A 104071-nucleotide genomic window follows, 5' to 3' on the forward strand; every position below is an offset into this window, starting at 1 on the left:
CGGAGAGTGTTTGCCCAGTTGCCGTTATGCGAAACCGTGGAAGACATCGAAAAACTGCTGCCTGAGAATATGAAAGCGGCCGTTATTTAAATCGGTAGATGGGGTTGTTTGAGCGTTTACCTTCAATCCCGTAGGAAACGATCATTAAAATGTCGGGGATAAGAAGCAGCCGTCCTCTAATGCCATCACGTTGAACACCCAGTAAAGGTTGTTCAAGTAGATTTACTACTTTAGCTTCAAGGATGTCGTCAGTTTTTTCAGCGACGTCAGGGTTAAAGTCATAAAGAAACTCAAAGATCTTCTCACGATCATTCAGCGACTCTTCTTCCCATAAAATCATTATTGATCCCGGCTGCGAATTTTAGCCTTTCGTTCAGCTATTCTCGTTTTTGCTGTTTCATGGTCGATGAATAAAGTTTTTCCTGAGTCAAATTTCTCAAATGCTAGGTTTACTTGTTCAGTTAACCAAGCGTCATGAGATAATGCTTTTCTTTGTTGCTCTGCCATTTGCTCAGTGAGTTCTCGGCAAGCATCGCTGAGTGTGCGACCTTGGCTCTCAGCCATTTGCTGAGCCAAGCGTTTAATTTCGTCATCAACACGAAATTGAATTCTGGTATCCATGAGTTGCTCCCAAATTAATGTGCGTACAAACGTTAGCACTAGCATAAGGGAAGGACAACTAACACAGCGTTTAAGAGTCCTGCGCGCCATACGCACTCGTGATCATTTTTGCGGGCCGATAAGTCCATACCGACAAAAGCGCAAGGATACCCAACAGCAAAACAATCTGCTCTCAATCAAGCCACTAAACGCGTTGCGCTGGCTGATGCTTGTCGAGTTTCCGGTGATGGGGTAGGGTTCGGCCAATTACCTTGCAGGAACTCCACTTTGTCTTTTTACCTCAATGCCTGGCATTTGCAGCAGGCTTGCCGTGCGATTAACTCGGGCGGTGTTATTGCTTACCCTACCGAAGCGGTCTGGGGTCTGGGTTGTCATCCGGCAGATGAGCGTGCGATTGAGCGGGTGTTGGCCTTAAAACAGCGGCCATGGCAAAAAGGGCTGGTGGTGGTGGCCGCCTCGCTGTCGCAGCTGGAAAACTGGTTGTTGCCGTTAAGCGGTGTAGACGAAGCGCAGGTGCGTGCCAGCTGGCCGGGGCCGGTGTCCTGGGTGTTGCCTTGCCGGGATGAGGTTAGCCCGTTGCTGCGAGGGACGCATTCATCGCTGGCGGTGCGTATTTCTGATCATCCGCTGGTGTCGGCCTTGTGCCAGCAAGTCGGGCCGCTGGTGTCGACCTCGGCCAACCCTGCCGGGGCCGACCCTGCGCGTACAGCACTGAAAGTCCGGCAGTATTTTGCCGACGAACTGGATTATCTGCTGCCTGGTGTCTTGGGCGGCCGTTGCCAACCTTCTGAAATCCGAACACTGGACGGTGCGCGTCTGCGTTGATGCGTCCTGATCGACTGGAGCCGATATGACCGATCACAGCCGCTGCGACGTTGCCGCAGTCAAACGTTTTTTGCTCGACTTGCAGGATCGTATCTGTGCTGCGCTGGAGCAGCAGGATGGCAAGGCCCGCTTCAGTGAAGATAACTGGGAGCGGGATGAAGCAGAGGGTGCCTTGCAGTTGCTCGGCGGTGGCCGTACCCGAGTGATCACCAACGGCGCGGTCATCGAAAAAGGCGGCGTCAATTTTTCCCATGTGCGCGGGCAAACCTTGCCTGGCTCCGCTACCGCTAATCGACCGGAGCTGGCCGGGCGCAGTTTTCAGGCCTTGGGTGTCTCGTTAGTGATTCACCCTGAAAACCCCTACGTTCCTACATCACATGCCAACGTGCGGCTGTTTGTGGCCGAAAAAGCCGGTGAAGCGCCGGTCTGGTGGTTTGGCGGTGGTTTTGACCTGACTCCCTTCTATCCTTACGAAGAGGATGTGGTGCATTGGCACCAGACCGCCAAAGACCTGTGCGCACCCTTCGGTGATGAGGTCTTCCCGACATACAAACAGTGGTGTGACGAGTACTTTTTTCTTAAGCATCGTAACGAAACTCGCGGGGTTGGCGGGTTGTTTTTTGATGATCTGAATGAGTGGGATGGTGCGCAGGATTTTGCCCGGAGTTTTGCCTTTATGCAGGCGGTGGGGAATGGCTTTATCGATGCCTATGTGCCGATTGTGGCGCGCCGCAAAGCCCAGTCCTGGGGGGAGCGTGAGCGCAAGTTCCAGTGCTATCGCCGTGGGCGGTATGTCGAATTTAATCTGGTGTTTGATCGGGGTACTATTTTTGGTCTGCAAACCGGTGGCCGTACCGAATCGATTCTGATGTCCTTGCCACCGGTGGTGCATTGGGATTACGACTGGCAGCCAGAGGCCGGGTCGGCTGAGTCCCGTTTATACACTGATTTTTTGCCCCACAAAGACTGGGTCTGAGCACGAGAATACGCAGGAGCACACGCATGACAGATCGTTACGCCGTCGTCGGTAACCCCATAGGTCACAGCAAGTCACCGGCGATACATACCGCGTTTGCGGCGCAAACCGGTGAAGATATTCTATACACCGCTTTGTTGTTGCCACTGGATGGCTTCGAGCACCAAGCCCGGCTGTTTTTTGAGCATGGAGGCGGTTGCGGTTTGAATATTACCGTACCGTTCAAGGAAGATGCCTACCGGTTGGCCGATGACTATACCGACCGCGCCAAACGGGCGGGGGCAGTTAATACACTGAAAAAACGGCCAGATGGTTCCTTGTTAGGAGATAACACCGATGGCGCTGGTCTGGTACTGGATCTGAAACGCCACAGTGTGCCGCTGGCGAATCGCCGTATCTTGCTGCTAGGTGCCGGTGGAGCTGCCCGTGGTGTGTTGCAACCGCTGCTGGAAGAAATGCCTGCCGAACTGGTGATTGCCAACCGGACGCAAAGCAAGGCCGAGCAACTGGCTGCGGACTTCAGCGATCTGGGGGCGATCCGCGCCAGCACCTTTGCCGATCTGAGCGGGCCTTTCGATCTGATCATCAATGGCACCTCCGCCAGCCTGGGGGGCGATCTGCCACCTCTGGCTGATACGCTGGTGGCGGCCAATACCGTGACCTATGACATGATGTACGGCGCACAGCCAACCGTCTTTAATGCCTGGACCAGTGCCCTCGGGGCCGCACAGACCATTGACGGTCTGGGGATGTTGGTAGGACAGGCCGCTGAATCATTTTACGTCTGGCGCGGTAAGCGCCCGGATGTGGCCAACGTGATCACGATGCTAAAGCAGGATCGTCGTCGCGGCTGAAACAGCTTTGGCACTAGCCGCAGGGGCGACAGCCAGTACGGTATACAAGGACAGGGTGCACTGATATCAGAGGTATCATCACCCTCACTCGAAAGTTACACGCCAGTTACCATTGACAATAATTGACCACAGACCCTTTCGGCTACCTTTTAACTGATGCAGCTGGTAACCAGGGATATCCAAATCCTCAATACAATGAGCAGTATCTAAGGCCGCAAGCTGCATTCTTAGTTTGGTGACGTGAGCAGCTTGAATACCTTTCTTAGTTCCGGTTTTATAGAACTTTTTCAGGCCTTTGTGCTTGAAGGATTTAATCATATTCAGATTGCAGCGTGTTGCGCAACACTGTCAAAACGCATAACGCCGCATAACGCTTGGGTTATGTGCGGAAAAACCGCAGGTTTTGGAGTCGCATTGACCCACTTGTTAAATGTTTTTTTAGTGACGGTGGAATATTTTATTGTGCCGTTCTATTTCTGCCATAAATGATGGACGGTTGGTTTGCACCCAATAAACCTCATCTTCTGTTGGCTCAGCAGTGTCAGGAAGCCCGATGACATTACTGGATAAATAGGCTTCGATTTGGGGGTTCACTTGCATCGGCATTAGTGTTCCAGCTAAAGAGCGTTCGCCCATATCCCCTGCCAGTACAAGTAGCCTTGATTTTCTCATCCCAGCAATAACTGCGTTATCAATGGGAAGCTGAAGAGTATTTCTTTTCTGAATATAAAATTCTCTCAGGACGGCCTTTTCATGGAAATCTAACTTAGGTAATGCGCTAATTAAAAACTCAAAATCTTTGGCTTTTTCTTTCCGTGCTTTAAAAAAATAAGCTCCCCGTTTTAATAGCTCCGCAACCACTAAGCAAGAACTAAAAATAAAAGTTGCGCCGATATAAGGGCGGTAATCTTTCGCAAAATCAGCCAACCCCAATTTTGAAGAATACTCTTCTGGTAAAAATACAACTAAGCCCGAGAATACTGCTAAAATCCAAATATGTTTTATCGGTAACTTTATAGTTTCTAATGCTTTATCTAAGAAGTCTGGTATATGCCCTCGATACATTTAACCGTTTATTCATGCGCATGCGCGTTTTTCTGTTTTAACGTGCGCATTAATTTTGCGCCAAAAGCGCAAAACCATTGAACTTCATGAGGTTACGCTAACAGCAACCGAAAAAATGCGCAACCTCTCTGGAAATACGAGCATGGATTTTCTCTTCGATTTGATAATGCTGTTCATACATACAGTTTTTTCGGGAGGAGTAGAACCATGGGTAAACGTCCGTTTTTGAATCAGATCTCGCGTTTCATGAGGCTGAATGGATACAGCCTTCGAACAGAAAAAACTTACCTCTACTGGATCAAGGCCTACATACGCTTTCATCAACGCCAGCACCCGAATGCAATGGGGCCTGTTGAGGTCATGGGTTTTCTGGATCACCTGGCGTCTGACCAACAGGTGTCATCGCCAGCATGAGTCATAGAATAGCCAGCGAGTTGCCTTGAATGCTCTGGTATTTTTGTTCCGCGTAAAGCACTGAAAATCGCCGTAGCAAACAGTGGTATTGCAAAAAAAGTAAGCTGCCATACCTTCAGGCACAGTTTTGCAACCGAGCTGTTATGCTCCGGCCTGGATATTCGCACCGTACAGGAGTTGTTGGGGCATTCAGATGTGTCAACCACACAGATATATACCCACGTGATCGGCCAGCATTTCGCGGGTACAGAAAGCCCGCTGGATCGGTTGCAATAGCAAAAGCAGATGCGGGCATCCTGCCGCATTAAACGATCGCATTAAACGGTGAGCATGTGAAAAGCGATTCCCTGATTGTCATCCGGGCTGCGCTTGCAGTTGATCCAGAATACTCATAATCCGCCTATAAAAAACGGGAGCCTTGGCTCCCGTTGTGGTTCTTGTTTCTCTTTGGGTCTTATCCCTGGTTTATGGCTCCGGCATCCTTGCTCATATTGCCTGCCGGGCTGACACCCTCACGCCATCAACCCGGCGGGTTTCTCAGTTCAAACGGATAATAGACACCGAACCTTTGGCATCCCGCAGGTAGTCGCTACTTGGTTCGCCTTCGTTAGCGGTCATGATAAAGCTGCCATCATGGCTGAAGGCCACCATGTCGGGCAGAGAACCGACGCGGGCATAACCATAGATGCTGTCGTCGCTGGTATTAAATACCGCTACAGTACCGAAGGCCTGCTTGTCGTTGGCTTCCATCGCGACTGCCAGCTTGCCGTTCTTGACTGCTACGCTGTTCACACCAGCGCCGTAAGCGGCCAGGTTGATCGCCCCGGTGACTGCCAGGCCAGTGTCGCTCAGAGTCACGATATCAACACGGGGGCCATCACTGATCGCACCGTTGTTAACGACATACAGTTTGTGCAGGGTGCTGTCGTAGGCGACGATTTCTGATGCGCGTTCACCGCCTTCAATTGTCACGGTGTACTGGTGGCTGAAAACAGGTTTGGCGCTATCCGCAGCGGCGACAGCGGGCACTGCATACAGGGACAGGGTGCCGCTGACTTCGTTGGCGGTGACCAGCGCGGCGGCGAAACCGAACTCGCTGACGCTATCCGAATCGAGGAACAGCAGGCCTTCCGGTGCTTCGTCACCCTCGTGGGTTAGCAGTTGTAGCTGTTCTGGTGCACTGATATCAGAAATGTCGTACACCGCAATCGCACTGGCGCGTTCCATGCCAATAAAGGCATAACGCAGGCCATTCACCATACCGGTGGTGACGGATTCCGGTTCGCTGCCCTTGTCGTCGGAGCGGCCATCCGGGTAAATACCGGCGGCAATGGTCATTTCGGCCAGATCGTTGCCACTGTCGAACACCTGTTCGCCGGTTTCACCATTCCAGATACTGAAGGAACGGCCACCATAGGCATAGATGGTTTCGATGTCGGTAGCAACGGCTTCGTCGGAGAACGGGTTAAGGGTGGTTTTCAGACGTCCCAGCACGGTTTCACCTTGCAAGGTCGCAGCGTCCGGGAACGCGGTTGTATTCAGTGTCAGGTCATCGACTCGGGCTTCTTCTGAGAAACCGTCGTAGTCGCGTGCGTCGCCTTCGTTGGCGCTGATGACATAATGGGTGCCATTGTCTTCGAAGGTGGTGATGGCGTCCGGCATAAAGAAGCCCTTGACGTTGGCGTAAGCGGTCAGCGCGGTGCCTGCTTCCTTGTCGGAGGCATTCATGGCATTGGCTTCGAGACCGTAGTCTTGCAGACCCAACGGCAGGATTTTGGTGATGGCTTCGGCATCGACGGTCAGGTCAATCACCGCCAGTCCGTTGTTTTCCTGCAGCGAGACCCAGGCTGTGGTGTCATCGGCACTGATGGCGACGTATTCCGGTTCCACATCCGTGGCCAGATCGGCGCCAGGGCCAAAGACACGGAACCCTTCAGCTTCCAGCGCTGCTTCCTGATCGTTCAGACCATCGAAAAACAGTGTGGTAACGGCCAGTTCAGCAGGGCTGGCGGCGAGGTTGGTTTCACCTGGGGTGGCGTAGATGTCACCGGTGGCCCAGTCTCCACCATCGGGCAGGCGACCGGCGCTGTTGGCGTGGGTATCGGCAGTGACTGTGTAGTCGTCGGCCAGATTACCTTGATAGAACAGACGAATGGTGTCGCCTTTGCCGAGACCGAAGTCTTGATCCGCTGCGGCAACAATGGCAGCTGGCGCACCGTCTACTTGTGTCGTTTCATTCGGCATGATGACCAGGAACCCTTTGGCGGCAATAACAGTGCCATCAGGGATGGTCACCGGGGTATGGGTATCGTCACTGTCGAGCAGCGTCCAGTCAGTACCAGTAAAGGTAAACTCGGCATCGGCGCTGTTGTAGAGTTCAACAAAGTCAAAGTCACCTTTGGTGCGCACTTCGTTGATGAAGATATCGGTGGCGACAGCGGTGACTGGCTCTTCTTCTTCAGCGGCGGCCGGTGCGGTATTGGCGGCGGTGGGAGTAGCACTCATGGCACCTTCAGCCCAATCGCCGCCGTCCGGGTAGCGGCCAAGAGTGTCGGCGTGTTCGCCGTCAGTCCAGCTATAGCTGTCGTGAGCTGTACCTTGATACAGCAGGTTGGCCGTATCGCCCTTGCCCAGACCAAAGCCATCGGCTCCGCCCAATACGGCGCTGGTAACGGTCGCTGGCAGTTCAGTTGCATCGGTCAGTACCAGCAGGTAGCCACCGGCGGCAATTTCAGTACCGGCTGGAATCGCAATGGCGGTATGGCTGCTGTCGCCATCCAAGAGACCCCATTCGCCGTCGGCGAAGGTATAGGATTCAGATCCGGCGTTGTAAATTTCAACATAATCGTAGTCGCCGGTAGAGCGCACTTCGTTAATCACGATATTACTGATGTCGAATTCGGCCGGTGTGTCGGTATTGGTATCGGCGTTGTTGTTATCGTTGTCGTCGCTGCCACAGGCAGTCAAGGCTGCGGTGATGGCCATCGCCAGCGTGCCTTTTTTCCAGAGATCGAGAGACATGATCTTTCCTTTGTTATCGGTATTAACAGGTATTCAAAGGCTTCAAGCGTATGACGGTTTTGTGACGTCCGGGTGACCTGAAAATGACACGAATATGACGATTGCAAGGCAAGACAAAACAAGTGGGAGCTGGCAGGGGGAATGGGTTTGGGCGGTAAGGTGTGGGCGGTAAGGTTTTACCGTTAACAGGCAGTAAATACGCAAACGGCACTTTATATAAAAGTGCCGTTTTGGACGGTGTCGTTTTGGTTAGCGATGGCCTCATCTACTCGGAAGGCTGAGGCGATGGCTGACGCGGCTGATCAGCCTTCAAATTCACCGTTATGGTAGATTTCCTGTACGTCTTCCAGATCGTTCATCAAACTGGCAAAACGCTCAAATTGATCGGCGTCGTCTGTTGCAATCGGGTGCGGCATTTGTGGCAGGTAGGTGATTTCTTCCATTTCAAAATCAATGTCGGCACGCCATTCGGTCAGTGCGGTTTTGGTTTTGAAGAACTCGGTGGGTGGCACCAGCACCGTGACCATGCCGTCTTCGCAGTCGATATCGGAAACATCAATATCGGCTTCCATCAGCATTTCCAGGGCTTCATCTTCGCTGTCATCCGCAAACACAAACATGGCGCGATGATCGAACATGTGGGAGACCGAACCCTGGCTGCCGAGCTTGGCCTTGCACTTGGAAAACACGCCCCGGATTTCACCGAAGGTGCGGTTCGGGTTGTCGGTCAGGGCGCTGATCAACACCATGGCACCGCCAGGCGCAATGCCTTCATACAGGGCCGGTTGGAAGTCTTCTCCAGCACCACCAGTGGCCTTGTCGATGGCTTTTTCGATCACGTGGGTGGGCACCTGATCTTTTTTGGCCCGGTCGATCAGTGAGCGCAACGACAGGTTGGCCGATGGATCGGGGCCGCCTGCCTTGGCGGCTACATAGATTTCTCGGCCATACTTGGAGTAGACCTTGGTTTTTGCCGCGGCCGTTTTGGCCATGGATTCTTTTCGGTTTTGATACGCTCTGCCCATGGGAATCAGTCTTTTCTTGGGTGAATAAGTCAAAAAAACGTCTGAATTGTACCCATTGCTGTCGAGGCTGTCTTGTCGATCTTCTGCTGGCCGGGGATTTCAGTGACGTGGCTTGCCCGCCAAATAACGCTCACGGAACAAGGCAAAATAAGCTGCCAGGCGGCTGCTTGCGGTGGCTGCGCCCAGCTGTTGCAGTATTTCTATCGCTACTTCTGCGGTGCCCAGCTGGTAATCGTGCGCCGCTTCCCTCAATTGATAGTTACCCGGTTCGAGTGGCTCAATCCCCAGTATTGGAATGCCACTGAGGTAAGGGCTGCGGAACATTTTGCGGGCTTCGCGCCAACTGCCGTCGAGCAATATCAGCAAGGGTTTGCGCTGTTGCTCTGACGCTTGCATCTGGTACTGCTGCAGCTTGTCCGGGGTGTCCAGACACTGCTGGGTATCGGCGTACTGGAACGGGAAGATCACCAACGGCGCATAGGCCGGGTTGGTCAGTAATGCCAGCAAGGCGGCATCCGGCTCGGTGCGGTTCCACAGAAATGCGTGGTTATCACTCAGTACATCCGCCACCAGACGACCGCTGTTACTGGGCTTGTAGACTTCGCCTTTGTAATAAATCAGGCAGACCGCGACCTCGTCAGAAGGGGCAGGCCGTTGTGTGCAAAGGCACAGCGGCAAGGATAACAGGCAATGCTGACAACGAATCATCCGGCCTCCCCGAGCAATAAAAGCCCGCCGTGATTGCGCCAGCTCTTGCTGACGCAAGTGGGTGACCGCATTTTCGAGAACAGGGGGAGTATCAGACATGGTCAGTACACGGGCCGGGAAAGGGAGCGGCATAGTGCGGCAAAGTGATCGCGGCGGCAAATAGTGGCTTACCTGGGAGCGCCAGCTGCCATGCTGGCCAAAGTGTCGGCTGTAAGCCTCGCGTATTTATCGCAGCCGTTGGTGGGCATGGCTGCCTGCCCATGCCTATGAGTGGGCCAGCGGGTGTTTTTTATACCCGGATTTTTAATTAAGGTGGCTTTCTTGCTGAACCCAGATTCCTCTGCTTGGCTTGGTAGAGGGCAGCGCTGGCGTGCCTGTGGTGTCGGCGAGGCCGTAGATGGTGAAATGCTGTTGGATCTTGATGGGTATGTGGGCGAGTGTGTTAGCGCAGGCAGCAATGCCAGTGACGACACAGTCGGCTGCTACTCTGCAGTTTGAGAATTTTGCCACCCCGGTTGTGCTGCATGCTGTGGGTGAGCAGGTGTATCAGGTTGAGGCGTCACAACAACGGGTCATGGTGGCTCGGCGTTTGGTCGTACGGGTAGCCGCAGATTTCCCCAAGCAACGTATTGCAGCGGTAGCGGGTATTGATAAGGTCAGTGCGCTGTTTTTGGGTCACGATTATCAGTATTGGCTGGTGGCGTTAAGTCCGGGTGTGGACATCGCGGAGATGCTGGCTGCGGTGGCCGACATTCCCGGTGTTGAACGGGTACAGCCCGATCTCTTGCAGTTGCGCGACAAGGCTGGCGACGAGACGACGGATCTTCACTCATCCGGTCATTACCAGGTCAATGGATTGGCGGCGTTGTGGCAATTCACTCAGGGTCAGGGCGTCAAGGTCGCGGTGATTGACGACGGCTTTGCGTTGAACCACCCACAGTTTGTACAGCTGTCACCGACGTTTTTATACGATACCGCATCGCAGCAGCGAAACGCAGCTCCGCAGAACTCCCAGGATACTCACGGCACTCGGGTTGCCGGGGTGTTGTTTGCCGCCCACGACGGTCATGGCCTGAAGGGGCTGGTGCCGAATGCCGGTTTGATTGGCATTCGCCAGCCCGACAGCTGGACTTCCAATACCTTGCTGGCTTTTCAGCTGGCGGCCATGTCTCGCGCCGATGTCATTAATTGCAGCTGGACCACCCGTTTGTTGCTGGAGCCAGTGCAGGATGTGGTGCGCGACCTGGCTCGTTGGGGGCGCGCTGGCAGAGGGTTGCCGGTGGTGTTTGCGGCCGGTAACGAAGGTCGGTTGATTACACCTCATAGCTCGGAAGCGGCTATTCCTGAGGCGATTGTGGTGGGGGCGCTTGGTCTTCGACAGCAACGGCTGCCACACAGTAATTATGGGCCGACGGTGGATTTTTATGCCTTCGGCCTGCCGCTCGACAGTACGGATATTGCGGGCGGCTACCAGGCCTTTGGTGGCACCTCGCTGGCGGCCGCCATTGTGTCAGGACTGGCGGCGCTGATTATTGCCACGGAACCGGACATGCCGTTGTCCGCGCTGCAGCAGCGGCTGGCGGATTTATTGCCTGCTCCCATGCCTGTTGCTTCCTCTGCTGGTACGCCTGACCCCGCTGTTATTTCTGAACCGGCAGGCGTTGCTACTGCGGTTGCCTCTGTTTCCGGCTCACCTGAGTTCGGCTTGTCACTTACATCCCTAGTCAGGAAGTACCCATGACGTCTATCAATCCGGCGCTGGAATCACCGCTTGCCACTGGCGCTGCTGCTGAGCCGGAAGCAGATTTTGGCTGTGAATATTCCGCCAACTTGCCGGCCCTGCTCAAGCACCTGAATATCTCGCTGGCATTTACTTCCTATCAGGCGCAACGGTTGATGCTGGTGCGCACTGACGGCGTCACACTGGATGTCAATTTTAAACACTTCCCCCGGCCAATGGGGCTAACGGCCGATAGTAACGGCCTGACATTGGGGATCTTCACCCAGGTACTGCAATTCCAGCGTGAAGACGGCTTGCTGCCACAGATCAAACAGCCGCTGAAGCGTATTGAAGACGATGTGACGGCCCCGCGACTGCTGCTGCAAAACAATGGCCAGGTTGCCGCGCCCCAGCCTGCTGCGGGTGCGGCAAAATCGTCAGAGGAGGAGGCGTTCGAGGCTTATCAAACCTCGCTGTATGAGCCGGTCGACAGCCGTGTCGATGCCTGTTTTATCGCTCGCTCCAGCCATTACACCGGCATGATCAATATCCACGATGTGGAGTGGGGCAACGACGGCTTATGGGTGGTGAACTCGAGCTTTTCCTGTCTCAGTTCACTCGATCCCCGCTACAGCTTTGTACCGCGCTGGAAGCCGCCTTTTATCAGTGCGCTGGTTGCGGAAGATCGCTGTCATCTGAACGGTATGACCCTGAAAGACGGCCAACCCGCCTACGTGACCACCTTTTCGACCGCCGATGAACGCGGTAAATGGCGCGATGGCGAGGGCTTTAATGGCACCTTGATGGATGTGCAACGGAACGAAATTCTGGTCGCTGGCTTGGCCATGCCGCACTCCCCGCGCTGGTATCGCGGCAAGGTGTACTACTGCCATTCCGGTCTGGGCCAGCTGTGTTGTTACGACCCGGCCAGCGGTGAGAACCGGGTGTTGGCGGAAGTCCCTGGTTTTACCCGAGGCATGGATTTCCATGGCCCGATTCTGGTGATGGGGCTATCCCGCGTGCGACAGACGGATGTTTCTCGGCCAGCGCCACTGGCACAAAAGTATGACGAAACTCTGTCGGGCTTGTGGTTCTTCAATCTCGATGACCTGTCTGAAATTGGCCAGATCCGCTTTACCGGCAACGTTGAGCAAATCTACGACGTAGCAGTACTTACCGGCTGTTGCTTCCCCGAAATTATTGAGCCGTCGCATCCACGGATGCGTAACCATTTTTGTCATCCCCCGATGCAACCGCTGCGTCCTGAGGCGTGTATATGAATACCAACAAACCCGTATCCCGAGAACCGTCTTCCACTTCGCAGCCGTTACGCAAGGCCGCCTTGGCTTTACCGTTGATTGCCATGGCCGGAGCCTTTGCGGCACCGGCGAGCATGAGTCGCTCTGCCAGTCACAGCAGCAGTCGCCGATTGGCACGGGGGGCGACCATTGTGGTGGCTGATCAAGCGTTGCAGATCGACGCCGCTGCTTCCGAGCAGGACGAGATGCCACGGAGCGCGTTTGATGCCTTTCGACGTGGCCAGACATCCGGCAGGGCACTGGATAATACAGGCGCTACGTTGTCAGAGAACACGTTGTCAGACGACGCCGGAATACTGGCTTTTTTACAGCAAAACCAACGGCTTGAGTCGCAACCCAAGGCTGCTGCGGCGTTGTCTGGCGCCTTGTTGGGGCGCAAATATTTTGCCAGCGACAGCCCATTCGATCACTGTCATTTCACCTGGGGCAGTGTGTATTACACCAACACTTATACATCCCTGAATCAGGCCAGTTGTGAAATAAGTTGGAGTGGCACCTGGCACACCGGGGTGAGCGCGCCGGTGGTGATGGCCACCAGTATCCTGAACAAAACCAGCAGCAGTTTTGATGTCAGTGTCAGCATGAGTGAATCGGCCACCGTGTACGCTGTGCTGGTGGAGAGCAATAAAACCGCCCCGACACCTGCCCAGGTGATTGCCGGAACCGATGGCGACAATAATGCGGCGCTGCAAACGACCAGCGGGGCGGCGGCCAACAGCACCACGCTGAGTTTTAGTGGCCTGGATGCCAGCAAGTATTATCTGGTTTATCTGGCGGCCGTGGATGGCAGCAGTGAAGTCACTTCTGCCTCGACTCAGGTCAATCCGGCCTATGAGACCGGCCTGATCTCGGCTGATGGCACCTGGAAATTTCCCAAAATCCGTGTGGATGACAGCGGTAATTATTACCTCGGCTATTCCAAAGATGGCAGCAGCGGTGACGACATTACCTTCCTGCTCTGGAACGGTGCCGGTTTCTCCAATTACACCTCGTTTAATGCCAGTGCCATCTCGGGTCGCGCTTACGTCAGCTGGGGCAATGAACAGCGCGTTGATTATGACTTCGACAGTAACGGCCATATTCACGCTGTTTTCAGCGCCACCGAAACCAACTATGCCAACACCGGCGATCCTTTCTATGGCTATTACAATGGCAGCAGCTGGAGCTTCACCAAAATAGCCGAGACCGGCAATTCGGTGGATGAAGTGGATGTGTTTGTCGACGCCAACGATGACGTTCACGTCTCCTGGAAAGTCTACAACGGCTCTGGCTATCAGGTGGATTACGCCACCAACAAGAGTGGTAGCTGGGTTAAAACCAATGTCGTGGTTGCTGGCAATGGCACGGATGAGGCTCACGATACCTATGTCGTGGCCGACAGCAGTGGCACCGCGACCGTGTTCTACCGCCGTGAAGACTCGCAGAACAATGGTGAGGACAACTATTACATGGAGTCATCCAGCGATGGCTTCAGCGCTTCGACCAAAATCCTCAACGGTAAGGGCGATGCCAAAGTCTATCGTATGGCGAATGTGCTGATCGACAGCAGCAACAAGATTCACTACGCGTATTCAGACCAAACTGGTGGTGCTTCCTATTATGTTACCAATGCCTCTGGCGGCTGGGTCAGTACGGCGATCACCCATGCAGGGCACAGTACGCCGTGGGTCTATGGCATGGAGTATTACAACGGTGTGTATTACTTCGCCAACTACGGCGATAGCAAATACTTCATCAACAGCTACAACGGCAGCGACTGGGTCGATGGTTTTGATTTTGAACTCGACGGTTGGATGAACGACCGCTTTGCGGTGAACAGCACCGCCGATCGCATCATGCTGGTGTCGGAAAATTCCAGTGACTGGGAAATCCACTACCACACAGGCACTATTGCTGGCTATGTGACCCCTACCAGCCCGGCCGACAGCGACGGCAATCTGACATCCGCCGCCGGAGTGACTGAGCCGGTGGGGCTGGATACCACTGTGGATAGCGTTGGCGAAGCAGTGGATCTGTTCGACTTTACGCTCTCCGATGGCGCCAGCAGTGACGGCTTGGCAATGGAAATCAGCCAACTGGTAGTGAACGTATCGGGCACCAGTAGCGATGCCGAACGAGCGAATGTCACTTGGCGTTTGAACGGCGCAGATGCCAGCAACGTCACTGGGGTTTATAGCAGCGCGAACGACACCATTACCTTTTCAGGTCTGAGTATTTCGATTGCCGATGGTGGCAGCGAGATCTACACAATTAATGGCTATTACAACGACAACACCGGTTTGACCGAAGATCACACCATGATCCTCAGTATGGATGGCGACACCGACGTCACCATATCCGGCGGGACCTCCATGGGGGCCACCAGTGCTGTTTCCAACAGCTCCGGCACCACAGTTGATGTCACCGCCACCGGCTTGAGGCTCACAACCCAGGCTGCGGGGCTTGTGTCCGGTATGGCCATGACCACCCAGCCGGTTGTCGCTGCGGAAGATGCGTTCGGCAATATCGATAGCGATTTTACCGAAGTGGTAACAGGCTCCGACGAAGGCATAAACCCCGGTAATGTGCTCACCAATAACAGCGTCACGGCAGTGGCCGGGGTAGCGACATTCACCAGCCTGACCAATACCACCGCCACCGATGGCCAGGCACTGATCGTAACGTTTAATGATCAGGATGGTATCGGCAGTAATTTAACTACCGTGAATACCAACCTGCTGTTTACTGATGTGGTGGCCACGCAACTGCAATTGACCACTCAGCCTGCGCCGTTAACAGTCAGCAGTGGCGAAGCCAAAAGCCTGACGACCGTGCCGGTGGTGAAAGCCGTCGATGCCAACGGTTATGTCGATACCGGCTATAGCAGCGATATCCGTTTGGCGGAAGTGAACGGCGCTGGCTCAGCGCTGATGACGACCACTGGCGATACCGACGGCAGTGCTGCCACAGTTAGCCTGACCCCGTCGTCCGGGGTCGCCACCTTTACAGCGCTGCAAATTACCTACACCACCTCGGGCAGCAGTAGCGAAACCTTTAACCTGCAGGCCAGTTCCGGCAGCTTGACAACCACTACCAGCAGCCAGCTGACGGCGACCAATGTGCCGACGTTAACAGATGCTCATATCAGCATCTCGGGAGCCTCCGGTACCGGCGGAACTTACGTCATTGGCGATACCATTTCCGCCAGCTGGAACAACACCAGCAGTGGCGACAACAATACCGGCGTCAGCGCTGTGACGGTCGACTTCAGCCCGTTTGGCGGTGGCGCTGCCATCAGTGCGAGTGAGTCAGCGGGCAGCTGGATCGCCACTTATACCCTCACCGCCGGAGCCATCGACAGCAGCAATCGTAATGTGTCGGTGACAGCGACCAACAGCAGTGGTCATGCCACGGCAGCGGATACGACCAACGCCAGCGTAGATAATATTGCTCCCATCGTCACCGACGCTAACCTGTCGATCTCTGGCGCCTCCGGTATCGGCGGCGCTTTCCGTGCGGGCGATACCGTTACCGCCCGCTGGAACAACACCGCCGGTGGTGACAACAACAGCGACACCATCAGCAGCGCCAGTGTCAATTTCTCCGCCTTTGGTGGTGGTGCCGCCGTAGTAGCATCAAACAGCGCCGGTAGCTGGAGCGCGACTTACACACTTGTCAGTAGTGCCATTGACAGCAGTAACCGCAATATTTCCCTGACGGCGATCGACAATGCCGGTAACAGCACCACCAGCGCCGACAGCACCAATGCCACAGTGGATAACATGGCTCCCACCATAACGGACGGCAACCTGTCGATCTCCGGTGCATCCGGTAGCGGTGGTGTATTTATTGCCGGAGATACCCTGACCGCCCGCTGGAACAACACCGCCGCTGGCGACAACAACAGCGACACCATCAGCAGTGTGACGATGAATTTCGTCGCCTTTGGTGGTGGTTCTGCCGTGGTGGCATCAAACAACAGCGGTATCTGGAGCGCCAGCTACAGCATTACCAGCAGCTCAACCGATGGCACGCCGCTGAATATCAGCGCCACCGCGACCGACAACGCCGGTAATAACGCCAGCGCGACAGACAGCAGCAATGCCACGGTCGACACCAGCGCACCCTCCGGCCACAGCGTAGCGTTCGACGACTCCCTGATTGGCTCTGGTGAATACAACGCCGTCAGCTTCACCTTTGCCAGCGCCGAAGTCGCTGGCAATTATAGCTACTCCATCAGCTCCAGTGGTGGCGGTACCGCCGTCACTGGCTCTGGCACCGTCAGCAGCGCTGCTGAACAGGTTAGCGGTATCGACCTGTCAGGCCTGAATGACGGCACCCTGACCCTCAGCGTGATACTGACCGACGTTGCGGGTAACAGCGCGACGGCGGTTACCGATACCAGTACGCTGGATACCACGGCTCCGGTTCTGACCGAAGTCAGCGCAGCCACTTCCCTGGGAAATGACACCACGCCAGCATTGACCTTCTCGACTAATGAGGCGGGCACGTTAGCGGTGGGCGGCAGCTGTGGCAGTGCCAGCGAAGGGGCAGTCTCTTCCGGCAATCAGACGATTAGCCTGTCGCAGCCGGACAACAGCTCGGCTCTGGCTGAAGGCAGTTACAACGACTGCACCTTGACCGTCACCGACGCTGCAGACAACGCCAGTTCAGCACTGAGTCTGAGCGGCTTTGAAATTGACCTGACTGGTCCGAGTGGTCACAGCATCAGCTTCGACGACAGTCTGATCAACAGCACTGAAGCCAGCTCGATCAGTGTGACCATGGCCAGCGCCGAAGTCGGAGCGGCTTACCGTTATTCGATCTCATCCAGCGGCGGCGGCACTGCAGTAACCGGCAGCGGTACGGTAACCAGTGCCAGCGAACCACTCACCGCAATCGATGTTTCCAGCCTTGCTGACGGCACTCTGACGGTCTCGCTGTTCTTAACCGACAGCGCTAACAACGCGGCTAGTGCCGTCACGGCAACCAGTACTCTGGACACCAGCGCACCCTCCGGCCACAGCGTAGCGTTCGACGACTCCCTGATTGGCTCTGGTGAATACAGCGCCGTCAGCTTCACCTTTGCCAGCGCCGAAGTCGCTGGCAGTTATAGCTACTCCATCAGTTCCAGTGGTGGCGGTACCGCCGTCACTGGCTCTGGCACCGTCAGCAGCGCTGCTGAACAGGTTAGCGGTATCGACCTGTCAGGCCTGAATGACGGCACCCTGACCCTCAGCGTGATACTGACCGATGTTGCGGGTAACAGCGCGACGGCGGTTACCGATACCAGTACGCTGGATGTCGCTGATCCGGTTCTCAGCAGTTCAACCCCGGCGGATGACGCCAGCAGTGTGCAGTACAATAGCCGCATTGTGCTGACTCTGAGCGAGGCGGTGAGCGCAACCACGGGCAACTTCCAGCTGTACGATGCGGATGGCGATACGCTGGTGGAAGCCATTGCCGTTGGCTCTGGGCAGGTGGTTATCAGTGGCACACAAGTGACCATTACCCCGGCGGCCAACTGGACGCCAACCCATCGTTATTACCTGCTGGCTGACAGTGGCCTGCTGGTGGATGCCGCGCTTAATGGCTGGGCCGGATTGAGTGTCGCCAGCGAACTCAACTTTACGGTGGCCAACAACAACCCGACCGGAGGGGCCGACAGCGGCAGTACCCAGGAAGATACTGCGGTAGACATTAACGTGTTGGCCAACGATGGCGATGTGGATTCCACGCTCAACGCTGCCAGTGTAACCGTTACTCATGCTCCGGCTCATGGTTCGGCCAGTGTCAACACCGCCAACGGTGTGATTACCTATACACCGTTAGCCGACTTTAACGGTGTGGATTCTTTCACCTACGCGGTGGATGATATTTACAGTGGCAGTTCGGGTGATATAACCGTCAGCATCGCCGTTGCGGCTGTCAATGACGCCCCCGTCGCTGTCGCCGATGTGGCAACGACAGCGGAAGACACTGCAGTGACCATCAACGTTGCTAATAACGACACCGATGTTGATAACAGTGACAGTGTTGATACCACTACCCTGACCATTGTCAGTGCAGCTGCGGAAGGTAGTGCCAGCGTGGTGTCTGGCCAGATTGAGTACACACCAGCTGCCAACTTTAACGGCTCTGATTCACTGACTTACCAGATCAAAGACCAGCACGGTGCAACCTCTAATGTCGCGACTCTGATCATCAACGTCAGTGGCGTGAACGATGCGCCAGTGGCGGCTGACGATACCGGCTCGACCGCCGAGGACACCGAGCTGGTGATTGACGTTATCGGCAACGACACGGATATCGACGGTACGCTGGACAGCTCGAAGGTAACGGTTGTTAGTTCTCCGGCACACGGTACTATCACCGTGGATGCCAGCAGCGGTGAAATCACGTATCGCCCTGCGGCAGATTTCAACGGCAGCGACAGCTTTACCTATGTGGTGAAAGACGATAGCGATGCCACTTCCAATGTCGCGACCGTCAGCCTGACGATTACTGCCGTGAACGATGCCCCTGTCGCCAGCAACGACAACGTGACCCTGCTGGAAGACGCCAGCCTCAACATCAACGCCTTGGGCAACGACAGCGATGTAGATGGCTCAATACAGGCTGCGACTCTGGTGCTGGTGGAACCACCAGCTCAGGGCATCGCAAGCGTGCTCAGCGGCGTGATCAACTATACCCCAGATGCCGACTTTAACGGTGCCGACAGCCTCAGCTACCGGGTGCAGGATGACAGTGGTGCCTGGTCAAATACGGCGACGGTTGTGATGACAATCACTGCTGTCAACGACGAGCCACTGGCCAATAACGACAGCGCCAGCACCAGCGAAGACAGTGCGGTGGTGATCGACGTGGCTGCAAACGACAGCGATATCGATGGTAGCCTCGATCTCAGCAGTATCGTGGTTGTTACGGATGTCAGCCACGGAACCCTGGTCGACAACGCCGATGGCAGCTTGACCTACACACCGGATAGCGACTACTACGGCAGTGACAGCTTTACCTACCAGCTGTCAGATAACGAAGCTGGCACCTCCGCCGTTGCCAGCGTCAGCCTGAGCGTTGCGGCGGTGAACGATGCGCCGCTGCTATCCGGTACACCGGCCAGCAGCGTTCTGGAAGGAAGCACCTTCAGCTTTACCCCCACCGTGGTGGATAGCGACAGCAGCAGCTTTAACTTCACACTCAGTGGCGCACCGGCCTGGCTAGTGATCAATTCGACTACCGGTAAGTTGACCGGCACCCCGGCGGTTGGCGATGAAGGCAGCTACAGCGGTATCGTGATGACGGCAGATGACCGTGGTACGGTGAATCCTACCGGCTCATTGCCAGCCTTCAGCCTTGTCGTGATCGGTGATAACGATAGCGATGGCATTGCCAACGCTGACGACAGTGATGACGATAACGACGGCATGTCGGACGACTATGAAACCCGCTACGGTTTTGATCCGTTCGATGACAGTGATGCCTTGACCGACAGTGATGGCGATACCATCCCCAATGGCCAGGAACAGCAAGACGGCACTGACCCGAGCAACAGCAGTGACTACCTCGATACCACGCCGCCAATGATCACACCACCAGCGGATGCCATTGTCGATGCGACCGGAGTCTTCACTCGCGTTAGTGTGGCGGACCTGCTCGGTGTGAGTGATACCAGTGCAGCCTTGGCAGCAATGACCAGCGACAACGTCGACGGCCCTGGTTGCTGCAACACCAGCGTACTGGGCCTGAAAGGTGGCAGTTTACGGATGCGTCCGGGTATTCACACGGTGACCTACAGCGCCACCGATGCCAAGGGTAATACCAGTACCACGACCCAGACCTTGCGGGTTCGCCCGCTGGTGTCCTTCAGCCGCGATATCGCCAGTGTCGAAGGCGGTAATGTCGAGGTCGACGTAGTACTGAACGGCAGTGCACCGGATTACCCGTTCGAAGTGCCTTATCGGATTGACAGTGCCAGCAGTACGGCGGACAGCGCCGACCATAATCTCAGTGCTGGCAGCGTCATTTTCACAGCAGACAGTACCGAGGCCCGGATCAGCTTCCAGCTCACCGATGATGGTATCTCCGAAGGAGCAGAGATTCTGGTACTGGCCCTGGATGACGACACCACCGAGAGCGACGACCTCAGTGGTGGTTACGACCCAAGTGCCCCTGATATTCACGACATTAACGCTGGAGCCAGCCACCGCGTGACCATAACGATAGGCGAGCAAAACCTCGCGCCAGCGGCCAGCATGGTGTTGCAGCAGGGCGGTAGCAATACCGTATTGGTGGCACGTGATGGCGGTATGGTGACGGCGACGGTCCGTGTGACCGACGCCAACCTGCAAGATACCCACCGTTTCGACTGGGCCAGCAGCCACAGCGCCTTGGTGGATACCGATGGCAGCCTGACCAACACCACACTGGTTTTTGATCCGTCCGGATTAAGCAGTGGCCGTTACAACGTGCAGGTACGGGTCGATGACAGCCAGGGTGCTGCCGATATCGCCCGCATCTATTTCCGGGTCGAAGCATCGGCACCGGTACTATCTGGCAGCGATGACAGCGATGGTGACGGTATCGTCGATGCCGACGAAGGCACCGCCGACAGCGATGATGACGGTATTCCGGACTACCTCGACAACATTGCCCAGAGCAACCTGCTGCCAGAAACTGCCAGCGAAACCGACGGCTTCCTGGTGGAATGTGACCCTGGCGTGCTGTGCCGACTGGGTCAGTTCGCCATCATGGGCAGCAGCGGTGGTGCTCGATTGAGCGATGACGATATTGCGGCGCAACAGGATCTGGGTGCAGACGACGATTTTGAACCGAAAGGCGGTGTCTTCGATTTCGAAATCCACGACCTGCCGACCATGGGCCAGAGCGTCAGCATTGTCGTACCACAAACGCAGCAAATTCCGGCCAATGCCGTCTATCGCAAGTTCCAGAATGGTCGCTGGAACAGCTTTGTCAGCGATACCAATAACCACATTTACTCCAGCGCCGGCAGCCTTGGCTATTGCCCACCTCCGGGAGATAGCAGCTGGGTGGCAGGACTGACCGAAGGAGATTTCTGTGTGCAGCTGACCATTGAAGACGGTGGCCCGAACGACGCCGATAACGAAGTAAACGGTGCAGTAGAAGATCCGGGAGCCGTGTCGATATTACGCGCGGACCAGACCCAAACGCTGGCAGATATCAGCACCCGAGCCGACCGCAGTGGCGGTAGTTTGGGCGGGCTAGGATTGCTGCTGCTGGCTGCTGTTGCCAGTTGTGGTTACCGCCGTCGTCCAGGGACTCACCGATCCGCGTTGCCTGCGGTGATATTGCCGTTGGCAGGCGTGTTGGGATTGGCGTTACTGATGCCAACTGCAACGGTTGAGGCAGCCACACCGGCGAGCGAGTACGACAGCTACTGGCTCGAAGACCTTGGCCTCGACCAAGACAAGGGTTACGTCACCATTGGCCTTTACCGGGCGCATAGCAGCCAAAGCGGCGGCGAACTGCAAAGTCAGCTACAGACCGATGGCCTTGATGCCACCGTGACCGACTACGACGCCAAGCGCACCACCTTTGATATGGGTATCGGCTATCGCTACTTACCGGGGTATGCCGTAGAAATTCGTTATCTCGACATGGGAGCAGCCAGCACGGATCTCAGTGCCAACGCCGCCCCCAACGACCTCAAAACCAGCCTGCGCCGACATCACCCGGTGGGCGGCTCCGGCATCGTACTTAGCCAGCGCTTTAGCGACGCCATCAATAACCAGCTGACACTCTCGTTTGAACTGGGGCTGTATCGCTGGAGTGGCGAAGTGGATACCCGTCGCGATGACCTCAACAGCCACCTCGACTCCGGCACCGCCCCCATGGGTGGGCTGGGGCTCGACTACCAGCTCAACACTGAAGTGGGCATCGGCATACGCTACCAGCGCTTCCTGTTCGACCGCCAACAACTCGATCTGGCCGGAGCCAGCGTACAGATAGGATTTTAACCGCACCGCACAAACACATGAGTCCGGGAGTGCCAGCTGCCACGCTGGCCAAACGGCTATCAGCCTTGCGTATTTTCGCAGCCGCTGGCGGACACCGTCCTCTGGGAGTGCCAGCTGCCACGCTGGCCAAAACGGCTATCAGCCTTGCGTCTGCTTGTTGTGATACTGGGCTTTCACTAATTCAAGATAATGGGGCAAGCTTTTACTGGCATCGGTTGTGAAGTATTGCTCCAGCGGCTCCAGCTGTTGAATCCGATCAAGCCGGAATTCCCGATAACTATCACGTAAGCAACACCAGGCAATCAGCGTCCATTTGCCACCCCAAAAGATCTGGCCTAGCGGCTCTAACGTCCGTTCAGAGAACTCACCATCAGCGCGAATATACTGAATACGCACCTGCAATTGTCGTTCAATGGCTTTGCGTAATATCAGCGCTCGCGCAGCGGCTTCTGGCTCACTACTGAAGTTCGGCACAATCAGGCTTTGCTGCTCGGCGATTTGCTTGAGGGAATCCGGCAATATCGACTGAATTTTTGCCAACGCCCGGCTGGCTCCAGCGGCCAGACCGGCATCTGCCCAGGCTCGAACCATACGGCTGCCCAGTAACAACGCCAGAATTTCCTCGGCATCGAACATCAATGGCGGCAACTCGAAGTTATGACGAATGCGATAGCCGACCCCGGCTTCCCCCTCGATCGGAATGCCCGATAGCTCCAGCGACTGGATATCCCGGTAAATCGTACGCTCACTGACCCCCAACCGTTCTGCCAACTCACGTGCGGTGATCACCGTACGTTTACTGCGCAGCAAATTGGTTAATAAAAACAGCCGTTCGGCCTTGTTCATACTCAATTCCTGCAGAAAACCCAGTGCCAGCAGCGGATGACCACCAGGGTCATACCGCTCCCGCATACACCTTACAACTGATAGACAAATTCATAGCGATGTTGGTTGTCCATCATCTCGATAGACATCTGCCCGGTTATCCCACACAACTCTCCTGTGGCAGAATCGGGCACTACCTCCAGCGTTAAATGGCTATCTTTACCTTCACTGGACACCGTACTGCAATCCAGCGGCTGCAATGACACCTCAAAATTCCCTGATACTCGCACAGGTGATTCTCACTGTTGATAAACCCTAACAGGCTAACAGGCTAACAGGCTAACAGGCTAACAGGCTAACCGCTCTGCCAGCTTGGCAAACATTACCTCACTGTGTTGCATATTAATGCTGGCTGGATCAATCATCGCCAGCCAAGTCATACAGGCCTCACTTTTCATAAACAACTGCTGAGCATGTTGTGCTGCCACTCGGTCTTGCCAGAACACGATATCCTGCCAAAGACCATCGGATTGTTTGCATAACGCTCGATAGACAAAACCAGGCAAAGTATTGATATAGGTTTGAACGGTTGCATTTAATGCCAGAAAAGCGACTTCATCGGTATCTGGCTTCAGTGAAAACAACACCAGCTCTACAGCCTGGCGAACAGGATTGACTACTTCCATCCGGTGACTCCTTCAAAAGGTAAAAATCAGCAAAACAAATGTCCAGTGGACGCAAATAAGTCTGGGGCAGGGGTACTGACAGGGAATGTCAGTACGGTTTTGATGGCCAAGCCCGCATGCCTCAAGGCACACTGAACCAAATGACCGGAGAGCCGTATGAGTACCATTACCCGCCAGGAATTTTTTGACGAATACCGCCCGATAACCAACGTCTTTAACCAACAGGCCGACTACAACGGTTGCCTGATGGCGGCCAACGGGCAGGAATACCAACGAGTGCTGCTGATTATGCAAGAATCCCCGGAATGCGTCTGGACCTGCCTGGAAGGCAGCGATGGCTTGCCGGTACTGAACAACGGCTTTACCGCGTTAAACAGCAAAGGCTATGTGGTGACCGAAGAAGCCGCCGAGATGTTTGTGGAAGTGGTAGGGTAGTAGCCAGCGGCGTCGGGCACCGCGGCCCGCTCTCCCAGAGGCTACCAGGGGTTAAGCTATCTTCAACGTTAACGGCTAACGTGCTGATTGAGGGGGTGGGGAAGAAAGCGTCACCACAAATTATTTTCTCCATCGAGTGGTGGTGTTAGCCTGATTCATCACCTTGAAAGGACTTTGCCGTGGCTGCTGTTAATCTCTGGACTCGTGAACAACTGCTGGTCGCCTTTTTCCTTTATTGTCGGATTCCATTCGGGAAATTTCATGCACGCAACCCAGAAATTATCCGTTACGCCCAGCTGATTAGCCGGACTCCTGATGCGCTTGTTTTGAAGCTGACGAATCTTGCTAGTCTTGATCCTGCCATTCGGCGTTCTGGCCGCAAAGGGATGTCGAATACATCCAAAGCTGATAGAGCGATGTGGGACGAGATGAATGCCGACTGGGAGGCTTTCGCACTCGGCTCTCGGCAAGCGATAGAGCAGTTGGATCAGACTCACGAGTTGGTTAACGAACTGAATATGGAGATAGAAGAGGGCTGTGAAGTACAAGGTGAGCCGGTCAGTTCTGTAGGCGACGATCGAATAGTCGCGACTAAAGCCCGAGTAGGCCAGTCGCTGTTTCGCCAAGCTGTACTGAGTGCCTACCAAAGCCGCTGCTGCATCAGTGGGTTATCGCATCCTAAATTTTTGATCGCGAGCCATATTGTTCCCTGGCGCGATGACCCAAAAAATCGTTTAAATCCTCATAACGGACTGTGCTTGTCTGTGTTGCACGATCGGGCATTTGATCAAGGCTTGATTGCTATTACAGATGATTTGACCGTGATCGTATCAACGCAGCTCAAAAAAGCGCCAGATAATTTTATAACAGCAACCGTGTTGGCGTACGAAGGTAAACGACTTGAATTACCAGGGAAGTTTCAGCCGGATGCCGAGTTACTTCGGTATCATCGTTGCTCAATCTATTCTTCGGATGCCATAGAAGAGTATTAACTAGTTCTATACCTCGTACTCCGCCCACCACCAGGCAGTTTTTTAATACATCCTTTAGCCAACAGGTCGGCCAGATGGCGGGTGGCCGTGGCTTTGCTCACCTTGGCGACTTTCTGATACTGGCTGGCACTGATGCCGTTTTCAAAGCCTTTTTCTCCTCCATCCAGCAAACGGTTCAGGACTTTTATTTGTTCCGGGCTTAGCCCTGTGTGGCGGAATTGTTGCCAATATTGAGCTTTGGCCAGTGTGTGTTCAATATCGTTCAAGGCCTGGTCGAGGGTGTGTTGCAGAATATCGAGAAACCACATCAGCCATTCAGTGATGTCCATATCGCCGCGCTGGATGGTTTCCAGTCTGTCGTAGTATTCGGTGCGATGAGTCAGTATGGCCGCCGACATGGCGTACAGACGAATGCTTTGCTGGTCGGCTTGCGCCAGTGCCATGTCCGTGAGGGCGCGGGTAATGCGACCGTTACCGTCGTCGAAGGGGTGCAGGGTGACAAACCATAGGTGTGCCAGCGCTGCGCGCAGCAGTGGGTCGAGCAATGGATCGGTCTGGCTGTTTTGAAACCATTGCAGGAAGGCGTCGACTTCTGCGTTCAGGGTGGTGCGGGGGGGCGCTTCGAAGTGGACGACTGGCTGGTCAATGCGGCCAGATACCACTTGCATCGGTTCGTCGCCGCGTAGTGTTCCGACCAGTACCGGTCTGCTTGTGAGTACCGATTCTGGCGCCGGAAATAACCACCGGTGCCATTGGCACAAACGTTTTAGTGTTAACGGTAATTGCACGTTCTGGATGGCATCAAGCAGCATTTGACTGATGCCTTCGGATTGGTCGGTTACCGGGTACGGTTGTGCTTCGTCGACGCCCAGCCGCCGGGCCAGCGAAGAGCGTACGGAGCTGGCGTTGAGGGTTTCATTTTCAATCGCCGAGGATGACAGGATGTTGTTCAGCAAGGTGTCGAGGGTTTGTTGCTCTCCTGGGTGCATTGTTGTCTTGCCTAACAGGATGCCAAGCTGCAGACGTACTTGGCGTAGACGCGGCTGTATCCGGCTGTCATCCCATAAAAAGTGTGGCCATGTTGGCTGCTGCCAGATCCAGGTGGTGTCCATTGAGTGTGTTCGTTTTTTAGTCGGTGAGCCAATTATTACGGGTATTCGGCTCAAAATTCAAGCCGAATGGCGCATGTGTTCGGCTCATCTTTGTGTTTGGCCGTTATCCAATACGGATCAGCAGTTCCAGTGCTTGTTCGAGCCGGTCGGTGATGTTGTCCATTTCCAGTATGTGTTGCTGGATGTCTGCTCCGAAAGCAATCAGCCCGAACAATTGGAAGCTGAATTCGTTGACGGGTTTGACCTGCCAGTCGTTGGCTTTATAGACGTCGAGGAATTCCGGTTGCTGGAAAGCGAGGGCGTCCAGTCGTTTGAGAATGCGTTGTTTGAGTTCTTCATGGTAGTCGAGGTCTTCCGGGTCGATTGTGCGGTCGAGGAAGGGTTCGCAGTCGTAGATCATGTAGGGCAGTGTTTGTTTTTCGGTGATGGCTCGGTAACGCTGGCGAATATGAATGTTCAGCAGCATTCGGCCGTCGTCGAGGGTTTCGAGCAGTTGTGGTTGGCCGGCCGAAAATATCGGGTAGGGTTTGTAGGTGGCTTGGTTGCTATGCAGCGCTGTTTCCAGATCTTGGTTGGGTTTGGCCGGGCTGAGTAGTTTTTGGGTATGGCAGATGGCAACGGGGGTGTGGCTGTCGAGGCAGTGTTGAATCATGTTGCGGTAGCGCGGTTCGAACACATGCAAGGGGAATACGGTGCCGGGGAAGGTAACGCAGTCCGGGATGGGGAAGATACAAATCTCAGTCATGGGTGGCCTCCGGAGCGGGTGTGGGCAAGTGTGACTCTATGGCAATCTCTCTTTATACCCTGATGACTGCGGTTGGACGATTAAGGATCGCTATGGCGGGATAACTCAGGAACTCTGGTATTGGGGTATGCTTCCAGGGTGCACAGGGCATTGATCACTTCAGTCTGATCTCTGAACACAGTGACCCAAACCGACCCAACCCAACCAGTAGCCGGAGGCAGCCATCAGTGTATGTCTTCGAGGGTGGTGTAGGCCTGCTGATATATCCTCAACGCTGAGCTCTTTGTTCAGGTTGGGGTTCCTCGAAATTGCTCTGTGATCATGGCTAATTCATGGATGCAATATGGCGGAACTTGGCGGCTTGGCGAACTCCAGTGTCAAATTATTTCCCTACGCTTGGTCATAACCCTCGGCCAGGTGTTTGTCCTTCAGTTTTACGTAGTTCCCGGCTCCGTAAGTGAAAAAACTGCGTTCCTTGGCGGTGATTTCCCGTACCGGTTTGGCGGGCGTTCCCATGTAGACCCAGCCACTTTTGAGTACCTTGCCGGGGGTGACGGTGGCACCGGCACCAACGATAACGTCGTCTTCCACTATGGCACCGTCCATGATCATGGATTTCATCCCGACCAGAACGCGGTTACCGATGGTACAGCCGTGCAGCATGGCTTGATGGCCGATGGTGACGTCGTCACCGATGATCAGCGGGTAGCCTCCGGGGTTGTAGTCGCTGGCGTGGGTGATGTGGAGCACCGCGCCATCCTGCACGCTGGTGCGGGCACCAATGCGGATGTGGTGCATATCGCCACGAATCACCGCCAGTGGCCAAACCGAACTGTCATCGCCCAGTTGTACGTCGCCAATCACTACGGCACTGATGTCGACAAAGGCGCGTTGGCCGAGTGTGGGGGTCTGACCCTGATAGCTGCGTACGCTTTTCATCGCGCGGTACTCCTGTGTTGTTGGTCGGATGTTGTGGAGGCGGTATTGTGAATATTGTGTTGTCAATTACCCGCTGGCTGATCTGCTGGTGCAACAATGTGTCTCGAGTCGGGCGGGTGAAATCCGTCGTTACTGTACTCATATTAGAGCTTCCCCACCATTCACTTGCTAGAGATCTGTTTATGTCGAATCTGGATGTGTTGTTTACTCCTGTGTCATTGGGTGACGTTGAAATTGCCAACCGGTTTGTAATGGCGCCACTGACCCGCTGCCGGGCAATTGACCACCTGCCTAACGCATTGATGGCAGAATATTATTCCCAACGTGCCAGCGCCGGTCTGGTGATTACCGAATGCACGATGGTCACGGAAGCAACGTCGGCGTTTGGTAATGACCCTGGCGTGTATTCTGCCGAGCAAGTAGAAGGCTGGAAGCAAACAGCCGCTGCGGTACACGCCAAAGGCGGCAAGATTTTTATGCAGATATGGCACGCTGGCCGGGCTGCGCATCCTTTGTTGAACGGTGGCAAGGAAGCAGTCTCTGCCAGCGCAATTGCGATTGAAGATGAAGTCCACACGCCGGAAGGCAAAAAGCCTTACACCGTACCGCGTGCACTGACAAAAGATGAAATCGCCAGCATCGTGCAAGATTTCCGCCGCGCCGCCGCGAATGCGATCAGCGCCGGTTTTGATGGCATCGAAGTGCATGGTGCCAATGGCTATCTGATCGACCAGTTCCTGCGCGACAAGGCCAACCAGCGTACCGATGAATACGGCGGCCCGTTGGAAAATCGCGCGCGTTTGCTGTTTGAAGTACTGGAAGCGGTGACGGCTGAAATTGGCAGTCGCCGGGTGGGTTTGCGCTTGTCGCCGCTAAACAGTTTTAACAGCATGGCCGACAGCGACCCGATGGGCTGGATGCAATATCTGGCCACCGAGTTGAATCGTTTTGACCTGGCGTATTTGCATGTTATGCGGGCGGACTTTTTTGGCATTCAAAGTGGCGACGTGCTGACGGTTGCCCGTGAGTACTATAACGGCCAACTGATGGTCAATATGGGTTACAGCCCGGAAGAAGCGGCGGCGACTGTAGCGGCCACCAAGGCTGATGTGGTGGCATTTGGTACTGGTCTGCTGGCCAATCCGGATTTGCCTGAGCGCGTCAAGGCGGGTGCCGAGTTGAACACACCCAACCCGGACACTTTTTACAGCTCCGGGGTGGAAGGTTATACCGACTATCCGTTTATGAACGCCTGAGTCCGAGGCGTTATACCGACAGGTTCATGGCGGCGCGTATCCTGGGAGTGCCTGCTGCCATGCAGGCTCCCGCTGGATTGAACCCTGCAACACTGATAGCGAAAATGTATCGTTGCAGGATTCTCCTTGAATTGTCGCGTATTGCCCCAAATACTCTGTCTATTGCCCCTTCGATTACGGATGACTATTCATGACCAATCCTTTGCTTGAAGATCAGCTGTTGCCAGCGTTTTCGGCGATTCAGCCTGAGCATATACAGCCTGCTATTGAATCCCTGTTGAAGCGTAATCGCGAGCGTCTGGCGCAATTACTGGCCGATCTCAAAGCGTCGGGTGCGGCACCGGGTTGGGATAATCTGGCGGCTCCGCTAGAGCAGTGGGATGACGAGCTGAACAAGGCCTGGTCGCCCGTCGGGCATTTGAATGGCGTGCAAAACTCGGATGAGTTACGCGCAGCCTACAACGCCTGTTTGCCGTTATTGAGCCAGTACAGCACCGAAATCGGTCAAAATGCCGAGTTGTGCAATGCCTACAAAGCGCTGAAGGCGTCAGCGGAATTTGCGTCGTTGACTGTGCAGCAGCAAACCACGATCAATAATGAACTGCGTGATTTCCACCTTGCCGGTGTCGATTTACCCGCCGAGAAAAAGCAGCGTTTTGGCGACATCAGCCAGCGGCTGTCGGAAATTACCAGCAAGTTCAGCGAGAATGTGCTGGATGCGACCCATGCCTGGCACAAACACATCACCGATGAAGCCGAGTTGGCGGGCTTGCCCGACAGCGCCAAATCCCTGCTGGCGCAACTGGCGCAGCAGAAAGAGCTGGACGGTTACCTGATTACACTGGATTTTCCGTCTTTCTATCCGGTGCTGACCTATGCCGATAACCGTGAGCTGCGTAAAGAGGTGTATACCGCCAACGTCACCCGAGCCTCAGACGTTGGCCCAAATGCCGGTGAATTTGATAACTCCGGGCTAATGCTGGAAATCCTGCAATTGCGTTATGAGCAGGCGCAGCTGCTGGGCTACGAGAGTTATGCGGCGTTGTCGTTGGCGAGTAAAATGGCTGAGTCACCCGCTCAGGTACTGGAATTTCTTGATGATCTGGCGAAAAAAGCCAAGCCGCAGGCGGAGCGCGAAATAGCGGAACTGAAGCAATTTGCCAAAGACGACTACAACGCCGACGATCTGCAGCCCTGGGATGTGGGCTATTACGCCGAAAAATTGCGGCAACAGCGTTACGCCATTTCGCAGGAAGACATTCGCCCGTACTTGCCGGTTAATACCGTGATCAAGGGGATGTTTGAAACGGTCTCGCGTTTGTTCGACCTGGAGTTTGTCGAGCAGCAGGATTTTGACAGCTATCATCCAGATGTGCGTTTTTTTGAAATTCACAAAGATGGCCAGCATCTGGCGTCTTTCTATCTCGATCTTTACGCCCGTGCGAAAAAACGCGGGGGTGCCTGGATGGATGTTTGCCGGACGCGCCGCCAGACTGCAGCGGGACTGCAACTGCCGGTCGCTTATCTGGTGTGTAACTTCACCCCGCCAGTGGGCGAACAGCCAGCGCTGCTAACCCATGACGAGCTGACCACCTTGTTCCACGAATTTGGCCATGGCTTGCACCATATGCTGACCCGTATGGACGTCGCGGCGGTGAGTGGTATTTCCGGCGTTGCCTGGGATGCGGTGGAGCTGCCAAGCCAGTTTCTGGAAAACTGGTGTTACGAGCCGGAGGCACTGGCGTTTATTTCTGGACACTATTTGCATAAAAACGGGCAACCTGGCGAGCCGCTGCCAAAAGCGCTGCTCGACAAGTTGCTGGCAGCGAAGAATTTCCAGAGCGCCATGGGCACCATGCGGCAGATCGAATTTTCGTTGTTTGATTTCCGCCTGCATCACGAATTCCGTGATCAGGGTGCGGATGTTCAGGCGTTGCTGAATGATGTCCGCAGCCAGGTAACCGTCGTGCCGATTGTGCCGTTCAGCCGTTTCCAGCACAGCTTTACCCATATTTTTGCGGGTGGCTACGCGGCGGGTTATTACTCCTACAAGTGGGCCGAGGTGTTGAGTGCCGATGCCTTTTCGCGCTTTGAAGACGAAGGTATTTTTAACAAGCAGACGGGCTTGAGCTTTCTTGATGAGATCCTCAGCCAGGGCGGCAGTCGCGAAGCGGCGCAGTTGTTCGAGAACTTCCGCGGCCGTGCGCCATCGGTCGAGCCACTGTTGCGCCACTGCGGTATCGACCTGCCACAATCCACCACTGAAGACGAGATTGCCTGATGACAGTCATCCAACGTCAACGTCCGCGCCGTTTTATTGCCGGTGCGGTCTGTCCCAAATGCGCCGAGATGGATCGGCTGGTGATGTTCAGCAATGAAGCCGGGGAAGAAGTGCGTGAATGCGTGAGCTGCGGTTACACGCAAACCACCTCGGAACAGGCTGTTGAAGATGAACAGAATAACCTCGCCACCGAACTTGCCACTCGGGTAACACCGCTGGATGGCAAGGCGCTGCTGGATGAGGAAGAGCAGCCGCTGAGAATTATCGGCCTGACGCCTGACGCCTGATTGTCGTCAAGGTCTGACGTACGTCTGCTGCTGAACGTTGGGCGTTAGGTCTGACGCCCGACATCCGACCGCTGGAGCACATTTTAACTTGGTCGCGGCGGCTTCGGTCGTTAGACTGGCGCTCTTGCCAACATGGAGTTGTTTGTTGTGATCAGGTGTCAGGCGCGCAATGTTTTGCCAGTTATTCTCTTGCTGTTACTTCAGGGCTGCGCCACCTATGGGGCGGGTTTGAGTGCCGTATTGCAGGATGTCAAACAAGGCAACTTCGCCACCTCCGAAGCGCAACTCAAACAGGCGCTCTCTCCCAGCGGCAGTGACCGCTTGCTCTATTATCTCGAACTGGGTGTTATCCGCCATCTGAATGCCGATTATCCCGGCAGTAACCAGGCCTTTGAAGAGGCTGAGCGTATCAGCGAGCAGCTGGAAACCACCAGTGTGGTTAATAGTACGCTGGCGATGTTTACCAATGCCCGTCAGGCTGACTATGCCGGACAACCCCATGAAAAACTGCTGATCAATTATTATAAAGCGTTGAATTATCTCTCAATGGCAGCGGCTCAAAGCAGCCGTGACAAGCGTCTGGATGCGTTGGACGACGCCCGTGTCGAAGCCCGTCGGCTGGTGATCAAACTGAATGATATGCGTGACCAGAAAGGCAGTTACGCCGACAAAAATGAGCAGGCTGACAGTACTTATGGCGAGTTGAAAAGCCTGTTCCGGGTGTTGTCTGGCAGCGTGATCAACAAGGATAATCTGACCTATCGCGACGATGCCCTGGCGCACTACCTTACCGGCCTCAGTTTTGAAATGAACCGGGAGTACGATGATGCCCGCATCAGCTACCAGAAAGCCGCTGAAACCTACGAACAGGGTTATGCCAAACAGTATCGGTTAGGGGGTGGAATGGCGCAGCAGGCCTGGTTTGATACCGTGCGCATGATGACGTTGGCCGGTGGCTACGGTGCGGAACTGACTCGCCTGACGCAAGACAAGCTGACCGCCTCCCAACGCCAGCAGTTGGATCAGCTCGACCCGCAGCAGGCGCAAGTCGTGGTGATTGAACACAAGGGACTGGCTCCGGAACTGGAAGAGCTGAATGTGAATATGTGGACCGACCCCAATACCCGTTCCATCAAGTTGCAGCCCTACCTTGGTGCGAATGATCGCGATGCCTGGGCCTGGTTTTATTTGCTTTACGCTGACAAGGGTATCTACAACATCCTTACGGCTTATCTGGATGGCACCCGTAATGGCTTTGTTTTCAGTCCTTTTACCAAAACCATTTTACTGGGGCCAGCCTGGAAACAGATCGAAGATCTGGGCCTCGACAAGGCCATTGGCACTTCGTTACGCGTAACGGTGCCCTACTATCGGCCGCCAACCTTGCTGGGTGAATCGACACTGGTGGTGAATACGCCGGGTCAAGCACGGTCGTTGCCGCTGGACAAAGCGGCCAGCCCGGCACAGCTGGCGATTCAGGAGCGGCTGCTGAAGTCATCGTCTGATATCCAGCAAGCATTGGCGCGCTCGGCACTAAAAGCCGTGTCGGCTCAAGCGCTGGGTAACAGTGTTGATTCCCAGGGAGTGATGTCGTTTATTGGCAAGCTGGCGGCGCAACTGAGCGAAGCCGCTGAAACCCGCAGCTGGATTCTGTTGCCCAGTGATATTCGTATCCGGCGCTTGACCTTGCCAGCGGGCGACAATGAACTGACCTTGACGTCAACGCTGGAACCCGGCGTGGTCGATACCCATCAAACCCGGATGACGTTGCAGCCGGGCCAGATTGCTCTGTGGCAGGTACGCTCGCTGGGGAATATATCAACAACCAGATAATCCGTGCCTGCTATGGTTGGTGTGCGGGTGTTGCGGCTTCTGTTGCAAAATACTGATCGGTAAATATTTATTGGAAAGGGAGAGGATGACCATGTTTATGCATATGTTGCGAAAGTCTGCGTTTATCAAAGCACCGTTGGTAAAAGCACCGCAGACGCTGCTGATTGGCTGTGTGGTACTTGCTACCGTGGCCGTGACGGGTTGCAGTACTCAGGTCAAGCGTGTTGACAGTAATGAAGAAATTGCCCTGTCGGATCGCTGGAATGCTACTGATTCACGCCTGGTTGCTGAAGAAATGGTCGCCGATATGGTGTCATTCCCTTGGGCGACCGAGTTCGAGATGAACAACGGCCGCAAGCCTACGGTGATTATCCAGCGCATCAGCAATAAGTCCCATGAACATATCGCGGTGGATACCTTTATCAATGATATCAAGCGCAGCATTATTCGTTCTGGCAAAGCCAGCTTTGTTGCTGGCGGCGAAGAACGTGAATCAGTACGGGATGAACGTTCTGATCAGGAGCTGAATGCCAAGGATGCCAAGGCGCAGGGGCAGGAAAAAGCCGCCGATTATGCCCTGTCCGGGACGCTGAATTCGATTGTGGATCAGGCCGACAAGGAACGCGTTACCTTTTATCAGGTGGATCTGAAGCTGATCGATATGGAATCCAATATCGAAGTCTGGAATGGCCAGAAGAAGATTCAGAAGTACCAGAAAAAGTCGTCGTTCGGGTTGTAACGCATGACTCACCAAGCACACTGCCATATGCTCAAAAACCTGGTCGCCGCCGGGTGTTGTCTGTTGCTGGCGGCCTGTGCCTCCGCACCGAGCCAGCCGGACAACAGCATGGCGGATAACGACACCCGTTTGTCGCGGGACGGCACTCCCGACTGGGCGGTGACGCCGCCCTCTGCTGCTGGAATGGCTTACGGCGTAGGCAGTATCGAGGTGTACGGTGATCCGGCCAGTGCGGTCAAGCGTGCCAGTGAGCTGGCACGAGTGGATCTGGTCAGTCAGTTACGGGTGACCATCAGTGGTGATTTTTCTTCCACCGTGACGGAAACCGCTGCGACCGGTACAGCAACCCGTGTGCAGCGGAGCGTCAGCCAATACGCTCGCAGTCAGGTTGCCGAAGTACAGCTCGATGAGGTCAGCATTACCGATGCCAGCGTGGCCAATGGCTACGCCTATGCGCTGGCGGAGCTGGATCGTACAGCGGCATCTGCCCGTTTGCGCCAGCAAATGGCCGAAGTAGAGCAACAACTGGATCAGTACGCCAATGTCCAGCCTCAGGGTGATACCTTGCAACAACTGCGTGTGATGCTGCCAATCCTGGGCCTGATTGCCGAACGGCAGGCGTTTGCGGAGAAGCTGGGTCTGGTCAGTGTACAACACCGGGTACCGGCGTTATCCGCAGAGCATAAGGCTTTGCAGCAGCGGGTTTACACGCTGCTGGATCAGTTAACAGTGCGCTTGTCGTTTGACAATGATGATGCCCGGCTGATGCAGGGCGCGTTGATCGAAACGCTGACGTCACAGGGATTGCGCATGCAGACACCAGGGCAGCCACAAAATAATATTGATTTGGTGTTTGGCGTCAGTGCCGAACGCAGCTCGCGGCAGCAAGGTGGTCGTTTTTATGCGTTTGTGCAGGCGCGGATCACCATAGCGGATCGCGATGGTCGGGTATTGTCGTCATTCAGTGACACGGCCCGTGGGGTCTCGGGTCTAGAGGCTAATGCCTGGCAAGGGGCGGCCGAGGCGGTGGCCGACAAACTCCAGCAGGAGCTAGCGCAAACCCTGGCAGAGCGGTTGCAATAAGCCGGAATTCTGGCTCCCGTGTGGGAGCCAGATCAGCCTCTGGCCAGCCGCAAGGCTGGGCCAGAGGCGGTGGGAGTTCTAAAAAGTTCGAAGAGTTACTGGCGAACACCTTCCACGTTTAATTCCAGTTCGACCGGCAAGTTACCCAGGTAACCATCCATGTTGTAGTCCTTCAGCATGATGGTGGTGGTACCGGTAAATCCAGCGCGGTAACCGCCCCATGGGTCATCGCCTTCACCAATCTGGCTGACCGGGAAGGTAATGGTTTTGGTCACGCCGCGCAGGTTGAATTCCCCGCTCAGCTCACCCTTGCCGTCGCCTGTTGGCTTGTAGCTGGTGCTTTTGAACGTCGCAGTCGGGTATTTGTCGACGGCGAGGAAATCTTTACTGCGCAGGTGTTTATCACGTTCCGCATGGTTGGAGTCGATCGAGGTGGTATCAATCTTGATCTCGATGTCGGCAGCGGCTGGTTTAGCCTTGTCCCAGTCGAACTTGCCTTCAAATGTATTGAAGCGGCCTGTCAGCCAGCTGTAACCCAGATGCTTGACCTTGAAGTTGATGGAGGCATGGGCACCTTTGGTATCCACTACATAGTCAGCGGCGTTGGCGACAGTGGCCGTCATGGCTGCAGCAGCAACAGACAGGGCTATCAGCAGTTTTTTCATGGTCGAGCTCCTTGAGGGTCTGATAATTAATGGTTGGTTAAATCGTTGTTTGATCGGTTAATTGGTTGATCTATTTGTTAAAAAGAGAGCCAGTAGCCGGGTTTACGGCCGGAGCATGCGCTTCAGAGTGTTGTCCCGGTTAATAAACTGGTGTTTTAACGCCGCGAGGGCGTGTAAAGCCACCATTCCGATCAGTAACCAGGCGAGTAGTTCGTGCACCTTGCCAGCAATTTCTTCCTGGTTGCCACGGTCGGTCAGGGTGGCGGGGACAGCAAACACACCAAACACATCGACGGCGCGGCCATCGGCGGTAGAAATCAGATAGCCGCTGATAAACAGAGCGGCCATCACCAGGTACAGGCCCAAATGCACCAAGTGGGCAGCCTGATTCTCGATTTTTTTGTCCGACAGGCCGGTCGGTACAGTGTTGATTTGCCGCCACAGCAGCCGGGCTAAAAATACCAGTGCCAGCAGCACGCCAGAGGCTTTGTGAAATTCCAGCGAGCCGTGATACCAGCTGTCGTAGTAGGTCAGTTCAACCATGTACAGGCCAAGACCGAACATGCCAAAAATGCCTACAGCCATCAGCCAATGCAAGGCGATGGCGATCAGTCCGTAGCGACTGGCGGTGTTGGTGATCATAACGCTCCCTCTTGTCCTTTCAGCTTGTCTTGTTGCCTTGCTGGTCTCATTGCTGTGTGGCTCGGCTCACTATCAAAGCAAAAGTGGTGAATGGTATTCATTCGTTGTTCGCTGCCTACATTACGCAATATTGAATGTGGTAAAAATAGCGATTACTCGACAATTATTGTGCAAAAATGCACATTTATATGGTAGCTCGGGAGTCTAATTGTGCAAAATGACGATTTCAGCTGGGATGATCTCTACGTTGCTTACCGGGTGGCGGAGCTGGGTACCCTGAGCAAGACCGGCGAACGCCTGGGGCTGAACCATTCCACCGTGCTGCGGCGCATCTCCCGGCTAGAGCAGCAGTTGGGGGTGAAGCTGTTTATCCGCCACCAGCGTGGTTATCGGTTAACGGATGCCGGTCAGTTGATGCTGCAACGGATGCAACCGATTGCGGATGACATGCTGCGGTTATATTCCGGCCTGACGTCATTTGAGGCATCGCCGTCCGGCACGCTGCGGATTTCGACGGTGTCTGATTTTTCGCTGTTTTTTGCTCCCTTGTTACATGCCTTTCGGGAGCAGTATCCGCATATCCGGGTGCAGGTGGTAGCCACCGATGACCGGATGTCTCTGGTCAGCGGCGATGTGCATGTGGCCATTCGCATGGGCAGCCAGCCGCAGGAGCCGGATCTGATTGCGCGCCGGTTGCTGCCCGCCACCATGGAGTACTATGCCGCCAAACGTTATATCCAGCGTTATGGTACGCCGAGGTCGCTGGCGGATGTGAATCGTCATCAGTGGGTGCTGCCGTCGGGTAACAAGCGTCAGATTTCCGGTATCTGGCAATTGCTGGAGCGTCTTGAGCCTCATCAGATCGTATTTGAGAGCAACAGCTTTACCGATATTTATTCAGCAGTCTCGGCGGGAATGGGCATTGGCCCGATCGGCATGTTACAGCGCTCGGGTAATAGCCATGAAGCGCTGCAGCTGGTTGAGTTTGGTCTCCATGCGGAGCCTTCTTATATGTGGTTTGTGTATCACAAGGACATGCGAGGCAGCGGCAGAATCAAGGCTCTGCAGAGTTTTGTGCTGGAGCATGTGTCAGCCATGATGCCGGGCGTAGTGGGTCAGTAATAGGTTTGTAGTCGATTCGGGGCTACAGAGTGCATCTGAAAATGCAGCGAACGGTGAAAGGCCAAGGCAAAAATCAGCGCAAAGCGTACGCCTGCATGGATGCAGGCGTTAGAGCGACACAGGAAAAGCCAACGCCGAGTTGATGAGTGACCAATGAGCATTTTGAGTCGATATTTAACACTGCCATTTCGAGTGCAGTCATATATATATGTGCCCTACAGTAACTGGCTCGACAGTCCCAGGCTGGCCGACAGACAGGGCCATGGCTGACAGATTCGGGTCACTGTGGTTGCGCTCGCGCCGGAAGGGTAATGATTGATCAGAGGATCTGGATGATCGATCAGGGCTTCCACCTGCTCATCAATGCGCGCCGCATCGTCGCCCAGCAAGGTGTGTATAACGATGTTGGCGGTGGCAGGATCATGGTCAAGCAGCGGCTGACCATAACGGGCGCTATAGCTGTCACCGCAGGTTTCCAGCATCCGCAGCACAAAATAGGCCTGCCGCAGGGCGATCAGGCTGCCAGAGGCACCGGCTGGTATCGAAAGCTCGAGCAGTGGCAGGGTGTTTTCAATGCGCCGGTGCAGACGCGGCGCACTGTGCTTGAGTGGTGGCAGAACCAGGCGCTGATAGACGCAATAGGCCAGGGTGTACTGACAAAGCTGGCTGACGGCGGCTTCACTGGCCAAGTGAACGATACGGCTCAGGCTGTTGAGGCTCGCGGTGATGCGCGCTTCCAGATCAGATCCTTGTTGCAGATCGTTTTGTACACGCGGGCTGCTTACGGCCATGGGCGTCATTCTTACCTCTGTATTTTAAGTTATTATAGTAAAATCAATGAGTTACTTTTGGATGTAGGTGCTGATCAAAAAAGTATAGTAAATATTGACGGACTGGCCAGTCGATTAGTGCTCTGGTGCAAAAGAGACAGGTTCGCAATAAAGCTGACGTGTGAAGCGCATCACAAATACTGCTCTGGCTAATAAAAACGCATAAAAACTCAGCCATAAACCGGTGTTGCCCAGCTCGCTGGTGAGCCACCAAAGCGGCATGAATACCAGTAGTGCGGCAGTTAACATGGCATTACGCATGGTGCTGGCGGCACCGGCGCCGATACACAGACCATCGAGCCAGTAGCTCCAGAAGCCGACCAGAGGCAAACCAATCAGCCAGATTTGGTACTCATCCAGTAATGGTAATAGCGCCGGGTTATTCGTAAACAGTGGCCATAACCAGTTGCCTGCGGCGGTAAAGATCAGGCTCAGCAGGATTGCCAATGTCAGAGAATTGACGCCAGTAATAATAATGATGCGTTGAACGTTAACGGACAGGCGTTCGATAGCATCGCGGCTGCGTCGCTGGTGTGCGGTTTGACCGGTCTGCGCCAGTGCTTGTCCAGTCAGACTTTCTGCCGCATGGGCAATGCCGTCCAGGGCGTTGGAAATCAGTAGCAGCAAGGTGATCATCAGGCTGTTGGCCGCCAGAATCAGCTCGCCTTGGCGAGCACCCTGAGCGTTAAAAAAGGCGAATACCAAGAGCAGCGTCAGCGTTCTTACAAACAGCTGGCGATTGATGCGGATCATGGGTTGTAGTTGCTGCCAGGACGGGCGGCGGTGCCAACGCTGCAGAACTGTGTGAATCAGGTTGTGCTGGTCAGCGGGAGTCTCAACGTTTGCCTGCAGCCGCCAGACAAACCACAGCCCGGTGGCAAGACCGAGGTAGTCGGCAATCACACTGCCGAGAGCAACCCCATCGGTGGTCATGTCCATACCATAGACAAACAAGGCATCCAGGCCACCATTCGCCAGGTTGGTGATGGTCATAATGATCAGCGGTACACGGGTTTGGCCACGTCCGATAAACCAGCCCAGCAGCGCATACTGGGCGAAGACTGCCGGCACCGAGATGACTCGAATACTGAGGTACAGTTGGGCACCGTCAGAGACCGCTTGCGTCGCCCCCATCCAAGGGATGACCTGAGGTAACAGCAGCCAGCCAGCGCAGCCAATAATGGCGCTCAGGGGAAGAGCCAGCCAGAACGCATGGCCCAATACCCCGGTCTGTTCGGCTGCCGAGCAGCTGCGTGCCGTCAGCGCGGTTGTACCCATCCGTAAAAAGCCGAAGCTCCAGCACAGCAGGGTAAACAGCTGGGCACCAATTGAGACGGCACCGAGGTAAGCGGCGTCGGGCAGATGGCCGAGAATCGCGCTGTCGACCAGACCCAGCAGTGGCACGGTGATATTACTCAGCATCACCGGCCAGGCAATGGCGAGGATGCGACCTTGTGTCGCGGCCCAGCCGGGGGCTGGCACAGCGGATGTAAACGACATGGCTGGTATACTCACGAATCAGCAACAGGAGAACGTAAATGAACAATCGGGTGTCTGCAGCGTCCCGCGTCGGCGCTATCTTACTCTTCGTGGTGCTGGCTGTATCGGCTGCTGTGGGGATGTTGATGGCTCATCTGGCCGATCCGGCAGCGCGACTGGGCTCCACCAGTGGGGTGATGTTGTTTAATCACAGCAGTCCGGTCAGCGACTTCGAATTTATTGACCAGCATGGCGAACGCCGCGATCAGGCCAGTTTCTCCTCGGGTTGGAAGCTGGTGTTTTTTGGCTATACCTTTTGCCCGGATATCTGTCCAACCACGCTGGCGGATCTGAACCGGGTCTGGAAAGCGCTGCCGGATGAGGCTCGTCAACGTCTGGAGGTGGTGTTTGTGTCGGTGGATCCACAACGGGATCGACCCGCCAGCTTGGCGCCTTATCTACAATATTTTAACCCGGTATTTGTCGGTCTGACCGGCAATTCCCAGGCGCTGGCGCAGCTGGCGCAGGAGATCAATGGCTTCTACGCCAGGGTTGATCGCGGCGAAGCGCCATATTTGATGGATCATTCGGCCAACTTGATGTTGGTGGATGCAGAGTGGCACTTCAGAGGTTATATTGAGCCTCCGTTTCGTCCTGGGCGTCTGACTCCGATTCTGGCCGCGCTGGCCGGAATGTAACCAGTAGGGGACATAGGGGACATCTATTTAATCCTGCACGGCGGCAACCCGCGCCCTGAGTGAACACCGGATTAAATAGATGCCCCTAATAGATTGCACGGGCATACATTAACCCCGACAGGGAAGGTAGGGATTGCATGACGGCGCGTACGCTCTGTGTCTGGTTGAATATCTGGTTTCGGCATCTTGGCGGCTTGTTGGTGCTGACCCTGATGCTGGTGCTGTTGGTTGAAGCTGGCCGTCATGGCCACTGGCTGGGCTCCGATAACGGGTTTGCTGCCAGCGCACCATCATTTGTATGGCTGTTGTTTATGGGGGTGCTCTGGTGCTGTTTTTTCCCTCGTAATGTTCAACAGCTCTGGCCGTCTGGCTGGATCGCCTTGTTGCTGGTGGGTCTGACTGCTGAAGTCTTACAGGCATATGGCTGGCCTGCTTCGGCCACCTTTGATCCGCTCGACCTGCTGGCTCTGCTGCTGGCATATATGACCTTGCTGGCGGCCCGTTCGTTAGGCTGGATGGCCAGCGCTCCGCCCTTTCCGTTTGATACTCGCCTGGCAGTACTGCCTGTTTCACTCCTGGCGTTGGGGTCGCAACTGGCCTGTACTCTCGATGATAACCCCTGTAATAGCGACGACAGCAGCCAGTGCAGCACGGCGATTGTGCTGACCAGAGAGGAATGGCGCGTGGCTATCGAGCCGGAATACGGCAATAACGCGACGCTGCAAATCAGCGGCAAGATTTACCAGCTGGAGCACTGGCTGGCGGTGATCGACAGCTATCGTGGCATTCATATTTTTGATGTCAGCGACAATCAGAATCCGATGCGGCAGGTCTACCTGCCGATTGCGGGTGTGACTGATGTCAGCATCAAGGACGACGTGCTTTACGCCAATGCCTTTACCGATCTGGTGGCGATCGATCTTGAAGCGCTGGAAAGCGGCACCTTTACCAGTGCCGGAGTGATTCGCAACTTGGATGTCTTCCGTTTTATCACCCCTGACAGCTTCTGGCAGAACGCCTGGTTCAGCGCAGCCGATGAACGTATCGCCAAGGGCTACGATACCGACAAAATTCTGATTGGATACATTGATCCTGACGGCCATACCTGGCTCTACGGTGAACAGGTGGAGGAACAGCCATGAAGCACGGAAGGTTGTTTTTATTGTCGCTGTTGGCTCTGGTCGCTGTCTTGTCGGGCTGTGGTGCGGATACCGATAGCGCCAATGGTGCGGATGGTACAGCGGGTTCAACGTCGCGATTTACCATACAGCGCGGCTTTCTGATTGTGAGCGACAGCTCGATGGTCAAAAGTTTTTTAATCGACAGCGAAACCGGTGCCCTGTATGAGGCGGATAGCGTCTATGTCAATCGGGAAATCGAAACGGTTTTTCCTTATGGGGCGGATCGGGTGTTTCTGGGAACCACCACTGGAACCTTGATCGTCCATGTGGGAGCCGAGGGTTATCTGACGTATGAAACTGGCGTTGATCATGCTCGCAGCTGTGACCCGGTGATTGCCAACGGCAATACCATGTATGTGACGCTGAGTAATGGCAGCGGCAGCTGTGGCGGCACGGAATACGATAATCATTTGATGATTTATGATATCACCAATCTGTACGCGCCAACCTTACGCGGGCTGGTCGCGATCGACGAGCCAACCGGGCTGGCGCTTGACGGTGATAACCTGTTTGTCTGTTATGCCGGTGGTTTGAAACGTTTTGATGTCTCCGGTAGCTGGTCTGCGGTTGAAACCGGTGACTATGCTGATCTGGCGTGTAACGACATCATCATTGATGAGGAGGCGGACTATCTCACCACCGATGATGGCGTGTTGCTGGTGAACCTGTCGGATGACACACCGGTGCTGCTGTCGACAATCAGAGAAGGTCAGTAAGCACGCACAGTGCCGCAGTTTCCCCGAACCTGATCAGCGCCGGGTAACCGCCATGCTGGCGACAAACAGCAGTGTGGCGGCGACCACCACACTTGGCCCGGCCGGGGTGTCCCACCAGAACGAAGCCGTCATGCCCATCAGTACCGACAGAATGCCGACCAGGCTGGCAAACAGGGCCATTTGCTCGGGGGTGCGTGACAGGCTACGGGCCGCCGCCGGGGGAATAATCAGCATGGCGCTGACCAGCAGGATGCCGACAATTTTCATTGCCAGGGCAATCACCAACGCCAGCATCAGAATCAGCAATAACTGCAGTCGTGCCACCGGATAGCCGTCAATAGTGGCCAGTTCCGGGCTGACGGTGGTCGCCAGCAAACCGCGCCATTGCCAGATAATCAGGCCGATACAGACCACCGCCGCTAGCGCGACCAGCAAGGTATCGTTACTGGTCACCGCCAGTAAATCGCCAAACAGGTAACCCATCAGATCAACCCGCACATCCTGCGCCAGGCTCAGTACCACCAGCCCGACAGCCAGCATGCTGTGGGAAATAATCCCCAGCAAGGTATCGGAGGAGAGCGACATGACACGTTGCATCGGATACAGCAATAGCGCCAGTACCAGCGAGCTGAGCAGCAGCGCCAGGGTTGGGTGAATATCGGAAATCACCCCCAGGGTAATCCCCAGCAGCGCTCCGTGTGCCAGCGTATCGCCAAAAAACGCCATCCGTCGCCATACAACAAAGCTGCCCAGTGGCCCGGTGACGCAAGCCAGCAGCAAACCGCTGAAGAGTGGCATCAGCCACCAGTAAGACATCATCAGAGCGTTCATGGCTGGCTGGTTTCCGCAGTCTGGTCGTGATCGATATGGCCATCCAGACAATGCTGGTGGTCATGATGGTGGGTGTAATGGGCAATCGGCGCGGTACGTTGGCCAAACAGTTGCTGGTACGCCTCACTGCCGGAGACATGATCCGGGTGACCAGAACAGCAGATATGGCCATTCATGCAGATCACTTCGTCGGTGGCCGCCATCACCAGATGCAGATCGTGAGAGACCATTAATACGCCGCAACCGAGTTCGTCGCGCAGGGTTGGGATCAGCCGGTAGAGTTCGTGCTGGCCCTGAACATCGACACCCTGGACGGGTTCATCCAGTACGAGCAGGTCGGGCTTGAGTAGCAGTGCCCTGGCCAGTAACACCCGTTGCCATTCGCCGCCGGATAAATCCTGAATATCCTGATCGGTCAGTAGCTGGATGCCCAATCGCTGGATCCAGCCGTGGATGGCGCTGTCACGTGCTCCCCGAGCCAGCCGCAAAAATCCGAGCACAGTCAGGGGCAGTCGCGGTTCCAGTTGTAAATGTTGCGGCATATAACCGACGGTAAGGGCTTTACGGTGCCAGACCGAGCCGGAATCGATGCTTTCCAGTCCCAGCAAGACGCGGATCAGCGTCGACTTGCCACAGCCGTTGGGGCCAATCAGCGTCAGGATCTGGCCAGCATGCAACTCCAGGTTAATATCGGTTAATACTTGTTTGTGGCGACGCTTGAGGTTCAGTCCGGTTGCTTTTAACAGCAGGGTCGCTTCAGACATGGAGAGTATCCGTTTGTCCAGATTCGGCCTGGCAGCCGGGGCAGAGGCCGGTCAGCTCGGTCAGCTGGTGGCGTACTTGCACTCCCAGGACTTGCTCCACTTGTCGGGTCAGAGCCTGCAGCTTGTCGTCCGGTAATTCCTGCGCCTGGCCACAGCATTCGCAAATAAAAAAACAAACCGGATGGCTTGAGCCAGGATGGCTGCAACCGACATAGGCATTGAGTGAATGCAGGCGATGCACCAACCCCAGATCGAGCAGGAAATCCAGTGCCCGATAGACAGTGGGCGGCGCGGAATTAAAGCCATCACTGGCCAGTGCGGGCAGTAATTCATAGGCGCCAACCGGTTTGTGGCTTTGCCAGATCAGTTCCAGTACCCGTTGTCGTACTCGGGTCAGGCGCGCCCCTTTGTCGTTGCACAGTGCCTGGGCCTGACTCAGCGCCTTTGTGACGCAGTGCGTATGATTGTGGGGTTGGTACACATTCTGGCTCATGGATGGGCAACCTTAGGTTATAATGTTGCAATTTTACGAAAGACTGAACGAGACACAATGAAGAAAGTGATATTTTTGCTGTTATTGGTACTTCTGGGTGCCACTACGCCAGCGTTTGCTGATACCGACATGACCAGCTCATCCGGGCAAACCGCCAAACCGGCGCCGATGGTACTGGCCAGTGTGCATCCGTTGGCGCTGGTCGCCGCCTCGGTGATTCCGGCTGAGCGGCTGCGGGTACTGGTGCCACCCGGCATGACACCGCACGATTTTGCCCTGCGTCCTTCCGACATCGATCTAATCCAGAGCGCCGATATTATTCTCTGGGCCGGGCCGGTGACCGAGCCGTACCTGAAAGGTTTTGCCACTCGCTGGCCCGACAAGATGTGGATTAATGTTGCCGAGCTGGGCCAGCAGAGTCCGATTCAGGATCCACACTGGTGGCTGTCGCCCGACATCATGAAGCAGGCTCAGCAGCAGTTGGCGCAGCGGGTGGGTCGTGATCCTGCGGTGTTTGCCAACGCGGTGGATCTGGCGGTAGCGGCGGCGCGGCAATTACTGCAGCCGGTGCAGCAGCGAGGCTTTTTTGTCTTTCACCGCGCCTACGACCACTGGGTCGCCGCCATGGGTCTGAATCAGGTGGGTTCCTTTACTCTCAGTCCAGAACAAAAGCCAGGCATCCGCACACTGCAGACCATGCGTTCACAGTTATTGAGCGGCGAAGTGGTGTGTGTCTTCAGTGAGCCGGAGTTTTCACCGGCACTGGTGGATCGGATTGTTGAGGGGATTAACGTTGGTCGCGGTGAGCTGGATCCGATGGCGTTGCAAATTGATATTACCAGTGATGCCTATCCGGCGTTGATTGCTGATATGGCCCAGCGCGCCAAAGCCTGCCTGGAAGCCGTAGCGGTGAATGCTGCTGGCTTAACGCCGGACACCGACCTCGACAAGGCGTCACTGATCTTGCAAGAGCAGGATGACAGTATCGATTTGCCACTTCGCAGCCATACCCATGAAGCCGGCCACAGCCATTAACGAACAGCCATTAACAGCTCGGCCAGTATAATCTAGCGAAGCGGGACACCCAGGCTGGCTGCAAGATGCCAGCCTGTTAGAATGACGCTCAATTCAGGCAGCTATCCGGTAAGCGAGCACCCTTCATGTCTCAGCCATCTCCTTCCTTCGATCTCCCGTTAGCGATTATCACTCTGGCCGCAGGCAAAGGTTCGCGGATGCGCTCCGACTTGCCCAAAGTGCTGCACACGCTGGCTGGCAAACCCATGCTGCAACACGTGCTGGACAGCGCCAGTCAGCTCGCCGGTGCTCGTCAGTATGTGGTTATTGGTCACGGTGCCGAACAGGTGCAAGCGGCCATTGCGCAGGACGTTTGCTGGGCCATACAGCAACAACAACAAGGGACTGGCCACGCGGTTGCCCAAGCACTGCCGGAGGTGCCGGACGATGCGCTGGTGCTGGTGTTATACGGTGACGTCCCCTTGATCACCCCCGCAACGTTGTCGGCGCTACTGCAACAAACCCATGCCTCCAAAGGACAGGAAGGCGGCTTGGCATTACTGACAATTGAGCTGGTTGATGCCACTGGGTATGGCCGTATTGTGCGCGACGAAAGCGGCAACATTCAGGCCATCGTGGAGCATAAAGACGCAACCCCGGAACAGCGCGCTATTGGTGAAGTGAACACCGGCATTCTGGCGGTGTCAGCCAGTCATCTGCGACGCTGGTTGCCGTTGTTGTCGGCCAACAATGTGCAGGGCGAATATTACCTGACCGATATTGTGGCGCTGGCCGTGGCAGAAGGTATTGCGGTGCGGGCAATCCATCCACAGCATGAGCACGAGGTTCAGGGGGTGAATGACCGACTGCAATTGGCCGGACTGGAACGGGTGTTTCAACGGCAGCAGGCGGATAATCTGCTGCGACTCGGAGTCGCATTGGCAGATCCAGCCCGGCTGGATATTCGTGGTTCACTGACGGTGGGGCACGATGTGGCGATTGATGTAGGCTGTATCTTTGAAGGTGATGTCATCCTGGGCGATGGGGTGACGATTGGTCCTTACTGTGTGATACGCAACAGCCAGCTGGCAGCAGCAACACGAGTTGAAGCCTATTGCCATATTGATGAAGCCGCCGTGGCGCAAGCCTGTGTGGTTGGCCCTTATGCCCGCTTGCGGCCAGGGGCAGATCTCGCTAATGGCGCAAGGGTCGGTAATTTCTGCGAAGTAAAAAAAGCCCACATCGGGGCTGGCTCGAAGGTGAATCACCTCAGCTATATTGGTGATGCCGAGGTTGGTACCAACGTCAATATTGGCGCTGGCACCATCACTTGTAACTACGATGGCGTGAACAAGGCATTAACCCGTATTGGTGACAACGCCTTTATTGGTTCCAACTCGGCGCTGGTGGCGCCGGTTGCTATTGGAGCCAATGTCACCATCGGCGCGGGATCTGTGATTGTCAGCCCGGTTGCTGATCACCAACTGGCGATTGCGCGCGGCAAGCAACGAAATATCGATGGCTGGCAGCGGCCGGTGAAAAAGTGCTGAAAGCACTGAACTGATGGAAATCAGACTACTGATACTGATCCGTGTAGGCGTAGGGCGGGCTTTATTCCCCGCCCACCTTGCCTTGCGCTGTTTAGGCCTTCAGCCAGCTGTTCAACACATCAATATCCTGTTCACTCAGGGTTCCGGCGTAAAACTTCAGATTGAGCAAATTAATGATGTAGTCATAACGGGCATTGGCGTAATCACGTTGGGCACTGAACAGGTTTTTCTGTGCGTTCAGTACCTCGACGATGTTACGGGTGCCGACCTGATAGCCGGTTTCAGTGGCTTTCAGGGCACTTTGTGCCGAGGTGATGACTTGCTTGCGGGCGTTGATGTTCTGGACGCTGGTTTGCAATTGGCGGAACAGGCTGCGGATGTTCTGTTTTACGCCGCGACGCTGTTGTTCCAGTTGGTAGTCGGCGGTAGCCAGGTTGCTGGCGGACTGTTTACTCTGCGCGTACAGGGAACCACCGCTAAACAATGGCATGGAAACCGTCAGGCCAATGGTGCTGACCGTTGAATCGGTCGGGTCAGGTGTATAGGTTGGTGCACTGTCACCAGTAGTATAGCTGGCGCTGAGATTGACGGTTGGCAGCCGATTGGAGCGGGTTGCATTGCGCTGCAGACGTACGCCCTCTTTCTGTGCGATCGCCATGCGAATACCGGCGTATTTCTCCAGACCTGATTCGACCCAGGAGGAGACATCCGCAGGAGCAGGCATCTGCATTTTGACATCGCTCTGCAAGCTGGCAATGTCGTCGTAACGTTGGCCAGTCAGGACTTCCAGAGCTTCATAGCTGACGTCCAGGGCCGCCTGCAGGCTCAGCAGGTTGACGGCAGACAGGTCGTAGCTGGCCTGTGCTTCATGAACGTCGGTAATGGCAATCAGGCCGACATCAAAACGCTGGCGGGTTTGTTCCAGTGAGCGCTTGACCGCACGCTCTTCGGCCTTGCCGGTTTCAAGGTTGTCGGCCGCCCGCAGGATATCAAAATAGGCTTGGGCAGTACGTACCAGCAGTTGTTGCTCCGCCAGTTGCAGCTGGGATTCGTAGCTGCTGTCCACGGTTTTGGCTGCCTGATAGGTATACCAGCTGTTGAGGTTAAACAGTGTTTGGGAAGCAGTCAGTTGTAGCGAACCAAGCTCATAATCGGCTTTGTTGGTCGATACTGAATAGTCGTTATTCTGGATAATATTCACGATGCTGGCACCATCGGCTTCAACATCATAGTGCGTGTAGCTGTAGGACGCCTGGGCTTGAGGCAAAATAGCACCGCGAGCAATCATCACGTTATAGCTATTTGCTTCCCGCGTTGCTCTGGCGGCGGCAATTTCCGCGTCGTTGCTGGCCGCCTGGCGGTAAATGGTGCTAAGGTCACTCGCTGTAGCGACACTGGATGCCAGTACCAGGGCTGAGATGGAAAGCAGTTTTTTCATGGCAAAACCTTTGCTGAATCCTGGAAAGTAGACTGCCAACGAGTTTATCAGAAAAAAACCAGTGGCCCGTGGTGGCATTGTGCATGCGTTCAGAACAGTGCGTGCCTGTGGCTAATCACAAATATTCTTGTCCAGTAATATAGTCAGGTCAAGCATGGATTACGCAGATACAACGCCAGGTCATGAAGATTGGGTGCTCACGCGCAAGGATGTGGCTTATCAGGGCTTCTTTCGTATCGAACGCCTGTGGCTGCGTCACAAGACCTTTGCGGGTGGCTGGACTGACACTTTTTGCCGTGAGTTGTTCGAGCGCGGAGAAGTGGTGTGCGTGCTGTTGTATGACCCCAAACAGGATTTACTGGTATTAACCGAACAGTTTCGGGTTGGTGCCCTCGCTGATGATCAGACCCCCTGGTTGACTGAGCTGGTAGCAGGGATGATCGAACCCGGAGAGTCGGTGGAGCAGGTGGCTGCTCGCGAGGCGATGGAAGAGGCTGGTTGTCAGTTTTACCAGCTGCTGCCGATTTATCGTTACTGGTCTTCTCCTGGGGGCAGCAGTGAACGGGTTCATCTCTATATTGTGGGTTACTGGATAGCCATGGCGTTGGCGGTATTCATGGATTGCCAGACGAGCATGAAGATATCCGCTTGTGCCTGATGAGTTTTGAAGCCGCCTGGCAGGCGTTTGACACAGGTAAAATTAACAATGCAGCCACTATTATTGCGCTGCAGTGGATGAAAATTCATCACAGTGAATTACGCCAGTGCTGAGCGACTGCTGCAGTGCTGATTCATTGTGCAACCTTGATTGTGATTATGAGCAACCGCACACGACAACGTTATGTTCCTGACCTGTCTGTCTTATCCTCTCTTGGACAGGCCAACTATGCACGTCTGCAAAAACTGGTGCCAGATCACACTGTTGGTGTACAACATACGTACAGCATGAGTAATGGCTCGCAACCCGCGCTCAGAATATCCGTTAAAATTGAGGCAAGTCACCGATACACCACTATGCTGAAAGTTGCCCAGTTTGATGAAACGGCAAATTGGCTGGCTCCGCCGGTTATGAGTGTGCGCATGTACCACGATGTGCGCCTCGCGGAAGTGATTGGGTTTCAGAACGAGCGTGTCCGTGAAGGACGCTACGACTATCCGAATGACAGGATGCGTTTGCCGGATGAAAAAACCCAGTTAAATCGCTTTTTGGCTGACTGGCTGGAACATTGTATTAAATTCGGACATATTGATCAGGAAGTCGTATTGAGTCCTGGCAGGCATTCGCCAGCTGACGGCGTATAAGGACATTTCCGGCTGGCAGGTAGCCTGGTATTTGATGGGAGTGGCGTTTGGTCTTTTTTGATAGAGCATCAACCTTCCGGTTGATCCAGATTACAGATACCCATCTGAGCGCGACGAAGGATGGACACTTGCTGGGCATGAATACGCTGGACAGCTTGCGTTGTGTGCTGGATATCATTCGTGCTGATCATCAGGATATGGATGCCCTGCTGGTGACCGGTGACCTTTCCCAGGATGGGAGCAGTGAGTCTTACCGTTATTTGAAAGCTGAACTGGAGCCTTTTGCTGTCCCCAGTTTCTGGATTCCCGGCAATCACGATGACCTGGACAGTATGGCGGCAGTGACTGACGGCACCGGCCTGCAGGATCGAATATTGCGTACCCCTCATTGGCAGGTGGTGATGCTTGACAGCCGCGTTGCGGGCAAGGTGCACGGTGAATTATCTGACACGGAGCTCGCCCGGCTCGAATCCGCGCTGTCCGAAGCCCCCGAATTGCACACGCTTGTGTGTTTCCATCACCATCCGGTTTCCATGCAGTGTCGCTGGATTGATACTATCGGCCTCCGTAATTCAGCTGAACTGATGTCTGTTGTCTCCCGGTTTGCTAATGTACGGGGTCTGCTTTGGGGCCACGTACATCAGCAGAGCGATCAGATGGTCGGCGACTTACGCCTGCTGTCGACGCCTTCAACCTGTGTTCAGTTTGCCCCCAATACTGTTGAATTCACCATTGATCGGCTCAGTCCCGGATTCCGTTGGCTGGATTTGTTGCCGGACGGCCAGATCGAAACTGATATCAAGCGGGTTGAGCATATTGAATTTGAAGTCGATTATTCCGTTAAGGGATACTGATTTAAGGAACCTTCCTGATAGTGACTCACCTCGACGGCCTCGGCTGCTTGTATTTGCATGGATTTCTCAGCTCTCCCCAGTCGCTCAAGGCGCAGGAAACCTTGGCCTATTTCCGTCGGCAAGGGCTGGAGTCGGCGTTGCGTCTACCAGAATTACCCTTTGCTCCGGCTGATGCCATTACGCTGGCAGCAGATCAATTACAACAATTACAGCAGCGTTATGAGCGTGTATGTGTCATTGGCAGCTCGCTCGGGGGCTTTTATGCGACCTGGCTGGCTGAGACCTATCGGGTTCCGGCCGTGCTGGTTAATCCTGCGGTTCAGCCACATAAACTGTTCCGTCATTATGTTGGTCCTAACCGGCACTATTATTCTGGCCAGTCATTTGAGCTGACGGATATACACCTGGATCAATTGGCTGCATTGGATGTTACTGTCGTCGCCCGCCCGGAAGATCTGCTGGTACTGCTGCAAACGGCGGATGAGACGCTGGATTATCGTCATGCTGCGCAACTGTATCGTCATTGTCCTGGCTGGAGCCAGGCTGGTGGAACGCATAGCTTTGAAGGCTATGGCCAGTTTTTGCCACGCATCATGGCATTTGTTGCCAGCCGCCAGCTATTTCACTGACGAGAGCGCGCATCATCAGGATGCTGTTGGCCCGGTGGCTGGGTATACTCCGTGCCTGCCGTACCGTTAACAGAGGTCATCATGTCCGACATCCGCAAAGCACCTGGTCAATACACAGCAGCGTCAATTGAAGTTCTTAGTGGGCTTGACCCGGTGCGCAAACGTCCGGGGATGTATACGGATACAACACGTCCCAACCACCTTGCTCAGGAGGTGATTGATAACTCGGTAGATGAGGCCCTGGCTGGCCATGCTTCCCGTATCGAGGTCACGCTGCATGCGGATGGCTCCATGACCGTGCTGGATGATGGCCGTGGTATGCCAACAGATATACATCCAGAGCATGGCGTCTCTGGCGTCGAGCTGATTCTTAGCCAGCTGCATGCGGGTGGCAAATTTTCTAACGACAGTTACCAGTTTTCTGGCGGTTTGCACGGCGTTGGGGTGTCTGTTGTCAACGCTTTGTCCAAGGCGCTGGAGGTGACCATATGGCGTGATGGCCAGGTGCACCGTATCGGTTTCAAGGATGGCTACAAGGTTGCCGACCTGCAGATTATTGATAGTTGTGGCAAGAAAAAAACCGGCAGCAGTGTACGGTTTTTGCCGGATGAATCGTATTTTGATAGCCCGCGCTTTTCTGTGGTTCGCCTGAAACACGTGTTGCGTGCCAAAGCGGTGCTGTGTCCGGGGCTGCGGATTGTTTTTGTTGCGCCTGACAGCGCGGATAGTGATGAATGGTATTACGAAGACGGCCTCAAGGATTACCTGGTCAATGCCGCCAGTGGTTATGACGTCGTGCCGGCTACGCCATTTACCGGCTCGATGTCCGGGTCGAGTGAAGGTGTGGATTGGGCGGTGCACTGGTTACCGGATGGTGGTGAGTTGTTGCAGGAGAGCTACGTTAACCTGATTCCTACAGCCCAAGGTGGGACGCATGTGAATGGTTTCCGATCCGGATTGCTGGATGCGTTGCGGGAGTTTTGTGAGTTTCGCAATTTGCTGCCGAGGGGTATCAAGCTGACACCGGATGACCTCTGGGAGCGATGCGCTTACGTCGTCTCCGCCAAACTTTCCGATCCCCAGTTCGCTGGCCAGACAAAAGAACGTCTGTCGTCACGGGAGGCATCGGCCTTTATTTCCGGCATTGTAAAAGATGCTTTTGCGCTGTGGCTGAATGATCATATTTCTGCGGCAGAACAACTTGCTGAACTGGCGATCAGCAGCGCCCAGACCCGCTTGCGCAAATCGAAAAAAGTGGCCCGCAAGAAAATCACCCAGGGGCCAGCGTTGCCTGGAAAGCTGGCAGATTGTACCGGCCAGGATGGTGAGCGGACGGAATTGTTCCTGGTCGAGGGAGACTCGGCTGGTGGCTCTGCCAAACAGGCGCGTGATCGCGAGTTTCAGGCGATCATGCCGCTGCGGGGCAAGATCCTCAACACCTGGGAAGTCGATTCGGATCAGATTCTGGCGTCGCAGGAAGTCCACCATATTGCGATTGCCCTGGGTATTGATCCCGGCTCGGATGATCTCTCCGGATTGCGTTACGGCAAGGTGTGTATTCTTGCCGATGCGGATTCGGATGGCTTGCATATCGCCACCTTGTTGTGCGCGCTGTTTCTCCGCCACTTCCCGGCGCTGGTGGCAAACGGTCACGTGTATGTTGCCATGCCGCCCCTGTATCGGATCGATATCGGCAAGGATGTTTATTATGCACTGGACGAGGCTGAGCGCAGTGGGATTGTTGAACGGATCGAAGCGGAGAAAAAGCGTGGCAAAATTAACGTGCAGCGCTTCAAGGGGTTGGGCGAGATGAATCCGATGCAGTTGCGTGAAACCACCATGGATCCAGATACTCGCCGCCTGGTGCAACTGGTACTGGAAGCTGACGATCCGGGGTCTGACATCCAGCAAACTTCGGAAACGCTGGAGTTGATGGATATGCTGCTGGCCAAGAAACGTTCAGGGGATCGGAAGTTATGGCTTGAGCGGCGAGGTAATGAGGCTGAACTGGCTTGAATCAGCTGGCGTGCTCTGGCAGTGGGACGAGCAACCAGCGAATATCTTGCTGGCTGATATCTTCCAGGCAGTACTGCTCTAACACCTGTATGAAGGCCGCCGCTGCATCGGCCAGAACGCCTTGTAAGCGGCAGTGACCTGTCATCGGACAGTCAATGCCGCCACAATCAATAGGATCCAGCTGGAGTTCCAGCTCCCTGACAATATCGGCAATACTTAATTGTCGGGCAGTCGCTGCCAGCGTAATGCCACCCATCTTGCCTCTTGTGCTGTGTATCCAGCCAAGCCCAGCCAGCTTTTGGCTGACCTTGTTGACGTGGTTATGATTCATGTTAAATCGATGCGCCAAGACGGAGAGCGATACTTTTTCATTCGCCGGTGTTTGGCATAAATACACCAAAATACGAAGGCCGTAGTCAGTAAATCGGGTTAACTGCATAGTATAACGTCAATATTCAGCACATTTACTGCAATATACCGCGTGTTCACCGGGTGTAAACACAAGGATATCAGTAAAAAGGCATTTCATGACTTCAGATACCGATAATTGAGCTGCTTTCGTCTCTGGGGTAGATGTGCCATGGCGGGATAGACAGAGCTGACCCGTTTAAGTTGTCCAGTCAGGGTTTTGGAGGGGTGAGGGAGCTGCTGGACGTTAGCCATGGTTTGCCGTGCTGTTGTCATAATCTCCGTAAAAAATAAGGGCTGCTAATGCAGCCCTTATTCTTATGCTTCAATCAGTATCAGGTTACGGTACAAAGTTGATGGGGAACTCAACACTGGCCGTATCCACTTCTGGACGATCTTTGAATCGCATGCGACGACATTGTGACAGCAAACGCTTGTGAAGATCATCATCGTTCAGCTCACTACGGCCAATCTCGCAAGACTCAACCGCACCGGTTGGCGCAATCTTCAAAGCCAGTACCACTGTGCCTGCCAGAGTCGGATTTTTCTGTTGGGCACGGCGATAGGCATTGAAGAAGCTTTGCTTGCTGGTTTCGAACACCAGACGCATTTCTTCCTGAGTCCGTTTGGTGCTGGCTTCCTCAGTCTTGCGAATTTCTTCGCTGGAGACCTCGACGGCCGTAGTCGCACGTTCACCCAATTGCTCGCCACTCGTGGCTGCTGTCAGGGTTGACTCATCAATACCGCTCAAGGCTACAACGGCATTTGGATCCACAACACTGCCAGCACCGACCGAGGCTTTGCCACTATTGCTCAGTGCCGCACTGTTGGTATCCAGCTTGACGTTCGGGATCGCTGCAGCCAAGGCTGCCAACGAGTTCAGAGCGTCTGCCCCCAAAGCTTCCTTGACCTTATCCTGAGCTTTTTTACGCTCTTCCGGCTTCGCTTCTATCTTGGGTTTTGGTTTCGGCTTCGGCTTTTCTTCAGGTTTGGGAACTTCCGGCTTGGGCTCCTCTTTTTTCTCTTCCTTTGGCGGAGGCGGAGGCGGCGGAGGCGGAACCGGTTTTTTTTGCTCCAGCAGCTTGGCCAAGGCGGGCGGAATTTTTTCCAACTCACTCCGATCCGGCTCGGGTACATCAATCATCGGGATCAAAGCTCCCAAGATTGCAGTTAGCAACAGGGCCCCAATCAGGATAGGGATGTAACGCCTTTCACCTGTATCAACCCAGGGCAAAACAGGGACATGTCGATTTATGAGTGCTTCGCTCATGGCGTACCTCCCTCATCGACTTTGTTAACCGCCAGTGAAATGTTGCTGAACGTCGCTTTTGAACAGGTGTTCATCACTTTCTTCAGCAGCTGGTAGGGGGTGTCTTTATCGCCGACGATGGTAATAAAACGACCCAACTCCAGCATTTCCGGCGACAGTGGCGAGCGCTCAGCCATGTATTGCAGTTCGGTAAGAAGCGCATCAATGGTTTCGCCTTCTGTCGCTTCAGCCTGTGGTATGCCTATAACAGCACGACCCTGAACCAGAATTTCCTGCTTGTTGACCATCACGACCAGATTTTCTTCCGGCATGTTTTCGGCAATCGAAGCGGGCAACTCAATCTGTTCACTGTCTTCAACTTTCACATCGTTCTGGTTAACCATAAGGAAAAACACCAGGATGGTGAAAATATCCATCAATGCGGTCAGGTTCAGTGTGCTGCCACCTTTGTTGCGCTTGTGGCTACGAGCCATGCGCTTGGCGCGGCGGGACGTTTTTTTCATGGAGTCACCTCCGTTGCGGTCGCCAGGTCAGGTGCTGCTCCGAGAGAAATATCCGGAAACAGGGCTGCATCAACCACTGACGTCACAACAACGGCAGGGTATATACGAACCGTATCCATCACTGATACCAGAGTCTGGTAATCAATACCTGGCTCTGGGAGCAGATTGATGTCGGTTTTCTCAGCAAATACAGGATCTTTTTTGATCTCTTGCAGGATGGTCGACAGTCCTTCGAAGTCGTAGCTTTCGCCTTCCTTCGGGAACGTCGCGTGCACCACCGTTTGCAACAGATAGCTATGAGAAACTTGTATGCTGTCTGAGCGGATGATGACCTCGAGCGTCACATCTTTTGGGTCTACAACACTAGGCTGATCGCCCGCCGGCAACTTGAGATCGATTACGGACAGCTGTGAGAACACCATGTTCATCAGCAGTACTGGTACCAGTACGATCATCAGGTTCATAAAAGATGTAACGTTGAGCTCCGCCTGTTCTTGATTGCGTTGGCGTCTCATTGGAAATTACATCTCACTTGTTGCCGGGAGTGGATTGGCCTTGCTTGCGCTCGGTAATGATGTTCAAAAACTTCACTCCGGCCATTTCAATGCTGTCGACAATCTCATTGGTTTTGGTCTGCAGATAAGTATGCAGCAACAACAGCGGAATCGCTGCCATCAAACCAAAAGCCGTGGTGTTCATAGCAACCGAAATACTTTGCGACAGCAGGGTGGCTTTTTCTGCTGGTGCGGCGTTGGCAACAGCGGTAAAGGCAGCAATCAGACCCATAATGGTTCCAAGCAGCCCCATCAGGGTGGCAATGTTCGCCAAAGTGGCGACGTACTGGGTGCGTTTTTCAAGCTGGGGGACCGCTTCCATCAGGCCTTCTTCAAGAGCGTATTCAATTTCTTCACGACGCTGGCTGCCTGGAATACGGGCAATGGCGGCAGAGAAAATATCGCCCAGTTTGGTGCTGGATTCGTTGGCATAGTTCAGGGCTGCGCGCATATCACGGCTTTCCAGCATTGGCAGGATTTCGTCAAAAGCCTTGCGGTTACTCGACTTTTCCTTGGTCAGGTAGAGCAAACGCTCCAGCGCAATGGCAATACCCACAGCCATGATTATGGCAATCGGGTACATAAATACGCCGCCTTCTTGAAAAAAACGTACGATGGAATCCATAGAATTTCCCCCAGATTTATTACGTGGTAGATAGTATTTTACTGTTAGCTTTCAAGCTGTTGTTGGTATTCAACAGCAGGAAAATTGCATTTAATCGACAACCGGCCATGCAGATACAGCTAATTTCACTGATTTGCCAGCCTTCGCGATCCTTGTGTGAACTAATTCGCTTTCCTTTCCGTTGCCTGATTTCCGAAACCGTCTCTGAAACGTTTGGCATATTCAACTTCTAGCTGAAATTGTTTCGGTTGCAGCGGCTCGAAGCGTTTTTCCTCATAGCCATTGATAGGTTCGAACGGTATTTCCACGTCGGGTGGGCTTTTCCATGAAGTAATTGTCATGATGCCGGCGTCTTCCGTACTGCCAAGGATGGATATCCCTTCCAGTTGAATAACATCTGCTGCAATAGCGGTTACCGGAGAAAGCAAGGCCAGCAGTGCGAATAACCATGTTTTCATCAGGAGTCTCCTTCCAAATCTGCAGCAGCTGCAGGCTCTGGGTTGGTCTGCTGGGTTGGCGCTTCACTCGGCTGGCTGGCTGCTTCGGCGGCAGCTTCTTGTGCCTGGGTGTTTTTGATGCGCTTGTCGAGATCCTGTATCCAGATCGACAGTAACGGATCTTCTTTCTTGTTCAGCTGTTGTGCTGTGCGGTATTGGAGCAACGCTTTCCCGTACTGCCTCATATAAAGATCGTACAAAATGCCCAGGTTATAATGCAGATCGGGGTTGGGCGCTGAGCACTGAATGGCTTTGGAGTAGCTTTGTTCTGCCAGGGTAAAATCCCCAAGTTCTCGTGCCACGGGCCCCATGGCCTGAAATGCAGGACAAAATTCGCTATTAAGTACCAAGGCCTGATCAATGCTGGATTTACTGCCTTCAAAATCCCCGGTCTGGTATTGGGATAAACCCAGATTGACCCAGACGCCCGGATAGTCCGGAAAACGCTCAGACATGATGATCCAGTGCTTCAAAGCCTGGTCATAGCGTTTTGATTTGAGCAAAATCAGACCGTGTTTGAACAGCCCCTTGGTTTCTGCATCAAGGTCAGCATCAGCAGAGTCATCCGGCCCGGTTTCTGCTTCTGTCTCTGCAGCTAGTGGTTGTTGCGATTCTTCTGGTTGGTCGGCAGTATCGTCGCTGCCGCTCTTCATCAGCGAGCTACAGCCTGCCAGCGCCATCACCAAGAGAAAACTAGCGAATCTCACTAACATAGCTCAATGCCTTTTCGTCCTTACGGTATTGGGTCGGTGCCAGGTCAGCCATGACATCGAAGCTCTTTTTAATCCACTCATCGTAAATACCGTCGTAGGTACGATTGATGTTTTTCATCTGTACGTCCATCGCGGCCTGTTCAAACGGGTATGCCTGGTCTTCAAGCAGGAACTGGTATTCCTCGAGTTCCAGCTCATCCAGTCCTTTGGGTCGTTCTGAGTCCAAAAGCGCCTTGCTCAGCTGGGTATAGAGTTGACCAATGCGATAGGTCGAGGAGGTGGTAAATTCGAGCACGCCCATCTCGACGGATTGGGTATACAACTCCTGAGCTTCTTGCATGGCCTTGTTCTTGATCGGAATACTCTTGTTGAGTGGCAAGGTCAGCGGCAGACTCTCGTATTTCAATCGTGAAAATTCTGCCAGTTCGTAGGATGCACCCGCAGCCAGGTATTTTGATCGTTCGGTTTGCTTGTCCCCGGCATTGGCATTCAGGGTAATAACCTTGTCGAGCCAGTAGCGGCGCTTGTCTTCGTCCTTTTCACTTCCTTCCATGCCATACAGTTGCTCCAGCTTGTAGTGGGCTTCGATGGCGGGGTCGAAAGGTTCAGAGTAGTTGTTGGCATAGCGCTTGAACATGACGATGGCACTGCCAATGTCACCGGCTTTTTCATAATATTCACCGGATTGGAAGCAGGCGATGCGTTGTTCTTTCTTGTCTTTGGAGGTGCGCCATACATCTGCCAGAGCATTGGCTGCCGTCGCCCATTTTTCCTGCTTTTCATAGGTGAAAATCAGCTTGGTGGGAATATCTTGGCTGAGCTTGTGTTTGGGATATTTACGCTGGAATGCTTTCAGCGCTTTTTCTGCCCCGGCATAGTCCTCTACTTCAAACAGCATGGTGGCGGCATCGTATTCGGCAATGATGGAGTTTTCGCTGCCAGGAGTGACGTCGCCAATACGATTCCAGCTGGCGGCGGCCAACTCGTAGTCACCGGCTTCGCGGGCCTGCTCACCTTGTTTGTAGATAGATGCCGCCAGTTTTTCGCGAATATCCTTACGGGTCTTGCCATCAATCTTGTTGTATTTCAGTGCTTGCTGAAACGCTTCTTCTGCTTCGGTGTAATATCCCAGTTCAAATGCGGAGTGTCCTCGAACCAGTGCAGCACCATAGCGATGTTTGTCTGACAGATTATCCTGAATACCCCAGGCCATGCGGGAAACGGACAGCGCTTCTTCATGGTTTTTGTCCGCCAGGAACAGCTCGGAAGTACTTACCAGAACCTTGCCACGCTCTTCATGCTCGGGGAAGGTATTGATAAAGCGCATGGAGTTTTCAGCACTTTGCTGACGCCATTCTGCGGCTTCATCTTCGTTGGTTGGTTTGTATTTGCTATAAGCCAATACCGTTGCATAGGCAGCCTCCGAGGCTCGCGGATGATCGGGGTATTGATAAGCTACGATTTCGTAATGATCACGGGCTTGCTTGTAGTTGCCGAGTTCGTAGGCGATCTCTGCCAGCAAGAAATGCGCTTCAGCGGCATCGGCGGCATCCGGGACACTGCGTAAATAAATGTCGTACCACTTCGCCGCTTCGGCATAACGCGCTGCTTTTTCTGCACTGTCTTTGGTCTGTTGTGCCCAGCCATGATTAAACTTGGCTAAATCCATAATATAGCCAGCGAGGGGTTCGCGAATGGTGGCGTGTACTTCTTCACCATGGTTGGCCCAGTACTCACTGTCGATACCGAAACGGTCTATATAGTCTGCTTCGCTTTGACGTTGCAGTACGGGGTAGCCTGCGGCAGCGTATTGATCAACCATACGCTGGTAATAAACCGGTGCCCGGTCGCTGTCAGGATAACGCTCGACATAGGCAGCCAGCGTCGATGCGCCACTCTGATAGTATTTTTGCTCGTAGTAGAAGTCAGCCAGGCGGTCGTAAATCAGGTATTCGTAGTGGCGACGACCATAGAGATCAAAGAATTCGCCGATCTCTTCCCATTCACCACGGTAACTGAAAGCGACCGCCATGGTGTAAACGCTGTCCTTGAGGATTTCAAGGTTGGCACCACTGGCGTTATCAATCGCACTCTGGGTTGGATAGTCTTCGTCGATCAGCCGAGCAAACGCCAGCAGGCTGTCATCGTAACGGCTTTGTTTAAACAGCGACCAACCCAGCATGTAGCCAGCATTGCTATAGTATTTATTGCCAATACGACCATGTTTTACCAGGCGCTGGAACGATTGTTCTGCCGCAACATAGTCGCTCATGGCATAACGCAGTTCACCAAGGCGGAATTCGGCATCGAGATAATAGAGGGAGTCCGGGTGGCGTTCGACCAGCTGTTCAAGAACCCTGGCGGTTTCTTCCGGCTCTGCTGCGATGTTGTAAGCCTTGGCCAGCTGATAGAGGATTTCATCATTGCTGGCGTTGTCTGGATGATCGGCCAGTAATGCTTCGAAATCACGAATGGAGGCGGCAAGCACCTCTGGATCAACGGCTTCTTCTTCATCGGAAGTAAAGCTGTCGCCGGTCCAGGCTGCTTCTTGCTCGTTCAGGCGCAGCGCAGCAATACGGCGGGAAGCCAGCATTGCGTATTGGTGGTGATCTGCGACTTCAATGTAAGCCCGATAACGTGCCACGACGTCTTCATTGGTGACAATCAGTGGCTCATTGGAAGGCGCTTTCAGTCCGTAGTATGTGAGATCCGATATGGTGCCAGCCTGGTGTGGTTGTACCTGGGCGCAGCCAGCAGTTACAAGCAGACAGGACACGACAGAGGACCATATCAGTGAGCGCCGGTCATTCATATTCACCCAGGCCTCCGCTGTTGGTGTTGCGACGCAGCTCGTTGTCGTAAAGTCGGGCAATAGACAGGCGAGTGGTCGCGAGGTAATCCTTGAGTCGGTCTTTCAACATGCCGATATGGCTCTGAGCAACGGTGACAATTTGCTGCTGCTGTTTGGTGTGAAGTGCTGTCAGTGTTTGTTCCAGCTGGCTGAGTTTGCTGGCGGCGGCTTCGATGGTTGCCAGGTGCGCTTCCGAGCGGGCGTAAAAGGTGCCCACCTGTTCCAGTAATCCACTGACATTGGTCAGCTGAGTGTTTACGTCCTGATATTGCTGCTGCAAGAGAAGCTGCTGTTTTTTGAGTGTCCATGCCCTTTGCGGTAAAGACTTGCTCAGTTGCCACTGGGAGATGCCTTGCAGGAGCGCGGCCTGCTCACGGGTATCTTGTTCCATGGGCGTTTCACCACTGGACTCATTGGCAATAGCGACCAGTTTATTCAGCTGCAGTAACTCTGATTCATTGGCAAAACCAAACGCCTGGCGCCGCTGTTCCTGAATGCGCTGGTCGATCAGTGTGATCTGTTGTTGCAGCTGCCTGCTGCTGCTTTCTACTTGCTCCAGTCTGCCGGACTGTACGACCTGCACATAAGCCGCCAGATTGGCGAGCTTTTCAGCCTGTGCGAGAGACAGCTGTTGTTGTTGCCGTTGAACCCAGTCCAGCATGCTGCGAATGTCCAGCAGGCGCTGCTGCTCCTGGATGAAGGCGCTGGTACTGAGCAGTCCTTCAAGGTTACGGCTGGTGGGCGATTCGGTGACGCCCTGAGGGTCAGCACTGAGTATATTGTCAGAGGTTGCCGACTGACGAGTTTCCCAACGCGTTACCCACTGAAGTAAGGTTACCGGATTGTCGAGATTATTGAGTTGCTCAAGTGCCAACGTCATACGGTTTTCTGTGTATTCGTAGACGGGCAGGGAGGGCACCCCACCATTCATTAGTTCGGCAAGGTAGGATGTTGCCATCAATGATTCGAGTGCATGAATGTCCAGCAGGGGGAAGTGCTCCTGCAATACCCGCCAAGGCTGTAAGGCCTGGTCGTATTGCCAGCGCTTTGACAATGCCCAGCCATATTGCAGCAATGCATCGGAGGTGTAGGGACCATCCTTGGATACCAGCCGCAAATAACCAATGGCTTCGTCATAATGCTTGTTGCGTAACTCGTATTTTCCCGCCGTTAAGCGGAAGCGATCATTCAGCGCAGTTTGCTGTTCATTTTCCGGATCATCGACCAGAAAATCGGACACCCACTGCCGCAAGTCGTCAGCAGATATTCCCTGACGCATTTTTGTCAGCATCAGGTTATAACCGGCAAACCGGTACCAGTTGCTATCCTCATCAATCTGACTAAAAGCCTCTTCAGCTTGCTGGGTCTGATCTCGATTAGCGTATGAGGTGGTGGCTATAAAGGCTGCTTCGGCTTCATCTGCCGGGTTCAGCAAAGCGTCGCTGGCCATCGCCTTGCTGACCAGTTGGCCCGCTTGCAACCAGTTACTCCGGTCGGAGGCGTTACGGGCCAGCATGAACCAGGTATTTCCCATTCCTGGTGAATGACTGAGTGACGGATCACGGAGCAATGCACTGGCGTAAGAATCCATGCCCAGGTCTGACAACCCAGCGGGTAATGTATACATGATGTCCATATCGGCGAGCGTTGGTTCTGCGTCACTGTCTGACATGGCAACCAGAGGGTTGCTGGTCAGATAGTGGAAAAAATACACACGCTTGCCCAGCTCGTGATTCAGCACATCGATCGGGGTTTTCAGTACCGGAGCTGTGGCACTTAGCGCAGAAACAAGGCTGTTATCTGACGCCGTAGGCTGCGCTGCACAGGTAGTACTGCTTACCCAAGCGGTAGCCGCTACGGCCAGAGCGAGTAATCCTGACTTTTGCATGACTTACCAAGCCTTCAGAGTAGCAACTGCGCTGCGTTGGGCTGTGTTGTCCGTAATAGAAAGCAAGAGTTTGAGATGATTGCCGTTTTTACGGAAAACCCCCTCATAGACCAGATCACGAACACGCTTGTTTTCGTCACGTCCACGCACGACAACTTTCAACAGGTGATTACCGGGCGCCACTTCAAGGTCGGCCAGCGGTTGGACAGCACCAAACTGAAGGGCCTGGATTTCTTTTTCGGTATAAAGATAGTTAATGGGAGTAATACCATTGCCAGACACTGTGATTGACATGGGGGTAAAGAATTTACCGTTACTGAGTGCCAAATACAGTGACGCCTTGGTACTAATCGGGCTGATCAGTTGCTTTTCGATGGCGGAGAGCTCGCTGCTCAACTCAATCACCGAGCGTTTGGCTGAATCGATTTCAAGCTGAATGTCTTCTGGGGTCGCTGCCACGGCTTGGAAAATACCGAAGAACCATAGCATCCCTGCAACTAAAAACTTCATAACCACCTCATCAACGTTGATGTACTACGCCGTCCCCGGATAACCAGTGACTCAGGGCACGGCGAGTGAATTCCATATTTCTGAAAAGGCTACCTGCGTACAGGTAATCCAGTGTTCCGTCAGGGCTAACCAGCATTACGGCGGGCAATGGGTTGATTTGCCATGCCCTGGTCAGTTTCTGGTTGTATGCCAGTAAAGGCAGACTTGTATGGGGGGCATCCTTGACCAATCGATCATCTGTATCCCATATCACCCAGGTAACCAGGCCGTTTTTGCTGTACTGACGTGCCAGTTGCTCATACTGCTCCAGTGCTTCCTGGCATTGGTGACATGCGCCGACCCAAATTAGCATTACCGGCTTGCCGCGCTGCTCATTCAAGCTTTTTGCGTAGCCGCCCATGACCGGAGGAAGCGCTAACTCGGCCAGCGTGTCTCCAATCGACAGTTTGCTCGAGGCTGTGTCAGCAACGGAAAAACTGGCGATCAGAGCGGCCAGGACTAGTAGTAAAATCCGACTGCTATGCTCCATTGCAGACCTCGGTGCGAACCTTCTTGGTTGAGTACTTCGTCATCGACGTGGTAGTAGCGGGTATCGGTACCAATCCAGTAGTCGCCCATCATCACCTGAAGGGATGTCCCTACGCCGAGGTACATACCATGGCTACTGCCAGTGAACTGTTCACCGATAACGCCATCCACGTTCAACTGCCATGGCAGAAACGTCTCGCCATCAATACTGGTAATACCCTTGAGCAGTGAATAGCCGATCCCGGCGGTAATGACACGGAAGGCTGCATGCTCCTTCAATTCGGTATTACCGTTATCATCCTTGATGGTCTGGTTGCCAAACGAGGTCAGGCCCAAATCGATACTGGCCAGGGCATCCAAACGGTCGGTCAGGTGATAGCGGACGGAGCCGCCAAACAACAGACTGTCGCCATATTCCGCCGACGTTTGCTGACCCAGCGACATGCCAATCAGAGCTTTCTGTTCAGGAATACCATCGGAAAAATCAAATGTGCGGGGGATTGGTTCAAAGATCTCTGCCGTTCGGGGAACCGCAGATACACCAACGAGAGGGAGCAATCCTTGCATCACACTGGCTCCGTCCAGAGCCGAGCTGGTATTGACGGCTACTTCGTCTGCCATATAGCTCTTTTCGGTGCCCATTTGCGCCATTCGGGACAACAGTTTTTCCATCATCGCCGGGTTGTCAAAGGCAGACGATGCCGGAGGCGTTTCCTTTTGAACCATGTGCAACAGCTTTTCGAGCACTTTCGGATCGTTCAGAGCCTCGGCATTGCCCGGAGCCAGTTTGGCGTCAGATTTGGCCTTGTCGGCGACCATACCCAGCAGCTTTTGCAATACGGCAGGGTCGTCAAAGGTCGATGGAGAAGTCTCGGCAGCTGCAATTGACGACGCTGCCAGGAGGAAACCCAGTGCAAGACTGGATCTTTTCAGAAACGAATTTTCCATACTAGGGCCAACGCTCCATGATTTGCACTATTGCCAGACAAGGCTTGCTGGACTTGAACCCGGCCGCCGATACTGACGTTGTAAGCTATATTCCAGTTGATATCGGTTGTGGCTGAAAGCAGCGGCACGGTTGTGTCGTCACCCTCGTCGTCCCAGCGGGTTGAACCGCCTGAACTCTTGCCAACACCAACTCCCAAATATCCATCCCATGACCAGCGACCGTTCTCGGCGAAAGGAAAGCGCTTTCCTGCCTCCAGAGAGTACCAGTCATCATTCGTGTCGGTAGAACGGGTAATGCGTACAGCCGCTGCCTGATCAAACAAAATAAAGTTGGCACCGAGTGTCAGAGCGGTTTCAGAGGTTGCAGCCAGTTCAAACTGGGGATTGTTTTCGTCACTATTGTCACGAAACTGCAATGGCTCCAGACGCTTGATACTTTCTGGCAACGCTTCGAGCGAGTCGATACTGATCCAGCCCTGATACTCTCCAGCCTGTACATACAACCAGTCGAGCTGGCGTTTCAGGGGAATAAGCGCCGTATCAGACGGTATGTCCGTCGAAACAGGGTAGGTATCTGCTGGACCCATTCTTAACTGGATGGGTGCTGCGGTCGCAACAGAAACGAGGCCGACACTCAGTGCCAGAGCCTTGGTCAACATGAGCAGTCTGCCGAGATGGAACATCGGACGCTGCTTTGTTTCTGGATTCGCCTGCATATCGGCACTAGTTCCTTGTGTGAGTTACCAGTATTCGTGGCGGTGGCACAACGGCGGGCAGTATGCTTAGCCAGTTAGTGCTCGTCAACACAGTGTATCAATTATGTTACATCACGTTAATTCAGACACATTTTGTGCACTTCGTCGACCAAAATAAAATTTATGGGCAGATGACGAGGTGGCGAGCCTAGCAGCCTAATTGGACGGTTTTATGTCAGTTGGAATACAAATAGAAGGGGCAGCGGTGATTGTCCGACATGGCGATTCAGAGCAAATTTCCTGACATTTGCTCATTTTATGGCACTGTTGCTGCCCTGAAAGCAGGCATCCGCAGTCGCACCTCAATAATATTAATCCCTGCCATGATCAGAGCTGCTGGTCATTTGCTTGTTATTCAGTAAAGGCCACTGAATATGAGTTGAGGCTGGAATATTGGCGTTGCTGTCTGCTTTTGAGCGACTAAAAGTGATTGTCTGAACGGAATAATTTCACAAAATGTGAATTAATTCCGGTTCGATGGGAGTGCGCTTGCTCTCTCGAATCATCAGAATATAGGTGAATTGTCGGATTGATTGCCGATCCAAAAGCCGCGCTATTTGGTTGAAGCACGGTTAGCAGCAATGGCAATAAGGACAGTTGTGGTCGATAGCCAATCAATCTGAAAAAGTTGTTACATAAATTTACATGAACGGGGATATGATGCGGTAACCAGGTTCCGGGCGGGATCGGTTCATGTGCTTCTGTGGCGGGAAAATGGATGTATTTCACCTCATCGCGTACTGCTGATAATTATGGCTGGCTGGAAAACTACAGCCAGCTGATTTTACTGCTAATGATCGGAATTATCCTGGCTATGCCCTTGATGAGTGGCGCGGGTGTTCGGTATTGGCTGATGTTCTGGGGGCTGACGACAGCGCTGCTAGTAACTTATCGTGCCCGGCTGTTACAGCGTACCCAGAGTCGTTTGCAGCGGCAAAACGAGTTGTTGCAGGCCATTTGTGATGGTCTGCCCGATGGGGTGTTTTTCAAGGATCGTCGCGGGGTGTACTGCTACGTTAATGAACAAATATCGCAAGGAATTGGTCGCGACCCTGTGGGTAAAACAGACTTTGAGCTGTTTGATGCCGATATTGCCCGGCGGCACCAGAGTGTTGATGAGGAAACGATTCACCAGGGTGTCCGTTATCGTAATGAGGAGTGGGTAACGTCGGCAAATGGTGAACGTGTTCTGATGGAAATCAGCAAGTCGCCACTTTTTGACCGTCAGGGGCAATGTCTGGGGGTGCTTGGCGTGAGTCGTGATGTGACCGAGTTACGCAAGATCCAGAACAACCTTGAATTTATTGCTCATCATGATGCCCTCACTGGGTTGGCCAACCGTACCCTGTTGTCGAAAAAATTCGATTATGCGTTACGTCTGGCACGACGACAGGGGGGAAATCTGGCGGTGCTGTTTTTTGATCTCGATCAGTTCAAGGGGATTAATGACACCTTTGGCCATGAGGTCGGGGATCTGCTGTTACAGGACGTTGCCCGTCGTTTCTGCAGTAATCTGAGAGATTCTGATCTGTGCGCCCGTCTTGGCGGCGATGAATTTATTCTTGTGCTACCGGAGTCAGGAACGCGTGCCAGCCTGACCTCCAAGGCTGAACAGCTGTTGTCAGTTATTTCCGAACCGTACCAACTGAATGGTCATCTGCTTTCCCTTAGTAGTAGTGTTGGCATCAGCCAATTTCCTCAAGATGGCGATAATTTTACGATGCTGGTTCGTCATGCCGACGCCGCATTGCACCAAGCCAAACAAAATGGCCGCAATGGATTTTGCTTCTATGAACCGTCGATGCTTGAAACTCTAAACGATCGATCGACCCTGGACCATGATTTGCGTGATGCGGTCAGCCTCAGCCAGCTGGCGATGATGTATCAGCCACAATTTCGTTTTGGTGACAACCAGCCGCGACGGGTCGAGGCACTGATGCGATGGTTGCATCCGCAGCTGGGTAATGTGTCACCGGTGGAATTTATTCCTATCGCAGAAACGACTGGCCAGATTCACAGCATGGGCCAGTGGGCGCTGGAGCAGGCTTGTAAGCAGTTTTTGGCCTGGCGTGAACAGGGGTTATTGCTGGAAAAAATCGCCATTAACGTGTCGGCGATTCAGATCAACGCCGGATTTGCCTCACGGTTGATGGCGTCGCTGGCAGACATGGCATTTGATCCCGCCTGGTTGGAGTTGGAAATTACTGAGACGGCGATGATGAGTGGTATTACGGAAGTCACCCGCCAGATCAGCTTGCTGCGTAATCAGGGGGTCGAATTTTCGATTGATGACTTTGGCACAGGCTATTCATCGTTAAGCAAACTCAAATCCATGCCGGTGACGGTGCTGAAGATAGATCAGTCGTTTGTGCGGGATATCAACGACGATATCAGTGATTATGAGATCGCCCGCGCCATTATTCTGATGGCCAAAAGCCTTGGCTTGACGGTGGTGGCTGAGGGGGTGGAGTCGCGCGCACAAGCTGCGATCCTTCAGCGGCTGGGGTGCGACTGGGGGCAGGGGTTTCTGTTCAGTCCACCCTTAACGGGCGACGATTTTTTGAATCGATACGCCGACAGTGCACTCCGTCGACCCTCCGTGATCGGGATCGAATAACAGCAGAGTGATTGCCCATCCTGCAGGCCTCAGTCACAATCGCCCTACCTGAACTCAGCCGTATCCAATTCCAATGACGCAAACCAGCTATACCGATGATGGCGTAGAACGCCAGTCGCTGCGACAGTACACCGAGAATGCTTACCTCAACTACTCCATGTACGTCATTCTTGATCGTGCCTTGCCCCATGTAGGAGACGGACTCAAACCGGTACAGCGTCGTATTATTTATGCAATGAGCGAGCTGGGCCTGAAAGCAACGGCCAAGTACAAAAAATCCGCCAGAACCGTGGGGGATGTACTGGGCAAATACCACCCGCATGGTGATAGCGCCTGCTACGAAGCGATGGTATTGATGGCGCAGCCGTTTTCCTATCGTTACCCGCTGATTGATGGCCAGGGTAACTGGGGGGCACCCGACGATCCGAAATCCTTTGCGGCGATGCGTTATACCGAAGCCAAATTGTCCCCCTTTGCGGACGTATTGTTGTCCGAACTTGGTCAGGGGACGGTGAACTGGCAGCCCAACTTTGATGGCACCATGGACGAGCCGACCACCCTGCCGGCGCGTTTGCCCCATGTGTTGCTGAATGGAACAACCGGCATTGCCGTGGGCATGGCAACGGATATTCCTCCGCACAACATTCGCGAAGTGGCCAGCGCCTGCATTCACCTGCTGGATAATCCGGGTGCCAGCAGTGACGATTTGTGCCAGCTGGTACAAGGGCCTGATTTTCCCACCGAGGCGGAGATCATTACCCCGCGTGACGAGTTGCGCAAACTTTACCAATCGGGCCGTGGCAGTATCAGAATGCGAGCGGTCTACACCCGTGAAGACGGTGATATTGTGATTACCGCCCTGCCACATCAGGCTTCCGGTTCCAAAATCATGGAACAGATCGCCGCCCAGATGCAGGCCAAAAAGCTGCCGATGGTGGCTGATCTGCGGGATGAATCCGATCATGAAAATCCGACCCGGCTGGTGATTGTGCCGCGTACTCGCAAAGTGGATGCGGAAGCCGTGATGGCGCACTTGTTTGCGACCACCGATCTGGAGCGTAACTACCGTGTCAATATGAACGTTATCGGTCTGGATGGTCGACCGCAGGTAAAAAACCTGCTCACCATGCTGAACGAATGGCTGACCTATCGAACAGCAACCGTCCGTCGTCGGCTCCAGTTTCGTCTCGACAAGGTACTTGCCCGGCTGCATATCCTCGAAGGTTTGCTGGTTGCCTTCCTTAATATCGATGAAGTGATCGAGATTATTCGTCAGGAAGAGCAGCCCAAGCTGGCGCTGATGCAACGTTTTGGCATTTCGGACATACAGGCCGAAGCGATTCTGGAATTAAAGCTGCGACACCTGGCTAAGCTCGAAGAGATGAACATTCGTGGTGAGCAGGATGAACTGGAAAAGGAACGCCAGCAGTTGGAGAAGACGCTTGGCTCCGAGCGGCGGTTAAAAACCCTGATTAAAAAAGAGATCAGTGCCGATGCCGAGAAATACGGCGATGATCGTCGCTCCCCGCTGGTGCTGCGCTCAGAAGCCAGAGCGCTGACGGAAGCTGAGCTACTGAGCTCTGACCCCATCGTGGTGGTACTGTCTCAAAAAGGCTGGATACGGGCGGCGAAAGGCCATGATGTGGATCCAGAAAAGCTGAGTTACAAGTCAGGGGATGCGTTTCTTCAAGCCATTCCAGGCAAGAGTAATGAGCCCGTTGTGTTACTGGACGACACTGGTCGCAGCTATAGCCTGATTGCCCATACATTACCGAGTGCTCGTGGCCAGGGAGAACCCTTGACTGGGCATTTGAACCCTCCGGCGGGTGCGGTATTTGAGCACATGCTCATGGGGCAGGACAGTGACGAATACCTGTTATGCAGTGATGCAGGCTACGGATTTATTACCCGCTTTGTCGATATGCAAAGCAAGAACAAGGCTGGCAAGGCATTGATCACATTGCCTCCGAATGCCCGTGTGCTGGCACCAGGTCTGCTGCCTGCGGGTAGTGATGTGTGGATCGCGACGGTGACGAATGAAGGCCGATTACTGGTATTCCCGGCAGCCGATTTACCTCGGCTGGGCAAGGGCAAGGGCAATCGACTGATCAATATCAGTGCTGCTCGCGCCTCTGCGGCAGAAGAGCTGATGGTGTCGGTGCGGGCATTCCACACGACAGACACCCTGCTGGTGTATTCCGGCAAGCGTCATCTGAAATTGAAGTTCAGCGACCTGGAGCATTATCTGGGTGAACGCGGGCGGCGAGGCAACAAGCTGCCACGGGGTTTCCAGAGCGTTGACCGGCTGGATATTGTGCAACCATAAGGCTGATTCGAGCGGACAATGTGAAGTGTTGTAAGGCCACGCAGGTGCAGGGTGGCCGTACTGTATCCGTATATAAAACAACCCGTCAGTCAGTTACCACAAACAGCCGGAAACAGAACTCTTTGGTGGTTTTGCTTTTACGCTCTTGCCAGTTGGCGGGCCAGGCTGGCGCTAGCACCGTCTCGTATTCGGTGTAGATCAAGGCGCCAGGGAGGAGCGTAAGAGCGTCAATGGCGGGCTGCAGCAGGTTTTTTCCGAATGGTGGATCCAGAAACACCAGGTCAAAAGGTTGTGGATTCTGCTGCAACCAGAGTAAGGCATCACCAGCCCACACTTGGGCATGGGTTGCGTTCAGCGTCCCAAGGTTATCTTTCAGTTGAATAGCAGCCTTCGGGTGCTTTTCCAGAAAAACGACATCTTTGGCACCTCGGGACAGCGCCTCGATACCGAGCGCGCCACTCCCGGCAAAAGCGTCCAATACGCGTGCGCCTGCCACGTCAAACTGTAACCAGTTAAAGATGGTTTCACGTACTCTGTCCATGGTTGGACGCAGGCCATCCACTGCCGGGAAACGCAGCCGACGGGAACGCCATTCGCCGCCAATAATTCTCAGTTGTTGGGTGGGTGACTTGCTCACGCGGAATCTCATCAATGACTACGGATATCGGCGGATGGTATCAAGCACAGCCTGAATGTCGACATCCATATTGCAACAGGACACATCAAAAACGCTGGAATAGTGGTAGCATAGCCGCCAATTTCAGCCGTTTCCGGCTCCTCCCCCAGCCACGCTGACAGTGAACGCCATGTTTGATTTTTTTAAGCGCAAAAAGAAAAACCCGCAAGTCACCGAGTCATCGGCAGAGGCCGAGCAGATCACCAGCCCGGACGTTGTTGCTGATCCGGAATTGACCGGTATAGATAGTGATGCCGACGTTGTCGACAGCGCCCCAGCACCAGAACCGGCTGCTGCCGATGCAAAAGCGACGATTGGTAAGGCAACGGATGTTGAGTCGCCTGCCAATGCCACCGAAAATGACCGCGACACTGAATCCGTGGTTGCAAACCATGACGAAAGCCCCGAAGAGGTTATGCCTGAACCGGTTGTTGCCGGCACGAAATTGGCCCTCGCACCGGATGCTGATGAGCTGGAGAGCGACCCGATCGATACGGGCAGTCAGCTCAGTTCTGTTGTTGAAGTAGAAGTAGCACCTAAACAGGGCTTTTTTGCCCGCATCAAGGCTGGCCTGAGTCGCACTCGCAGCAACCTGACCGATGGTCTGGCTAACTTGCTGTTGGGTAAAAAGGCCATCGACGATGATTTGCTGGAAGAGCTGGAAACCCAGTTGATCATGGCGGATGTCGGTGTGGAAGCGACGGCCGATATTATGGCCCGCCTGACTGAGCGCGTTAGCCGCAAGGAACTGAAAGACTCTGATGCCCTGTACGATGCCCTGATCGATGAATTAAAAGGCGCACTGTCACCGGTCGAAGCACCGCTGACCGTGACGACCAGTAAGGCTCCCTTTGTGATTCTGATGGTGGGTATTAATGGTGTCGGTAAAACCACCACGATTGGCAAGTTGGCCCGTCAATTCCAGAGTGAAGGCAAAAGTGTGATGCTGGCTGCCGGCGATACCTTTCGGGCTGCTGCGGTGGAACAATTACAGGTCTGGGGTGAACGCAACCAGGTGCCGGTGATTGCCCAACATACCGGGGCTGATTCTGCCTCGGTGATTTTTGACGCCCTGCAAGCTGCTCAAAGCCGCAAGATAGATGTACTGATTGCGGATACAGCGGGGCGACTGCACAACAAGGACAACCTGATGCAGGAGCTGGAAAAGGTCGTTCGGGTGATGAAAAAACTGGATCCGGCAGCCCCTCATGAAGTCATGTTGGTACTGGATGCCGGTACCGGCCAGAATGCGATTAACCAGACCCGGCAATTCCTCCAGACGGTCGGTGTAACGGGGCTGACCCTGACCAAACTGGACGGTACCGCCAAGGGCGGGGTTATCTTCGCGTTGGCGAAGCAGTTTGGGATACCGGTGCGCTTTATTGGTGTCGGTGAAGGTATTGAGGATCTGCGCCCGTTTCATGCGGGTCAGTTTATCGACGCCCTGTTTCAGCGCGACAGCAGCGGAGACTGATCGATGAGCATGGTTCGCTTTGATCAGGTGAGCAAGCGTTACGCCGGGGGAAAGGAAGCGCTCAGTGGTGTCAGTTTTGAGCTGGATCGCGGTGAGTTGGCTTTTCTTACTGGCCACAGCGGGGCCGGTAAAAGCACCTTGCTGAAGCTGATGATGCTGATGGAACGTCCGTCTCGTGGTCAGGTGTTTGTTGATGGCCAGAATCTCAATCGATTGCGCCAGGGGCAGGTGCCCTATCATCGTCGCAAGGTTGGTGTGGTCTTCCAGAACCATCAGTTGCTGTTTGATCGACCGGTTTACGACAACGTTGCATTACCCTTGCAGATTGCGGGCTATTCACCACTCGACTGCGCCAGGCGAGTACGTGCCGCGCTGGATTCCGTTGGACTGTTGCATCTGGAGCAGCGTAATCCCATTGAATTATCTGGCGGTGAGCAGCAGCGCGTCGGTATCGCCCGTGCGGTTGTCAATAAACCATCGTTATTACTGGCCGATGAGCCGACAGGTAACCTCGACCCGGAGTTATCAGCAGAAATCATGAATTTGTTTGTACGCTTCCAGCAAGTTGGTGTGACGGTATTGATAGCGACTCACGATATCGCCCTGATCGAGCGTATGGGCAAGCGTCGCCTGATTCTTGATCACGGTCAGATGGGAGGTGATCTCCATGTCGGCAACGCCGGATAAAAAGCGCGGAGCGGTAGCCTCTTCCCGTCGAACCGCAGTTGGCAATCAAACAGCCCGATCGGCCGGTACCTCCTCGGGGGCATCGGCACAGAAAATCGGCATCGGACATCGTGTTGTTGCCTGGCTGGCCCATAACCAGCTGGTGGCAGTGGAGACGCTGCTGACATTACTGGCCCGTCCTGCCTCCAGTCTACTCACTTGGCTGGTTGTTGCCATCGCCTTGACGTTGCCTGGGGCGTTGTGGATGTCATTAACCAATGTTGAACAGTTAAGCGGCAATTTTCAGCAGTCTGGGCGTATCACCTTGTATTTACAGTCGGGCACAACCACCGCAGACGGGCTGGCATTGGAGCAACGGATCCAGCAGTTGGGGTCTGTTGTTGAGACTGAATATGTCAGTGCCGATCAGGCCCTGGCACAATTTAGCGAAGCCAGCGGACTGTCAAATGCCCTGGATATGCTCTCAGAAAATCCCTTGCCAGCGACCATTCTGGTCGAGCCACCACTAGGGCTGCCAGCCGAGCAGTTGCAACGCTTGCTGGAACAGCTGGAGTCGTTCCAAATTGTAGCAAGAGCACAGCTGGATATGGCCTGGTTGGAGCGATTGCGTTCCATTCTGGCGTTAGGGCAACGATTGATCTGGGTGTTGGGCATTATGCTGGCGCTGGCTATTTTGTTGGTGGTGGGCAATACCATCCGTTTATCTATTGCTGCACGGGTAGATGAAATTCGAGTGATCAAGCTGGTGGGGGGAACCGATGCCTATGTGCGCCGTCCCTTCCTTTATACCGGTTTGTGGTATGGCATGGTCGGAGGACTGCTGGCCTGGTTGATGTTGATTGGTTGCTGGCTACTGCTCAGAAATCCGGTGGCGGAGCTGTCATCCTTGTACGGTTCCGGGTTTGAGTTACAACCCTTGTCTGCCAGTGCGGCTCTGACACTGTTGCTCGGGGCCATGTTGCTGGGCTGGTTAGGTGCGTGGTGGTCGGTCAGTCGTCATCTGCACGAGATTGAGCCATGATATGCAGATGTGTGCCCGATATTGTTGCTGTGATGGAACTCAGTACTGACTTGGATGTCTGAGAAAGCCGGTGCTACACTGCCTTGGTAAATTCAGATTCTGTAGTGAATCCAGCGCAGCGTGCGTGGTCAATGGTTCGCTACCTTGTCGCTTATGGAGTATGTAATGAACAAAGGCTTGCAAGCCGTCGATGCGCTGTCTCCGGGAGCCAATCTCGAGGCTTACATCTCAACGGTTAATGCGATTCCTATTCTGAGTGTTGAAGAAGAACGTGAGTTGGCCAATCGCCTGCACTATCAGGAAGATCTGGAAGCTGCGCGCCGTCTGGTTATGGCTCATCTGCGCTTCGTTGTTCATATTGCCCGCAGTTATTCCGGTTACGGACTGAATCAGTCTGATCTTATTCAGGAAGGTAACGTTGGCTTGATGAAAGCGGTCAAGCGTTTTAATCCGGAAGTGGGTGTTCGACTGGTGTCGTTTGCTGTGCACTGGATCAAGGCCGAGATTCACGAGTTTATCTTGCGCAACTGGCGCATTGTTAAAGTGGCAACCACCAAGTCACAGCGCAAACTGTTTTTTAATCTGCGTAGCCAGAAAAAGCGTCTGGGCTGGTTGAGTCAGGATGAAGCCAAATCCATAGCAGCCGATCTGGGTGTTGAAACCCGTACCGTTTTCGAAATGGAAGGTCGTTTGAATGCTTATGATGCTGCGTTTGACGCTGGCGTTGATGACGACGACGAATCGGCCTATCAGGCTCCAGCTTACTATCTGGAAGACAAAAGTGCTGACCCGGCACTGACAGTAGAAACCGAGAATTTTGAACAGGATGCCAGTGAGCGTCTGGCCTCGGCGCTGGGTGACCTGGACGACCGGAGCCGGGCTATTCTTCAACAACGCTGGCTGAGTGACGATAAAGCCACACTGCACGAGCTGGCTGCCATGTACAACGTATCCGCTGAACGTATTCGTCAGCTGGAAAAAAATGCGATGAAAAAACTTAAAAATGCGATGGGCGGAGCCCTGGTACCGGTCGCATGATTCCGTCACATACAAGCTGAAGCATCAAAAGAGCCATCTAGGATTGGCGTGAAACAAAGAAAACGGCAGTTCAACGTTGAGCGGGCTGCCGCTTTATATATTTATCCTCCAGCTCTGTTCCGGACGGGATTCGCCAACCTGATGCAAAGCTATCCTCATAACGCATAGCCCTCTGTCTGCACCAGGTGCTGTTGTGTTGTGAGAGATTGTGACGAGGCACCAAGCCATCGCTTGGCTCTGACGGTTAATGGTACTGTTTATGTTCGATTTTGTTGCTGAGATCGTTATTTCTGCTCATTGTTTCCTGCCCAACAGCGTTTCTGAAAAACAACGTATACTCTCCATTTACTCAGGAACCTGCCCATGTCCGGCTTGCTGATTCTGCTTGCCTTTCTGATGGGCGGCACTCTTATTCAATATTGGACGTCAGCTCCGATTCCCGCTGCGATTATTGGCATGCTGTTGTTGCTGGTTTTTCTGATGATGCGGCGCAAGGTTCCAGTCGCGCTGGAAGGTATCACCAAAGTACTTGCCCCTATTTTGCCGCTGTTTTTAATCCCGGTGAGTGTTGGTATTGTCACCCATGAACAGTTGGTCCGGGAACATGGTCTGGTGCTGTTGCTTATTCTTGCGATCAGTCTGATACCTGGCACGCTGGTGTGTGGCTGGATCATGTCACACGGCAAGCGCTCATGACGGTGTTGCTGCATACTCCGTTGTTCTGGACGGCATTAACCATTGGCTGTTTTTTACTGGGCCAGCACGTGTACCGGCTGACCGGTAACCTGGTGCTGCTGCCTCCGATTCTGACTGGCTTTGGTCTGGTGATTACGACCCTGAAACTGACCGACACGCCGTACGCTGTATATATGGAAGGTGGGCGGTATCTGCACGATATGCTGGGGCCAGTTATCGTGATGCTTGCGGTGCCGCTATTCCAGCAATTAAAAGCGCTGCGCCAGGATGCTATCCGGATTGCTCTGGCGGTTACACTGGGCAGTGCTACGACATTGGCCTGTGCTTGGGGGCTGACGATCTGGTGGATTGGGGATCCGATGCTGGCGCAGACGATTCTGACCAAGTCCATTACGACCCCGGTTGCGGTTGCTATTACCAGTCAGCTGGGTGGGGATCCGTCGCTGGCGGCTGCCTTCGTTATTCTTACGGGGTTGCTGGGAGTAATTTTGATATTGCCGATTCTGACCCTGCTACGCATACGCCAGCCCGAGGCTATCGGGATAACACTGGGCGTCTGTGCTCATGCGATTGGCACCAGTCGGGCACTGGAGCTGGGTGAGCGGGAAGCCGCCTACGCGGTAACCGCCATGACCCTGACTGCCACGCTGCATGCGATTGTATTACCCCTGTTGGCCGGTCTGCTCTGAGCCAGAATTGCGAGGATCTCTTTCTTCGCTCGCGACATGTTTCGATGCATCCTATACTGGGCGGATGGGTGTACAGCGACCGGGTGCTCCTCATTCTGTCGGCCTGACCTGGTGTTTTAACCCACGTCATTGCTACTCGCGGGCGCATGATCTCGCTCAAGGAATATCGATGTCGTTTAGCTCTCGCCAACAGCTGATTCTGACTGCCACGGCCCTGATTGTGGGAGCCGGCGGCATCATGGGTGTAACGGCTTTCTTGCTTGCCAGGGGGGCTCCGGATATCAACGCGCTGAAAATACTGGCCGGCGTCGCCATACTGGTGTTGGTGTTTGTCGGTGTCTTGGTCAGTGTTATCAGTTATCACCTGACTCGCCCGGTTAGCGATCAATATAAACAGCAATTACTGCAGCAGGGTTTTACCTGGGAGCACGTCAGCGGCATTGTGCTGCGCGTCAATGTGCAGCAGCTGATTCTGGATGCCAATCCGAACTTCCAGCAGCTGTTCGATCTTCGCCCTGGCTCCTACCTTCCCAGCATTCAGCGGCGTAATGAGCGAGAGTTGGTTCAACAAAGGATCAATCAGTCTCTGAGCAGCCAGTCGATGGTTGATTTCGAGGCCAGCCTGCTTGACCGTTACGGCGAATGGGGCTGCTGGGCACTGCAGGTTCGTCCCTGGCAGCAAGACGGCAATCATCAGATGTGGCTACTGGTGACCGGTGATGACATTACCCAGCGTTATTTTATGGAAGCTCAGTTGCGCGAAGAGCAGCAACGGCTGTCGACTTATCTCAACACCATGCAAACCCTGCTGATCATTTGTGATGAAAATGGTCACGTGACGCGTATTAACCCGCAAGCACAGCAACTGCTACAAATACCGGATGAACAGATTAATGGCTATCCGCTTAGCTACCTGATCCCGAGGCAAGCCACTCTTGCGGTTGAGCGCGAATGGCAAAATCTGCTCAGCCGTCACAATGGCAGTTTGTCGCTGGAGTTTCCGGTACTGTCCTCGACGGGTAAAGAGCACACCATCAGCTGGCGTATGACGCGTCTGACCAGCGCCAATGCCATTCAGGGAGAGGTCTTGCTGGCAGGCCTGGACATCACCGAATCCGTGGCCAACCGCCTCGCCCTCGAAACAGCCAATAGCCGAATCCGCGAAGCGCTGACCGAGGCAGAGCAGGCGAACCACTCAAAGTCCATTTTTCTCGCTAACATGAGCCACGAAATTCGCACGCCCATGAACGGTATTCTGGGTGCGACCGAATTAATTCTTGATTCCAGCCTGAGCACAGAGCAACGCCACTATCTCGACATTATCTATAACTCATCGCAAACCCTGCTGGAAATCCTCAATGATATTCTGGATCTGTCAAAAATCGAATCGGGCAATCTGGAACTGGAACATATTGATTTTGATCTGAACCAGCAACTCAGTGATCTCAAACGACTGTTTGATGAACCCATCCGACGCAAGGGGCTGGCGTTTATTTATTATTACGACGGTGATATTCCTCAGTACTGGAATGGCGACCCCAAGCGTATTCGCCAGATCATCACCAACCTGATCAGTAATGCGATGAAATTTACCGAACATGGCCAGATTGAGGTGCGGGTTACCGGCAGCCAAGCGGAAGGAGTTCGCTACGATATCCATATTGCCGTCGCGGATACCGGTATCGGCATTGCCAAAAGCAAGCAGGAACAGGTCTTTTCGGCCTTCCGCCAGGCAGACAGCAGTACCAGTCGACGTTACGGAGGCACAGGCCTCGGTCTCACTATTTGTCGGCACCTGGCATCTGCGCTGCAAGGAGAAGTGGCATTACAATCCAGTCCAGGAGTGGGTAGCACATTTACCCTGCAGCTGCCGCTGCGAGCCGCCAGTCAGCCAGCGGTTAAACAACGTCCTTTGTTACAGAGCGCCGCGCTGGTGGGCCGAATATTGCTGGCCGAAGACAACGAGGTCAATCAGCGCGTTGCGTCCCGCATGCTGGAAAAGCTCGGCCTTGAATGCACCGTCGTCAGTGATGGTCGCGAGGCGTTGCAGGCGCTGCAGCAAGACACTTTTGATCTGATTCTGATGGACATCAACATGCCGGTATTGGACGGAATTCAGACCACTCGGGAAATACGACAGCTGTCGGCAGATATCAGTCAAATCCCGATTCTGGCTCTGACAGCCAATGCCATGATGGAAGACCGACAGCGCTGCCTGTCGGCGGGCATGAACGGTTTTGTCAGTAAACCCATCCGCATGGAAACTCTGCGCACCGCTTTGGTAGAACTGCTCCCCACCCAGACGTCGCCTCAGCCAGGTAGTACTTCACCCTTGTAATGCCCGGCCAGATACGCTTGCGCCAGCGCCAGCGCAGCCACTGCTCGGCCTTCTGAAAAATCGGCACGCTGATACAACGACAACAGATCGTTTAATTGCCAGGGAATCAACTCCAACGGCTCCGGCTCATCACCTTCAAGGCGAGAAGGAAACAGGTCACGGGCAAGCACCACGTCAATACCACCACTCATATAGCTGGGTGACAGACTCAAGCGTTTGAGAAATACAAACTCGCGGGCGCCATAACCAATCTCTTCCTGTAACTCCCGGTGACAGGCATCACGCATCGATTCACCCAGATCGACGGCCCCTTTGGGCAGCGTCAGCGTATAATCCTCAATACCGCCACCGTACTCCCGGATCAGTGCTACCGTATCGTCATCCAGCAACGCCACCATCATGACGGCACCAGGGCCGCCCGGCATCAAACGCTCATAAGTGCGCTCCACGCCGTTACTGAAGCGTAGCTCCAACGACTCGACACGGAACAAACGACTCTGGGCGACGATGGAGCGATGCAGGATCTGAGGTTTTTTATCCATGTCAGGCCTGTTTAAATAGCTGAAAACCTGTTGAGTATAACCCTATGCGCCCGATCGACTGGCAACAAATCGACACTGTGCTGCTGGATATGGACGGCACCCTGCTGGATCTGCATTTTGATAATTACTTCTGGCTAGAGCACCTGCCAGAGCAATACGCCCGTCACAAAGGTCTCAACAAGGCCGACGCACTGGCCGAGCTGAGCAGCAGTTTTGTTGGCCTGCGTGGCACTCTGAACTGGTACTGCCTGGATTTCTGGAGCGAGCTGACCGGCTTGCCTATCGTCGAACTGAAAAAAGATGTTGCCGACAAAATCGGTTTTCGGCCTTATGTGCGCGAATTTCTCAACACTCTGGCGCAACTCGGCAAACGTCGGGTAATCGTCACCAATGCCCATCGTGACAGCGTTGACCTCAAGCTGCAGCACACCGGCCTGGATCAATACGTTGATCGCATCATCAGCTCCCACGACTACCGTGAACCGAAAGAGCAACAAGCGTTCTGGAACCATCTGTTACAGGACGAACCCTTCGACCGGCAACGCACCCTGCTGATAGATGACAGCCTCGCTGTGCTAGAATCTGCCCAACGCTGGGGCATTCACTACCTGTTGGCAATCCACCACCCAGACAGTGAACGCGAACCAATCAGCCAGGATCAGTTCCCCGGCATTCATCATTTTGACGAACTGATCTTTGACTCACAGGACGCTGCTGACCGTGATGACTGATAACGCCATCAAAATTCGCCTCGACAAATGGCTCTGGGCCGCACGTTTTTTCAAAACCCGAGCACTGGCCAAACACGCTATTGAAGGCGGCAAAGTGCACTACGACGGTCAACGCTGCAAAGTCAGCAAGTTAGCCGATGTTGGTGCCAAACTGACCATCCGGCAGGGCTTCGACGAAAAAGAAATTGTCATCATGGCACTGTCCGATCAGCGCCGTGGTGCCCCCGAAGCACGGCTGCTCTATGAAGAAACCCCCGCCAGTATCAAGCAACGGATGGATAAGACAGAACAACGTCGGGTACTGAATGCTTCCATATCCATGCCCGACCACAAACCCAACAAAAAAGAACGTCGCGATATGCGTCGTTTTGAACAGGTCCATCAGGATCTCGGCTGAACGTTACAGGTACACCGATATGTCATACCGCAGCGCTGACCAACTGCAGCGATTTTCCTTTGATGCCGCTCCGATCCGCGGAGAAGTTGCCCACGTCAACACTACCTATCAGGATATTCTGAGCCGCCAGTCGTATCCGCTGCCCATTCGGATCGCCCTGGGGCAGTTACTGGCTGCGACCGCATTGATGAGTGCCAGTCTGAAATTCAAGGGACGACTGACCTTGCAAATGCGCCTGAGTGGAAACATCTCGTTGCTGCAAGCCGAAACCAATGAGCAAGGCCAGCTACGCGCGATTGCCCGCTACGATACCGAACAGTCGTCAGATACATTGGGCTTTGACCACGAAGGACAATTGGTGATTACCCTTGAACCTGACCAGGGACAGCGCTACCAAGGCATCACCTCGATAACAGAAGGCAATATTGCCACCGCCCTGGAAGATTATTTTAACCAGTCTGAACAACTGCCCAGCCGCTTCTGGCTCACCAGCGATGGCAATCAGGCCGCCGGATTCATGCTGCAAAAACTACCGGCCAGCCAACACAACAGTGATAACCAGCAAGAGATCGATCAGGACGCCTGGGATCGGGTGGCGCATCTTGCCGCCACGATCAAGGATGAGGAGTTGCTGACGCTGGAAAATGACCAGTTACTGCAACGCCTGTATCACGAAGAAGACGTCCGCGTATATCCTGCCACTGTGCTGTCATTTGCCTGTACTTGCTCGCGTGCCCGGCTGGCCAATGCCCTGCATCAGGTCGGTTACCAGGCATTGACCGAGATGCTGGAAGAATCTGGCAGTATTTCCATCAACTGCGAGTTTTGCCAACAACACTACGAATTCGGCCAACATGACCTGACGGAGCTGTTCCCTGAGAACAATTTGCATTAGGTTACTTCCGCCCCGGTCGCTGTTACAATTGTTACAATAATCAGAAAGCGCACCATCAGTATAAAAAATCAGCGAATATAGCGCCGGGTTATCCGGGTTATTGATCTGACCAATAGCAGGAGACTTAGCGCACACAGCATTTTCTGGCATACTTGCGCGTCTCATTGATCGAGTATCGTCTGCAGCACACAGACGGGTGTACGAATTTTTGGTAACGGCTCATATGGCCGTCCACAACTGCGAGGACCCTCCAGGGTATCGATATGACCACTGTATTCACGGATTTATCTACGCCATTTCTGGTAGAACAAGCCATTGCCCGCGGTGAGGGCCAACTGCAAGATAACGGCGCCCTAGTAGTGGAAACCGGTGTCCGTACTGGCCGCTCTCCAATGGACAAGTACATTGTAGAAGAGCCTAGCAGCAAAGACGCCATTGACTGGGGCAATATCAACCGTCCTTTTGATGCCGACAAATTCGATGCCTTGTGGGACCGCGTGGAAGAGTACCTGGCCCAACACGACAGCTTTGTTTCCCACGTCCACGTTGGCTCCGACCCGCAACATTATTTGCCGGTCAAGATGTCCACACAGACTGCCTGGCAGAACCTGTTTGGCCGCAACCTGTTTATTCTGCCTGAAAGCTACAACCCTTCTTCCAAGGAAGAATGGCAGATACTTAACGTTGCTGGCTTTGAATGCGTGCCTGAACGCGACGGTACCAACTCCGATGGTTGTGTCATTGTCAACTTCGCTCAACGAAAAGTACTCATCGCTGGCATGCGTTACGCCGGTGAAATGAAGAAAGGCATGTTTGGTGTGCAGAACTTCCTGCTGCCAGAAAAAGATGTACTGCCCATGCACTGCTCCGCCAACGTCGGTGACGACGGCGACGTCTGCTTGTTCTTCGGTCTGTCCGGTACTGGTAAAACGACTTTGTCTGCCGACCCTGAACGTTTCCTGATTGGTGACGACGAACACGGTTGGGGCAAGGGCACAGTGTTCAACATCGAAGGTGGCTGTTACGCCAAGACCATCGATCTGTCACAGAAAAACGAACCAATTATCTGGGACGCCATTCGCTTTGGTGCCATCGTTGAAAACGTTGTTATCGACAAGCAAACCCGCATTGCCGATTACACCGACACCAGCCTGACCGAAAACGGCCGCTGTGCGTACCCGCTGACCCATGTTGAAAAACGCGTTGAAGAGAACATGGCGGGCGAACCCAAAGCCGTTATCTTCCTGACCTGTGATATGACTGGCGTCCTGCCTCCGGTGTCGATCCTGACCAAGGAACAGGCTGCCTACCACTTCCTCAGTGGCTATACCGCACTGGTTGGTTCGACTGAAATGGGCGGTGTCAAAGGTCTCAAGTCGACCTTCTCTACCTGCTTTGGCGCACCTTTCTTCCCACGTCCAGCAGGCGAATACGCTGAACTGCTGATCAAGCGTGTAACGGAATTCGACTCCCAGGTTTACCTGGTCAACACTGGCTGGACTGGCGGTTCGAACGGTGCCGGTGGCGAACGCTTCAGCATTCCAACTACCCGTGCCGTCATCGCGGCGATCCAGACTGGTACCCTGCGCGACGTTGAAACTGAAGAATTGCCGGTATTTGGTCTGCGCGTTCCAACCGAACTGCCAGGTGTAGAAACCAAATTGCTGAACCCAACCAAAGCCTGGGCGGATGCAGACAAGTTTGATGCAGCAGCACGCCAATTGGCGGCTCAGTTTGTTGAAAACTTCAAGAAGTACGATGTATCGGATGCCATTCTGGCGGCAGGTCCGAAGCTGGATTAATACTGAGCTGCTATCGTATCAAAACCGCAGTCGCCGATCAGTTAAGCCTATGATCGGCTCCCCGTATTCTTACAGGATATTTCTGGGGGCGGTATTTGATCTTCTAAAAGATTTGCTGCAAGCCGACCTGAAAATAAAGCAGGTTATAAGGCAGCCGCGTCTGTCTTAACAATCTCCCCAATAGCACATTCATATCCTGGAAGATCATTTCAGGACATGCTTTCTGGCGTTCTGTCGTGAGAGTTTCCCGGCACTTCCACCTTGCCAGCGACAATCACTTCTCCCAGCTGCCACAGTTTCCATTCGCCTTGCTCGTACACATCCCAGTCTTCATCGGCAGTCAACGGCTCAGTGGCAATCACGCTCACCACGTCATTGGGGGTAGTTTCTGCCGCAAAGTCGACGGTGACATCCGCATCGGCTAGTTGCGCCGGGCCAAAGGGGGCACGGCGAGTAATACTGGCCATTTTGGTGGTGCAGAAAGTAAACAGCCAGTCGCCATTGCTCAGCAAGCAGTTGAACACCCCCTGTTGAGCGTAGTCTTCGGCCAGACTAACGAGTGTGCGAGCGAGTTGCTCAGGCATGGCATCACGGGGCAAGTTCTGGCGCAGCTGGTTCATCAGGTCGCAGAAGATTTCTTCGCTGTCGGTATCCCCAACCGCTTCATACATTCCCACCCGACGTACGAAATGCGGAATCTGGCCGTTGTGGGCGAACACCCAGTAGCGACCCCACAGTTCGCGGGTAAAGGGATGGGTGTTAGACAGATTGATCGTGCCGACGTTGGCCTGGCGAATATGGCAAATGGCGGTTTTGCTTTTGATCGGCAGCTGTGAGACAAACTCGGCGATTGGTGAGGTGGCCGATGGTTCCGGGTCGTGGAAGGTTCTTACGCCCTTGCCTTCATAAAAAGCCACCCCCCAGCCGTCCTTGTGGGGGCCGGTGTCGCCACCACGGCGGGTGAGGCCAGTGAAGCTGAAACACAAATCAGTGGGGGTGTTGGCACTCATGCCAAGCAGTTCGCACATAACGGTCGCCTGTTTTGGATCAGGGGAAGATGGGTAACAAGGATAACCTGTCTGGTGTCTGTTAAGCGCGATCAACCGTTCATCAATTGGAAGCTGCCCTCGGATTTTTTCTGGTCAGAACCGTCTACGTCTACCGCGTAAAAAACAAAACCCCGCAGGATGAGACTCCGACGGGGTTTTTTATTGGCTTGTTTGCCCGCATTGGTCGGCGGGCCTGGACCGGGTTATTTAACGGGTGTTTGCCACTCTGGTTTGTAGTCGCGTTTGCCGGTGACCTGTTCAAAGTACATGCTTTGCAGCTGTTCGGTAACCGGGCCTCGGTGGCCTGCTCCTATCACGCGGCCATCGAGGCTCTGGATGGGCAGTACTTCGGCGGCGGTGCCGGTAAAGAAGGCTTCGTCGGCGATGTAGACTTCGTCGCGGGTGATGCGTTTTTCGCGCACTTCATAACCGAGGTTGCGGGAGAATTCCATAATGGTGCGGCGGGTAATGCCGTCCAGGCAGGAAGTCAGTTCCGGGGTGTAGATCACGCTGTCTTTCACCAGAAAGACGTTCTCGCCGGAACCTTCGGCAACGTAGCCTTCGTTGTCCAGCAGCAGGGCTTCTTCACAACCGCTGTCGAGTGCTTCACGCAGTGCCAGCATGGAGTTCATGTAGTTGCCGTTGGCTTTCGCCTTGCACATGGTGATGTTGACGTGGTGGCGGGTATAGCTGGAGGTGCGGATTTTAATACCCTGGGTTTTGGCGTCTTCGCCCATGTAGGCGGGCCATTCCCAGGCGGCAACCATCAGGTGTACTTTCAGGTTGTCGGCACGCAAGCCCATACCTTCAGAGCCGAGAAACGCCATCGGGCGAATATAGGCGCTGTCGAGGTTGTTTTCGCGTACGGCGGCTCGTTGGGCTTCGTTTACTTCTGCTTTGCTGTAGGGCAACTTCATACCCAGAATGTGGGCGGAGTTAAACAGTCGGTCTGTGTGCTCCTGCAGGCGGAAAATCGCAGCACCCTCGGCTGTATTATAAGCCCGCACACCTTCGAAAACGCCCATGCCGTAGTGCAAGGTATGAGTCAGTACGTGGACTTTGGCGTCACGCCAGTTTACCAACTCGCCGTCTAGCCAGATCAGACCGTCGCGGTCAGACATGGAGGGTTGCATAAGGACCTCACTCAAAAAATGTAATTAGTTTTCTATCCAGAGTTTCCACAGTCGGGTCACACCCTCGCGGCGCACGTCGAAGCCAAGCTGATGGCTCTGCGTTTGGTCCAGAATCAGGTTTGTATTCTGTAGCGCGCGCCGGTGGGTTTCGGCTCGGTAGGTCAGGTAGGTTTCCTGCAGGGTCTGACGATCTTGTGAATCGAGCAGGCCGACTGTTTCAAACGAATCCAACAAGCGCATGTTGTCGGTTACCGCTAACAGATCTGGGTATTGGTGTGACCAGGCCAGAACTCCGTATTGAACCAGAAACTCGATGTCAACAATACCCCCGGCATCCTGTTTAAGGTGGAATTTCTGTGCGGATTTTTCTTCTGTGCCCAGGTTTTCACGCATTTTCTGACGCATGGAACGGACTTCTTCCTTGAGCACGGGCAATTCACGTGGTTGAGCCAGAGTCTGGCACCGGATGATGTTGTAGGCGGATGCCAGTTCCGGATTGCCACACAGTACGCGGGCGCGTACCAGTGCCTGCTGCTCCCAGGTCCAGGCGTGGCGGGTCTGATACTCTTCGAAGGCTTTGAAGGAGGCGACGATCATGCCGGAATTACCGGAGGGTCGCAGGCGCATGTCCACTTCGTAGAGATCACCGGAGCGGGTCTGAGTGGTGAGTATGTGGATCATGCGTTGGCCCATACGGGTGTAAAAAACGCTGTTGTCGATGCTGCGCTGTGCGGCAGTCTGGTCGGTTTGTTGGTTGGCCAGTGTGCTACCCATATTCCAGCTGTTGTGCAGAAATACCAGGTCGAGGTCGGAGCGGTAACTCATTTCCAGGCCGCCGACCTTGCCGTAGCCGATCACGACAAATTCCGGTTCGGTCACTGCATCGCCCTGACGGTTGGCAGGGTAACCATATTTACTCACCATTTGTTGCCAGGCCAGTTGCATCACATTTTGCAACGCCACTTCGGCGACCCAAGTGAGGTAGTCGGAGATGCGCATCAGTGGCAGGGCGTCCATTATTTCGCAGGCGGCAGCACGGAGTTTGTGGGCGTGAACAAACTGGCGCAGGGCTTCCATTTGCTGTTCGAGGTCGTCGGCGTCGATGCGGAGCAGACGTAATTGCAGTTCTTCCTCTAGTTCGCGGCGTTCGGGGCGACGGTAGAGGGTGGCGGGATCAAGCAGTTCGTCCAGCAACAGTGGTGTGTGGGTAATGTAATGGGCGACCCATTCCGAGGCCCCGCACAGTTGTATCAGCTGGGTGCGGGCCTGGGGGTTTTCTTGCAGTAATACCAGGTAGGCGGTACGCCGCAGCACGGCCTCCAGCAACGGGATCAGTCGTTGCAAGGTGTTCAGTGGCGTGCTGCTGTGGCTGATATCGTGCAGCAATAGCGGCATCAGGGTGTCCAGCCGTTCGTGGCCGATGGCCTGCATGCTGCTCACCGCGCGGGAATGACGGAAGTTGGCCAGGCATTGGCTGAAGTCTGTCGCCAACATGTCTGCGCAGTGGCTGGCCAGGTAGTTATGGGCTTCGGCCGCCAGGTCGCCGTGCCAGACGTCGATCCAGATAAGGTCTGCCGTGTCGGTGTGCTGTTCGGCGCTGTCGCTGCGGACGATTTCGGCAAAGTGGTATCTGACATGTTCACGATGCTGGTCAAGCTGGTGCTCAAGGCTGGCCCAGTTGTCGTAATTCATGGCCAGCGCAATCCGTGCTCTGGCTTCCGGTTCTGTCGGGAGCTGTTGGGTTTGTTCGTCGTTGAGTGCTTGCAGGGTGTGTTCGAGATCGCGCAGAAACAGGTAGGCATTACGCAGTTCGCTGGCGGCATCGGCTGGCAGGTAGCCGTCATTCACGAGCAGGCCAAGCAGCGGTACCAATTGGCGTTGCTGCAGCTGTTTTTCCTGACCGCCGCGAATCAGTTGAAACGCCTGTACGGTAAATTCCACTTCGCGAATGCCGCCCGGCCCCAGTTTGACGTTGTTGTCGAGGTGGCGGCGACGTACTTCAGCGTTGATCATGGCTTTCATGTTGCGCAGGGATTCAAAGGCGCTGTAGTCGATGTACACCCGATAGGTAAATGGCCGCAGAATATTGAGCAATTGCTGTGCTGCCGGGGTGTTTTCACCGGTCAGGATGCGGGCCTTGACCATGGCGTAGCGTTCCCAATCGCGGCCTTGGTTCTGGTAATACTCTTCCATCGAATCGAAGTTCATCACCAGTGGGCCGCTTTGGCCATAGGGACGCAAGCGCATATCAGTGCGGAAGACAAAGCCGTCGATGGTGTGTTTATCCAGCGCGCCGATCAGTTTCTGGCCCAGTTTGACGAAGTATTCCTGGTTGCTGATGGATTTTTTGCCATTGGTGTTACCGGATTCCGGGTAGCTGAAGATCAGGTCAATATCCGAGCTGAGGTTGAGTTCGTAAGCCCCAAGCTTACCCATGCCCAGTACCAGCAACGACTGTGGTTGCCCGGATTCTTTGCCCATCGGGGTACCGTAGCGTTGCTGCAGCTGCTGGTCAAAATAGTGAATGCTTTGGCAGATCACTTCATCGGCCAGGTCGGACACGGTGCGGGTAGTGGTGAGTGTATCGGCCTGCCGCAGCAGGTCGCGCCAGATGGTTTGCACCATGACCCGGCGGCGTAATACGCGCAGCCGATGTAACCACTGTGCTTCGCTGGTCGGATCTGTAGTGGTGTGTTCGTTGAGGGCATTCAGCCAATGACGGATATCAGCCCGGCCAAGGGGTTGGCTGATGTTGTCGGTTTGCAGCTGGCGGGTGAAGTAGTCACTGTCTTTGGGTAATGCATCGACGACGTACTGGCTGATCAGTAATACCGTACGCAGCTGGTGCTGCTGTTTTGCGGTCAGTGATTGCCACAGGCCGGGCCAGTCGAAGCTGAAGCGGGCACCGGTAGCCGTCAGTTGATGGTTAATCTGTTGCCAGCGGTGTTCGAGCAGTGCCGTCATGGTTGTGTTGTCCGTTATTTGTGCAAGTGTCACGTTGTGAGTGTAAGCGCTGTCGACTGGGTATGCATGATTCCGGTCTGCATCGTCGCCCGGATGTGATCCTGAGCATAGACAACCGATATATCGGCCAATGACGGGCACTGACTGCTAGACTTCCGGTCGTATTTTTCAGACTGCGCCATGGCGTGGTCGTTTTTTGTTTTTATAGCGCGGATTATTGTCATCATTATGGCTGGTAAAACTCCCAATAATACACCTTCACGCACACCCAAACCTGACGGGGTCAAACCCAAACGGTCGAAACCGGCTGTTGCCAACCCCCGCTCCAGACCGACGTCCAAGCCGTCAGCAAAACCCTCTGCCAAACCCAAATCGGGCAGCGGTGCCAAACCCAAGTCTGCTGCCCGCTCGGGATCAACATCAGGTTCGGCGTCGAGCGGCAAAATGGCGGCCGGTGGTGCCCAGCCATCGCGCTGGCTGGTCGCCTGGCGTATTAGCTGGCAGCTTGGTCTTGCTGGTTTGTTGGTGTTGGGGGTCTGGATGGTGTTTCTTGATGCTCAAGTACAACGGCAGTTCGACGGCAAAAAGTGGACGCTGCCTGCACGGGTGTATGCGCGCCCGCTGTTGCTGTATCCCGGCCGTTTGTTGCCCGCAGAGCAATTGCGGGCGGAGCTGGAATGGACCGATTATCAGCCGGGCTCGGTGGCGGGGCCGGGGCATTACCAGCATAACGGCGCAATCTGGCGTATTCATCGTCGCCAGGTGAATTTCTGGGATGGCCCACAGCCGCATGCATTGATTGAATTGACCTTGAGCAACCAGCGTATTGAACGGCTGTCCGTCAATGGGAAAGAGGTGCCACTGGTGCGGTTGGAGCCACAATACGTTGGCGGTATCTTCCCGGCCCATAATGAAGACCGCGAACTGGTGACGCTGGATCAGGTGCCCAGCGAACTGCTGGCTGCGCTGGTGGTGACGGAAGACAATGGTTTTTTTGAGCATCATGGCATTTCGTTGCGGGGGATTGCTCGTGCCATGGTGGCTAATATTCAGGCGGGCGGTGTGGTGCAGGGCGGATCGACCCTGACCCAGCAGTTGGTAAAAAACTTCTTTCTGACCCAGGAACGCACCTTAACGCGCAAGGTGCAGGAAGCATTGATGGCCATTTTGCTGGAGTTGCACTACAGCAAGGCTGAGATTTTGCAGGCGTATCTGAATGAAGTGTATCTGGGCCAGGCTGGTCGCCGGGCCATTCATGGGGTGGGGTTGGCGTCACGATTTTATTTCGGCAAGCCGGTGCAGGAGTTGGATCTGGCTGAAATCGCCACGCTGGTGGGGTTGGTTAAGGGGGCGTCGTTTTATAATCCGAAACGGCATCCGCAACGGGCGCTGGAGCGTCGCAACCTGATTCTGACATTGATGGCGGAGCAAGGGCTGATTTCGCAACCCCGCTATTTGCAGGCCAGTCAGCAGCCGATGCAGACGGCCGACAGCCAGCGGGTTAGCCAGCGCGAGTATCCGGCGTTTCTTGAACTGGTACGCAAGCAACTGCGAGAAGATTACCGCAGTGAGGATCTGGAAACCGAAGGGCTGAATATTTTCACCACTCTGGATCCCTGGATTCAGCATGCGCTGGAAGTGTCTGCGGCCACCCAATTGGACAGGCTGGAAACCCGCTACCCGGCGCTAACCGGCAAGCTGGAAACCGCAGCCTTGGTCACCAGTGTTGATGGTGCCGAAATCCGCGCCATGATTGGTGGTCGGCAGGCGGGTTATTTTGGCTTTAATCGGGCATTGGATGCGCATCGTTCGATCGGTTCGCTGGCGAAGCCGGTGGTTTATCTGGCCGCTCTGCGCAGTGGTCGCTATCACTGGGGGACGCCGGTGGATGACAGTCCGGTGCAGGTTGCCGGTCAGGATGGCCAGCTCTGGCAGCCACAAAACTATGACGGTAAAAACCATGGTCAGGTGGCCATGGTGGATGCCCTGAGCCATTCCTATAACCAGGCGACGGCACGTCTTGGTATGCGGGTGGGGCTGGAGCAGGTTGCGCGTACGTTTCATGATCTTGGTTTGCACAGTCAGGTGCCACCGTATCCCTCGGTGCTGTTAGGTTCGCTGGAATTATCACCTTTCGATGTGGCCGGGGTGTATCAGACACTGGCTGCTCGCGGCTTTGTGATGCCTCTGCGGGCGGTTGAAGCGGTGACGACCGGCAGTGGCAGAACCTTGTCGTCGTACGCCATTCAAGGGCATCAGGGGGTGTCGGCAGAACAGGTTGACTGGCTGCGCTACGGACTTGAACAGGTGGTGAACGAGGGCACGGCCAAACAGCTGCTGACGCAATTTAGTGGCCCCTTGGCGGGTAAAACCGGTACCAGTGATCAACAGCGTGACGCCTGGTTTGCCGGTTTTGATAATCGCCATCTCGGCGTGGTGTGGGTCGGTCGTGATGACAATCAGCCAATGCCTCTGGCGGGCAGTTCGGCAGCCCTGCCGATCTGGCAGCAAACCTTCGCGCAGGCGGGTGTGGAACCATTGCCAGCGACCGGTTTGCAACCCGTTGTGGTGGATCCGCAGGGACAGATTCTGGAGGAAAGCTGTGAAGGCCGTTCGCTGCTGATGCCTGCCAGTATGATGACGCAAGCTCCAATACCTTGTCAGTCGGCGGGTAAAGCAAACTCAAGAGGCAAAAAGGGATGGCTGGATTGGTTGTTTTGAACACCCGGATCGGGTTACTGACAGCGGCGCTGTTGCTGGGCGTGGCCGGTGGCTTGGTCGGATGTAGCAGCACAGCGGTGATCGCTCCTGAGTCGTCAACAACAGCCGAGTTGCCGTATTGGCAAGCGGGTGAGTTGGCGACGCTGGATCAAGGCCAGCACCATCCGGCCGTCAATGCCTTGTTGCAGCAGGCGGAACAGGCTCGTCAAGCTGGGGAGTGGCCGAAAACCATGAGCTATCTGGATCAGGCGCGCCAGATCCAGCCTCGTAATGCGGCGATTTTTTATCGTCAGGGGTGGGTGAGTGCGCAAATGAATCAGCCTGCGGCGGCGGAACAATTACTGCGGCGGGGGTTGCTGTTCAGCCATGATGAGGGCTTGAGTCGTCGAATCCAGTGGTTGCTGGTGGATGTTTTGCAACAGCAAGGCAAACAGGCAGAAGCCTCTCAACTGCGCTCCCGCTTGGAGGCGGAGCGCGGTTGAGTCATCAGTCCGTGACTGTATTCTGCGAGTGGTGGCTGGCCATCTGATAGGAAAGCGGTTGGGCGTAATGCAGGGCAATCAATGCCAGGGTCAGCCCTGCCATCTGGGCCGCAGGGAGGATCGCTGACTGGGTTGCCTGACCAATACAGAGCAGCAGCCAGGCCGCCAGGGGGAAATAGACATTTTGCCAGCGGCGCTTGTTATGGGTGATAGTGCTGGTTTGACGTAACAGCCAGGGTAAAAGCAGTGTCACCAGGCCAGCGGCAAGGGTCAGTATCAGCACCCAATCGAGGGCATTGCTACGGCGGGCCAGTTCGAACACCACACACCAGCCAAGGAATATTCGCCCCCAGACTTGCCGATTCCAGTTGTGGCCCAAGCGCTCTGTCAGATGACTGCAGACCAGCATGGGTAACGCGGCATACAGACTCAGCTGTTGCATCAGCAAGTCGGTTTGTTGCAGCGCATCGCCAGCCAGCCATGGTGTTAGTCCAGAGGACAGCAGTGAGGCGATACCATAGCCGACTAATATCAACCCGGCAGCAAAGCGTCCTGCGGCAGAGCCAGGCCATTGACGGGCAGTGGCCGGACGATTCTGCCAGCTTGATAGCAGTGCGGCAGCCAGAAGACAAAGCGCGACCAGCATCATCACAGTGTTGCCATGACCTTATCGGCAGCGGCAATGGTGAACTCAATGTCAGCTTCGGTATGGGCCAGTGACATGAATCCGGCTTCAAACGCCGAGGGTGCCAGGTACACGCCTTCTTCCAGCATGCCGTGGAAGAACTTGCCGAAACGGTCGGCGTTGCATTGGTCGGCGACCTGACGGAAGTTCTCTACCTTGTCCAGTTCGGTAAAGAACAGGCCAAACATGGAACCTGCCTTGTTAAAAGTGAACGGAATTCCGTGTTGGTCGGCGGCTGCCTGAAAACCTTCCAGTAGCTGGTCTACACGAGCGTTCAGTTGCTCATACACGCCGTCGCGCTGGATTTCTTTCAGCATCGCCAGCCCGGCGGCCATTGCCAGCGGGTTACCCGAGAGAGTACCGGCCTGATACACCGGTCCGAGTGGTGACAGGCACTCCATGATGGCGCGCTTGCCGCCAAAAGCACCCACAGGTAAGCCGCCGCCAATCACTTTGCCCAGACAGGTCATGTCCGGGACGATGTCGTAGTAGGCTTGGGCTCCACCAAGTGCGACGCGGAAGCCGCTCATCACTTCGTCAAAAATCAGTACGATGCCGTGGACATCACACAATTCACGCAGCCCTTGCAGGAAGGATTTGTTCGGTGGAATGCAGTTCATGTTGCCGGCCACCGGCTCGATGATCACACAGGCAATCTGGTCGCCCATCCGGGAGAAACACTCGCGTACGCTGTCGAGGTTGTTGTAATCCAGTGTGATGGTGTGTTCTGCCACTGACGCCGGAACACCTGGGGACGTCGGTACGCCCAGCGTCATCATGCCGGAACCGGCCTTGACCAGCAGCGAGTCGGAATGGCCGTGGTAGCAGCCTTCGAATTTCACCAGCTTGTCGCGGCCGGTGTAGCCACGGGCCAGGCGAATGGCGCTCATGGTGGCCTCGGTGCCTGAGTTGACCATGCGTACCATAGCCATCGACGGAATCAGTTTGCACACTTCGCTGGCCATATCGCTTTCAATCGCGGTAGGAGCGCCAAAACTCAGGCCCATTACCATGCGTGCAGAGATCGCATCAAGAATCTGCGGCGCACTGTGCCCCAGAATCATTGGCCCCCAGGAACCGACATAATCGACGTAGCGGTTATCATCGACGTCATAGGCATAGGCACCCGCCGCGTGATCGAAAAAAATCGGCGTACCACCGACCCCCTTGAATGCGCGTACCGGGGAGTTTACGCCACCGGGAATATGCAGCTGGGCGGATTCAAACAGGGCCTGGGATTTGGTTGTGCTATAGCTCATGGAGTTCTCTCTTGAATCTGTTTCGGTGCTTGCTGTTTTCGTATTTGGCACCGGAATCGAAAAATTGGCAGTGTGTTAAAACGGCCTCACCACCACCAGTATCACCACCGCAATCAAAATAACTACCGGCAGTTCGTTAAACCAGCGGTACCACACATGACTGCGGTGGTTTTGATCGTTGTTGAACATCTGGTTCAGTTTGCCGCAATACAGGTGATAGCCGACCAGCAACGCGACCAACATCAGCTTGACGTGCATCCAGCCACTGTTCAGGTAGTAATCGGGGTTGAAGCTGATCAGCCAGATGCCCAGTACGATGACCACCACCATGGAAGGCCACATGATGCCGCGATACAGTTTGCGCTCCATAATCTTGAAACGCTCACGGGAAGCCGTGTCATCAGCTGCGGCATGGTAAACGTACAGCCGTGGCAAATAGAAAATACCTGCGAACCAGGTGATCACGGCAATAATATGGAAGGCCTTGACCCAAAGCATAGGTAACATCCTGAATGGCGCAGCAGCACAATGGCTATCCGCTAACGAATAATTTGTGGCCGGTAGCGGTAGTGGCGTTCGATCATTTCCCGCGATACCAGCCCTACACAAGGGCCTTGGCCCTTGCGTGAATCCGGATCGCGACGATACACCGCCAGCCACTGTAAGTCATGGGTCTGCATCAGATCGAGGGCATCTTGCAGGTTGGCTTTTAGTGCAATACGGCCGACGCTGAAACGCTCTGCCGGAATCTTCAGCAGGTCGATAGCGGCTGACGACGGAGCGCTGTCAGCAGTGTTGTCGGTGATGCCATGAATACATTCTGCCAGTTCGGCGGTCGGTAATATGAGTTGTTCATCTTCAACGTAGAGCCAATCGGTGTGCTGGTCGATCAGCTGTTCGGCGGAGGTCGGGTGGAGCTGACGAGGGGTTACTGCCATCGATCGGGTCAGGGCTTCGGCTACCCAGGTGCTGCGTAACATCATTTGTACCGGATGGGGCGGCTGATACAAACCGTTATTGCCCAGTTGGGCCTGAAAGATGGACGGCTGGCGAAAAATTTCACTGGCGACCAGTGTCGCGATCACAATGGCCAACATGCTGGGCATAATAATATGCGGGTTGGCGGTTAACTCCAGCAAGGCAACCAGCGCCGCCAGCGGTGCCCGCAGCACGGCTCCCATCATGGCACCCATGCCCAGCATGACGTAAAACCCGATTTCAGCCGGGTAGTCGGGCACCCACAACAGCGACAGCTTGCCCATCATTCCTCCCACCAAGGCCCCCATAAACAGGGTTGGGCCAATCAGTCCGGCAGGAAAGCCGACCGCTGCTGCCCAGGCCGCCAGCACCAGTTTACCGACCAGCAATCCGGCAAACAGGCCAATGGCGACATTGCCAGCCAGAGCGGCGTTTACGGTATCGTAACCGATCCCCAGAATGCCGGGCAGCCACCAGGCGATGGCGGCAGTGGTGAGAGTCAGTCCTCCCCATTTGGCCCAGAGTGGGTAAGATGCGAGGGCCTGAAGGCGGGTTGTCAAATAAATAAACCCGGCCGCCAGGAGGCCACAAATCAGCCCAAGGGCAACGACGTAGAGTAATTCGACCAGTGAATGCATTGCCAATGGCGGGACATCGAACGCGGTATCAGCGCCAAATACCATCTGACTGATCACTGCCCCAGCGACGGAGGCCAAAATAATCGGAATAAAACCGCGCAGGTTGTATTCCAGCAGCACTACTTCCATGGCAAAAATCACCCCGGCCATCGGGGTGTTAAAGGACGCCGCGATGGCACTGGCGACACCAGCTCCAGCGAGAATCCTGAGTCGGTGATGGGCAACACCGGCGGCCTGCCCCAATTGGCTAGCCGTACCTGCTCCGAGGTGAATCGCCGGACCTTCACGGCCAACGCTGTGGCCACTGAGCAGCGCAATAGCGGCGGCAAACCACTGCAGCAGCAGGTTGGTTCTGGGCATATAGCCCTGGTGGCGCTCCATCCGCATCAAGACGTGGGTTACGCCAACACTGCGTTGTTCGGGGGTCATGGGTTGAAACAGCAAAATCAGTAACAGGCCTCCCCCCAGTAGCAGAGCAACGCGGGTGACGGCACTGAGCGCTTCATAGTCATCTTCACTCGCCATTGGCAAAAAGACTTCCAGTGGCCAGGCAATGGCGAGGCGAAACAGGGTGATCACCAGTGCGGCTGCAATACCTGCCAACAGTGCCAATACCGCGAGTCCAAGCTGGTTGTCGGATAACGCCAGATGCTGTAGCCATTGCTGGCTGCGGGCTTTTAATAGCAAACCAATCCCCTGGTGTTTGCAAGGAATGTGCAACGTGACTGGAAGGTGCACAAAGAAGCGGTATTATAAGCGGCTTCGGGATGAACTGCCCCCGCTCATGGCAGGAAATGGTTTAAACAGAGGTAATCACGTGATCAAAGTAGGTATTGTTGGTGGCACCGGCTATACAGGTGTGGAATTGCTACGCATCCTGGTCAACCATCCAGGCGTCGAACTGTGCGTGATTACCTCTCGAAGTGAAGCAGGTACACCGGTTGCAGACATGTACCCGAATTTGCGTGGCCACACCGAACTGAAATTTACCGTGCCCGATACCGCCACACTGGGCGCGTGTGACGTGGTATTTTTTGCCACACCACACGGCGTTGCCCACTCACTGGCGGCGGAGATTCTGGCTACCGGAACCCGTGTTATCGATCTGTCTGCCGATTTCCGTATACAGGACGCCGACGAATGGGAAGCCTGGTACGGCCAGCCTCATGGTGCCCGCGAGCTGTTGCCGGAAGCTGTCTATGGCTTGCCAGAAGTGAAACGCGATGATATTCGTACCGCGCGGCTGCTTGCCGTACCTGGTTGTTATCCAACTTCTGTGCAGTTGGGTTATTTACCGCTGCTGGAAAACAACCTGCTGCCAGAGCAAACCCTGATTGCCGATTGCAAATCTGGTGTTTCCGGTGCGGGCCGTGGCGCGAAGGTCGGCTCGTTGTTGTGTGAAACCAGTGAATCAGTGATGGCGTATGGGGTTGCGGGTCACCGTCATTTGCCGGAAATCCGTCAGGGCTTGGCCTGGTTTGCGGGCAAGCCGGTAAGTTTGACCTTTGTGCCGCACTTGATGCCAATGGTACGGGGCATACATTCTACCCTGTATGCCTTTGCACCGGATCTCGACGCCAGTGTGGATCTGCAGACGCTTTATGAAGAGCGTTACGTGAACGAGCCGTTTGTGGATGTGATGCCTGCAGGCAGTCATCCGGCCACGCGTAGTGTAAAAGGCAGCAACATGTGCCGTATCGCAGTGCACCATCATGCCGATACCGGCCAGATTGTGGTGCTGTCGGTGATCGACAACCTGGTGAAAGGCGCTTCCGGTCAGGCGGTACAAAACATGAACCTGATGTTTGGCCTGGATGAAACAGCGGGTCTGAATCATGTTGCGTTGATGCCATGATCTATTCAAGGGCGGTTAGCAAGGAGCCATCATGGCTTTGAATAAAGGGGCTGCTGTGTTGGGCAGCCTGCAAGACGAGCTGGTTATTTCCCGACGTCGTCCGGGGCGGGAACTGCGTACCCGCTTCTGGATGCTGTTACTGTTGTTATTGGCTGTCGGCAGCGGCTTTGCCGGAGGCTGGCTTGGCAGCATCCGTATGCTGGAGTCATTGCAGGCGCAGCGGGATCAACTGTTGAGTGATCTCTCGCGTAATGAACAGACCATTACGGATCTGACCCAACACGTTGGTATTCTCGAAAAAGGCGGTGAAGTGGATCGCTACGCCGCCGATTCAGTGCGTGGTTCGATTCGTAGCCTGGAGCAACAGGTGGATGACCTGGAACAGGATGTCGCGTTTTACAAAAGCATTATGGATCCGGATGCGGCCGAGAAAGGGCTGCGAATTCATGATCTGCAGTTGGTTGGCCTCAACGATGGTCGTTATCAGTACCGACTGATGTTGACCCAGGTGGCCGATAACGGTAATACGATTGCTGGAACCATCACGGCCAACGTCGTCGGCCTGAATGATAACGGCGTCAGTGCGACCATGCCTTTGGTGCAGCTGGATGCCGCATTTACAGGCAAATTCCGTTTCCGTTATTTCCAGGAATTGTCTGGTGAATTGGCGTTACCGGATGGCTTTACTCCTCAAAGAGTGAACGTGGTCGCTCAGTCGACTGGCAAAAAAGCCCGCCGTACCGAACAAACCTATGATTGGACCTTATAAGGAACCCCTGCATGTTTAGCGCAAAAGACAAAAGCTCCAACGTCCAGTACGACACGCTGATTTCTTCCAAAACCGAAATTACCGGGGATATTCATTTTTCCGGCGGCTTGCATGTTGACGGTGTTATCAAGGGTAACCTGATGGCTGACGCGGGCAGCAGCGCGGTGGTTCGAGTGAGTAACAAAGGCCGCGTTGAGGGGCAAATACACGCTCCGAATATCATTATTAATGGCCCGGTGATCGGTGACATACATGCGGGTGAATATATCGAGCTGGCGAAAGACGCTCAGGTAACAGGCGATGTTTATTACCAGATGATGGAAATGGTATTGGGCGCTTCGGTGAATGGCCAGCTTAAGCATCAGGCGACGGAGGCTCCGGTCAAAAAAGGCAAAGCAGCACAGACTGTCTTGCTGGATAAAGTTGACTGAAATGGTCGGGTAATCGCATAATGAGGGTATTATCAGGCTGAGCCAGAGTCCTACCCATACCCATAAGAGTCCAACCATGAATGCTGTCGTATCTGCTGATCCCATCGAATTGACCGCGACTGCCGAGGGCAAGGTCAGAGAGTTGCTGATTGACGAAGCCGACGATCAGTTGTGTCTGCGAGTCTTTGTTACTGGTGGCGGCTGTTCCGGGTTTCAGTATGGTTTTACGTTTGATGATGAGCGGGCTGAGGATGATTGCCTGATCGAGCGGGATGGCGTTCGTGTACTGGTTGACTCTCTCAGTTACAGTTACCTGGCGGGTTCGGTTATCGACTATCAAGAAGGTCTGGAAGGCTCCCGGTTTGTTGTTAACAACCCGGCTGCAACGGCAACCTGTGGTTGCGGTTCGTCGTTTTCTGTCTGATGCTGACATTCTATCGGACGTTTTTTGTCCAACGGCTGTCGGCTGCTGCTTTACTGGCGGCACCATGGGTCTGGGCTGGCCCTGAAGCTGAAGTCCTGGAACCCGTGATGCAGTCCAATTCTCTTCTTTCCCCCGGTATCAGGCCAATATTGAGCTTCACTCTGCTGCGGAACAGCTGAATTGGCTCTTTTTTGAGCAAATTCTCGTTAAACAGAACCACTATTCGTCCCAATCTTTGCGCAAAAAACGCTCAAGCCAGTCTTTCCCTCGCGATGAGCGCCTAAGTCCGACAGGCTCCTAGGTTTGTAAATTCTGGCTCAGCAGCCGTCGTCTGATTCGTGATGACTTCCCTGCCTTTATTAACTATGTCACCGATAGCCACCACGAAGTCCAGCGTCTGCAGTCGTCGGGTAACGCCTTTTTCTGAATGACAGTCCATCGTGCGCTTCAAGCCGGGTAAATGGCCCCCAGAATTCTTGGGCCACTGGCTCCGGTTACCAACGGCAGATTGCCTGGTAGCAAATCCAGGGTCTGTTTGGCCAGCCAGGCAAAAGCTGCGGCTTCTATCCAATCCGGGTGAATACCGGCGTCTGCTGTACTGATAACGTGATGGTCTGGCAAGAGGGTTGTAATTCGGTCTATCAGGCAGCGGTTGTGAATCCCCCCCCCACATACCAGCAGCTCTCCTTGCATATGGCCAAAACGCTGCACGGCGATCGCAATGCTCCGGGCTGTCCACTCGGTCAGGGTAGCGAGTGCATCGGCAGCGGTCAGCGTGTGTAATTGGTGTTCAAGGTGCTGTAGCAGGAACAGTTCACGACCGGTGCTTTTGGGCGGCGATAGGGCAAAGAAGGGGTGGGACAGCCATTCGGCAACTAATGTCTGGTTGATCTGGCCGGTTGCGGCGATATCACCATTCTGATCGCAGGGCTGGTTCAGGTAACGCTGGCAGTAATCATCCATCAAGGCGTTGCCTGGCCCGGTGTCAAATCCGAGGGTGTTGTTTCCGGCGAGAACGGTCAGATTGGCAATACCGCCAATATTCAGCACCATACGTCGATGCCCTGGCTGTTCAAATACCAGCTGGTGGAATGCCGGCACCAATGGTGCGCCCTGCCCTCCTGCGGCGACATCGCGGCGTCTGAAATCCGCAACACAGCAAATACCACTGTGTTCTGCGATCCATGACGGGTCTCCCACTTGCCAGGTGATGCCATCGGGCTGGCTCTGATGTCTCAGGGTGTGGCCATGGCTGCCAATCGCGGTTATGTCAGCGGCGAGAATATGACAGTTTTCCAGTAGTTGTTGCACAGCCGTCACGCTGGCTGCGGCGATAAAGCGGTCGAGACGCATCATCTCGTTTACCGGCAGCTGTTCGGCAACCGCACAGTGTCTGAGCCAGTATTGTTTATCGCGGGCGTAGGGCAGGGACACAAACCCGCAGGTGGTAAAGCCGCTGACGTCGCTGCGAGTCAGTACCGCGTCCATGCTGTCGGCGCTGGTGCCAGACATTAGTCCGATAAACAAGCGCGCCGTGGTCGCTGGCATCACTGCACCATCCCGACGCGATAGCCATTAAGCCAGGTCAGCATGGCACGAGATCGTTGTAGAAATGCGGGTTTCTCCACCGCAGAGATAGACTGGGCTTTGGGTAATTTGACGCGCAAGGAGTCCCGGTGGACGCCATCAACCCGGAATTCGTAGTGAAGATGAGGGCCGGTGGCCAGCCCGGTACTGCCGACATAACCAATGATTTGCCCCTGTTTGACCGAGCGACCCTTGCGAACACTGCGATGGAAGCTATTCATGTGCGCATAAAGTGTCTGGTAGCGAGTGCCATGCTGAATAATCACCACATTGCCGTAACCGCCCTTGCGCCCGGCAAAAATGATTTTGCCGTCCCCGGCCGCCTTGATCGGAGTGCCTGTGGCGGCGGCATAGTCGGTACCTTTGTGGGCTCGGATAGTGTTCAGCACCGGGTGTTTGCGGCTCAGGTTAAAGCGTGAACTGATGCGGGCAAAGTCGATGGGGTTACGCAGGAACTCCTTTCTCATGCTCAACCCTTCTGGGGTGTAATAGCTGGCGTTGCCGTCTTTATCTTCGTAACGTATGGCGGTTATATCCCTCCCTTGATTACTGAAACGGGCAACCAGAATATTGCCATTACCTATTTTTTGACCGTCCAGAAAGACATCCTCATAGATCAGGCTGAAAGCATCGCCCTTGCGGATATCCAGCGCAAAATCGATATCCCAGCCAAAAATACCAGCCAGTTCGATCAGAATTTGCTCCGGCACCCCGGCCCGTTCACCATCCAAAAAGAGCGAATTTTCGATGGTGGTGCTGGCGAAGTGAGGGATGTATTCGGCATCGCGTTCGACCAGCTGGTAGTTGACGGCACCATCTTCAGCTCTATCTATACGATGGTGAGCCAGTGCCGACAGCGGGATTTCCAGTGACTTGACGCGACCGTCCCAGTTCCTTTCCCAGCGTATTTCTTGTCCGGGATAAAGCCGAATGGCCTCTTTCGGTACCTTGCTGGCGATATCAACCACATCGGATGCACTCAGGTTGTTACGACTGAACAGGGTAGACAGGCTGTCTCCAGACTTCACCTTGTCCTGTTCCCACTTGTCTTCCCTGTCTGCGTCAGCGGACAGAGCGGGGGAATCTGGCAGGGCGATTTTGAGACTGGTTATCTGACGGTTGTTGCCTGAAGGCCAGAGCAGGATAGAAAGAATAAGAACAAGTGCGATAACTACTCCAGCCAGGTGGGTGGCGGGAAAATATTGAAGTCTGCTTGGCTCAGCCATAACGAGTAAATGATTCCTGAAGCGATAGTACGAGCGAATATCCGCATATTAGCGGCTGTGGGCATTTTAACCAGTGCGCTTGATTTTGCACATCGATCAGGTATTTTCATTTGCCCTATTTATCAGACACCTTTTGAGTACGTCATGACAGCTGCATTGATCGAAGATTTGAAAGCCCGTGGGTTGCTAAACCAGGCAACCGCCGACGAAGAACTGATTCAACATCTCGAATCTGGCATGCGTACACTTTATTGTGGATTCGATCCGACCGCAGATAGTCTGCATATCGGCAGTTTGGTTCCCTTGTTGATGCTGAAACGTTTCCAGCTGGCTGGGCATCGCCCCTTTGCACTGGTTGGTGGCGCGACGGGGCTTATTGGTGACCCCAGCTTCAAGGCGCAGGAACGTAAGCTGAACGGCCCCGAAGTGGTCGCCGGATGGGTTGAAAAACTGAAATCCCAGGTGAGTCAATTTATTGATTTTGATTGTGGCGAGAACAGTGCCGAGGTGGTGAACAACCTTGACTGGGTCGGGGACATGACAGTGCTCGATTTTCTCCGCGATGTTGGCAAGCATTTTTCAGTGAACAACATGATTCAGAAGGAATCAGTCAAACAGCGGCTTGATCGAGAAGGGGCTGGCATTTCCTTCACCGAATTCACCTATATGTTGTTGCAGTCCTACGATTTTGCCGAACTGGCGGAGCGCGCGAGCTGTACGCTGCAGATTGGTGGTTCGGATCAGTGGGGCAACATTGTTGGTGGTGTCGACCTGGCGCGGCGCATGTATAGCAAGCAGACCTTTGGATTGACCATGCCGTTGGTGACCAAGTCGGATGGTACCAAATTCGGTAAAACCGAGAGCGGCACAATCTGGCTGGATGCAAGCAAGACCTCACCTTACGCGTTTTACCAGTTCTGGCTCAACACTGCCGATGCCGATGCCTATAAATTCCTGCACTACTTTACCTTCCTTCCGGTAACACAAATCGCTGGAATAGAAGCCGCAGATAGCGCCATACAAGGGCGTAAAACGGCACAACCGATCCTTGCCGATGAAGTGACTCGCCTGGTTCATGGCGACGAGGCCCTGGCGTCAGCCAAGCGTATTACGGCAGCATTGTTTGCTGGAGACATCTCTCTGCTCTCTGAGCTTGAGCTGGAACAGATCAAACTTGATGGTCTGCCTGCCAGTGACCTGGACATGTCAGTGATGGGTGGCACGCCTCTGACAAGCTTGTTGGTGGAGTGTGGAATGGTCAGTGCCGGGCGAGAAGTCAAAGATGCCCTCGGGCGTAATGCCGTGCTTATCAACGGTGAGGCAAAAGGTGCAGCAGACAATATGAATACGCCAGCATGCTTTGCTGCTGAAAAAGCGCTTTATGGGCGATTTTTTCTCGTAAAACTGGGGAAAAAGAAATACCACTTGTTTGAACAGAAATAAGATTGAAAAAGTGGTTGACCTCTGAGGTGCTATCTCTATAATGCGCCGCTCTCGAGACAACAACGCCGCAAGGTGCTGAAGTTAAAGAGAAAAAGGGTTGACACTGTTGAAGATCTCTTTAGAATACGCGCTCCTCTCCCAAGCAAGAAGTCACCAGGCTGAAAGCAAAAGAGAAAGAAAAAAGGAGTTGACATTCTTGAAAATATCTCTAGAATACGCCCTCCGATCTGAAGTGAAAGCGCATTGCGCTGACCGCATCGGAAAAGATTGAAAGAAAGTGGTTGACATTGAGATTAAGTTCTGTAGAATGCGCAGCCCGCTTCGAGACAAAACGAAGCACGCTCTTTAACAAAGTATTTAGACAATTACGTGTGGGTGCTTACTGAGATGATCTGAAGTCAAGATTATCAAGAAGTAAGAACTCGTCGAAGATTCATTTACGTGAATGTTAACAGTTTTATTCTTGAGCACGATTTAGATTGGATTTTC

The 104071-nt window shown here is 54.3% G+C and carries 91 protein-coding genes and 1 pseudogene; 47 read left to right on the plus strand and 45 right to left on the minus strand.

Annotated features, from left to right (window positions below; all coding sequences use genetic code 11):
• Positions 1 to 82: 82 nt before the first annotated feature.
• On the minus strand, positions 83 to 340 hold the full coding sequence (locus WG929_RS14370; protein WP_416206610.1) for a type II toxin-antitoxin system RelE/ParE family toxin: 258 nt from the start codon (positions 338 to 340) through the stop codon (positions 83 to 85).
• Positions 340 to 621: a type II toxin-antitoxin system RelB/DinJ family antitoxin gene (locus tag WG929_RS14375; protein WP_369856238.1), complete on the minus strand. Its 282-nt coding sequence runs from the start codon at positions 619 to 621 to the stop codon at positions 340 to 342. The genes WG929_RS14370 and WG929_RS14375 overlap by 1 nt, the downstream gene beginning before the upstream one ends.
• A 267-nt stretch (positions 622 to 888) precedes the next feature.
• Here WG929_RS14375 and tsaC point away from each other — a divergent pair, with 267 nt between their 5' ends.
• The 3 genes from tsaC to aroE are packed head-to-tail and all read left to right on the plus strand — an operon-like array spanning position 889 to position 3276.
• Positions 889 to 1446 carry an L-threonylcarbamoyladenylate synthase type 1 TsaC gene (gene tsaC, locus WG929_RS14380; RefSeq protein ID WP_416206611.1) on the plus strand — a complete coding sequence of 186 codons (558 nt, stop codon included), beginning with the start codon at positions 889 to 891 and terminating at the stop codon, positions 1444 to 1446.
• Between the two features lie 25 nt (positions 1447 to 1471).
• Positions 1472 to 2422: an oxygen-dependent coproporphyrinogen oxidase gene (gene hemF, locus WG929_RS14385; protein ID WP_416206612.1), complete on the plus strand. Its 951-nt coding sequence runs from the start codon at positions 1472 to 1474 to the stop codon at positions 2420 to 2422.
• A gap of 26 nt (positions 2423 to 2448) precedes the next feature.
• Positions 2449 to 3276: a shikimate dehydrogenase gene (gene aroE / locus WG929_RS14390; RefSeq protein WP_416206613.1), complete on the plus strand. Its 828-nt coding sequence runs from the start codon at positions 2449 to 2451 to the stop codon at positions 3274 to 3276.
• Between the two features lie 84 nt (positions 3277 to 3360).
• Here aroE and WG929_RS14395 read toward each other — a convergent pair whose 3' ends face one another.
• Positions 3361 to 3594 (minus strand): type II toxin-antitoxin system RelE/ParE family toxin, encoded by a 234-nt coding sequence (locus tag WG929_RS14395; RefSeq protein WP_416206614.1) that lies wholly within the window; start codon positions 3592 to 3594, stop codon positions 3361 to 3363.
• A gap of 120 nt (positions 3595 to 3714) precedes the next feature.
• A complete protein-coding gene (locus tag WG929_RS14400) occupies positions 3715 to 4341 on the minus strand; it encodes a superinfection exclusion B family protein (RefSeq protein WP_416206615.1) in 627 nt (208 codons plus the stop codon).
• A gap of 207 nt (positions 4342 to 4548) precedes the next feature.
• Between WG929_RS14400 and WG929_RS14405 the strand changes: the two genes are divergently transcribed.
• Positions 4549 to 4755, plus strand: a complete 207-nt coding sequence (locus WG929_RS14405; protein ID WP_416206616.1) for a site-specific integrase — start codon at positions 4549 to 4551, stop codon at positions 4753 to 4755.
• A 48-nt stretch (positions 4756 to 4803) separates the two neighbouring features.
• Positions 4804 to 5031: pseudogene (locus WG929_RS14410) on the plus strand (tyrosine-type recombinase/integrase); the annotation flags it as partial.
• A 261-nt stretch (positions 5032 to 5292) separates the two neighbouring features.
• Here the strand turns inward: WG929_RS14410 and WG929_RS14415 are convergent.
• The 3 genes from WG929_RS14415 to WG929_RS14425 form a co-directional block, all read right to left on the minus strand.
• Positions 5293 to 7776 carry a choice-of-anchor I family protein gene (locus WG929_RS14415; protein WP_416206617.1) on the minus strand — a complete coding sequence of 828 codons (2484 nt, stop codon included), beginning with the start codon at positions 7774 to 7776 and terminating at the stop codon, positions 5293 to 5295.
• Positions 7777 to 8078: 302 nt separating this feature from the next.
• The gene (locus WG929_RS14420) at positions 8079 to 8801 is read right to left on the minus strand and encodes a YebC/PmpR family DNA-binding transcriptional regulator (protein ID WP_416206618.1); all 723 of its coding nucleotides are present in this window, start codon (positions 8799 to 8801) and stop codon (positions 8079 to 8081) included.
• Positions 8802 to 8900: 99 nt separating this feature from the next.
• Entirely contained in the window at positions 8901 to 9608 is a 708-nt protein-coding gene (locus tag WG929_RS14425) for a tRNA-uridine aminocarboxypropyltransferase (protein ID WP_416206619.1), read from the minus strand.
• A 358-nt stretch (positions 9609 to 9966) separates the two neighbouring features.
• On the opposite strand from WG929_RS14425, the gene WG929_RS14430 reads away from it, so the two are divergent.
• From WG929_RS14430 to WG929_RS14440, 3 genes are read left to right on the plus strand one after another with little or no spacing between them, the layout of a single operon-like run.
• Positions 9967 to 11250 carry a S8 family peptidase gene (locus WG929_RS14430; RefSeq protein WP_416206620.1) on the plus strand — a complete coding sequence of 428 codons (1284 nt, stop codon included), beginning with the start codon at positions 9967 to 9969 and terminating at the stop codon, positions 11248 to 11250.
• A complete protein-coding gene (locus WG929_RS14435) occupies positions 11247 to 12509 on the plus strand; it encodes a TIGR03032 family protein (RefSeq protein WP_416206621.1) in 1263 nt (420 codons plus the stop codon). The genes WG929_RS14430 and WG929_RS14435 overlap by 4 nt, the downstream gene beginning before the upstream one ends.
• Positions 12506 to 22522 (plus strand): tandem-95 repeat protein, encoded by a 10017-nt coding sequence (locus WG929_RS14440; protein WP_416206622.1) that lies wholly within the window; start codon positions 12506 to 12508, stop codon positions 22520 to 22522. The genes WG929_RS14435 and WG929_RS14440 overlap by 4 nt, the downstream gene beginning before the upstream one ends.
• 138 nt (positions 22523 to 22660) lie before the next feature.
• Here WG929_RS14440 and WG929_RS14445 read toward each other — a convergent pair whose 3' ends face one another.
• The 3 genes from WG929_RS14445 to WG929_RS14455 form a co-directional block, all read right to left on the minus strand.
• Positions 22661 to 23434 (minus strand): helix-turn-helix transcriptional regulator, encoded by a 774-nt coding sequence (locus WG929_RS14445; protein ID WP_416206623.1) that lies wholly within the window; start codon positions 23432 to 23434, stop codon positions 22661 to 22663.
• 5 nt (positions 23435 to 23439) lie between these two features.
• A complete protein-coding gene (locus WG929_RS14450) occupies positions 23440 to 23613 on the minus strand; it encodes a DUF3224 domain-containing protein (RefSeq protein ID WP_416206624.1) in 174 nt (57 codons plus the stop codon).
• Between the two features lie 81 nt (positions 23614 to 23694).
• A complete protein-coding gene (locus WG929_RS14455; RefSeq protein WP_416206625.1) occupies positions 23695 to 24033 on the minus strand; it encodes a hypothetical protein in 339 nt (112 codons plus the stop codon).
• A 156-nt stretch (positions 24034 to 24189) separates the two neighbouring features.
• On the opposite strand from WG929_RS14455, the gene WG929_RS14460 reads away from it, so the two are divergent.
• Both WG929_RS14460 and WG929_RS14465 read left to right on the plus strand, forming a co-directional pair.
• Entirely contained in the window at positions 24190 to 24468 is a 279-nt protein-coding gene (locus WG929_RS14460; RefSeq protein WP_416206626.1) for a hypothetical protein, read from the plus strand.
• 179 nt (positions 24469 to 24647) lie between these two features.
• Positions 24648 to 25460 (plus strand): HNH endonuclease, encoded by an 813-nt coding sequence (locus WG929_RS14465; RefSeq protein ID WP_416206627.1) that lies wholly within the window; start codon positions 24648 to 24650, stop codon positions 25458 to 25460.
• Here WG929_RS14465 and WG929_RS14470 read toward each other — a convergent pair.
• The 3 genes from WG929_RS14470 to WG929_RS14480 all read right to left on the minus strand — a co-directional run bounded on the left by WG929_RS14470 (position 25457) and on the right by WG929_RS14480 (position 28256).
• Positions 25457 to 26572, minus strand: coding sequence for a Fic family protein (locus tag WG929_RS14470; RefSeq protein ID WP_416206628.1), 1116 nt, complete (start codon positions 26570 to 26572; stop codon positions 25457 to 25459). The two genes, WG929_RS14465 and WG929_RS14470, sit on opposite strands and share 4 nt — an antisense overlap.
• Before the next feature lie 103 nt (positions 26573 to 26675).
• A complete protein-coding gene (locus tag WG929_RS14475) occupies positions 26676 to 27317 on the minus strand; it encodes an LON peptidase substrate-binding domain-containing protein (RefSeq protein ID WP_369856261.1) in 642 nt (213 codons plus the stop codon).
• A gap of 390 nt (positions 27318 to 27707) precedes the next feature.
• Positions 27708 to 28256, minus strand: a complete 549-nt coding sequence (locus WG929_RS14480; RefSeq protein ID WP_416206629.1) for a gamma carbonic anhydrase family protein — start codon at positions 28254 to 28256, stop codon at positions 27708 to 27710.
• Positions 28257 to 28438: 182 nt separating this feature from the next.
• On the opposite strand from WG929_RS14480, the gene WG929_RS14485 reads away from it, so the two are divergent.
• From WG929_RS14485 to WG929_RS14510, 6 genes are all read left to right on the plus strand, one after another.
• Positions 28439 to 29512, plus strand: coding sequence for an alkene reductase (locus tag WG929_RS14485; RefSeq protein ID WP_416206630.1), 1074 nt, complete (start codon positions 28439 to 28441; stop codon positions 29510 to 29512).
• Positions 29513 to 29702: 190 nt separating this feature from the next.
• The gene (prlC, locus tag WG929_RS14490; protein WP_416206631.1) at positions 29703 to 31793 is read left to right on the plus strand and encodes an oligopeptidase A; all 2091 of its coding nucleotides are present in this window, start codon (positions 29703 to 29705) and stop codon (positions 31791 to 31793) included.
• Positions 31793 to 32080: a YheV family putative zinc ribbon protein gene (locus WG929_RS14495; protein WP_416206632.1), complete on the plus strand. Its 288-nt coding sequence runs from the start codon at positions 31793 to 31795 to the stop codon at positions 32078 to 32080. The genes prlC and WG929_RS14495 overlap by 1 nt, the downstream gene beginning before the upstream one ends.
• Positions 32081 to 32254: 174 nt before the next feature.
• Positions 32255 to 33913 (plus strand): COG3014 family protein, encoded by a 1659-nt coding sequence (locus WG929_RS14500; RefSeq protein ID WP_416206633.1) that lies wholly within the window; start codon positions 32255 to 32257, stop codon positions 33911 to 33913.
• 91 nt (positions 33914 to 34004) lie between these two features.
• Positions 34005 to 34652, plus strand: coding sequence for a penicillin-binding protein activator LpoB (locus WG929_RS14505; protein ID WP_416206634.1), 648 nt, complete (start codon positions 34005 to 34007; stop codon positions 34650 to 34652).
• A gap of 3 nt (positions 34653 to 34655) precedes the next feature.
• Complete coding sequence (locus WG929_RS14510) at positions 34656 to 35735, plus strand: hypothetical protein (RefSeq protein WP_416206635.1); 1080 nt, start codon at positions 34656 to 34658, stop codon at positions 35733 to 35735.
• Positions 35736 to 35830: 95 nt separating this feature from the next.
• Here the strand turns inward: WG929_RS14510 and WG929_RS14515 are convergent, their stop codons facing one another.
• Positions 35831 to 36400, minus strand: a complete 570-nt coding sequence (locus WG929_RS14515; RefSeq protein WP_416206636.1) for a YceI family protein — start codon at positions 36398 to 36400, stop codon at positions 35831 to 35833.
• Between the two features lie 102 nt (positions 36401 to 36502).
• Positions 36503 to 37042, minus strand: coding sequence for a cytochrome b (locus WG929_RS14520; RefSeq protein WP_416206637.1), 540 nt, complete (start codon positions 37040 to 37042; stop codon positions 36503 to 36505).
• Between the two features lie 210 nt (positions 37043 to 37252).
• On the opposite strand from WG929_RS14520, the gene WG929_RS14525 reads away from it, so the two are divergent.
• The gene (locus tag WG929_RS14525; RefSeq protein WP_416206638.1) at positions 37253 to 38164 is read left to right on the plus strand and encodes a LysR family transcriptional regulator; all 912 of its coding nucleotides are present in this window, start codon (positions 37253 to 37255) and stop codon (positions 38162 to 38164) included.
• A 215-nt stretch (positions 38165 to 38379) separates the two neighbouring features.
• On the opposite strand, the gene WG929_RS14530 is transcribed toward WG929_RS14525, so the two are convergent.
• Both WG929_RS14530 and WG929_RS14535 read right to left on the minus strand, forming a co-directional pair.
• Positions 38380 to 38955: a hypothetical protein gene (locus WG929_RS14530; protein WP_416206639.1), complete on the minus strand. Its 576-nt coding sequence runs from the start codon at positions 38953 to 38955 to the stop codon at positions 38380 to 38382.
• Between the two features lie 114 nt (positions 38956 to 39069).
• Positions 39070 to 40494 carry an MATE family efflux transporter gene (locus WG929_RS14535; RefSeq protein WP_416206640.1) on the minus strand — a complete coding sequence of 475 codons (1425 nt, stop codon included), beginning with the start codon at positions 40492 to 40494 and terminating at the stop codon, positions 39070 to 39072.
• A gap of 38 nt (positions 40495 to 40532) precedes the next feature.
• Between WG929_RS14535 and WG929_RS14540 the strand changes: the two genes are divergently transcribed.
• The 3 genes from WG929_RS14540 (at position 40533) to WG929_RS14550 (ending at position 43068) form a co-directional block, all read left to right on the plus strand.
• On the plus strand, positions 40533 to 41171 hold the full coding sequence (locus WG929_RS14540; RefSeq protein WP_416206641.1) for an SCO family protein: 639 nt from the start codon (positions 40533 to 40535) through the stop codon (positions 41169 to 41171).
• A gap of 137 nt (positions 41172 to 41308) precedes the next feature.
• Positions 41309 to 42313: a hypothetical protein gene (locus WG929_RS14545; protein ID WP_416206642.1), complete on the plus strand. Its 1005-nt coding sequence runs from the start codon at positions 41309 to 41311 to the stop codon at positions 42311 to 42313.
• The gene (locus WG929_RS14550; RefSeq protein ID WP_416206643.1) at positions 42310 to 43068 is read left to right on the plus strand and encodes an LVIVD repeat-containing protein; all 759 of its coding nucleotides are present in this window, start codon (positions 42310 to 42312) and stop codon (positions 43066 to 43068) included. The genes WG929_RS14545 and WG929_RS14550 overlap by 4 nt, the downstream gene beginning before the upstream one ends.
• Before the next feature lie 33 nt (positions 43069 to 43101).
• Here WG929_RS14550 and znuB read toward each other — a convergent pair whose 3' ends face one another.
• The 3 genes from znuB to WG929_RS14565 are packed head-to-tail and all read right to left on the minus strand — an operon-like array spanning position 43102 to position 45156.
• Positions 43102 to 43899 carry a zinc ABC transporter permease subunit ZnuB gene (znuB, locus tag WG929_RS14555; protein ID WP_416206644.1) on the minus strand — a complete coding sequence of 266 codons (798 nt, stop codon included), beginning with the start codon at positions 43897 to 43899 and terminating at the stop codon, positions 43102 to 43104.
• A complete protein-coding gene (locus WG929_RS14560) occupies positions 43896 to 44663 on the minus strand; it encodes an ATP-binding cassette domain-containing protein (RefSeq protein WP_416206645.1) in 768 nt (255 codons plus the stop codon). The genes znuB and WG929_RS14560 overlap by 4 nt, the downstream gene beginning before the upstream one ends.
• A complete protein-coding gene (locus WG929_RS14565) occupies positions 44656 to 45156 on the minus strand; it encodes a Fur family transcriptional regulator (protein WP_416206646.1) in 501 nt (166 codons plus the stop codon). The genes WG929_RS14560 and WG929_RS14565 overlap by 8 nt, the downstream gene beginning before the upstream one ends.
• Before the next feature lie 57 nt (positions 45157 to 45213).
• Here WG929_RS14565 and WG929_RS14570 point away from each other — a divergent pair, with 57 nt between their 5' ends.
• Both WG929_RS14570 and glmU read left to right on the plus strand, forming a co-directional pair.
• Positions 45214 to 46191, plus strand: a complete 978-nt coding sequence (locus WG929_RS14570) for a metal ABC transporter solute-binding protein, Zn/Mn family (protein WP_416206647.1) — start codon at positions 45214 to 45216, stop codon at positions 46189 to 46191.
• 125 nt (positions 46192 to 46316) lie between these two features.
• Positions 46317 to 47720 (plus strand): bifunctional UDP-N-acetylglucosamine diphosphorylase/glucosamine-1-phosphate N-acetyltransferase GlmU, encoded by a 1404-nt coding sequence (gene glmU / locus WG929_RS14575; RefSeq protein ID WP_416206648.1) that lies wholly within the window; start codon positions 46317 to 46319, stop codon positions 47718 to 47720.
• Positions 47721 to 47811: 91 nt separating this feature from the next.
• Here glmU and WG929_RS14580 read toward each other — a convergent pair whose 3' ends face one another.
• Positions 47812 to 49158 carry a TolC family outer membrane protein gene (locus WG929_RS14580; RefSeq protein ID WP_416206649.1) on the minus strand — a complete coding sequence of 449 codons (1347 nt, stop codon included), beginning with the start codon at positions 49156 to 49158 and terminating at the stop codon, positions 47812 to 47814.
• 154 nt (positions 49159 to 49312) lie between these two features.
• Here WG929_RS14580 and WG929_RS14585 point away from each other — a divergent pair, with 154 nt between their 5' ends.
• From WG929_RS14585 to parE, 5 genes are all read left to right on the plus strand, one after another.
• Positions 49313 to 49816, plus strand: a complete 504-nt coding sequence (locus tag WG929_RS14585) for an NUDIX domain-containing protein (protein ID WP_416206650.1) — start codon at positions 49313 to 49315, stop codon at positions 49814 to 49816.
• A 158-nt stretch (positions 49817 to 49974) separates the two neighbouring features.
• On the plus strand, positions 49975 to 50460 hold the full coding sequence (locus tag WG929_RS14590; protein ID WP_416206651.1) for a DUF1249 domain-containing protein: 486 nt from the start codon (positions 49975 to 49977) through the stop codon (positions 50458 to 50460).
• 47 nt (positions 50461 to 50507) lie between these two features.
• The gene (cpdA, locus tag WG929_RS14595; protein WP_416206652.1) at positions 50508 to 51314 is read left to right on the plus strand and encodes a 3',5'-cyclic-AMP phosphodiesterase; all 807 of its coding nucleotides are present in this window, start codon (positions 50508 to 50510) and stop codon (positions 51312 to 51314) included.
• Between the two features lie 20 nt (positions 51315 to 51334).
• Complete coding sequence (locus tag WG929_RS14600) at positions 51335 to 51943, plus strand: YqiA/YcfP family alpha/beta fold hydrolase (protein WP_416206653.1); 609 nt, start codon at positions 51335 to 51337, stop codon at positions 51941 to 51943.
• A gap of 81 nt (positions 51944 to 52024) precedes the next feature.
• On the plus strand, positions 52025 to 53959 hold the full coding sequence (gene parE, locus WG929_RS14605; protein ID WP_416206654.1) for a DNA topoisomerase IV subunit B: 1935 nt from the start codon (positions 52025 to 52027) through the stop codon (positions 53957 to 53959).
• Between the two features lies 1 nt (position 53960).
• On the opposite strand, the gene WG929_RS14610 is transcribed toward parE, so the two are convergent.
• The 13 genes from WG929_RS14610 to WG929_RS14670 form a co-directional block, all read right to left on the minus strand.
• Entirely contained in the window at positions 53961 to 54398 is a 438-nt protein-coding gene (locus tag WG929_RS14610; protein WP_416206655.1) for an Rrf2 family transcriptional regulator, read from the minus strand.
• Positions 54399 to 54707: 309 nt separating this feature from the next.
• Complete coding sequence (locus WG929_RS14615) at positions 54708 to 55511, minus strand: AgmX/PglI C-terminal domain-containing protein (RefSeq protein WP_416206656.1); 804 nt, start codon at positions 55509 to 55511, stop codon at positions 54708 to 54710.
• A gap of 122 nt (positions 55512 to 55633) precedes the next feature.
• Entirely contained in the window at positions 55634 to 56140 is a 507-nt protein-coding gene (locus tag WG929_RS14620) for an ExbD/TolR family protein (protein ID WP_369856288.1), read from the minus strand.
• Complete coding sequence (locus WG929_RS14625) at positions 56137 to 56655, minus strand: ExbD/TolR family protein (protein WP_369856289.1); 519 nt, start codon at positions 56653 to 56655, stop codon at positions 56137 to 56139. Before WG929_RS14625 ends, WG929_RS14620 begins: the two co-directional genes overlap by 4 nt.
• A 13-nt stretch (positions 56656 to 56668) precedes the next feature.
• On the minus strand, positions 56669 to 57319 hold the full coding sequence (locus tag WG929_RS14630; protein WP_369856290.1) for a MotA/TolQ/ExbB proton channel family protein: 651 nt from the start codon (positions 57317 to 57319) through the stop codon (positions 56669 to 56671).
• Positions 57320 to 57480: 161 nt separating this feature from the next.
• Positions 57481 to 57777 carry a hypothetical protein gene (locus WG929_RS14635; protein ID WP_416206657.1) on the minus strand — a complete coding sequence of 99 codons (297 nt, stop codon included), beginning with the start codon at positions 57775 to 57777 and terminating at the stop codon, positions 57481 to 57483.
• Positions 57777 to 58529 (minus strand): tetratricopeptide repeat protein, encoded by a 753-nt coding sequence (locus WG929_RS14640; protein ID WP_416206658.1) that lies wholly within the window; start codon positions 58527 to 58529, stop codon positions 57777 to 57779. Before WG929_RS14640 ends, WG929_RS14635 begins: the two co-directional genes overlap by 1 nt.
• Positions 58510 to 61341, minus strand: a complete 2832-nt coding sequence (locus WG929_RS14645; protein WP_416206690.1) for a tetratricopeptide repeat protein — start codon at positions 61339 to 61341, stop codon at positions 58510 to 58512. The genes WG929_RS14640 and WG929_RS14645 overlap by 20 nt, the downstream gene beginning before the upstream one ends.
• The gene (locus WG929_RS14650; protein WP_416206659.1) at positions 61334 to 63268 is read right to left on the minus strand and encodes a tetratricopeptide repeat protein; all 1935 of its coding nucleotides are present in this window, start codon (positions 63266 to 63268) and stop codon (positions 61334 to 61336) included. Before WG929_RS14650 ends, WG929_RS14645 begins: the two co-directional genes overlap by 8 nt.
• A gap of 3 nt (positions 63269 to 63271) precedes the next feature.
• Entirely contained in the window at positions 63272 to 63778 is a 507-nt protein-coding gene (locus WG929_RS14655; protein ID WP_416206660.1) for a hypothetical protein, read from the minus strand.
• 10 nt (positions 63779 to 63788) lie between these two features.
• On the minus strand, positions 63789 to 64307 hold the full coding sequence (locus WG929_RS14660) for a redoxin domain-containing protein (protein WP_416206661.1): 519 nt from the start codon (positions 64305 to 64307) through the stop codon (positions 63789 to 63791).
• Positions 64277 to 65254, minus strand: a complete 978-nt coding sequence (locus WG929_RS14665) for a hypothetical protein (protein ID WP_416206662.1) — start codon at positions 65252 to 65254, stop codon at positions 64277 to 64279. The genes WG929_RS14660 and WG929_RS14665 overlap by 31 nt, the downstream gene beginning before the upstream one ends.
• The gene (locus WG929_RS14670; RefSeq protein WP_416206663.1) at positions 65236 to 65913 is read right to left on the minus strand and encodes a hypothetical protein; all 678 of its coding nucleotides are present in this window, start codon (positions 65911 to 65913) and stop codon (positions 65236 to 65238) included. Before WG929_RS14670 ends, WG929_RS14665 begins: the two co-directional genes overlap by 19 nt.
• 814 nt (positions 65914 to 66727) lie before the next feature.
• On the opposite strand from WG929_RS14670, the gene WG929_RS14675 reads away from it, so the two are divergent.
• The gene (locus WG929_RS14675; protein WP_416206664.1) at positions 66728 to 68626 is read left to right on the plus strand and encodes a putative bifunctional diguanylate cyclase/phosphodiesterase; all 1899 of its coding nucleotides are present in this window, start codon (positions 66728 to 66730) and stop codon (positions 68624 to 68626) included.
• A gap of 73 nt (positions 68627 to 68699) precedes the next feature.
• Complete coding sequence (gene parC / locus WG929_RS14680) at positions 68700 to 70952, plus strand: DNA topoisomerase IV subunit A (protein ID WP_416206665.1); 2253 nt, start codon at positions 68700 to 68702, stop codon at positions 70950 to 70952.
• A gap of 85 nt (positions 70953 to 71037) precedes the next feature.
• Here parC and rsmD read toward each other — a convergent pair whose 3' ends face one another.
• Entirely contained in the window at positions 71038 to 71589 is a 552-nt protein-coding gene (rsmD, locus tag WG929_RS14685; RefSeq protein WP_369856300.1) for a 16S rRNA (guanine(966)-N(2))-methyltransferase RsmD, read from the minus strand.
• A gap of 169 nt (positions 71590 to 71758) precedes the next feature.
• Between rsmD and ftsY the strand changes: the two genes are divergently transcribed.
• The 7 genes from ftsY to WG929_RS14720 all read left to right on the plus strand — a co-directional run bounded on the left by ftsY (position 71759) and on the right by WG929_RS14720 (position 79571).
• Entirely contained in the window at positions 71759 to 73102 is a 1344-nt protein-coding gene (ftsY, locus tag WG929_RS14690; protein WP_416206666.1) for a signal recognition particle-docking protein FtsY, read from the plus strand.
• Between the two features lie 9 nt (positions 73103 to 73111).
• A complete protein-coding gene (gene ftsE / locus WG929_RS14695; RefSeq protein WP_416206691.1) occupies positions 73112 to 73789 on the plus strand; it encodes a cell division ATP-binding protein FtsE in 678 nt (225 codons plus the stop codon).
• Entirely contained in the window at positions 73770 to 74810 is a 1041-nt protein-coding gene (gene ftsX / locus WG929_RS14700; RefSeq protein WP_369856302.1) for a permease-like cell division protein FtsX, read from the plus strand. Before ftsE ends, ftsX begins: the two co-directional genes overlap by 20 nt.
• A 165-nt stretch (positions 74811 to 74975) precedes the next feature.
• Positions 74976 to 75848, plus strand: a complete 873-nt coding sequence (gene rpoH / locus WG929_RS14705; RefSeq protein WP_416206667.1) for an RNA polymerase sigma factor RpoH — start codon at positions 74976 to 74978, stop codon at positions 75846 to 75848.
• A gap of 363 nt (positions 75849 to 76211) precedes the next feature.
• Entirely contained in the window at positions 76212 to 76544 is a 333-nt protein-coding gene (locus tag WG929_RS14710; protein WP_416206668.1) for a CidA/LrgA family protein, read from the plus strand.
• A complete protein-coding gene (locus WG929_RS14715; RefSeq protein WP_416206669.1) occupies positions 76541 to 77233 on the plus strand; it encodes an LrgB family protein in 693 nt (230 codons plus the stop codon). The genes WG929_RS14710 and WG929_RS14715 overlap by 4 nt, the downstream gene beginning before the upstream one ends.
• Before the next feature lie 169 nt (positions 77234 to 77402).
• A complete protein-coding gene (locus WG929_RS14720; protein WP_416206670.1) occupies positions 77403 to 79571 on the plus strand; it encodes a PAS domain-containing hybrid sensor histidine kinase/response regulator in 2169 nt (722 codons plus the stop codon).
• Here WG929_RS14720 and nudE read toward each other — a convergent pair.
• Positions 79544 to 80113: an ADP compounds hydrolase NudE gene (nudE, locus tag WG929_RS14725; RefSeq protein WP_416206671.1), complete on the minus strand. Its 570-nt coding sequence runs from the start codon at positions 80111 to 80113 to the stop codon at positions 79544 to 79546. The genes WG929_RS14720 and nudE overlap by 28 nt on opposite strands.
• A gap of 44 nt (positions 80114 to 80157) precedes the next feature.
• On the opposite strand from nudE, the gene yrfG reads away from it, so the two are divergent.
• The 4 genes from yrfG (at position 80158) to WG929_RS14745 (ending at position 83938) form a co-directional block, all read left to right on the plus strand.
• On the plus strand, positions 80158 to 80844 hold the full coding sequence (gene yrfG / locus WG929_RS14730) for a GMP/IMP nucleotidase (RefSeq protein WP_416206672.1): 687 nt from the start codon (positions 80158 to 80160) through the stop codon (positions 80842 to 80844).
• On the plus strand, positions 80837 to 81241 hold the full coding sequence (hslR, locus tag WG929_RS14735) for a ribosome-associated heat shock protein Hsp15 (protein WP_416206692.1): 405 nt from the start codon (positions 80837 to 80839) through the stop codon (positions 81239 to 81241). The genes yrfG and hslR overlap by 8 nt, the downstream gene beginning before the upstream one ends.
• A gap of 19 nt (positions 81242 to 81260) precedes the next feature.
• Positions 81261 to 82136, plus strand: a complete 876-nt coding sequence (gene hslO, locus WG929_RS14740; protein WP_416206673.1) for an Hsp33 family molecular chaperone HslO — start codon at positions 81261 to 81263, stop codon at positions 82134 to 82136.
• A gap of 263 nt (positions 82137 to 82399) precedes the next feature.
• Positions 82400 to 83938, plus strand: a complete 1539-nt coding sequence (locus WG929_RS14745) for a phosphoenolpyruvate carboxykinase (protein WP_416206674.1) — start codon at positions 82400 to 82402, stop codon at positions 83936 to 83938.
• A gap of 209 nt (positions 83939 to 84147) precedes the next feature.
• Here the strand turns inward: WG929_RS14745 and WG929_RS14750 are convergent, their stop codons facing one another.
• The 3 genes from WG929_RS14750 to glnE form a co-directional block, all read right to left on the minus strand.
• Entirely contained in the window at positions 84148 to 84966 is an 819-nt protein-coding gene (locus WG929_RS14750) for a class II glutamine amidotransferase (protein ID WP_416206675.1), read from the minus strand.
• 224 nt (positions 84967 to 85190) lie between these two features.
• The gene (locus WG929_RS14755) at positions 85191 to 86108 is read right to left on the minus strand and encodes a branched-chain amino acid transaminase (RefSeq protein ID WP_416206676.1); all 918 of its coding nucleotides are present in this window, start codon (positions 86106 to 86108) and stop codon (positions 85191 to 85193) included.
• A 36-nt stretch (positions 86109 to 86144) separates the two neighbouring features.
• A complete protein-coding gene (glnE, locus tag WG929_RS14760; RefSeq protein ID WP_416206677.1) occupies positions 86145 to 89084 on the minus strand; it encodes a bifunctional [glutamate--ammonia ligase]-adenylyl-L-tyrosine phosphorylase/[glutamate--ammonia-ligase] adenylyltransferase in 2940 nt (979 codons plus the stop codon).
• A 180-nt stretch (positions 89085 to 89264) separates the two neighbouring features.
• Here glnE and mrcB point away from each other — a divergent pair, with 180 nt between their 5' ends.
• Positions 89265 to 91805 (plus strand): penicillin-binding protein 1B, encoded by a 2541-nt coding sequence (mrcB, locus tag WG929_RS14765; RefSeq protein ID WP_416206678.1) that lies wholly within the window; start codon positions 89265 to 89267, stop codon positions 91803 to 91805.
• Positions 91802 to 92287, plus strand: coding sequence for a hypothetical protein (locus tag WG929_RS14770; RefSeq protein ID WP_416206679.1), 486 nt, complete (start codon positions 91802 to 91804; stop codon positions 92285 to 92287). The genes mrcB and WG929_RS14770 overlap by 4 nt, the downstream gene beginning before the upstream one ends.
• Before the next feature lie 4 nt (positions 92288 to 92291).
• Here WG929_RS14770 and WG929_RS14775 read toward each other — a convergent pair whose 3' ends face one another.
• The 4 genes from WG929_RS14775 to WG929_RS14790 form a co-directional block, all read right to left on the minus strand.
• Positions 92292 to 92939 (minus strand): hypothetical protein, encoded by a 648-nt coding sequence (locus WG929_RS14775; protein WP_416206680.1) that lies wholly within the window; start codon positions 92937 to 92939, stop codon positions 92292 to 92294.
• Positions 92936 to 94231 carry a glutamate-1-semialdehyde 2,1-aminomutase gene (hemL, locus tag WG929_RS14780; protein WP_416206681.1) on the minus strand — a complete coding sequence of 432 codons (1296 nt, stop codon included), beginning with the start codon at positions 94229 to 94231 and terminating at the stop codon, positions 92936 to 92938. The genes WG929_RS14775 and hemL overlap by 4 nt, the downstream gene beginning before the upstream one ends.
• Positions 94232 to 94306: 75 nt before the next feature.
• The gene (gene hemJ, locus WG929_RS14785) at positions 94307 to 94729 is read right to left on the minus strand and encodes a protoporphyrinogen oxidase HemJ (RefSeq protein ID WP_416206682.1); all 423 of its coding nucleotides are present in this window, start codon (positions 94727 to 94729) and stop codon (positions 94307 to 94309) included.
• Between the two features lie 41 nt (positions 94730 to 94770).
• The gene (locus WG929_RS14790) at positions 94771 to 96534 is read right to left on the minus strand and encodes a chloride channel protein (protein ID WP_416206683.1); all 1764 of its coding nucleotides are present in this window, start codon (positions 96532 to 96534) and stop codon (positions 94771 to 94773) included.
• Positions 96535 to 96664: 130 nt separating this feature from the next.
• Here WG929_RS14790 and argC point away from each other — a divergent pair, with 130 nt between their 5' ends.
• The 4 genes from argC to erpA all read left to right on the plus strand — a co-directional run bounded on the left by argC (position 96665) and on the right by erpA (position 99326).
• Positions 96665 to 97702, plus strand: a complete 1038-nt coding sequence (gene argC / locus WG929_RS14795) for an N-acetyl-gamma-glutamyl-phosphate reductase (protein WP_416206684.1) — start codon at positions 96665 to 96667, stop codon at positions 97700 to 97702.
• A gap of 31 nt (positions 97703 to 97733) precedes the next feature.
• Complete coding sequence (locus tag WG929_RS14800) at positions 97734 to 98471, plus strand: DUF6776 family protein (RefSeq protein ID WP_416206685.1); 738 nt, start codon at positions 97734 to 97736, stop codon at positions 98469 to 98471.
• 11 nt (positions 98472 to 98482) lie between these two features.
• Positions 98483 to 98902 (plus strand): bactofilin family protein, encoded by a 420-nt coding sequence (locus WG929_RS14805; protein WP_416206686.1) that lies wholly within the window; start codon positions 98483 to 98485, stop codon positions 98900 to 98902.
• 76 nt (positions 98903 to 98978) lie between these two features.
• Positions 98979 to 99326: an iron-sulfur cluster insertion protein ErpA gene (gene erpA, locus WG929_RS14810; protein ID WP_369856324.1), complete on the plus strand. Its 348-nt coding sequence runs from the start codon at positions 98979 to 98981 to the stop codon at positions 99324 to 99326.
• Between the two features lie 447 nt (positions 99327 to 99773).
• On the opposite strand, the gene WG929_RS14815 is transcribed toward erpA, so the two are convergent.
• Positions 99774 to 100874 carry an anhydro-N-acetylmuramic acid kinase gene (locus WG929_RS14815; protein WP_416206687.1) on the minus strand — a complete coding sequence of 367 codons (1101 nt, stop codon included), beginning with the start codon at positions 100872 to 100874 and terminating at the stop codon, positions 99774 to 99776.
• Positions 100874 to 102139, minus strand: coding sequence for an OapA family protein (locus WG929_RS14820; RefSeq protein ID WP_416206688.1), 1266 nt, complete (start codon positions 102137 to 102139; stop codon positions 100874 to 100876). The genes WG929_RS14815 and WG929_RS14820 overlap by 1 nt, the downstream gene beginning before the upstream one ends.
• A 144-nt stretch (positions 102140 to 102283) precedes the next feature.
• Here WG929_RS14820 and tyrS point away from each other — a divergent pair, with 144 nt between their 5' ends.
• The gene (tyrS, locus tag WG929_RS14825) at positions 102284 to 103582 is read left to right on the plus strand and encodes a tyrosine--tRNA ligase (RefSeq protein ID WP_416206689.1); all 1299 of its coding nucleotides are present in this window, start codon (positions 102284 to 102286) and stop codon (positions 103580 to 103582) included.
• Positions 103583 to 104071 lie beyond the last annotated feature (489 nt).

Source organism: Oceanobacter antarcticus (genome assembly GCF_044962685.1).
In the GTDB taxonomy this organism is placed as follows: domain Bacteria; phylum Pseudomonadota; class Gammaproteobacteria; order Pseudomonadales; family Oceanobacteraceae; genus Oceanobacter; species Oceanobacter antarcticus.

Coding starts and splice junctions, on each gene's coding strand:
- WG929_RS14495 (WP_416206632.1), top strand. CDS start 31,793: ATGACAGTCATCCAACGTCAACGTCCGCGCCGTTTTATTGCCGGTGCG.
- mrcB (WP_416206678.1), top strand. CDS start 89,265: ATGGCGTGGTCGTTTTTTGTTTTTATAGCGCGGATTATTGTCATCATT.
- WG929_RS14710 (WP_416206668.1), top strand. CDS start 76,212: ATGTCCGGCTTGCTGATTCTGCTTGCCTTTCTGATGGGCGGCACTCTT.
- WG929_RS14640 (WP_416206658.1), bottom strand. CDS start 58,529: ATGTTAGTGAGATTCGCTAGTTTTCTCTTGGTGATGGCGCTGGCAGGC.
- WG929_RS14435 (WP_416206621.1), top strand. CDS start 11,247: ATGACGTCTATCAATCCGGCGCTGGAATCACCGCTTGCCACTGGCGCT.
- glmU (WP_416206648.1), top strand. CDS start 46,317: ATGTCTCAGCCATCTCCTTCCTTCGATCTCCCGTTAGCGATTATCACT.
- WG929_RS14630 (WP_369856290.1), bottom strand. CDS start 57,319: ATGGATTCCATCGTACGTTTTTTTCAAGAAGGCGGCGTATTTATGTAC.
- WG929_RS14655 (WP_416206660.1), bottom strand. CDS start 63,778: ATGAAGTTTTTAGTTGCAGGGATGCTATGGTTCTTCGGTATTTTCCAA.
- WG929_RS14485 (WP_416206630.1), top strand. CDS start 28,439: ATGTCGAATCTGGATGTGTTGTTTACTCCTGTGTCATTGGGTGACGTT.
- parC (WP_416206665.1), top strand. CDS start 68,700: ATGACGCAAACCAGCTATACCGATGATGGCGTAGAACGCCAGTCGCTG.
- WG929_RS14395 (WP_416206614.1), bottom strand. CDS start 3,594: ATGATTAAATCCTTCAAGCACAAAGGCCTGAAAAAGTTCTATAAAACC.
- WG929_RS14620 (WP_369856288.1), bottom strand. CDS start 56,140: ATGAAAAAAACGTCCCGCCGCGCCAAGCGCATGGCTCGTAGCCACAAG.
- WG929_RS14625 (WP_369856289.1), bottom strand. CDS start 56,655: ATGAGACGCCAACGCAATCAAGAACAGGCGGAGCTCAACGTTACATCT.
- WG929_RS14800 (WP_416206685.1), top strand. CDS start 97,734: ATGGCTTTGAATAAAGGGGCTGCTGTGTTGGGCAGCCTGCAAGACGAG.
- WG929_RS14530 (WP_416206639.1), bottom strand. CDS start 38,955: ATGGCCGTAAGCAGCCCGCGTGTACAAAACGATCTGCAACAAGGATCT.
- WG929_RS14715 (WP_416206669.1), top strand. CDS start 76,541: ATGACGGTGTTGCTGCATACTCCGTTGTTCTGGACGGCATTAACCATT.
- WG929_RS14520 (WP_416206637.1), bottom strand. CDS start 37,042: ATGATCACCAACACCGCCAGTCGCTACGGACTGATCGCCATCGCCTTG.
- WG929_RS14405 (WP_416206616.1), top strand. CDS start 4,549: ATGGGTAAACGTCCGTTTTTGAATCAGATCTCGCGTTTCATGAGGCTG.
- glnE (WP_416206677.1), bottom strand. CDS start 89,084: ATGACGGCACTGCTCGAACACCGCTGGCAACAGATTAACCATCAACTG.
- WG929_RS14645 (WP_416206690.1), bottom strand. CDS start 61,341: ATGAATGACCGGCGCTCACTGATATGGTCCTCTGTCGTGTCCTGTCTG.
- WG929_RS14635 (WP_416206657.1), bottom strand. CDS start 57,777: ATGAAAACATGGTTATTCGCACTGCTGGCCTTGCTTTCTCCGGTAACC.
- WG929_RS14570 (WP_416206647.1), top strand. CDS start 45,214: ATGAAGAAAGTGATATTTTTGCTGTTATTGGTACTTCTGGGTGCCACT.
- WG929_RS14440 (WP_416206622.1), top strand. CDS start 12,506: ATGAATACCAACAAACCCGTATCCCGAGAACCGTCTTCCACTTCGCAG.
- WG929_RS14370 (WP_416206610.1), bottom strand. CDS start 340: ATGATTTTATGGGAAGAAGAGTCGCTGAATGATCGTGAGAAGATCTTT.
- WG929_RS14550 (WP_416206643.1), top strand. CDS start 42,310: ATGAAGCACGGAAGGTTGTTTTTATTGTCGCTGTTGGCTCTGGTCGCT.
- WG929_RS14560 (WP_416206645.1), bottom strand. CDS start 44,663: ATGTCTGAAGCGACCCTGCTGTTAAAAGCAACCGGACTGAACCTCAAG.
- yrfG (WP_416206672.1), top strand. CDS start 80,158: ATGCGCCCGATCGACTGGCAACAAATCGACACTGTGCTGCTGGATATG.
- hslR (WP_416206692.1), top strand. CDS start 80,837: ATGACTGATAACGCCATCAAAATTCGCCTCGACAAATGGCTCTGGGCC.
- WG929_RS14375 (WP_369856238.1), bottom strand. CDS start 621: ATGGATACCAGAATTCAATTTCGTGTTGATGACGAAATTAAACGCTTG.
- WG929_RS14460 (WP_416206626.1), top strand. CDS start 24,190: ATGAGTACCATTACCCGCCAGGAATTTTTTGACGAATACCGCCCGATA.
- aroE (WP_416206613.1), top strand. CDS start 2,449: ATGACAGATCGTTACGCCGTCGTCGGTAACCCCATAGGTCACAGCAAG.
- WG929_RS14415 (WP_416206617.1), bottom strand. CDS start 7,776: ATGTCTCTCGATCTCTGGAAAAAAGGCACGCTGGCGATGGCCATCACC.
- WG929_RS14675 (WP_416206664.1), top strand. CDS start 66,728: ATGTATTTCACCTCATCGCGTACTGCTGATAATTATGGCTGGCTGGAA.
- ftsE (WP_416206691.1), top strand. CDS start 73,112: ATGGTTCGCTTTGATCAGGTGAGCAAGCGTTACGCCGGGGGAAAGGAA.
- WG929_RS14670 (WP_416206663.1), bottom strand. CDS start 65,913: ATGTTGACCAAGGCTCTGGCACTGAGTGTCGGCCTCGTTTCTGTTGCG.
- WG929_RS14610 (WP_416206655.1), bottom strand. CDS start 54,398: ATGCAGTTAACCCGATTTACTGACTACGGCCTTCGTATTTTGGTGTAT.
- WG929_RS14805 (WP_416206686.1), top strand. CDS start 98,483: ATGTTTAGCGCAAAAGACAAAAGCTCCAACGTCCAGTACGACACGCTG.
- ftsX (WP_369856302.1), top strand. CDS start 73,770: ATGTCGGCAACGCCGGATAAAAAGCGCGGAGCGGTAGCCTCTTCCCGT.
- prlC (WP_416206631.1), top strand. CDS start 29,703: ATGACCAATCCTTTGCTTGAAGATCAGCTGTTGCCAGCGTTTTCGGCG.
- znuB (WP_416206644.1), bottom strand. CDS start 43,899: ATGAACGCTCTGATGATGTCTTACTGGTGGCTGATGCCACTCTTCAGC.
- WG929_RS14455 (WP_416206625.1), bottom strand. CDS start 24,033: ATGGAAGTAGTCAATCCTGTTCGCCAGGCTGTAGAGCTGGTGTTGTTT.
- WG929_RS14505 (WP_416206634.1), top strand. CDS start 34,005: ATGTTTATGCATATGTTGCGAAAGTCTGCGTTTATCAAAGCACCGTTG.
- WG929_RS14445 (WP_416206623.1), bottom strand. CDS start 23,434: ATGCGGGAGCGGTATGACCCTGGTGGTCATCCGCTGCTGGCACTGGGT.
- WG929_RS14545 (WP_416206642.1), top strand. CDS start 41,309: ATGACGGCGCGTACGCTCTGTGTCTGGTTGAATATCTGGTTTCGGCAT.
- WG929_RS14565 (WP_416206646.1), bottom strand. CDS start 45,156: ATGAGCCAGAATGTGTACCAACCCCACAATCATACGCACTGCGTCACA.
- ftsY (WP_416206666.1), top strand. CDS start 71,759: ATGTTTGATTTTTTTAAGCGCAAAAAGAAAAACCCGCAAGTCACCGAG.
- WG929_RS14755 (WP_416206676.1), bottom strand. CDS start 86,108: ATGTCTGACCGCGACGGTCTGATCTGGCTAGACGGCGAGTTGGTAAAC.
- WG929_RS14430 (WP_416206620.1), top strand. CDS start 9,967: ATGCCAGTGACGACACAGTCGGCTGCTACTCTGCAGTTTGAGAATTTT.
- WG929_RS14585 (WP_416206650.1), top strand. CDS start 49,313: ATGGATTACGCAGATACAACGCCAGGTCATGAAGATTGGGTGCTCACG.
- WG929_RS14540 (WP_416206641.1), top strand. CDS start 40,533: ATGAACAATCGGGTGTCTGCAGCGTCCCGCGTCGGCGCTATCTTACTC.
- WG929_RS14480 (WP_416206629.1), bottom strand. CDS start 28,256: ATGAAAAGCGTACGCAGCTATCAGGGTCAGACCCCCACACTCGGCCAA.
- WG929_RS14815 (WP_416206687.1), bottom strand. CDS start 100,874: ATGCCAGCGACCACGGCGCGCTTGTTTATCGGACTAATGTCTGGCACC.
- WG929_RS14510 (WP_416206635.1), top strand. CDS start 34,656: ATGACTCACCAAGCACACTGCCATATGCTCAAAAACCTGGTCGCCGCC.
- WG929_RS14400 (WP_416206615.1), bottom strand. CDS start 4,341: ATGTATCGAGGGCATATACCAGACTTCTTAGATAAAGCATTAGAAACT.
- hemL (WP_416206681.1), bottom strand. CDS start 94,231: ATGAGCTATAGCACAACCAAATCCCAGGCCCTGTTTGAATCCGCCCAG.
- hemJ (WP_416206682.1), bottom strand. CDS start 94,729: ATGCTTTGGGTCAAGGCCTTCCATATTATTGCCGTGATCACCTGGTTC.
- WG929_RS14665 (WP_416206662.1), bottom strand. CDS start 65,254: ATGGAAAATTCGTTTCTGAAAAGATCCAGTCTTGCACTGGGTTTCCTC.
- WG929_RS14820 (WP_416206688.1), bottom strand. CDS start 102,139: ATGGCTGAGCCAAGCAGACTTCAATATTTTCCCGCCACCCACCTGGCT.
- WG929_RS14660 (WP_416206661.1), bottom strand. CDS start 64,307: ATGGAGCATAGCAGTCGGATTTTACTACTAGTCCTGGCCGCTCTGATC.
- WG929_RS14470 (WP_416206628.1), bottom strand. CDS start 26,572: ATGGACACCACCTGGATCTGGCAGCAGCCAACATGGCCACACTTTTTA.
- WG929_RS14750 (WP_416206675.1), bottom strand. CDS start 84,966: ATGTGCGAACTGCTTGGCATGAGTGCCAACACCCCCACTGATTTGTGT.
- WG929_RS14720 (WP_416206670.1), top strand. CDS start 77,403: ATGTCGTTTAGCTCTCGCCAACAGCTGATTCTGACTGCCACGGCCCTG.
- erpA (WP_369856324.1), top strand. CDS start 98,979: ATGAATGCTGTCGTATCTGCTGATCCCATCGAATTGACCGCGACTGCC.
- nudE (WP_416206671.1), bottom strand. CDS start 80,113: ATGGATAAAAAACCTCAGATCCTGCATCGCTCCATCGTCGCCCAGAGT.
- WG929_RS14580 (WP_416206649.1), bottom strand. CDS start 49,158: ATGAAAAAACTGCTTTCCATCTCAGCCCTGGTACTGGCATCCAGTGTC.
- WG929_RS14425 (WP_416206619.1), bottom strand. CDS start 9,608: ATGTCTGATACTCCCCCTGTTCTCGAAAATGCGGTCACCCACTTGCGT.
- parE (WP_416206654.1), top strand. CDS start 52,025: ATGTCCGACATCCGCAAAGCACCTGGTCAATACACAGCAGCGTCAATT.
- rpoH (WP_416206667.1), top strand. CDS start 74,976: ATGAACAAAGGCTTGCAAGCCGTCGATGCGCTGTCTCCGGGAGCCAAT.
- WG929_RS14515 (WP_416206636.1), bottom strand. CDS start 36,400: ATGAAAAAACTGCTGATAGCCCTGTCTGTTGCTGCTGCAGCCATGACG.
- WG929_RS14590 (WP_416206651.1), top strand. CDS start 49,975: ATGAGCAACCGCACACGACAACGTTATGTTCCTGACCTGTCTGTCTTA.
- hslO (WP_416206673.1), top strand. CDS start 81,261: ATGTCATACCGCAGCGCTGACCAACTGCAGCGATTTTCCTTTGATGCC.
- WG929_RS14535 (WP_416206640.1), bottom strand. CDS start 40,494: ATGTCGTTTACATCCGCTGTGCCAGCCCCCGGCTGGGCCGCGACACAA.
- WG929_RS14475 (WP_369856261.1), bottom strand. CDS start 27,317: ATGACTGAGATTTGTATCTTCCCCATCCCGGACTGCGTTACCTTCCCC.
- hemF (WP_416206612.1), top strand. CDS start 1,472: ATGACCGATCACAGCCGCTGCGACGTTGCCGCAGTCAAACGTTTTTTG.
- WG929_RS14745 (WP_416206674.1), top strand. CDS start 82,400: ATGACCACTGTATTCACGGATTTATCTACGCCATTTCTGGTAGAACAA.
- WG929_RS14650 (WP_416206659.1), bottom strand. CDS start 63,268: ATGCAAAAGTCAGGATTACTCGCTCTGGCCGTAGCGGCTACCGCTTGG.
- tyrS (WP_416206689.1), top strand. CDS start 102,284: ATGACAGCTGCATTGATCGAAGATTTGAAAGCCCGTGGGTTGCTAAAC.
- WG929_RS14420 (WP_416206618.1), bottom strand. CDS start 8,801: ATGGGCAGAGCGTATCAAAACCGAAAAGAATCCATGGCCAAAACGGCC.
- WG929_RS14615 (WP_416206656.1), bottom strand. CDS start 55,511: ATGATTGATGTACCCGAGCCGGATCGGAGTGAGTTGGAAAAAATTCCG.